The 113,665-nt window shown below is 67.8% G+C and carries 105 protein-coding genes and 1 pseudogene (2 of these 106 only partly in view); 55 read left to right on the top strand and 51 right to left on the bottom strand.

The window, feature by feature from the left end:
- Positions 1-431, top strand: the final stretch of a protein-coding gene (locus AB7878_RS11420; protein ID WP_369494488.1) for a tetratricopeptide repeat-containing sulfotransferase family protein. The gene continues 1,132 nt to the left of window position 1, outside the view; only the last 431 of its 1,563 coding nucleotides appear in the window; the start codon falls outside the window, past its left edge; its stop codon occupies positions 429-431.
- 103 nt (positions 432-534) lie between these two features.
- Here AB7878_RS11420 and AB7878_RS11415 read toward each other — a convergent pair whose 3' ends face one another.
- Entirely contained in the window at positions 535-3,687 is a 3,153-nt protein-coding gene (locus AB7878_RS11415) for a TonB-dependent receptor (protein ID WP_369494487.1), read from the bottom strand.
- Between the two features lie 319 nt (positions 3,688-4,006).
- Between AB7878_RS11415 and AB7878_RS11410 the strand changes: the two genes are divergently transcribed.
- Positions 4,007-4,267 (top strand): hypothetical protein, encoded by a 261-nt coding sequence (locus tag AB7878_RS11410; protein ID WP_369494486.1) that lies wholly within the window; start codon positions 4,007-4,009, stop codon positions 4,265-4,267.
- Positions 4,268-4,365: 98 nt separating this feature from the next.
- Here AB7878_RS11410 and AB7878_RS11405 read toward each other — a convergent pair whose 3' ends face one another.
- From AB7878_RS11405 to AB7878_RS11395, 3 genes are all read right to left on the bottom strand, one after another.
- Positions 4,366-7,635, bottom strand: a complete 3,270-nt coding sequence (locus tag AB7878_RS11405; RefSeq protein ID WP_369494485.1) for a TonB-dependent receptor — start codon at positions 7,633-7,635, stop codon at positions 4,366-4,368.
- Positions 7,636-8,196: 561 nt separating this feature from the next.
- The gene (locus tag AB7878_RS11400; protein ID WP_369494484.1) at positions 8,197-8,688 is read right to left on the bottom strand and encodes an aspartyl/asparaginyl beta-hydroxylase domain-containing protein; all 492 of its coding nucleotides are present in this window, start codon (positions 8,686-8,688) and stop codon (positions 8,197-8,199) included.
- 54 nt (positions 8,689-8,742) lie between these two features.
- Complete coding sequence (locus AB7878_RS11395) at positions 8,743-9,027, bottom strand: hypothetical protein (protein WP_369494483.1); 285 nt, start codon at positions 9,025-9,027, stop codon at positions 8,743-8,745.
- 46 nt (positions 9,028-9,073) lie between these two features.
- Here AB7878_RS11395 and AB7878_RS11390 point away from each other — a divergent pair, with 46 nt between their 5' ends.
- Positions 9,074-9,490 carry a hypothetical protein gene (locus AB7878_RS11390; protein WP_369494482.1) on the top strand — a complete coding sequence of 139 codons (417 nt, stop codon included), beginning with the start codon at positions 9,074-9,076 and terminating at the stop codon, positions 9,488-9,490.
- Positions 9,491-9,560: 70 nt separating this feature from the next.
- Here the strand turns inward: AB7878_RS11390 and AB7878_RS11385 are convergent, their stop codons facing one another.
- Positions 9,561-10,352: an AMP nucleosidase gene (locus AB7878_RS11385; RefSeq protein ID WP_369494481.1), complete on the bottom strand. Its 792-nt coding sequence runs from the start codon at positions 10,350-10,352 to the stop codon at positions 9,561-9,563.
- A gap of 178 nt (positions 10,353-10,530) precedes the next feature.
- Here AB7878_RS11385 and AB7878_RS11380 point away from each other — a divergent pair, with 178 nt between their 5' ends.
- Together AB7878_RS11380 and AB7878_RS11375 are read left to right on the top strand one after the other, a co-directional pair.
- Positions 10,531-11,475, top strand: a complete 945-nt coding sequence (locus AB7878_RS11380) for a DegV family protein (protein ID WP_369494480.1) — start codon at positions 10,531-10,533, stop codon at positions 11,473-11,475.
- Positions 11,476-11,498: 23 nt separating this feature from the next.
- The gene (locus AB7878_RS11375; RefSeq protein ID WP_369494479.1) at positions 11,499-12,137 is read left to right on the top strand and encodes a DUF4124 domain-containing protein; all 639 of its coding nucleotides are present in this window, start codon (positions 11,499-11,501) and stop codon (positions 12,135-12,137) included.
- A gap of 86 nt (positions 12,138-12,223) precedes the next feature.
- Here the strand turns inward: AB7878_RS11375 and AB7878_RS11370 are convergent, their stop codons facing one another.
- Positions 12,224-13,006, bottom strand: a complete 783-nt coding sequence (locus AB7878_RS11370) for an SDR family oxidoreductase (RefSeq protein ID WP_369494478.1) — start codon at positions 13,004-13,006, stop codon at positions 12,224-12,226.
- 79 nt (positions 13,007-13,085) lie between these two features.
- Between AB7878_RS11370 and AB7878_RS11365 the strand changes: the two genes are divergently transcribed.
- Positions 13,086-13,310 carry a hypothetical protein gene (locus AB7878_RS11365; RefSeq protein ID WP_369494477.1) on the top strand — a complete coding sequence of 75 codons (225 nt, stop codon included), beginning with the start codon at positions 13,086-13,088 and terminating at the stop codon, positions 13,308-13,310.
- Positions 13,311-13,531: 221 nt separating this feature from the next.
- A complete protein-coding gene (locus AB7878_RS11360; protein ID WP_369494476.1) occupies positions 13,532-14,359 on the top strand; it encodes an ABC transporter ATP-binding protein in 828 nt (275 codons plus the stop codon).
- Positions 14,360-14,479: 120 nt separating this feature from the next.
- Here the strand turns inward: AB7878_RS11360 and sppA are convergent, their stop codons facing one another.
- Positions 14,480-16,375 carry a signal peptide peptidase SppA gene (gene sppA, locus AB7878_RS11355; RefSeq protein WP_369494475.1) on the bottom strand — a complete coding sequence of 632 codons (1,896 nt, stop codon included), beginning with the start codon at positions 16,373-16,375 and terminating at the stop codon, positions 14,480-14,482.
- A 65-nt stretch (positions 16,376-16,440) separates the two neighbouring features.
- Positions 16,441-17,853 (bottom strand): MATE family efflux transporter, encoded by a 1,413-nt coding sequence (locus AB7878_RS11350; protein ID WP_369494474.1) that lies wholly within the window; start codon positions 17,851-17,853, stop codon positions 16,441-16,443.
- 111 nt (positions 17,854-17,964) lie between these two features.
- On the opposite strand from AB7878_RS11350, the gene AB7878_RS11345 reads away from it, so the two are divergent.
- From AB7878_RS11345 to AB7878_RS11330, 5 genes are all read left to right on the top strand, one after another.
- A complete protein-coding gene (locus AB7878_RS11345) occupies positions 17,965-19,119 on the top strand; it encodes a DUF3667 domain-containing protein (protein ID WP_369494473.1) in 1,155 nt (384 codons plus the stop codon).
- Positions 19,120-19,517: 398 nt separating this feature from the next.
- Positions 19,518-20,105 carry a primosomal protein N' family DNA-binding protein gene (locus tag AB7878_RS18545; protein WP_500809105.1) on the top strand — a complete coding sequence of 196 codons (588 nt, stop codon included), beginning with the start codon at positions 19,518-19,520 and terminating at the stop codon, positions 20,103-20,105.
- On the top strand, positions 19,991-21,700 hold the full coding sequence (locus AB7878_RS11340) for a primosomal protein N' (RefSeq protein WP_500809107.1): 1,710 nt from the start codon (positions 19,991-19,993) through the stop codon (positions 21,698-21,700). Before AB7878_RS18545 ends, AB7878_RS11340 begins: the two co-directional genes overlap by 115 nt.
- 67 nt (positions 21,701-21,767) lie before the next feature.
- The gene (locus AB7878_RS11335; protein ID WP_369494472.1) at positions 21,768-22,715 is read left to right on the top strand and encodes a sterol desaturase family protein; all 948 of its coding nucleotides are present in this window, start codon (positions 21,768-21,770) and stop codon (positions 22,713-22,715) included.
- 55 nt (positions 22,716-22,770) lie between these two features.
- Entirely contained in the window at positions 22,771-24,036 is a 1,266-nt protein-coding gene (locus AB7878_RS11330) for an NAD(P)/FAD-dependent oxidoreductase (protein ID WP_369494471.1), read from the top strand.
- Between the two features lie 104 nt (positions 24,037-24,140).
- Here the strand turns inward: AB7878_RS11330 and rpoH are convergent, their stop codons facing one another.
- Entirely contained in the window at positions 24,141-24,995 is an 855-nt protein-coding gene (rpoH, locus tag AB7878_RS11325) for an RNA polymerase sigma factor RpoH (protein WP_369494470.1), read from the bottom strand.
- Positions 24,996-25,250: 255 nt separating this feature from the next.
- Between rpoH and AB7878_RS11320 the strand changes: the two genes are divergently transcribed.
- Entirely contained in the window at positions 25,251-25,934 is a 684-nt protein-coding gene (locus AB7878_RS11320; RefSeq protein ID WP_369494469.1) for a Fe2+-dependent dioxygenase, read from the top strand.
- A 4-nt stretch (positions 25,935-25,938) separates the two neighbouring features.
- Here the strand turns inward: AB7878_RS11320 and ung are convergent, their stop codons facing one another.
- The 5 genes from ung to rhlB form a co-directional block, all read right to left on the bottom strand.
- Positions 25,939-26,637: a uracil-DNA glycosylase gene (ung, locus tag AB7878_RS11315; protein ID WP_369494468.1), complete on the bottom strand. Its 699-nt coding sequence runs from the start codon at positions 26,635-26,637 to the stop codon at positions 25,939-25,941.
- Complete coding sequence (locus AB7878_RS11310) at positions 26,634-27,476, bottom strand: response regulator (RefSeq protein ID WP_369494467.1); 843 nt, start codon at positions 27,474-27,476, stop codon at positions 26,634-26,636. Before AB7878_RS11310 ends, ung begins: the two co-directional genes overlap by 4 nt.
- Positions 27,477-27,597: 121 nt before the next feature.
- A complete protein-coding gene (gene ftsX, locus AB7878_RS11305) occupies positions 27,598-28,572 on the bottom strand; it encodes a permease-like cell division protein FtsX (RefSeq protein ID WP_369494466.1) in 975 nt (324 codons plus the stop codon).
- Positions 28,572-29,249: a cell division ATP-binding protein FtsE gene (ftsE, locus tag AB7878_RS11300; protein ID WP_369494465.1), complete on the bottom strand. Its 678-nt coding sequence runs from the start codon at positions 29,247-29,249 to the stop codon at positions 28,572-28,574. Before ftsE ends, ftsX begins: the two co-directional genes overlap by 1 nt.
- Before the next feature lie 128 nt (positions 29,250-29,377).
- Positions 29,378-31,099, bottom strand: a complete 1,722-nt coding sequence (rhlB, locus tag AB7878_RS11295) for an ATP-dependent RNA helicase RhlB (protein WP_369494464.1) — start codon at positions 31,097-31,099, stop codon at positions 29,378-29,380.
- 460 nt (positions 31,100-31,559) lie between these two features.
- On the opposite strand from rhlB, the gene trxA reads away from it, so the two are divergent.
- From trxA to AB7878_RS11265, 6 genes and pseudogenes are all read left to right on the top strand, one after another.
- The gene (gene trxA / locus AB7878_RS11290) at positions 31,560-31,886 is read left to right on the top strand and encodes a thioredoxin TrxA (RefSeq protein ID WP_439653789.1); all 327 of its coding nucleotides are present in this window, start codon (positions 31,560-31,562) and stop codon (positions 31,884-31,886) included.
- Positions 31,887-32,042: 156 nt separating this feature from the next.
- Positions 32,043-33,758, top strand: coding sequence for a transcription termination factor Rho (gene rho, locus AB7878_RS11285; protein ID WP_369494462.1), 1,716 nt, complete (start codon positions 32,043-32,045; stop codon positions 33,756-33,758).
- A gap of 275 nt (positions 33,759-34,033) precedes the next feature.
- Positions 34,034-34,819, top strand: a complete 786-nt coding sequence (locus tag AB7878_RS11280; protein WP_369494461.1) for an ankyrin repeat domain-containing protein — start codon at positions 34,034-34,036, stop codon at positions 34,817-34,819.
- A gap of 122 nt (positions 34,820-34,941) precedes the next feature.
- Positions 34,942-36,309, top strand: coding sequence for a glutamate--cysteine ligase (locus AB7878_RS11275; RefSeq protein WP_369494460.1), 1,368 nt, complete (start codon positions 34,942-34,944; stop codon positions 36,307-36,309).
- Between the two features lie 104 nt (positions 36,310-36,413).
- The gene (locus AB7878_RS11270; protein WP_369494459.1) at positions 36,414-36,683 is read left to right on the top strand and encodes a type II toxin-antitoxin system ParD family antitoxin; all 270 of its coding nucleotides are present in this window, start codon (positions 36,414-36,416) and stop codon (positions 36,681-36,683) included.
- A pseudogene (locus tag AB7878_RS11265) lies at positions 36,683-36,925 on the top strand (type II toxin-antitoxin system RelE/ParE family toxin); the annotation flags it as partial. The gene AB7878_RS11270 and the pseudogene AB7878_RS11265, both read left to right, overlap by 1 nt.
- A 164-nt stretch (positions 36,926-37,089) precedes the next feature.
- Here the strand turns inward: AB7878_RS11265 and dcp are convergent.
- From dcp to AB7878_RS11245, 4 genes are all read right to left on the bottom strand, one after another.
- The gene (gene dcp / locus AB7878_RS11260; protein WP_369494458.1) at positions 37,090-39,309 is read right to left on the bottom strand and encodes a peptidyl-dipeptidase Dcp; all 2,220 of its coding nucleotides are present in this window, start codon (positions 39,307-39,309) and stop codon (positions 37,090-37,092) included.
- 124 nt (positions 39,310-39,433) lie between these two features.
- Positions 39,434-39,784, bottom strand: coding sequence for a hypothetical protein (locus AB7878_RS11255; RefSeq protein ID WP_369494457.1), 351 nt, complete (start codon positions 39,782-39,784; stop codon positions 39,434-39,436).
- Positions 39,785-39,842: 58 nt separating this feature from the next.
- The gene (gene bioD, locus AB7878_RS11250) at positions 39,843-40,520 is read right to left on the bottom strand and encodes a dethiobiotin synthase (protein ID WP_369494456.1); all 678 of its coding nucleotides are present in this window, start codon (positions 40,518-40,520) and stop codon (positions 39,843-39,845) included.
- Positions 40,517-41,188 carry a TMEM175 family protein gene (locus AB7878_RS11245; protein ID WP_369494455.1) on the bottom strand — a complete coding sequence of 224 codons (672 nt, stop codon included), beginning with the start codon at positions 41,186-41,188 and terminating at the stop codon, positions 40,517-40,519. The genes bioD and AB7878_RS11245 overlap by 4 nt, the downstream gene beginning before the upstream one ends.
- Positions 41,189-41,336: 148 nt before the next feature.
- Here AB7878_RS11245 and AB7878_RS11240 point away from each other — a divergent pair, with 148 nt between their 5' ends.
- Positions 41,337-41,828, top strand: a complete 492-nt coding sequence (locus AB7878_RS11240; protein ID WP_369494454.1) for a free L-methionine (R)-S-oxide reductase MsrC — start codon at positions 41,337-41,339, stop codon at positions 41,826-41,828.
- A 134-nt stretch (positions 41,829-41,962) separates the two neighbouring features.
- Here AB7878_RS11240 and yihA read toward each other — a convergent pair whose 3' ends face one another.
- Positions 41,963-42,595, bottom strand: coding sequence for a ribosome biogenesis GTP-binding protein YihA/YsxC (yihA, locus tag AB7878_RS11235; protein WP_369494453.1), 633 nt, complete (start codon positions 42,593-42,595; stop codon positions 41,963-41,965).
- 173 nt (positions 42,596-42,768) lie between these two features.
- Between yihA and AB7878_RS11230 the strand changes: the two genes are divergently transcribed.
- The 5 genes from AB7878_RS11230 to AB7878_RS11210 all read left to right on the top strand — a co-directional run bounded on the left by AB7878_RS11230 (position 42,769) and on the right by AB7878_RS11210 (position 46,423).
- On the top strand, positions 42,769-43,479 hold the full coding sequence (locus AB7878_RS11230; RefSeq protein ID WP_439653788.1) for a c-type cytochrome: 711 nt from the start codon (positions 42,769-42,771) through the stop codon (positions 43,477-43,479).
- Positions 43,480-43,550: 71 nt separating this feature from the next.
- The gene (locus AB7878_RS11225; RefSeq protein ID WP_369494451.1) at positions 43,551-44,447 is read left to right on the top strand and encodes a thiol:disulfide interchange protein DsbA/DsbL; all 897 of its coding nucleotides are present in this window, start codon (positions 43,551-43,553) and stop codon (positions 44,445-44,447) included.
- A gap of 55 nt (positions 44,448-44,502) precedes the next feature.
- Positions 44,503-45,165 carry a thiol:disulfide interchange protein DsbA/DsbL gene (locus AB7878_RS11220; protein ID WP_369494450.1) on the top strand — a complete coding sequence of 221 codons (663 nt, stop codon included), beginning with the start codon at positions 44,503-44,505 and terminating at the stop codon, positions 45,163-45,165.
- 56 nt (positions 45,166-45,221) lie between these two features.
- The gene (locus AB7878_RS11215; RefSeq protein ID WP_369494449.1) at positions 45,222-46,016 is read left to right on the top strand and encodes an endonuclease/exonuclease/phosphatase family protein; all 795 of its coding nucleotides are present in this window, start codon (positions 45,222-45,224) and stop codon (positions 46,014-46,016) included.
- Positions 46,013-46,423, top strand: a complete 411-nt coding sequence (locus AB7878_RS11210) for a hypothetical protein (RefSeq protein ID WP_369494448.1) — start codon at positions 46,013-46,015, stop codon at positions 46,421-46,423. Before AB7878_RS11215 ends, AB7878_RS11210 begins: the two co-directional genes overlap by 4 nt.
- Here the strand turns inward: AB7878_RS11210 and AB7878_RS11205 are convergent.
- The gene (locus AB7878_RS11205; RefSeq protein ID WP_369494447.1) at positions 46,386-47,069 is read right to left on the bottom strand and encodes an SDR family NAD(P)-dependent oxidoreductase; all 684 of its coding nucleotides are present in this window, start codon (positions 47,067-47,069) and stop codon (positions 46,386-46,388) included. The genes AB7878_RS11210 and AB7878_RS11205 overlap by 38 nt on opposite strands.
- 22 nt (positions 47,070-47,091) lie before the next feature.
- Positions 47,092-48,699 carry a glycoside hydrolase family 17 protein gene (locus AB7878_RS11200; RefSeq protein WP_369494446.1) on the bottom strand — a complete coding sequence of 536 codons (1,608 nt, stop codon included), beginning with the start codon at positions 48,697-48,699 and terminating at the stop codon, positions 47,092-47,094.
- Between the two features lie 216 nt (positions 48,700-48,915).
- Here AB7878_RS11200 and AB7878_RS11195 point away from each other — a divergent pair, with 216 nt between their 5' ends.
- The 7 genes from AB7878_RS11195 to AB7878_RS11165 all read left to right on the top strand — a co-directional run bounded on the left by AB7878_RS11195 (position 48,916) and on the right by AB7878_RS11165 (position 57,260).
- Complete coding sequence (locus AB7878_RS11195; RefSeq protein WP_369494445.1) at positions 48,916-50,988, top strand: transglycosylase SLT domain-containing protein; 2,073 nt, start codon at positions 48,916-48,918, stop codon at positions 50,986-50,988.
- A 71-nt stretch (positions 50,989-51,059) separates the two neighbouring features.
- The gene (locus AB7878_RS11190; protein WP_369494444.1) at positions 51,060-51,350 is read left to right on the top strand and encodes a nucleotidyltransferase family protein; all 291 of its coding nucleotides are present in this window, start codon (positions 51,060-51,062) and stop codon (positions 51,348-51,350) included.
- A gap of 304 nt (positions 51,351-51,654) precedes the next feature.
- Complete coding sequence (locus AB7878_RS11185; protein ID WP_369494443.1) at positions 51,655-52,536, top strand: DUF2167 domain-containing protein; 882 nt, start codon at positions 51,655-51,657, stop codon at positions 52,534-52,536.
- Complete coding sequence (locus AB7878_RS11180) at positions 52,536-53,300, top strand: hypothetical protein (RefSeq protein WP_369494442.1); 765 nt, start codon at positions 52,536-52,538, stop codon at positions 53,298-53,300. Before AB7878_RS11185 ends, AB7878_RS11180 begins: the two co-directional genes overlap by 1 nt.
- On the top strand, positions 53,297-53,668 hold the full coding sequence (locus AB7878_RS11175) for a J domain-containing protein (RefSeq protein WP_369494441.1): 372 nt from the start codon (positions 53,297-53,299) through the stop codon (positions 53,666-53,668). The genes AB7878_RS11180 and AB7878_RS11175 overlap by 4 nt, the downstream gene beginning before the upstream one ends.
- Before the next feature lie 83 nt (positions 53,669-53,751).
- Positions 53,752-54,972: a multifunctional CCA addition/repair protein gene (locus tag AB7878_RS11170; protein ID WP_369494440.1), complete on the top strand. Its 1,221-nt coding sequence runs from the start codon at positions 53,752-53,754 to the stop codon at positions 54,970-54,972.
- A gap of 95 nt (positions 54,973-55,067) precedes the next feature.
- Positions 55,068-57,260 carry an LTA synthase family protein gene (locus AB7878_RS11165; RefSeq protein ID WP_369494439.1) on the top strand — a complete coding sequence of 731 codons (2,193 nt, stop codon included), beginning with the start codon at positions 55,068-55,070 and terminating at the stop codon, positions 57,258-57,260.
- Positions 57,261-57,357: 97 nt separating this feature from the next.
- Here AB7878_RS11165 and tatC read toward each other — a convergent pair whose 3' ends face one another.
- The 4 genes from tatC to AB7878_RS11145 all read right to left on the bottom strand — a co-directional run bounded on the left by tatC (position 57,358) and on the right by AB7878_RS11145 (position 59,548).
- The gene (tatC, locus tag AB7878_RS11160; protein ID WP_369494438.1) at positions 57,358-58,113 is read right to left on the bottom strand and encodes a twin-arginine translocase subunit TatC; all 756 of its coding nucleotides are present in this window, start codon (positions 58,111-58,113) and stop codon (positions 57,358-57,360) included.
- Positions 58,100-58,507: a Sec-independent protein translocase protein TatB gene (tatB, locus tag AB7878_RS11155; protein ID WP_369494437.1), complete on the bottom strand. Its 408-nt coding sequence runs from the start codon at positions 58,505-58,507 to the stop codon at positions 58,100-58,102. Before tatB ends, tatC begins: the two co-directional genes overlap by 14 nt.
- 21 nt (positions 58,508-58,528) lie before the next feature.
- Complete coding sequence (tatA, locus tag AB7878_RS11150; protein ID WP_369494436.1) at positions 58,529-58,783, bottom strand: Sec-independent protein translocase subunit TatA; 255 nt, start codon at positions 58,781-58,783, stop codon at positions 58,529-58,531.
- A 69-nt stretch (positions 58,784-58,852) separates the two neighbouring features.
- Positions 58,853-59,548 (bottom strand): lipid-binding SYLF domain-containing protein, encoded by a 696-nt coding sequence (locus AB7878_RS11145; RefSeq protein WP_369494435.1) that lies wholly within the window; start codon positions 59,546-59,548, stop codon positions 58,853-58,855.
- Positions 59,549-59,633: 85 nt separating this feature from the next.
- Here AB7878_RS11145 and hemH point away from each other — a divergent pair, with 85 nt between their 5' ends.
- Together hemH and AB7878_RS11135 are read left to right on the top strand one after the other, a co-directional pair.
- Positions 59,634-60,668, top strand: coding sequence for a ferrochelatase (hemH, locus tag AB7878_RS11140; protein ID WP_369494434.1), 1,035 nt, complete (start codon positions 59,634-59,636; stop codon positions 60,666-60,668).
- Entirely contained in the window at positions 60,665-61,534 is an 870-nt protein-coding gene (locus AB7878_RS11135; protein ID WP_369494433.1) for an alpha/beta fold hydrolase, read from the top strand. The genes hemH and AB7878_RS11135 overlap by 4 nt, the downstream gene beginning before the upstream one ends.
- A 93-nt stretch (positions 61,535-61,627) precedes the next feature.
- Here AB7878_RS11135 and AB7878_RS11130 read toward each other — a convergent pair whose 3' ends face one another.
- From AB7878_RS11130 to AB7878_RS11100, 7 genes are read right to left on the bottom strand one after another with little or no spacing between them, the layout of a single operon-like run.
- On the bottom strand, positions 61,628-62,836 hold the full coding sequence (locus AB7878_RS11130; protein ID WP_369494432.1) for an ABC transporter permease: 1,209 nt from the start codon (positions 62,834-62,836) through the stop codon (positions 61,628-61,630).
- Entirely contained in the window at positions 62,833-63,567 is a 735-nt protein-coding gene (locus AB7878_RS11125) for an ABC transporter ATP-binding protein (protein ID WP_369494431.1), read from the bottom strand. The genes AB7878_RS11130 and AB7878_RS11125 overlap by 4 nt, the downstream gene beginning before the upstream one ends.
- Positions 63,564-63,737, bottom strand: a complete 174-nt coding sequence (locus AB7878_RS11120; RefSeq protein WP_369494430.1) for a hypothetical protein — start codon at positions 63,735-63,737, stop codon at positions 63,564-63,566. The genes AB7878_RS11125 and AB7878_RS11120 overlap by 4 nt, the downstream gene beginning before the upstream one ends.
- Entirely contained in the window at positions 63,734-65,314 is a 1,581-nt protein-coding gene (locus AB7878_RS11115) for an alpha/beta hydrolase (RefSeq protein WP_369494429.1), read from the bottom strand. The genes AB7878_RS11120 and AB7878_RS11115 overlap by 4 nt, the downstream gene beginning before the upstream one ends.
- A 41-nt stretch (positions 65,315-65,355) precedes the next feature.
- On the bottom strand, positions 65,356-65,550 hold the full coding sequence (locus tag AB7878_RS11110; protein WP_367854040.1) for a helix-turn-helix transcriptional regulator: 195 nt from the start codon (positions 65,548-65,550) through the stop codon (positions 65,356-65,358).
- Positions 65,547-66,149 carry a hypothetical protein gene (locus tag AB7878_RS11105; RefSeq protein ID WP_369494428.1) on the bottom strand — a complete coding sequence of 201 codons (603 nt, stop codon included), beginning with the start codon at positions 66,147-66,149 and terminating at the stop codon, positions 65,547-65,549. Before AB7878_RS11105 ends, AB7878_RS11110 begins: the two co-directional genes overlap by 4 nt.
- Positions 66,150-66,167: 18 nt before the next feature.
- Positions 66,168-67,091 carry an alpha/beta fold hydrolase gene (locus tag AB7878_RS11100; RefSeq protein ID WP_369494427.1) on the bottom strand — a complete coding sequence of 308 codons (924 nt, stop codon included), beginning with the start codon at positions 67,089-67,091 and terminating at the stop codon, positions 66,168-66,170.
- A gap of 619 nt (positions 67,092-67,710) precedes the next feature.
- On the opposite strand from AB7878_RS11100, the gene AB7878_RS11095 reads away from it, so the two are divergent.
- The 4 genes from AB7878_RS11095 (at position 67,711) to AB7878_RS11080 (ending at position 72,982) form a co-directional block, all read left to right on the top strand.
- Entirely contained in the window at positions 67,711-68,259 is a 549-nt protein-coding gene (locus tag AB7878_RS11095; protein ID WP_369494426.1) for a fimbrial protein, read from the top strand.
- A 90-nt stretch (positions 68,260-68,349) separates the two neighbouring features.
- Complete coding sequence (locus AB7878_RS11090) at positions 68,350-69,093, top strand: fimbrial biogenesis chaperone (RefSeq protein ID WP_369494425.1); 744 nt, start codon at positions 68,350-68,352, stop codon at positions 69,091-69,093.
- 71 nt (positions 69,094-69,164) lie between these two features.
- Entirely contained in the window at positions 69,165-71,873 is a 2,709-nt protein-coding gene (locus AB7878_RS11085; protein ID WP_369494424.1) for a fimbria/pilus outer membrane usher protein, read from the top strand.
- A gap of 230 nt (positions 71,874-72,103) precedes the next feature.
- A complete protein-coding gene (locus tag AB7878_RS11080) occupies positions 72,104-72,982 on the top strand; it encodes a fimbrial protein (protein WP_369494423.1) in 879 nt (292 codons plus the stop codon).
- 80 nt (positions 72,983-73,062) lie between these two features.
- On the opposite strand, the gene AB7878_RS11075 is transcribed toward AB7878_RS11080, so the two are convergent.
- Positions 73,063-73,425, bottom strand: a complete 363-nt coding sequence (locus tag AB7878_RS11075; protein WP_369494422.1) for a fimbrial protein — start codon at positions 73,423-73,425, stop codon at positions 73,063-73,065.
- Between the two features lie 296 nt (positions 73,426-73,721).
- Entirely contained in the window at positions 73,722-74,468 is a 747-nt protein-coding gene (locus tag AB7878_RS11070; RefSeq protein WP_369494421.1) for a ferredoxin--NADP reductase, read from the bottom strand.
- Between the two features lie 95 nt (positions 74,469-74,563).
- Between AB7878_RS11070 and AB7878_RS11065 the strand changes: the two genes are divergently transcribed.
- The 3 genes from AB7878_RS11065 (at position 74,564) to AB7878_RS11055 (ending at position 77,260) form a co-directional block, all read left to right on the top strand.
- Positions 74,564-75,508 carry an ABC transporter ATP-binding protein gene (locus tag AB7878_RS11065; RefSeq protein ID WP_369494420.1) on the top strand — a complete coding sequence of 315 codons (945 nt, stop codon included), beginning with the start codon at positions 74,564-74,566 and terminating at the stop codon, positions 75,506-75,508.
- Positions 75,509-75,666: 158 nt separating this feature from the next.
- Positions 75,667-76,446 carry an ABC transporter permease gene (locus AB7878_RS11060; RefSeq protein ID WP_369494419.1) on the top strand — a complete coding sequence of 260 codons (780 nt, stop codon included), beginning with the start codon at positions 75,667-75,669 and terminating at the stop codon, positions 76,444-76,446.
- A gap of 94 nt (positions 76,447-76,540) precedes the next feature.
- Positions 76,541-77,260: a pseudouridine synthase gene (locus AB7878_RS11055; RefSeq protein ID WP_369494418.1), complete on the top strand. Its 720-nt coding sequence runs from the start codon at positions 76,541-76,543 to the stop codon at positions 77,258-77,260.
- 90 nt (positions 77,261-77,350) lie between these two features.
- On the opposite strand, the gene tsaD is transcribed toward AB7878_RS11055, so the two are convergent.
- Positions 77,351-78,373: a tRNA (adenosine(37)-N6)-threonylcarbamoyltransferase complex transferase subunit TsaD gene (tsaD, locus tag AB7878_RS11050; RefSeq protein WP_369495756.1), complete on the bottom strand. Its 1,023-nt coding sequence runs from the start codon at positions 78,371-78,373 to the stop codon at positions 77,351-77,353.
- A gap of 130 nt (positions 78,374-78,503) precedes the next feature.
- Here tsaD and rpsU point away from each other — a divergent pair, with 130 nt between their 5' ends.
- Positions 78,504-78,719: a 30S ribosomal protein S21 gene (gene rpsU, locus AB7878_RS11045; protein WP_077483322.1), complete on the top strand. Its 216-nt coding sequence runs from the start codon at positions 78,504-78,506 to the stop codon at positions 78,717-78,719.
- A 183-nt stretch (positions 78,720-78,902) separates the two neighbouring features.
- Positions 78,903-79,349: a GatB/YqeY domain-containing protein gene (locus tag AB7878_RS11040; protein ID WP_369494417.1), complete on the top strand. Its 447-nt coding sequence runs from the start codon at positions 78,903-78,905 to the stop codon at positions 79,347-79,349.
- Here the strand turns inward: AB7878_RS11040 and AB7878_RS11035 are convergent.
- Positions 79,346-79,621: a hypothetical protein gene (locus AB7878_RS11035; RefSeq protein WP_369494416.1), complete on the bottom strand. Its 276-nt coding sequence runs from the start codon at positions 79,619-79,621 to the stop codon at positions 79,346-79,348. The genes AB7878_RS11040 and AB7878_RS11035 overlap by 4 nt on opposite strands.
- Before the next feature lie 89 nt (positions 79,622-79,710).
- A complete protein-coding gene (locus tag AB7878_RS11030) occupies positions 79,711-80,325 on the bottom strand; it encodes a GNAT family N-acetyltransferase (protein ID WP_369494415.1) in 615 nt (204 codons plus the stop codon).
- A gap of 172 nt (positions 80,326-80,497) precedes the next feature.
- On the opposite strand from AB7878_RS11030, the gene AB7878_RS11025 reads away from it, so the two are divergent.
- The 3 genes from AB7878_RS11025 to AB7878_RS11015 all read left to right on the top strand — a co-directional run bounded on the left by AB7878_RS11025 (position 80,498) and on the right by AB7878_RS11015 (position 84,003).
- Positions 80,498-82,297, top strand: coding sequence for a DNA primase (locus AB7878_RS11025; protein ID WP_369494414.1), 1,800 nt, complete (start codon positions 80,498-80,500; stop codon positions 82,295-82,297).
- Between the two features lie 61 nt (positions 82,298-82,358).
- On the top strand, positions 82,359-82,979 hold the full coding sequence (locus AB7878_RS11020; protein WP_369494413.1) for a DedA family protein: 621 nt from the start codon (positions 82,359-82,361) through the stop codon (positions 82,977-82,979).
- A gap of 103 nt (positions 82,980-83,082) precedes the next feature.
- Positions 83,083-84,003 carry a hypothetical protein gene (locus tag AB7878_RS11015; RefSeq protein ID WP_369494412.1) on the top strand — a complete coding sequence of 307 codons (921 nt, stop codon included), beginning with the start codon at positions 83,083-83,085 and terminating at the stop codon, positions 84,001-84,003.
- Between the two features lie 3 nt (positions 84,004-84,006).
- Here the strand turns inward: AB7878_RS11015 and AB7878_RS11010 are convergent, their stop codons facing one another.
- The 8 genes from AB7878_RS11010 to AB7878_RS10975 all read right to left on the bottom strand — a co-directional run bounded on the left by AB7878_RS11010 (position 84,007) and on the right by AB7878_RS10975 (position 93,650).
- Positions 84,007-85,674: a Na/Pi cotransporter family protein gene (locus AB7878_RS11010; RefSeq protein WP_369494411.1), complete on the bottom strand. Its 1,668-nt coding sequence runs from the start codon at positions 85,672-85,674 to the stop codon at positions 84,007-84,009.
- A 755-nt stretch (positions 85,675-86,429) separates the two neighbouring features.
- Complete coding sequence (gene mgtA, locus AB7878_RS11005; protein WP_369494410.1) at positions 86,430-89,069, bottom strand: magnesium-translocating P-type ATPase; 2,640 nt, start codon at positions 89,067-89,069, stop codon at positions 86,430-86,432.
- Between the two features lie 177 nt (positions 89,070-89,246).
- Positions 89,247-89,453, bottom strand: coding sequence for a hypothetical protein (locus AB7878_RS11000; RefSeq protein WP_369494409.1), 207 nt, complete (start codon positions 89,451-89,453; stop codon positions 89,247-89,249).
- Positions 89,454-89,747: 294 nt separating this feature from the next.
- Positions 89,748-90,653, bottom strand: coding sequence for a heme o synthase (gene cyoE, locus AB7878_RS10995; RefSeq protein WP_369494408.1), 906 nt, complete (start codon positions 90,651-90,653; stop codon positions 89,748-89,750).
- 27 nt (positions 90,654-90,680) lie between these two features.
- Positions 90,681-91,139: an EF-hand domain-containing protein gene (locus tag AB7878_RS10990; protein WP_369494407.1), complete on the bottom strand. Its 459-nt coding sequence runs from the start codon at positions 91,137-91,139 to the stop codon at positions 90,681-90,683.
- Between the two features lie 38 nt (positions 91,140-91,177).
- Positions 91,178-92,332: a COX15/CtaA family protein gene (locus AB7878_RS10985; protein WP_369494406.1), complete on the bottom strand. Its 1,155-nt coding sequence runs from the start codon at positions 92,330-92,332 to the stop codon at positions 91,178-91,180.
- Positions 92,332-92,901, bottom strand: a complete 570-nt coding sequence (locus tag AB7878_RS10980; RefSeq protein ID WP_369494405.1) for a redox-active disulfide-containing membrane protein — start codon at positions 92,899-92,901, stop codon at positions 92,332-92,334. Before AB7878_RS10980 ends, AB7878_RS10985 begins: the two co-directional genes overlap by 1 nt.
- The gene (locus AB7878_RS10975; RefSeq protein ID WP_369494404.1) at positions 92,898-93,650 is read right to left on the bottom strand and encodes an SURF1 family protein; all 753 of its coding nucleotides are present in this window, start codon (positions 93,648-93,650) and stop codon (positions 92,898-92,900) included. The genes AB7878_RS10980 and AB7878_RS10975 overlap by 4 nt, the downstream gene beginning before the upstream one ends.
- A gap of 56 nt (positions 93,651-93,706) precedes the next feature.
- Between AB7878_RS10975 and AB7878_RS10970 the strand changes: the two genes are divergently transcribed.
- Positions 93,707-93,922 (top strand): twin transmembrane helix small protein, encoded by a 216-nt coding sequence (locus tag AB7878_RS10970; protein ID WP_139351621.1) that lies wholly within the window; start codon positions 93,707-93,709, stop codon positions 93,920-93,922.
- Positions 93,923-94,089: 167 nt separating this feature from the next.
- Here AB7878_RS10970 and AB7878_RS10965 read toward each other — a convergent pair whose 3' ends face one another.
- The 5 genes from AB7878_RS10965 to AB7878_RS10945 all read right to left on the bottom strand — a co-directional run bounded on the left by AB7878_RS10965 (position 94,090) and on the right by AB7878_RS10945 (position 98,412).
- Complete coding sequence (locus tag AB7878_RS10965; RefSeq protein WP_369494403.1) at positions 94,090-94,977, bottom strand: cytochrome c oxidase subunit 3; 888 nt, start codon at positions 94,975-94,977, stop codon at positions 94,090-94,092.
- Positions 94,978-95,024: 47 nt separating this feature from the next.
- The gene (locus AB7878_RS10960; protein ID WP_369494402.1) at positions 95,025-95,159 is read right to left on the bottom strand and encodes a hypothetical protein; all 135 of its coding nucleotides are present in this window, start codon (positions 95,157-95,159) and stop codon (positions 95,025-95,027) included.
- A 21-nt stretch (positions 95,160-95,180) separates the two neighbouring features.
- Complete coding sequence (ctaD, locus tag AB7878_RS10955; protein ID WP_369494401.1) at positions 95,181-96,797, bottom strand: cytochrome c oxidase subunit I; 1,617 nt, start codon at positions 96,795-96,797, stop codon at positions 95,181-95,183.
- Positions 96,798-96,895: 98 nt separating this feature from the next.
- On the bottom strand, positions 96,896-97,822 hold the full coding sequence (gene coxB / locus AB7878_RS10950) for a cytochrome c oxidase subunit II (RefSeq protein WP_369494400.1): 927 nt from the start codon (positions 97,820-97,822) through the stop codon (positions 96,896-96,898).
- 101 nt (positions 97,823-97,923) lie between these two features.
- Positions 97,924-98,412 (bottom strand): DUF2244 domain-containing protein, encoded by a 489-nt coding sequence (locus AB7878_RS10945; RefSeq protein WP_369494399.1) that lies wholly within the window; start codon positions 98,410-98,412, stop codon positions 97,924-97,926.
- 211 nt (positions 98,413-98,623) lie between these two features.
- Between AB7878_RS10945 and putA the strand changes: the two genes are divergently transcribed.
- The 6 genes from putA (at position 98,624) to AB7878_RS10915 (ending at position 109,601) form a co-directional block, all read left to right on the top strand.
- Complete coding sequence (putA, locus tag AB7878_RS10940; RefSeq protein ID WP_369494398.1) at positions 98,624-101,785, top strand: bifunctional proline dehydrogenase/L-glutamate gamma-semialdehyde dehydrogenase PutA; 3,162 nt, start codon at positions 98,624-98,626, stop codon at positions 101,783-101,785.
- 122 nt (positions 101,786-101,907) lie between these two features.
- On the top strand, positions 101,908-103,002 hold the full coding sequence (locus AB7878_RS10935) for an AraC family transcriptional regulator (protein ID WP_369494397.1): 1,095 nt from the start codon (positions 101,908-101,910) through the stop codon (positions 103,000-103,002).
- Between the two features lie 243 nt (positions 103,003-103,245).
- Positions 103,246-104,481: a parallel beta-helix domain-containing protein gene (locus tag AB7878_RS10930; RefSeq protein ID WP_369494396.1), complete on the top strand. Its 1,236-nt coding sequence runs from the start codon at positions 103,246-103,248 to the stop codon at positions 104,479-104,481.
- 4 nt (positions 104,482-104,485) lie between these two features.
- Positions 104,486-105,631, top strand: a complete 1,146-nt coding sequence (locus AB7878_RS10925; protein WP_369494395.1) for an SO2930 family diheme c-type cytochrome — start codon at positions 104,486-104,488, stop codon at positions 105,629-105,631.
- Positions 105,632-105,717: 86 nt separating this feature from the next.
- The gene (locus AB7878_RS10920) at positions 105,718-108,180 is read left to right on the top strand and encodes a TonB-dependent receptor (RefSeq protein WP_369494394.1); all 2,463 of its coding nucleotides are present in this window, start codon (positions 105,718-105,720) and stop codon (positions 108,178-108,180) included.
- Positions 108,181-108,182: 2 nt separating this feature from the next.
- The gene (locus AB7878_RS10915) at positions 108,183-109,601 is read left to right on the top strand and encodes a coniferyl aldehyde dehydrogenase (RefSeq protein WP_369494393.1); all 1,419 of its coding nucleotides are present in this window, start codon (positions 108,183-108,185) and stop codon (positions 109,599-109,601) included.
- A gap of 42 nt (positions 109,602-109,643) precedes the next feature.
- Here AB7878_RS10915 and AB7878_RS10910 read toward each other — a convergent pair whose 3' ends face one another.
- Positions 109,644-111,188: an OmpP1/FadL family transporter gene (locus tag AB7878_RS10910; protein ID WP_369494392.1), complete on the bottom strand. Its 1,545-nt coding sequence runs from the start codon at positions 111,186-111,188 to the stop codon at positions 109,644-109,646.
- A gap of 190 nt (positions 111,189-111,378) precedes the next feature.
- Here AB7878_RS10910 and AB7878_RS10905 point away from each other — a divergent pair, with 190 nt between their 5' ends.
- Together AB7878_RS10905 and AB7878_RS10900 are read left to right on the top strand one after the other, a co-directional pair.
- A complete protein-coding gene (locus tag AB7878_RS10905; protein WP_369494391.1) occupies positions 111,379-111,672 on the top strand; it encodes a YcgL domain-containing protein in 294 nt (97 codons plus the stop codon).
- Between the two features lie 74 nt (positions 111,673-111,746).
- Positions 111,747-113,665 carry the 5' portion of an ankyrin repeat domain-containing protein gene (locus tag AB7878_RS10900; protein ID WP_369494390.1) on the top strand. The gene runs 1,561 nt beyond the window's last position, so only the first 1,919 of its 3,480 coding nucleotides appear in the window; its start codon is at positions 111,747-111,749; its stop codon lies off the right edge, out of view.

Genomic DNA, 113,665 nt, shown 5'->3' with positions numbered 1-113,665 from the left:
GCGCCGTACGCCTGATGCTGCCCGGCGCAAGAATCATCCACTGCCACCGTGATCCGGTGGAAACCTGCTTCTCCTGCTACCGCCACCTGTTCCGGCACGGCGTGCATTACAGCTACGACCTCGACGAGATGGCCGAGCACTACCGCGACTACGAACGCCTCAGCGCGTTCTGGCTGGCACGCCATCCGCAGCACGTGCTCGACTACTCCTACGAAACACTGGTACGCGAGCCCGAAGCGCAGATCCGCCGCCTGCTCGCGTTCTGCGAGCTGCCTTTCGATCCCGCATGCCTCACGCCGCACCAGACCCAACGCGAAGTGCTGAGCACGGCGAGCGCGGCGCAGGTGCGCAAGCCCATTCGCGCGGACACGGCGCACAGCGCGCCATATCTGGAGTGGTTGCAGCCGCTGCGGGAGCGGTTGGCGCACTGAAACGAACAAGGCCGCCGGTTTCCCGGCGGCCTTGTTTATCCTGCTTCTCGCCTCCCCCTGACGGCATCGACTTGCGATGACGCCAGGCGAGGGAGTTGTCTTCTTACCAGTCGTACTTGACGCTGAACTCCGCGAACCGCGGCTGCTCCACCGCATAGCCCGTCACACCGCCGATCGGCAGCTTGTACGCGGTGTCCGGCGCACCACCCACACCATCGTGGGTGACGACGTAAGCCGTGTCGTGCTGCTCGTTGAACACGTTCTGGACCTGCACCTGCAGAGTCAAGTGCTTGCCGGCCCACTCCGGAATGTAGCTGACGGACAGATCGAGCTTGTGGGTCCATGGTGTATGACCGGCCTTGCCCGGGGGCGACGGCTGGCCATCACACCAGTGATAAGCCTCGCCGTAGCCGTCGGGATCGGTCTGGCCCGGTCCCCAAGCGCCCAGGCAGGTGATGGGTGCACCCGACTGAACGATATACAGGCCGCTGACCAACCACTCGGGAGTGATCGCATAGGTGCCGTAGGCCTTCAGCGTGTGACGATGCGAGTTCGGCAGCTCGCCGTTCGAGTACTGCATCAGCTCGGGGAAGTCCCAAGCCTCGCTGATCGAGGCGGACTGGCCGCCACCCGCAGCAGCCGAGGCATTGGAGATCTGGCCGAGCGGCGAGTAGGTCGGGCCTTCCGTGGTGCCGTAGCTCTTGGCGAACACATAGTCGATCTTGCCGGCCCACTTGCCGTCCCACGGATGCTCGAGGGCTTCTTCCAGGCTGTAGTACTTGCGGAACGCCGCGGGGAAGCCCACGACATTTCCTGCAGCGGACGCGGTGTGCGGGTTCCAGATGTAGGTCTTGTAGGTACCGTCGGTCGCCAGGTAGCGCACCTTGTTGCTACGGCCGGGATTGACCAGGATGTCCGTCTGGAACGCGACCGGATCCGCGTCGGCAGGCATGTTGACCGTACCGGTGTCATCGATGATGTTGTTCATCCTCGAGTAGGTCGCCTGCGAGGTCCAGACCAGCGCCTGGCCGAACGCGTTGAGCGTCTTCTGGAAGCCCAGCACGTACTCGTCCTGGTACATCGGCTTCAGATCCGAGGCGGCAATCGTCTTCGGATCCTTCGGCGTGCCGTACTCGCCGTCGGGCGAGTATGGCGTCGCGCTCGTGTGAACCTGGGTCAGGCCCTGCGGAATGCCGTTCGAATCGATGGACGAGTAGGTGTAGTACTCGTTGAGGTAGGCATTGGCGCCTGCCATGCGCACGCCCAAACCCGTGGGCAAGGCAAGGTAGTAACGCCCCACGTTGCCGTACAGCTTGGCGCTGCTGTCGCCGAAGATGTCCCAGCTGAAGCCCAGGCGCGGCTGCCACTGCGGCGAGGTCTCCCGGATGTAAGGCTGATTGCCGGCGCTGTAGTTGGTGAACTGGTCGTTGCGCAGGCCGAGGTTCAGCAGCAGGTTGGGCGTGACCTGCCAGTTGTCCTCGACGTACTGCGCCTTCTGCTCCACCGTGAACGAGGCCACGCCGCCATAGGTCCGCTTCACGACGTAGTAGCTGTTGCCGCCCACCGCGCCGCCGTTGGGGTAGTTGATCGGGTTGTCGACGCACTGGCCCAGTGCGTTGCACGACAGGGTAGGCGAAGAGAAGTTCTTCGACCCTTCCTTGCCATAGATCCAGTAATACCCCGGACCGGCGCTCTGGCTGCCGTCGCTCTTGTCCGTGCTGCGCATGTTGTCGATACCGAACTTCACGTCGTGATCGCCCAGCTTCCAGTCGAGGTCCAGACGGAAGTTGTTCTCGGTGGACTTGTGGTCCGGAGAAGGGATGGTCAGCGGGTTGTTGTTCGTGTTGCCAGCACCCGGAACGGTCGGATTCTGCCTTGAAACGCTAGACACGCCCGCCAGCATCTTGTCGAAGCCCGCATAGGGCACTTGCTGGCTGTAGTACGTGCTCTTCATCTTGCCGGCCAGCACGCTCAGCGTGAGGTTGTCGGTGATGTACGAGGTGTACTTCAGGATGCCGATGTCGAACTTGCTCGAGTACAGCGGGTTGTTGATGGAGTTGAAACTGCCGATGCGGTTGTTGCTGTAGTCGTAGTTGTAGGCGTTGTTCGAGAGGTCTTCGGCCTTGCTCGAGGCGTAGGTGGCTTCAAGAACGTTGCTGTCGTTGATGTTCCAGTCCAGCTTGCCGTAGAGCTTGGGCAAGCTCATGCTGTGCGAGTTGTAGTACGGCGCATTGACCGAACCAGTGCTCTTGCCGCTGTCGTGCTGGGCCTCGGCCGTGATGTAGAAGAACAGCTTGTCCTTGATCAGCGGGCCCGAAATGTAGGCGTCGTAAACCGTGCTCCAGTCTTCGTTCTTGCGGCGATTGACGTAGATGTCGCCTGGCTGCTGGCCCGCCGTGGTCGACGCCGGGTTCGCATAGTAGATGTTGTCGTAGCCGCTTTGCGCCCAAGTCGGCGCCCAAGTCACATAGGCGCCAGCATGGAAGTCGTTGCCGCCGCGGTGGCCGATCTGGCTGATCACGCCGCCGGTGGAGCGGCCGTATTCGGCGCCGTAGCCGGAGGTGATGGTCTGCTGCTCGGCGATGGCGAAGTACGGCAGGGCGATGCCGCCCGCGTTGCCCACCGGGTCGGTGGTGTTGAAGCCGTTGATGTAGTAGGCGTTCTCAGCCGTCGAGTCGCCGCCGAAGGAGATCAGCGGGGTGCCGGCCGGGCCGGTGCCGAGGCTGGCGTTGCCGCCGGCGACGCCCGGCGCCAGCACGGCGATGGACTCGGCATTGCGCGCAAGCGGCAGCTGCTTCAGCTGCTCCGAGGTGATCACCGAGGTCTGGCGGGTGGAGGACACGTCGATCGATGGCAACGAGTTGGCCGTGACCGTGACGCTGGAGAGGTTCTGCACGTTTTTGCCGGCTTCGGCAACGGCAAACGGTACTGGCGTACCGCCCGCTACGCTCACCGTCACATGATCCTTCGTGGCAACCACGTTGCCACCCTGCATCAGCGACACGGTGTAATCACCCACCGGCAACTGGTTGGCGCCATAGCGACCGTCGCTGCCGACCGCCACCTCGCGGGTCAGGCCGGTCTGGTTGTTGACGATGCGAACCGTCTCGCCCGCCGACACCGGCGCGGTACCGAACACGGAACCGGTGGTGGCCTGCGCCAGCACCTGCCCGGACAAGCCGACGCCCGCGGCGATGGCCAGAGCCAGCGCGGTGCGGCGCGCCGCGGAACGGCGCGCCACATTATTGAGCTTCATGGCATTCATAAGATTAAAAACTCCCCAGCGAGATAAAGATGACTTTTGAACTGCAGGCAGGCACGGCAGTGTCTCGGCACCCGCCAGAGACCCGCCATGCCCCCTAAAGCGCGGCACCGGAAATCAAGCAAGTCGAGCTAACAGGCCAGACATCTCTTCAGAAACATCCGAACCGGGATCATCCATCGCAAGATCGTGGTCACAGCCTGCATGCTAACTGCCTTGGTGCATACCGAGATTAAACATCTGTCTAACGCAAAGTCAACGATCAAGAAATTACGAATTCATGCATAAACGCATTATATTTCTGCTTATAAGCATGAATTTACGATTTGCATGCCCGTCGGCTTCCGCCGCTCTTGCCAAAACCTCCTTGCAATCCGAAACGCAGATCCATCACCTGCTCACGTTCTGCGAACCGCCCTTCGACCCCGCCTGCCTCGCACCGCATCGGACCCGGCGCGAAGTGCTCAGTACGGCGAGCGCGGCGCAGGTGCGCGAGCCCATCCGCACCGACACGGCGCACAGCGCGCCGTATCTGGCATGGCTGCAGCCACTTCGCGAAAGATTGGGGCGCTGAAACGAACAAGGCCGCCGGTTGCCCGGCGGCCTTGTTCGTTTCTGCATCTCCTTCCCTCATGCCGCTGCTCGCGACGGCATGAGCTGGGAGGGTGTGGCTTAGAACTCGTACTTCACGTTGAAGTCCATGTAGCGCGGCGCTTCCGTCGACTGCGCGGTATGGTAGACCGGGTTGTACAGGAACGTGCCCGCATTGGCGCCGCTGGCCGTGCCACCGTTGCCAATGGCGTATTGGGTGTAGTACAGCGTCGCCTTCTGCTCGTTGAACACGTTGTGCACTTCCCACTGCAAGGTGAGGTGCTTGTTCGCCCATTCCGGCGTGTACGTCAAGCTCAGGTTGAGCTGGTGGGTCCACGGAGTATGGCCACTGGTCCCCGGGGGCGACGGCATGCCACCCGTCCCGATGGGGTTATACGAACCATCTTTGTTAGGCGGCTGACCCGGGTAGCCCGGGCCCGTCAGGCCCGTATAGGCGCTCGGTACACCACCGCAGAAGTGCTGATAGGGGCCGTTGTACGCGTCCGGATCAATTACGGAGCCGTAACCGCTCAGGCACACGTTCGGCGCACCCGACTGCATGATGAAGGTGCCGCTGACCATCCATTCCGGCGTGATGGCATACGAGCCAAAGGCCTTGATGGTGTGGCGGTGGCTATTGGCCTGTTCACCGTTGGCGTATGCCATGAGGTTCGGGAAATCCCACTGCGCCGTGGTCGAACCCGAAAAACCACCATTCGTCTGGTTCGTGATCTGCCCGATCGCGGTGTCGGTCGGACCTTCGGTGCTGCCGTACGACCTGGAGAACAGGTAGTCGATTTTGCCGAACCACTTGCCGTCCCAAGTGTGTTCCAGATAGGTATCCAGAGCGTAGTATTTGCGCGACGGCTTCGGGAATCCGATGAACGGTCGATCCTGCGTATAAATCCCGGCGCCCGTGTTCGGGTCCCACGTGATCGCACCGCCGGGTTGCGGGATGTAATTGGTCTTGCCCGGATTGACCAGACCCGCAATGACGTTAACGAGATTGCCATTGGCATCCGTAACTGCGACGTCGGTGTCATCCACGAGATTGCCGGCCTTCTGGAAGGTCGCCTGCGAGCCGAGCACCAGACCGGTGTCGCCGAGCATCTTCTGGAAGCCCAGCACGTATTCATCCTGATACTGCGGCTTGAGGTTGGTCGAGGCATAGTCCTTGATGTTGCCGACGAGACCATTCTCGCCATCCGACGAGAAATACCCCGGCGGGAGTGTCACACCCGGAATCGGCGCCACCGGAAGCGGAGTCAGCCCGGTCGGCACACCCGTCGCAGTCATGCCCGTGTAGGTGGAGACGATGGTGCCGTTGATCGAGCCGAACGCAGAGTTGCGTGCGGCCAGACCCGCCGGCAACGCCAAGTAGTAACGCCCCGCGTTACCGAAGACCTTGAACGTGCTGTCACCAAACACGTCCCAGCTGAAGCCCAGGCGCGGCGCCCACTGCGGGCTGGTTTCCTTCACGTAGGCAAGACCACCGGGACCGGTGTTTTCGAACTGGTCGTTGCGCAGGCCAAGGTCAAGCAACAGGTTGGGCGTGACCTGCCAGCGGTCTTCCACGTACTGCGCCTTCTGGCGGGCCGCAATCGTGACGTTCTGTTGTACAAGGGATTCGACGACGTAATTGCCGAAACCCGGGCTGCCGATGAAAGGCGAGTTCGAGAAAGTGGACGGAATGCCCTGTACGTAGTTGTAGGCACCGCCGCCAAGGATCGAGGTGCCGTCGTCATCGTCCCGATACTGGATGTTGTCGATGCCGAACTTGAGGTCGTGGTCGGCCGTGATCTTCCAGTCAAAGTCGACGCGCAGGTTGGCGTCCTTGGTGGTGTGGCCCGGGTTGCCGATGGTGGTGTCAACCAGGTTCGGAACGGTAACGCCCGCCGGCACGGGCACTCCCGTGAAGGTCACCGGGGCCGCGTTTACGCCGCTCAGGCCACTGAAATACTCCCCGCTCATCACGCCATACTGCATTTCGAGCGTGAGGCTGTCGGTGATATACGAGGTGTACTTCAGGATGCCGATCTTGAAGGTATCCTTGGTCGTCACGCCCGGACCGTAGAGGTTGTCGACCTTCTGGTTCGTGTAATCGTAGTTGTAGAAGTTGTTGCTGAGCTCCTGGTTCTGGCTCTGGACGCCCGTCAACTCCAGCACGTTGTTGTCGTTGATGTTCCAGTCCAACTTGCCGTACATCTTGGGGCTCTTGAAAGCCCTCGACTGGAAGTAGCCCTGCGGCGACGTGATGCCGAAGTTCTGCACGCCGCTCTGGTCGCTGTCGTGCTGCCATTCGGCCGTGACGTAGAAGAACAGCTTGTCCTTGATCAGCGGGCCGCTGACGTAGGCGTCATACACCGTCGACCAGTTGCTGTTCTGCCGCTTGCCCGTCTGGATCCGGCCGTAGCCGGGAGCATAGGCCGTGCTGCCTTGGCTGGCGGCCAAGGTAGGGTTGCCGTTGCTGTCCACGGCACCCACCGGCGTCCGCGGATTCATGTAATACACGTTGTCGAAGTTGCCCTGGGCCCAATCCGGACGCCAGGACACCATCACACCGGCATGGAAGTCGTTGCTGCCGCGTTTGCCGATCTGGCTGATCACGCCGCCGGTCGAACGACCGTACTCGGGACCGTAGCCGGACGTGATGGTCTGCTGCTCGGCAATGGCGAAGTACGGCAGCGCCACGCCGCCCGCGCCACCGATCGGGTCGGTGGTGTTGAAGCCGTTGAGGTAATAGGCGTTTTCCACGACGCTGTTGCCACCCATGGAAACCAGCGGCGTACCGGTCGGGCCATTGCCGAGGGTGCCACCGCCCAGGTTCACGCCGGGAGCGAGCAGCGCGATCGCCTCGGCGCTGTGCGCCAGCGGCAGAACCTTCAGCTGCTGCGCGGTCATCACCGAGGTCTGGCGGGTGGAGGACACGTCGATCGACGGCAGCGAGTTGGCCGTGACCGTGACGCTGGAGAGGTTCTGCACGTTCTTGCCGCCTTCAGCGGTAGCGAACGGCACCTGCGTACCGCCGCTCACGCTTACCGTCACGTGGTCCTTCGTGGCAACGGCATTGCCGCCCTGCATCAGCGACACGGTGTAGTCGCCCACCGGCAACTGGTTGGCGCCATAACGGCCATCGCTGCCGACCGCCACCTCGCGGGTCAGGCCGGTCGCGTTGTTGACGATGCGAACCGTCTCGCCCGCCGACACCGGCGCGGTACCGAACACGGAACCGGTGGTGGCCTGTGCCAGCACCTGCCCGGACAAACCGACGCCTGCGGCGATGGCCAGAGCCAGCGCGGTGCGACGCGCCGTGGAGCGACGCGCCCTGTTGTTGAACTTCATGGAATTCATGAGATTAAAAACTCCCCAGTGAAAATGACGACATTTTTCTGATTGCTGGCCGACACGGTGTCTGCCTGGCTCTGTCCGGCTCCTGCGCACTGCCCCAGTGCGCATACCCATCTGGAACGAAACCATGTCGAGTCGCAGCAACCGCATTGCATCCAGCACATCGCTAGAAGCGCACCGACAGTAAACATCCGTCTAACGCAAAGTCAACAAACAAGAAATCACGATTTATCCTTTATAAACCAACCGTTTACGCAATATCTTTCGGCATGCCGAGGCAAACGATATATGCTGCGCATCTTGCGCAAAATTACGCACGAACGATCGCGTTGCAACATGGCAACCTCGATATGTGCATGATCCATGTCGTTGCATGCAATGACATGCACCGTCTTGCATCGGCGGCAATCTGACCGGCCATAATGCTTATTTGAAATTTCGCCTCGGCCGCACATATTTACGGCAACAACATCCGCGAAATATCAGGCAACCGCAGTCAGCACATGGCCTGTTGCATTGACTGGATCATGCCAATGCGGCATTCGAAACCCGCCACGCCAGGCCTCACCTCACTCCCCCGGCAACCCGCAACTGCGGTTGAAGTCGCCGATGCCGGCGACCAAGGTGGCGATGGCGGTGCGCTCCGACTCGCTGGGGTCGGGGTTCCAGCAGTCCATAGATCAGCACCACGCAGGTCTCGTCACTGCGATTCCAGGCCTCGTGCTCGAAGGTGTCGTCGAAGGTGGCGCAGCGGCCTTCCTGCCACTCGTGAATCTCCCCGCCCACGTTCAGCGCGCAACCCTTCGGCACGATCAGCGGCAAGTGGGCGACCAGGCGCGTGTTGGTGACACCGCGGTGCGGCAGGATGTGGGTGCCGGGGCGCAGCACCGAGAACAGCGTCTCCGGCCCGTGTTCGCGGATCCGCGACAACGGCATCCGCTCGACCAGCGCGGTGGTTTGCGGGCAGGCCGCGCAGTGCGCGTCGTAGCGCTGCCCGTGGTGGTAGAGGAAATACGCGTCCCACGCCGCCGGCTGCGCGCCCGAGCCGTGCAGCATGGTCTCCAGTTGCTCCCGTGTGCCGGTCTTGAGGAAGGCTTCCAGATCCCGCGGCTACTCCAGCACAGCACGCAGTTCCCCGCGGATCGCGGCGGCGCCCGCCTCCAGCACCTCGAGTTCGGGGAAGCGTTCGCGCGGGTAATAGGTCCGGCTGGGAATGCCGGGGAAGTACGGGAATTTCGGCTGCTGCCGCAGATCGGGCAGGTTCGCCGGCTGCTCGTGCAGGTAGATCGCGAGGCATTGCTCGACACGGCGCAGTTCCGAGTGGTCGTAGCGTTCGCGCAGCGGTTCCAGCATGCCGTCGAACAAGGCGTGCCGCCCAGCATCCACGAGGCGCATTGCATGCTGCACCGCTGCGCGGATGCCGGGCGCGGTGGTCGCGTCGTTGAGCCAGCGCCACGCCAAGCCGCAGGCGGGCCACGAACATCCGCCGCGCCAACGCCAGCGCCTTGTCGAGATCGGCGGCCGCGCCCGCATGATCCGCCAGCGCCATCCGCACCGTGCCCAGCTGGTGCAGCCCCCCCCCCCCCGGCTCGCGCGGGTGGGCACGATGCGCCAGCTGCAGGTGCTCGATCGCCCGGGCGGCTTCGCCGCGCTCGAAATGGCGTGCGGCCAAAAACTGCAGCGCCTCCAGGTCGCCGGGCTCGCTGTCCAGCACGCGGGCGAAGGACTGTTCCGCCAGCGCCTCGTCGCCGCGGCCCAGCGCGAATCGCGCCCGCTCTCGGAAATCCGCCGCCAGGCCCGTCTGCCGCTCTGTCATCGCGAACTCCAGCCTTCGCGCTTCCTCCCGGTCGCCCGGTAAGGAAGCACGCATGATCAGCAGGGAACGACCACCCGACGCAAGCGGGCCGCCCTGCGTCGGCGGACCCGCCTCACTCCCCCTCGCCATCCTCCTCGAAGCGCAGGTGCTTCACGCTGCGGCCGTTGCGGCGGACCAGCTTGAGCGCCTCGATGCCGATGCGGATGTGCGCCTCGACGTACTTCTCGGTGACCTTGCGGTCGCTGGCCTCGGTCTTCACGCCCTCCGGGATCATCGGCTGGTCGGAGACCAGCAGCAGGGCGCCGCAAGGGATCTGGTTGGCGAAGCCGGCCGCGAAGATGGTGGCGGTCTCCATGTCCACCGCCATGCAGCGGGTGCGCCGCAGGTAGGCCTTGAAGTCCTCGTCGTGTTCCCAGACCCGGCGGTTGGTGGTGTAGACGGTGCCGGTCCAGTAGTCGTGGCCGAGGTCGCGGATCATGGTGGAGACGCCGCGCTGCAGCTGGAACGCGGGCAGTGCCGGCACCTCGGGCGGCAGGTAGTCGTTGCTGGTGCCCTCGCCGCGGATCGCGGCGATCGGCAGGACCAGGTCGCCGATCTGGTTCTTCCTCTTGAGCCCGCCGCACTTGCCCAGGAACAGCGCGGCCTTCGGCGCGATCGCGCCGAGCAGGTCCATCACGGTGGCCGCGTTGGGGCTGCCCATGCCGAAGTTGATCAGGGTGATGCCGTCGGCGGTGGCGTTCGGCATCGGGCGGTCGCGGCCATGCACCTCCACGCCGTGCCAGTCGGCGAACAGGTCCACGTAGTGGCCGAAGTTGGTGAGCAGGATGTGCTGGCCGAACTGCTCCAGCGGAGTGCCGGTGTAGCGGGGCAGCCAATTGGCGACGATCTCTTGCTTCTCTTTCATGCGGTCTTGCCTTGTGCGGGTGGCCTCCGCGCCGGCGGAGGATGCCGGCGACGCCACGCCGGCGGAAACCTCGGGTCTGCCCACATTATGTATGCACGCAGGCGCGCCGGCGCCCGCCGACCGGAATTCGGCGCATCCGCGTGTTATGTTGCGAACGCCATTCTGAGGGGGATGACACATGCGCATGGGGCTGACCATGGACGCCGCCTGCGACCTGCCGCAGGCGTTTCTTGCAGAGCACCGCATCACCGTGCTGCCGATCACCGTGAAGGTGGACGGCGAGACCTTCATGGACGACCGCGACCCGGCGGAGATCCAGCGCTTCATCAACCGCCGCCTCGGCAGCCGCAGCCATTCGGCGGAAACCGAGCCGACCACGGCGGAGGAAGTGCAGCAGCTGTTCCTGGGGCGGCTGGTGCTGGAGCAGGACTGCGTGTTCTGCCTCACCATCACCGCCACCCGCAGCCCGATCCACGACAACGTGGTGCGCGCCAGCTTCGCGGTGCTGCGCGGCTACCGCGAGGTGCGCGAACCGGCCGGCATCCCCGGCCCGTTCCTGCTGCGGGTGATCGACACCCGCAACATCTTCGCCGGCGCCGCGCCGGCGATCTGGGAGGCGGCCCGGCTGATCGCCGCCGACGAGGCGCCGGCCACGATCCGCGAGCGGCTCAACCACATCGCCCAGCACAGCTACGGCTACATGCTGCCGCGCGACCTGTACTACCTGCGCGCCCGCGCCAAGAAGAAGAACGACCGCAGCGTGGGCCTGTTCAGCGCGATGCTGGGCTCGGCACTCGACATCAAGCCGATCCTGCGCTGCTTCCGCGGCGAGACCGGCCCGGTGGGCAAGGCGCGCGGCTTCGAGCAGGGCGCGCAGCAGCTGTTCGACTACGCCGCCGCCCGCGTGCGCGCCGGCCTGCTGGTGCCGATGGTCTGCGCCAGCTATGGCGGCGACCTCGCCGTGCTGTCGCACCTGCCCGGCTACGCCGGCCTGCGCGCGGCCTGCGAGGAATGCGGCGTCACCCTGCTGGAGGCGCCGATGAGCATCACCGGCATGGTCAACGTGGGCGAAGGCGCGGTGACGCTGGGCTTTGCCGCCGAGGAGCACGAGGCCGCCTTCTGAGCCTCGGTTCGGCGGAACGCACGATGCCGCACCTGCCTGCCCTGCCCACCTTCCTCGCGCTGCTCGGCGCCGGCCTGTCGGCGCCCTGCCTCGCGCAGACGGTGTACCGATGCACGGGAGCGCACGGCGAAGCCAGCTACCAGTCCACGCCCTGCCCCGGCGCGCAAGCCCAGCGCCGGATCACCCTCGACGCGCCGCCGGCACCCGAACCCGCACCACCGGCGCCGACGCCGGCCGCCGGTGCGCCACCGGCCATCGCGGCGGCACCGGAACCTCCGCCACCGCCCGCTGCGCCGATACCCGTGCTGTACCAGTGCGTGCGCGCCACCGACGGCAAGACCTACGTCAGCCCCAACGGCCAACCGCCCGGCTACTACGCGCCGCTGGGCATCGTCGGCGTGCCCACCTCACTGACTCAGCAATACAACGCAGGGAACCGCATGGGTCGCGACCAGCCCAATGCCGCGATGGTTTCGGGCTACTACACCTTCGTGCGGGATCGCTGCCGCGAGCTGGACCCGCAGGAAGTCTGCGAAGTGCTACGCAAGGACTGGGCGGAGAACGAACACCAGCTCGGCCGCGCCTTCAAGAGCGACCAGCCGCCGCTGCTCCGGCGCGAGACCGAACTGCGTGCGCAACTGCAAGGCTGCGGCGGACCGTAGGAGCGGCTTCAGCCGCGATGGCTGCGGGAATCGCGGCTGAAGCCGCTCCTACGGCCGCTCCTACGGCCGCTCCTGCGGCAAGAAGGTCAGAAGCCGTAATTGAGGAAGCCGCCGTCCACGCCCAGCACCTGGCCCGTGATGTAGCTGGCCGCGGGCAGGCACAGGAAGGCGATCGCTGCCGCCACTTCCTCCGGCTCGCCGATGCGGCGCAGCGGCGTGCGGTCCAGCACTTCCTCCAGGTAATCCTCGTCGGCCAGCGCGGTGTCGGTGCGCTGGGTGCGGATGTACCACGGCGCCACCGCGTTGACGCGGATGCCGTCCACCGCCCACTCCGCGGCGAGGTTGCGGGTGAGCTGGTGCAGCGCGGCCTTGCTCATGCCGTAGGCGGCGCCGGTGCGCACGTGGGTGATGCCGGACACCGAACCCACGTTGACGATCGCCGCGTTCGCATGCTGCACCAGCTGCGGATGCGCCAGCCGGCACATCTCGAACGCCGCGAACAGGTTCAGCTCGAAGATCGCGCGCAGGTCGTCGTCGCCATACTCCAGCGCCGGCTTCGGCAGGTTGCCGCCGGCGTTGTTGACCAGCAGCGACAGCGGCAGGCCGAGATCGGCCACCCAGTCGAACACCGCAAGCCGGTCCTCCGCCTCGGCGAGGTCGGCGCCCAGCGCGTACACGTCGATGCCGTCATGCTCGTCGGCCAGCTCGACGCGCACCTGTTCGAGGTAGTCCTCGTCGCGCGCCACCAGCAGCAGGTTCGCGCCCAGCCCGGCCAGCTCGCGCGCCGTGGCGTAGCCGATGCCCTTGCTGGCGCCGGTGATCAGAGCGGTATGGCCATGCAGCTGCCAGGCGTCGATGCGGCTGTTCATGGGGCGAGCTTACACGAGGCCTTGCTGGCACGGGCGCACGGCGGGACACTCGAAGCCTGCATCCGACGAGGGCCCTGCGATGAAAACCATGCTGCCACTGTTGTGCCTGCTCGCCCTCGCCGCCTGTTCCGGCAAGCCGCCGACACCGCAAGCCGCCGCGCAACCCGCTGCCGCCGCCAGCAGCCGCGTTGCCACGCCGTGGGATGCGATGAAGGCCGACGAACAGCGCGCGAAGGACGTGCAGAAGATCGTGGACAAGCAGGCCGAGGACCAGCGCAAGCAGATCGAGGCGCAGACGCAGTAGCGGGCTGCCACAAGACAGCCCGCTACTGCGATCCATGGATGGATCGCTCGCCGGTCGGGCGCGCACGCGCCGGATCGGCGGAGCTTGGCCCGGCCACACCGGGCCAAGCGAGTCGGGAAAGCGCAGGAAAGCGCTTTCTCGACAATCCACCGCGCTTCGTTTGGACGTCTCGACGTCCGTACGCCTTGCAGGCCATGGGGTTTGCCGGCATGGTTCGACGCATGAATGCCGACGCCACCAATGCCTCCACCCTGCCATTGCTGGAGATCAACGACGCCACCGTGCTGCGCGGCGGCCGCCCCGCGCTGGACCGTTTCAGCCTGCGCGTCGAGGCGGGCCGACACACTGCGATCCTCGGCGCGAACGGCTCGGGCAAGTCCACCCTGGTGCAGCTGGTCGCGCGCCAGCTGTATCCGCTGGTGCCGAGCGACGGTGGCAACCCGGTGCGCGTGTTCGGCCGCACGCATTGGAATGTGGCCGAGCTGCGCGGGCTGCTGGGCATCGTCTCCCCCGCACTGCAGAACGACTACACCAGCGACGTGCCGCTGGAAGTGTTCGAGGCGGTGGTCTCCGGCTTCTTCGCCGCACGCGGCCTCGGCCTGGATCATCGCGTCAGCGACGATATGCACGAACGCGCGCGGACGGCGCTGGAACAGCTCGGCGCCGGCCAGCTGATCGGCCGCGCCATGGCCAGCCTGTCCACCGGCGAGGCGCGCCGCGTGCTGATCGCCCGCGCCCTGGTGCACCACCCGCGCGCGCTGCTGCTGGACGAACCCTGCGCGGGGCTGGACCCCGCCAGCCGCCGCCGCTTCCTGGAAAGCCTGCGTGTGCTGGCCCGCGGCGGCACCACCTTGCTGCTGGTGACCCACCATGTCGAGGAAATCCTCCCCGAGATCGGCCAAGTGCTGCTGCTCAAGGATGGCCGCGTGCTGCACCAGGGCGACAAGGCCGTCACGCTCACCGACGCCGCGCTGGGTGAGACGTTCGGCATGCCGGTGCGCGTGACGCGGCACGGCGATTGGTACCACGCCACGGTGGAGTCGCCGTAGGTTGGGATTCATCCCGACCCGATGCCTCGGGAAAAGCGTTGTCGGGATGAATCCCGACCTACGCCAGCAGCCGCGCGACCGTCGGTTCCGCAGCGACACGCCGGTTGCGCGACGCGCCGCTCAATGCGGCGAGCAGAAGCAGTACGCGTAGACGTTCGGCGTGCCGGCCTTCGCATCGCGCAGCAGCGACAGCTCCGGCGCCAGCGCGTGGATCTGCGCGAACCACGGCGGCAACCGCACGCCCCAGGACTGCAGCAGTTCGACGCCGGCGTTCTGGCTGAAGCCGACCATGAAGCGCTCGAACGCGCCCTGCGGCGCCTGCTGGTAGCGCACCGGGTAATCCTTGCCCAGCTTGGCGAGGTTGGCGGCCTCGGTCACCGCGTCGCCCTGCCCGCCAAGCTGGTCGACCAGGCCGCGGTCCAGCGCCTGGCTGCCCGTCCACACGCGGCCCTGGGCGATCGCATCGATCGCATCGAAGCTCTTGCCGCGCGCCTTGGCCACGCCGCCCACGAAATCGCGGTAGCCCTTGTCGATGATCGCCTGGATCACCGTGCCCACCTTGGGATCGAGCGGACGCGTGATGTCGAACGCGCCGGCCATCGGCCCGGTGGCCACGCCGTCGCTGGTGATGCCGAACTTGGCCAGCGTGTTCGGCACCGTGTAATACATGCCGAAGATGCCGATCGAGCCGGTGATGGTGTTCGGCTCGGCGAAGATGCGGTTGGCGTTCATCGAGATCCAGTAGCCGCCGCTGGCGGCCACGTCGCCCATCGACACCACTACCGGGATGCCGGCCTCGCGGGTGAGCTCGACCTCGCGGCGGATCTGCTCGGCGGCGTACACCTCGCCGCCGGGCGAATCGACGCGCAGCACCAGCGCCTTGGTGCGCTTGTCCTCGCGCGCGGCGCGGATCAGCGCGGCGGTGGATTCGCCACCGATAGCCCCCGGCGGACGCTTGCCGCCGGCGATCTCGCCCTCGGCCACCACCACGGTCACGCCCGGCGCGAAAACGCTCTGGCTCGTCGGCAGGTCGGCGGCGTATTGCGCCAGGTCGACGGCGCGGAAACCGTGGCCGTTCTTCGCGGCAGGCACGCCTTGCGCGTGCAGCATCGCGATCAGCTGGGCGCGGGTGGCGGTGCCGTCGATCAGGTGCTCGTCCAGCGCCAGCTTCGCCAGGTCGCCCTGGGTGCTGGCAATGGTCTGCGGCAGGTTGTCGATGTCGGCGCGCAACGCCGCGGGGTCGAGCTTGCGCAACTTCGCCACCTCGGCGAGGTATTCGTCCCACAGCCCGCCCATCCAGTAGCCGTCGGCCTCCTTCGCGGCGGGCGAGGCGTGGTCGAGGATCCAGGGCTCGGCCGCGCTCTTGAACTGGCCCACGCGGAACAGGTGCACGTCCACGCCGAGCTTGTCGAGCAGGTCCTTGTAGAACAGCCGGTAGTTCGCCAGGCCGGTGAGCAGCAGGCCGCCCTGCGGATCGAGCAGCACCTTGTCGGCATGCGCGGCCAGGTAGTACTGGCCCTGGTCCAGGTTCGCCGCCCAGGCGATCACCGGCTTGCCGGTGGCGCGGAAGCGGTCCAGCGCCGCGCCCACCTCGCGCAGCGCGGCGAAGCCACCCGCGTGCAGCTCGCCGGGCAACAGCAGGATGCGGCCGATGCGTTTGTCCTTGGCCGCAGCGTCGATCGCGCCGACCAGGTCGCGCAGCTGCACCTGCTCCGACTTGTTGCCGGACAGCCGCGCCAGCGCACGCTGCATGGGGTCGATGCTGTACTGCTCGACCAACTTGCCATCGAGCTTGAGCACCAGCACGCTGCCGTCCGCCACGGTGCGCGACGCGCGGCTGCCGGCGATGCCGCCGACGACCAGCAGCAACACGATCAGCAGCAGGAAGAAGAACACCGCGTTGATGATCAGCAGCCGCACCACGTTGATGCCGCGGCCGATGCCGCACAGCACCGCCCAGAAACCGTGGCGACGCGGCGGCGGGGTCGCGGGCGACGACGGGGAACGGGACGGCATGGGCGGTGGCGGCATCGGTGCGGGCTTCGCTGTGGATTCGCGCTAGCGTAGCCGCTCGCGCGGCATCACGTCATGCCGGGGGCGACCGGTATCGGCACCTCCGCCGCACCCGGTGCATACCGGCGCCAGCGCTCGCGCCAGGCGCTGCGCCAGAAGCGCGTGAACAGCATCGCCGCCGCCACGCTGAGGCCGGCGATCAAGCCCATCCACATGCCGCGCGCGCCCAGGCCGTGGTGGAACGCCAGCCACCAGCCGACGGGCATGCCCACGCCCCAGTAGGCGAACAGCGTGATCGCCATCGGCGCGCGGGTGTCCTTGAGCCCGCGCAGCGCACCGTTCGCGGCCACCTGGATGCCGTCGGAGAACTGGAAGAAGCCCGCCAGCACGATCAGCTGCGCCGCCAGCTCGATGACCTTGTCGTCGTGCGTGTACAACGAGGCGATGAAATGCGGCAGCGCCAGCATCAGCGAGGCCGAGACCAGTTGCGTGAGCAGGGTCAGGCCGATGCCGCAGAAACCGGCGTAGCGCACGCCGCGCGCGTCGCCGCGGCCCACCGCGTTGCCCACCCGCACGGTGATCGCCATCGCCAGGCCCAGCGGGATCATGAAGAACAGCGCGGCGACATTGAGCGCCACCTGGTGGCTGGCGATCACGTCCTCGCCCAGCGTGCTGAGCAGCAGCGCCGCGGCCACGAACAGGCCGCCCTCGGCCAGCAAGGTCACCGCCATCGGCGCGCCGATGTGCAGCAGCGCGCCGATGCGCCGCCAGTGCGGCCATTCGAAACGTTCCAGCAGGTTCAGCCCGCGATAGTTGCGGTGCTTCAGCACGTAGGTGGCGAAGCCCAGCATCTCCAGCCACAGCACGGTGGCGGTGGCGATGCCGCAACCGTGCGCGCCCTGCGGCGGAATGCCCAGCTTGCCGAACATCAGCACGTAGCCCAACGGCACCAGCACCACGAGGCCGCCGAAGCCGAAGAACATCGACGGCCGGGTCAGTGACAGGCCTTCGGACAGGCCGCGCAACGCGAAGTAGCAGGTCAGCGCGGGCGCCCCCCAGCTGATCGCGAACAGGAAGCGCTCCACGTCGTGGCGCAGGCTGGGCGCCACCCCGATCAGGTCGATCAGCGGTCCCGCATGGCGCACCGCGAACCACAGCAGCACGCCCATCGCGAGCGCCAGCCACAGCGCCTGACGGAACACGCCACCCACTTCGTCGCGGCGGCCGGCACCATCCAGCTGCGCCACCGAGGGCGGCACGGACATCATCGTGCCGATGCCGCAGACGATCGCCAGCGACCAGAGGCTGGCGCCCACCGCCACCGCGCCCAGCACGTGGGCGCTGACGTGGCCGGACAGCACCGCGTCGATCACGTTGCTGCCGATCGCGGCGAGCTGCGCCAAGATCAGCGGGATGGCGAGGCGCACGGTGGCGCCGATCTCGTGCCGCACGCGGGCACGTTCGGGGCGTAGCGATTTCATGGGACTAAGGGCTCCAGCGGGCGGTCATTCTACCCGAGCCTTCCGGCAGGGCTGTCGCGCGCGGCGGGCTGTGCCAAGATCGCGCGCTGCAGCGGAATCGAGGGGTACGCAATGAAGTCACTGGTCAGCCACGAAGGCCTGCACTGCGCCAACTGCGGCACGCCACTGGCGGGCGAGTACTGCCACGAGTGCGGCCAGTCCATGCACAGCGTGCTGAAGCCGATGCACCACATGGCCGAAGAGACCGTGGAAACGGTGCTGCACATCGACAGCCGCATCCTGCACACGCTGCCGCCGCTGTTCCTGAAGCCCGGCTTCCTCACCCTGGAATATTTCGCCGGTCGCCGCGTGCGCTACATCGCGCCGTTCCGGCTGATGTTCGTGCTGTGCCTGCTGAGCTTCTTCGTGTTGCACCTGGCCACCTCGGAGGCGATCAGCCACAGCGTGGAACAGCGCCAGCAACACGTGCTGCTCGACCGCGGCACCGATTTCGCGCAGGCCGACAGCGCGGACGAGGTGCGCGAACTGCTCGACCAGAAGGTCAACGCGCTGAACGCCGTGCAGACCATCGGCAGCGACGTGATGGCCACGCAGGCGACCCAGGCGAAGCTGCGACTGCGCGCAGCCGCGAGCCAGCGTCTGGTCGAGCTGCACGCCCCGCCGCTGCCGGCATCCAGCGCCACGGCCCCGGCGATCGACCGCAATGCCGCCAGCACGCCGATGCAGCCGGTGCACGTCGCCTGGCTTCCTGATTTCGCCAACCAGCGCTTGAATGCGGTCCGCGAGCACATCAACGACAACTGGCACGCCTACCGGCACGGCGACCCGGTGAGCCGCGAGGCGGCCAAGGAACGCATGATCAACGGCGTCTTCGGCAAGCTGCCGGGCGCGATGCTGGTGCTGGTGCCGGTGTTCGCCCTGCTGCTGAAGCTGTTCTACGTGTTCAAGCGGCGGCTCTACATGGAGCACGTGATCGTGGCGCTGCACAGCCAGGCCTTCCTGTTCCTGTGGCTGCTGCTGTGCACGCTGCTGGCCATGTTTGCCAGCTGGCTGGAGCCACATGCGTTGTGGACCACGTCCCCGCTGAACTGGCTGGAGCGGCTGCTGGTGCTATGGGCGCCGATCTACCTGCTGCTGATGCAGAAGCGCATCTATCGGCAGGGCTGGCCGATGACCCTGCTGAAATACTGGTGCATCGGCTGGTGCTACTTCTGGTTGCTCGGTTTCGTGCTGCTGTTCGCCTTCGTGCTGGGCTTGGCGCACTGAACGGCATGCGCCGCGGCACCCCCTGCCACAGCGACTTGGCCGCGGTTTTGCACAGCGTCACCCACCTGTCAAGGCGTGTCATGCGGCCCGGTCACTGGATGAACGGTCGCCGACCATGGATTGCAACCTGCTGATATGAAAAGCATTTTTTACGTGACCAAAACATGTCCAGACTGTCGCGAAGGGCGCCGCCATGCGCTTCGGCGCCCCTCGTCCCCGCGCCATCCACAGACTTGTCCACAGGCCTTGTGGATAAGCGGAAAAACCTGCGCGGTTGAGTGACTTGCGCCTGATTCCTCGACCCTTGGGCAGCATGTCTCCGCAAGCCTCGACCCGCCTGCCGCTTGCACGGAGAATGCGGCCTCGGCGCGGCCGGGCGTCCCGTTAAACTTGGCGCCATGATGCCCGCCGTCCTGCGCGTCGCCCTGCCGGTTCCCCTGCCCACCTTGTTCGACTACCTGCCGCCCGCGACCGGCGGCGCGGTGCAGCCGGGCAGCCGGGTGCTGGTGCCGTTCGGCCGCGGCCAGGCGGTGGGCGTGGTGGTCGCCACGGGCGTGGAAGCCACGGTGGGCACCGGCAAGCTGAAACGCGCGCTGCGCCGGCTCGACGACGAACCCCTGCTCGACGCCGAGCTGATGCAGACCCTGGCCTGGGCCGCCGACTACTGGCTGGGCGCCCCCGGCGAGGCCTACGCGAACGCGCTGCCGCTGGCGCTGCGCGAGGCGAAGCCGCTGCCGCCATTGGGCGAGGCATGCTGGTCGCTCAGCACGGCCGGACGCAGCGCGCTGGATGCCGGCAGTCGCCGCGGCGCCAGCCACGCCCTGCTCGCCGAACTCGCCGCCGGCCCGCTGGGCGCCGCCGAGCTGGACGCCTGCCTGCCCGGACGGCTGCCGCTGGCGCGCGACGGCTGCTCGCGGCCGGCCTCGTCGAACGCGGCGAGCGGACGGCCAGCCACACCGTCACCACCCGCACCGCGCCCGCGCTGAGCGGAGAGCAGCAGCAGGCCGTGGCCGCGGTGGCCGGCGATCTCGGCCGCTACCAGCCCTTCCTGCTCGACGGCGTCACCGGCAGCGGCAAGACCGAGGTCTACCTCGCCCTGATCGAGCGGGTACTGGTGCAGGGCCGGCAGGCCCTGCTGCTGGTGCCGGAGATCGGCCTCGCTCCGCAGACCCTGCGCCGCCTGCGCGAGCGCCTCGGCGTGGCGGTGGAGGTGATCCACTCCAACCTCGCCGAAGGCGAGCGCGCCCGTGCCTGGCTGCGTGCCCGTTCGGGTGAGGCGAAGGTGATCCTGGGCACCCGTTCGGCAGTGTTCACCCCGCTGCCGCAGGCCGGCCTGGTCATCGTCGACGAGGAGCACGACGGCGCCTACAAGCAGCAGGAAGGCTTCCGCTACCACGCCCGCGACCTCGCCGTGGTGCGCGCCCGCGCGCTGGGCGTGCCGGTGCTGCTGGGCTCGGGCACGCCCTCGCTGGAATCGCTGGCGAACGTGGAGGCCGGCCGCTACCGCGCGCTGCACCTGCGCGCCCGCCCCGGCGCGGTACGCCCGCCCACGGTGCAGATCGTGGACATGCGTGCGCAGCGCCTCGACCACGGCCTCTCGCCCACCCTGCTCGCCGCGGTGGCCGAAACCGTGGCGCGCGGCGAGCAGGCGCTGGTGTTCAAGAACCGCCGCGGCTACGCGCCGGTCCTGCTGTGCCACGCCTGCGGCTGGCACGCCGACTGCCCGCGCTGCGAGCGCCCGCTGACCCTGCACGCCGGTCGGCGCATGCTGGTCTGCCACCACTGCGACCATCACGCCCGCCTGCCCACTACCTGCCCTGCCTGCGGCGCCACCGAGCTGAAGCCGCTGGGCCAGGGCACCGAGCGGCTGGAGGAGGCGCTGGCCGCACGCTTCCCCGACATACCCGTGCTCCGCATCGACCGCGAGACCACGCGCCGCCGCGATGCCTTCGAACACCTGCTCGACGGCCTGCGCGACGAGGCGAAGCCGGCGATCCTGGTCGGCACTCAGATGCTGGCCAAGGGCCACGACCTGCCCCACCTCACCCTGGTCGCCATCGCGGGCGTGGACGAGGGCCTGCTCAGCCTGGACTTCCGCGCCGGCGAACGGCTGGCGCAACAGCTGGTGCAGGTGGCCGGACGCGCCGGACGCGCCGCCAAGCCGGGCCGTGTGCTGCTGCAGACCCATCACCCAGACCACCCGCTGCTGCGCCAGCTGCTGGCGCAAGGCTATGCCACCGCCGCGCAGAGCCTGCTCGCCGAACGCCGGCAGAGCCTGCTGCCGCCGTATGCGCACCAGGTGCTGCTGCGCGCCGAAGCCACCCAGCGCGCGGCGGTCGATGCGTTCCTCGCCGAAGCCTGCGCCGCGCTGCCGCCGGAGCATGGCCTGCAGGTCGCCGGCCCGATGCCCGCACCGATGCCGCTGCGCGCCGGCCGCCAGCGCGGCCAACTGCTGCTGGAAGCGACGAACCGTCGCGACCTGCACGCCGCGCTGCGCCCCTGGGCCGCGCAACTCGCGCGCCTGCCCGCCGCGCGCAAGGTGCGCTGGTCGCTGGACGTGGATCCGATCGATCTCTACTGATTGCGCAGTTTCACCCCGTCAAATTTCGCGCCGCACTAGCATCGGCCGAACGACGATGGGAGGCCGAATGAAATTGCCCGAAGCGCTGGTCAACTTCTTCGGCCTTGGCGGCATCGAGACGCTGCGGTCCACGCATCAGCTGACCTTGGCTTCGTTCGAGAGCATCCAGGGCATCGAGGCGGTGGTCTCGCCGATCTTCCCCGCGATCCTGATGTGCGAGATCGCCTTCCTGGTCTGGGCCTGGCGCCGCTCGTCGGGCAAGCTCTATGCGGCCTACAAGATCCCCGTGCTGATGTACGTGTTCAACTGGATCATCGGCCTGCTGGTCAACGTCGACGTATTCCTGTGGACGCAGCGGCACTTCGCCGCGCTCGCGCCCTTCACTGCGACACTGCGCGTCGGCTGGTTCTTCTATGCCTACGTGGTGTGGGAGCTGAGCCACTTCGTCTACCACTGGACCTGCCACAAGGTCCGGCTGTTGTGGGTACTGCACTCGCCGCACCATGCCCCCGTGCACATGAATCTCGGCGTGATCTTCGCCGCGTTCTTCCTGCAGGGCACCTACGCGAACTTCATACGCACGGCGATCTGCTCGATCCTTGGCGTGCCGATGGAGCTGTTGATCCTGTGCATGGTGATCGATGCCTGCTGGGGCTCGCTGATCCATTGCAGCGAGGAGCTCTGGCCATCCGGCAAATCCGGCTGCTTCCTCGACACCCTGCTGCTGATGCCTTCGGATCATCGCGTCCACCACTCCAGCAACCCGGAATACATCGACACGAACTACTGCAACACCTTGCCGATATGGGACAAGCTGTTTGGCACGCTGCGCCGCGAGACGCCCGACATCAGGCCCAGGTACGGCCTGAGTCGCCCGCAGAAGCCCAACGATTTCACCGACATCTACTTCGGCGAAATCAGCCTGCTCTGGCGCGATATCCGCCATGCGGACTCGTGGAAGAAACGCGCACTGCTGGTCGTGATGCCGCCCGGCTGGGGATCGACGGGACACTGACCGGCAGTCGGCGGACGCGGCCTACAATCATCGGCAGCGCCCAAGGAGCTTCGTCATGCCCGATGCACTGCCCCACATCGTGATACTCGGCGGCGGCTTCGGCGGACTCGCCGCCACCCGCGCGCTGACCGGTGCGGCGGCGCGCATCATCTTGGTCGACCGGCACAACCATCACCTGTTCCAGCCCCTGCTGTACCAGGTCGCCACCGCGGGACTGTCGGCGCCCTCGATCGCCGCGCCGCTGCGGCAGATCCTGCGGCACCAGCGCAACGTCACCGTGCTGATGGACGAGGTCGTCGGCATCGACCTCGCGCAGCGTCGCGTGCAGCTGCAACGCGAGTCGCTAGCCTACGACTGGCTGATCGTCGCCACCGGCGCCGCGCATGCCTACTTCGGCCACGACGACTGGGCCGCCGACGCGCCGGGGCTGAAATCCCTGGACGACGCGCTGGCGATCCGCCGCCGCGTGCTCACTGCATTCGAGCGCGCCGAGCAGGAGGATGACCCCGTGCGTCGCCAGGCCTGGCTCAACTTCGTGGTGGTGGGCGGTGGCGCCACCGGGGTGGAGCTGGCCGGCACCTTGGCCGAGATCGCGCGGCACACGCTGGCCGGCGAGTTCCGTCGCACGCAGCCAGGTGCGGCGAACATCCTGCTGGTGGAGGGCGGGGCGCGCGTGCTGGCCGCGTTCGATCCCGCGCTGTCGACGAAAGCGCAACGGCAACTCGAACACCTGGGCGTGCAGGTGCGCCTCGGCCAGGCAGTGACGGCGGTGGATGGCGAGGGCGTGACGCTGGGCGAGCAGCGTCTCGCCGCACGCACCGTGCTGTGGGCCGCCGGGGTGGCCGCTTCGCCACTGGGTCGGCTGCTGGATGCGCCGCTGGATCGTGCCGGCCGCGTGCTCGTGCGGGACGACCTGTCCCTGCCCGGGCACCCTGAGGTGTTCGTGCTCGGCGACCTCGCCAGCGTGCAGCAGGACGGCCGGCCGGTGCCGGGCGTGGCGCCCGCCGCCAAGCAGATGGGCCTGCACGCGGCTCGCCTGCTCGCCGCACGCCTGCATGGCGACACACGCGCCATGCCGTTCCGCTACCGCGACGCGGGCGCGTTGGCCACCATCGGCCGCATGGCGGCGGTGGCGCAGTTCGGCAAGCTGCAACTGTCCGGCCTGCTCGCCTGGTGGGTGTGGCTGGGCGCCCACATCTGGTTCCTGATCGGCTTCCGCAACCGGATCGTCGTGATGCTGGACTGGGCGATGGCGTACTGGACCCAGGCGCGACACGCGCGGATCATCACGGGTGAGGATGAGGGTCAGGGCAAAAGCTGAAATCGCGGAGAGGGGGCCCCCTCTCCAACTCTCCCCCGCTGCGCGGGGGAGAGGGCAAAGGAAACGGCCCGCCTAGGCGGGCCGTTGTCGGTTACTTCACAAGATCAGGCGAACAGGCCGCGCATCTTCTTCATCGCGTTCGCCTCGACCTGGCGGATGCGCTCGGCGGAGACGCCGTACTCGTCGGCCAGTTCCTGCAGCGTGGCCTTGTCCTCGTCCAGCCAGCGGCGCTGGATGATGTGGCGCGAACGCTCGTCCAGCTTGCCCAGCGCACCGGACAGCGTGCTGAGCAGGTTGTCGCTCTGGTCGGCCTCGGCCACGTTGTCGTAGGGGTCGGCGCCTTCGTCGACCAGGAACGCTTCCGGCGCGGGCTTGGCATCGTCGTCGGCATCCGCCGGCGCCTCGAAGCCGATGTCACGGCCGGACAGGCGCGATTCCATCTCGCGCACGGTGGCCTCGGGCACACCCAGATCCTGCGCCACCGCGCGCACCTCGGCCGCGTTCATCCAGCCCAGGCGCTTCTTGCTCTTGCGCAGGTTGAAGAACAGCTTGCGCTGCGCCTTGGTGGTGGCGACCTTCACGATGCGCCAGTTCTTCAGGATGAACTCGTGCATCTCGGCGCGGATCCAGTGCACCGCGAAGCTGACCAGGCGCACGCCTTGGTCCGGGTCGAAACGCTTGACCGCCTTCATCAGGCCGATATTGCCTTCCTGGATCAGGTCGGCGAGCTGCAGGCCGTAGCCGCTGTAGCCACGCGCCACGTGCACCACGAAACGCAGGTGCGACATCACCAGCTGCTTGGCCGAAGCCAGATCCTCTTCCTCGTTGTAGCGGCGCGACAACGCCTGCTCTTCGTCCTGGCTCAGCACCGGGATGCGGTGCACGGCCGAGATGTAGGCATCCAGGCTGCCGACCACGCTGGGCAGCGACAGGTTGGTGGTCGCCAGGGCTTGGGACATGTGAAACCTCCAATGCAAGGGCTTCAGGTTAGCACTCCGGTGGTTGGAGTGCTAAAGCCGCCAATGGTTCACGGCTTTTAGTGAACCGTATCGTACAGAAATGTCGGCCGCTTGTCCATCCTGCACTCGGTGTCGGCACCGGGCATGGGCCGTTCGGCAGGGCTTGAAAACGGTCGGGACGGGCGCCGCGCGTTCCTCGCGGCCGGCCTGCTGACTACAATGCGGGGACATACCATGCCGGAAGGGGGAGTTCACTTGATCGTCTGTGTACCCGATGTGTTGACCGCCCAGGAGCTAGTCGCGATCCGGGCCGAGCTGCAATCCGCCCCCTACGTCGACGGCTCCGCCACGGCCGGCTGGTCGGCGCGTACCGTGAAGAAGAACCAGCAGATCGACACCGGCAGCGCGAACTACGCGCGCATCGCCGACATCGTGCGCGCCGCCTTCCAGCGCAATGCGCTGCTGCAGGCGGCGCTGCTGCCGGCAGCGAACACCCAGCCGCTGTTCAACCGCTACACCGGCGGCATGGAATACGGCGCGCACGTCGACGCCCCGGTGATGGGCAGCCTGGGCAACGCGATACGCACCGACATCGCGATCACCGTGTTCCTGTCCGACCCCAGGAGCTACGACGGCGGCGAGCTGGTGACGCACGCCAACGGCGGCATGGAATACGCCTTCAAGCTGGACGCCGGCGCCGCCATCGCCTACCCGGCGAACACCTTGCACCACGTCAATCCGGTGACGCGCGGCGTGCGCGACGCGGCCATCATCTGGGTGCAAAGCATGGTGCGCGACGCGGCCCGCCGCGAACTGCTGTGGGACCTGGAAAGCGCCAAGCGCGACATCTTCGGCCGCGAGGGCAAGAGCCAGACCTTCGACGCCGTGAGCCGCTCGCACGCGAACCTGTTGCGGATGTGGGCCGAGGTGACGGGCTGAGCCGTCAGCCGGGCAAGGCGGCGCGCGGCGGCAGCGACCAGTCGACCGGCGCCTGCCCGTGGCTTTCCAGGTAACGGTTGGCGGCGGAAAAATGCCCGCAGCCGAGGAAGCCGCGGTGGGCGGACAGCGGCGAGGGGTGCACGCTCTTCAGCACGCAATGCCTGCGCGTGTCGATCAGCTGGCCCTTGCGCTGGGCGTAGCTGCCCCAGAGCAGGAACACGATGCCCTCGCGCTCGCGGTTGAGCGCGTCGATCGCCGCGTCGGTGAAGCCTTCCCAGCCCTTGCCCTGGTGCGCGGCGGCCAGCCCGCGCTCCACGGTGAGCACCGCATTGAGCAGCAGCACGCCGCGATCGGCCCAGGGCGTGAGGCAGCCATGGTCGGGCGGCGCGATGCCGAGGTCGCGCTGGATTTCCTTGAAGATGTTCACCAGCGAGGGCGGCACCGGCACGCCGGGACGCACCGAGAAACACAGGCCGTGCGCCTGGCCGGGACCGTGGTAGGGGTCCTGGCCCAGGATCACCACGCGCACCGCCTCGAACGGCGTGTGCTCGAACGCGGCGAAGATCTCCGGCCCGGGCGGATAGATCGCCTTGCCGGCGCGCTTCTCCGCACGCAGGAATTCGGCCAGCGCCTGCATCCCCGGGCGTTCCAGATGCGCGCCGATCCGCGCCTTCCACGTGGCTTCCAGTCGCACCTCGCTCATGCGGCCGCGCCGCGCGAACGCAGGTGCCGCGCCACGCGCAGCTGGAACAGCAGCTTGGTGACCAGCAGCTTTTCCTCGACCGGCTTCTCCACCAGGTCGTTCGCGCCGGCCTTGATCAGCGCGGCCTGGTTCGCCGGGTTCTCGTCGCCGGTCATCACCAGCACCGGCAGGCGGCCCTTGCCGTAACCGAAGTGGTTGCGGATGCGTTCGAGCAGGTCGCCGCCGGTGAGTTCACCCTTCAGGCTGACGTCGGTGAGCACCACGTCGGCGCCCACCTCGCCGCGCACCTTCGCGGTTTCCAGCAGCGCCAGCGCATCCTCCACGCTGATCACGTGGTGCACGGTGAGGCCGTACTTCTCCAGCATGCGACGGGTGGCCAGCGCCACCACGCGGCTGTCCTCCACGTACAGCACCTCGCCCTCGGCGCTGCCCTCGGGGCGCACGTAGCCGCGGATGAACTCGGCCAGCACCTGGAAGCCCAGCGACTTGTCGACGTAGTCGGTGACGTCCTCGCCCAGCGTGCGGCGGTGCAGGCGGTCGTCCACGTCGCCGGAGACCACCACGATCGGCACGTAGGTCTGCGGCGCCGATTCGCGCACGAAGCGCGCCAGCTCCAGCCCGTCCATGTCGGGCAGGCGCAGCGCGGTGGTGATGAAGTCGAACACGCCCTCGCCCAGCAACTGCTGCGCCTCGCCGCCGCTGCCGCAGCCCACCACCTCCACGCCCGGCAGCTCGGCCGCCAGCACGCGGGCGATCATCTGCCGCACCATCCTGGAACCGTCAACCACCAGCACGCGTGGCGCCGTGCTGACCAGCCGGTTGCTGATGCTTGTACTCATGCCCTGCCCATTCGCCTGACTTCATGTAGTAACCGACAACGGCCCGCCTCGGCGGGCTGTTTCGTTCGCCCCCTCTCCTGCAAAGCAGGGGAGGGTTGGGGAGGGGTTGGCAAGCGCCCGCTCAGGCCGCCTTGCGCAACTGCCAGGCGCTGACCAGCCGCGCGCCCAGCCAGCCCAGTGCCGCGGCCGCCGGCGGCACCGCCAGCAGCAGCCACGCCGGCAGGCCGCCGATGTGCAGCTTGCCATCATAGGCCTGGCTCAACCGTGCCACCGGTCCGCTCAGCGCGAACTCGATCGCCAGCGCCAGCAGCGCGGCGAGGATGCCGCTGAACAGGCCGTACCAGATGCCGGCATACAGGTAAGGCCGGCGCACGAAGGCGCCGCTGGCGCCCACCAGCAGCAGCACGCCGATCTCCTCGTGGCGGCTGGCGATGTCCACCCGCACCGTGTTGCCCACCACCAGCAGGGCGGCCAGCGCCAGCATCAGCGCCAGCGCGATCACCACGCGGTCGCCCACGCCGAGCAGCGCGTCCAGCCGCTGCCGCCAGGTGCCGCTGTCCTGCACCTGGGCCACGCTGTGCATCTCGCGCAGGTCGCCGATCAGCCGCGCCACCGTGGCGGCATCGGCGCCCGGTTTCGGTTGCACCATCAGCACGAAGGGCAAGGGATTCTGCTCCAGCGCATCGAGCGCGCCGGAGAAACCCTGCAGCTTCGCCAGTTCGTCCAGACCCTGCTGCGGCGTCTTGATCGCCACCGACGCCACGTCGGAGCGATCGCCCAACTGCTTCGACAGCAGTTGCGCCTGCGAGGCGGCCTGGTCCGGCTGCAGGAACACGTTGATCGCCTGGTCCTGGCCCAGCGCCTGGCCCAGCTGCTGCACGTTGCCCAGCAGCAGGTAGAACGCCAGCGGCAGGGCCAGCGCGAGTCCCATCACCGCGATCGTGAGCAGGCTGCCCAGCGGACGGGCGGCGAGCCGGCGCAGGCTCGCGCCGGCGCTCCAGCCATGGTGCTCGCGCCAGCTGGACACGCGACGGGTGTGGCTGGCTTCGTTGCGCGGCGGCGTCTCGGCGTCACGGCGAACATCGGCGGCGGCCATCACAGCACCTCCTCGGCGGCAAGATCCGCCACCAGGCGGCCATGGTCGAGCACCACCACGCGCTTGCGCATGCGCTTGATCAGCGGCAGGTCGTGGCTGGCGATCAGCACCGTGGTCCCCACCTGCTGGAATTCGGCGAACAGGCCCATGATCTCCACCGCGAGCTGCGGATCGAGGTTGCCGGTGGGCTCGTCGGCGATCAGCAGCGAAGGCCGCCCCACGATCGCCCGCGCGATGCCCACACGCTGCTGTTCGCCGGTGGACAGCGTGGCCGGCAGCTGGCGCTCGTAGGAGAGCAGGCCCACCTTCTCCAGCGCGGCGCGCACGCGCCGGCCGCGCTCGACGCGGGCGATGCCGGCGATGGTCAGCGGCAACTCGACGTTCGCGAACACCGTGCGATCCATCAGCAGGCGATGATCCTGGAACACCATGCCGATGCGCTGGCGCAGCCTGGGAATGCCGCGCCCGCGCACCTTGGCCAGGTTCTGGCCGTCCATCGTGATCGCGCCGTGGCTGGGCCGCTCGATCACGCCGAGCAGCTTGAGCAGGGTGCTCTTGCCCGCGCCGGAATGGCCGGTGACGAAGGCCATCTCGCCCGTGGGTATGGCGAAGGAAAGCTGCGAAAGCGCCTCGTGGCCGCCGTCGTAGTGCTTGCTCACCTTGTCGAACTGGATCACCGCGCGCCCCCGCCGACTGCCTGCCGTATCCCGGCAAGGATACGGTATGCAGGGCGCAAGGTCGCCCATCTCCCGGATGCGGTGATCGTCGCCGGTTCAGTCCGGCGACGCTGCGTTGCGCGGCTGGCTCAGCGCCCGGTGAACAGCCGGGTCAGCCGGCGGAACAGGCTGGGCTTGTTCGGGTGCGTGTGCTCGCCGGCGGTGGCGGCTACCTGCCGCGAGGGACGACCGGCAGCCGATGCCACGGCCTCGGCCGGTGCGCGCTCGCGCGGCGCGCGACGCTCGCCGCGCGGCGGGTGGCCGCCCTCGGCCGATGTCGCTTGCGGCTTGCCCTGCACGGCATTCGTCGCCACCGCCTCGCCACCTTCGCGGCGGCGGTTGCGGCCACCGCGCCGACGGCGGCGCTTGCGTTCGCCCTCGTCGATCGCACTGACGCTGGCATCGCTCGCCACGGCCACCGGTGCGACGGCCTCGACGGCCGCCGGCTCGGCGCGCGCGCGGGGCGGCCGCGGCTCGTGCGGGCGATCCCCGCGCGGCTTGCGTTCGCCATCGCGGCCGTCGCGGCGCGCACGGCCGCCCTTCTTGTCATCGTGGCGCGGTTCGACGTAGTCGCCGAACGCGGCACTGTCGGCGGCGGCGTTGGCGGCGAACTCGGCGTCGACCGCGCGCGGCTTCGGCATCACCAGCAGTTCCGGCGCAATCGTCGCCACCGGGATCGCCTGACCGATGTAGGTTTCGATGTCGGGCAGGCTCATCGCGTACAGGTCGCAGGCGAAGCTGACCGCGTCGCCCTCGGCACCAAGGCGGGCGGTGCGGCCGATGCGGTGCACGTAGTCCTCCGCGTCCTGCGGCAGGTCGTAGTTGAACACGTGGCTGACCGCGGGGATGTGCAGGCCGCGCGCGGCCACGTCGGTGGCCACGAGGATGTCGAGCTGGCCGTCCTGGAAGCGCTGCAGCAGCTTCTGGCGCTTCAGCTGCGGCACGTCGCCGGAAATCGCGCCGACGCGGCAGCCGTGCCGCTTCACGCGCTCGGTGACGCGCTCGGCGGCGGCCTTGGTGTTGACGAAGATGATGCTGCGGCTGGGCTGGTGCTGGTCGATCAGGTTCAGCAGCAGCGGCAGCTTCTCTTCCTTGGCCGGGAAGTAGACCACCTGGCGCACCTTGTCGGCGGTGACGTGGTCGCTCTCCACCACCAGCTTCTCGGCCTCGTGCATGTGCTCGTAGGCCAGCTCCAGCACGCGGTGGCTCAGCGTGGCGGAGAACAGCAGCACCTGGCGCTGCTCGCGCGCCGGCAGGCGGCGGAAGATGAAGCGCACGTCCTTGATGAAGCCAAGGTCGAACATGCGGTCGGCCTCGTCGATCACCATCACCTCGACGCCGTTGAAGCCGAACACCTGCTGCTTGTAGTAGTCGAGCAGGCGGCCGGGCGTGGCGATGATGATGTCGCAGCCGTCGTGCAGCTGCTGGCGCTGCTTGTCGTAGTCGACGCCGCCGTAGATCAGCGCGGTCTTCAGACCGGTGCGCGCGCCGATGGCGCGGGCGTCCTTGTCGATCTGGATCGCCAGCTCGCGGGTGGGCGCGATCACCAGCGCGCGCGGGTCGGTGTCCTTGCGCTCGGCCACCGCGGGGGTAGTCAGCAGGCGGTTCATCAGCGCGACCAGGAAGGCGCAGGTCTTGCCGGTGCCGGTCTGCGCCTGGCCGGCGACGTCGCGACCGGCCAGCGCCACCGGCAGGGTCAGTTCCTGGATCGGCGTGCAGCGGGTGAAGCCGGCTTCGGCCAGGCCTTGCTGCAGCAGCGGATGAAGTTCGAAGTTGGTGAAGAAGGTATCGGTGAGTACGGTTTGCGACATGGAAGGAAAAGCCGGTGGGATGCGGGCACAGGCATCGAAGCCGGCCCGGCTCCGCCGCCGGAGGCGGACACGGAGCGGTGGGATGAGCAGCGCGTGGCGGTACGCAGCGCACGGCGGCGAGCAGGCTCGCCGGCCGGCGCTCCGAAGCCGCGGAGGGCGCCGAAACGGTTGCAGTGCAACCGGCAGCCCCGCTGGCATAGGCGAAACGCCTCGACGGACCCGTATCTGCGCGTTTGCTTCGCAAACGCCTGAGCCGCCTCGCCTATGTCAACGGAACCGTCCGTTGCCGCCCTTGAATCGCTTGAATCGCGCCCCGAGTTACGTTGCAATGAGGCTCCGGGCCGCAATGGCCAAAACCCCTCTTTCCCGGTTCGACCCGCGCTTCATGGGCACCCCAGTGTAGCCGATGCTGGCCGCGTGGTCGCCAAACCTTCCTTCCAACCGCCTTTCGGAGATCCCGGTGAGCGACCTGATTACCCATGTGAGCGACGACGCCTTCGAACAGGAAGTGCTGCAGTCCGATACCCCTGTGCTGCTGGACTTCTGGGCCGAATGGTGCGGCCCGTGCAAGGCCATCGCACCGATCCTCGACGAGCTGGCGGGCCAGTACCAGGGCAAGCTGCGCATCGTGAAGATCAACATCGACCACAACCAGAAGACCCCCCGCACCTACGGCGTGCGCGGCATCCCCACCCTGATGGTGTTCAAGAACGGCAAGGTCGAGGCCACCCAGATCGGCGCCGTCAGCAAGGGCCAGCTGGCCCAGATGATCGACAAGGCGATCTGATCGCCGTTTTTCACCCGCCGCGCGCTTTACGGCCATGCGCGGCGGGTGCTAGATTGCTTCCGCGTCTGCCGGGATCGCCCCGATCCCCCTGCGCCCTCTCTGGCGCGACGCACACCTTCCCTCCTGTTTCCCAACGGCGCCCCGCGAGGTTTGCCCGTGTCCGATACCGATAACACCACCCCGAACGACGCCGGCGGCGCCGAGAACCCGTCCGAGTCGCGTCCGCGCGCACCGCGGCGCCAGTCGCGCGGCGCCAAGCCGGCCGCCGGCGAAGCGCAAGCGCCGGCAACGACGACCGCGCCGCTGTTCGAGCAGCCCGCACCGGTGCCGCCACCCGCCACTGCACCGGCCGCGCCCGCCGGCGAAGCCGCCGCCGCGCCGGAAGCACGTGCGCCGGGCCAGCCGCAGAACCCGCAGGGGCAAGGCCAGAACAATGGCAACAACCGCAACAACGAGCAGCGCGAGGGCCGCGGCCGGCGCCGCCGCCACGAGCGCAACCAGCAACAGCGCCCACAGGGCGGCGGCGGCGGCAACAACAACCCGCGCTACAACAACCCGCACGGTCTGCCGATGGACGACGACAACGCCGATCCGGGTGCGGACGACCGCCTGATCAACCTCACTGAGCTGAAGCGCATGAAGGCGCCGCAGCTGATCGCGTTCGCCGAATCGCTGGGCATCCAGGAAGGCGTGGCGCGCGCCCGCCGCCAGGACGTGGTCTTCTCCATCCTCAAGGCGCACGCCCGTTCCGGCGGCGGCATCTGGGCCGAAGGCGTGCTGGAGATCCTGCAGGACGGCTTCGGCTTCATGCGCTCGGCCGACGAGTCCTACCTGGCCGGCCCCGACGACATCTACGTCAGCCCCAGCCAGATCCGCCGCTTCAACCTGCGCACCGGCGACTACATCACCGGGCGCGTGCGCCACCCCAAGGAAGGCGAGCGCTACTTCGCGATGCTGCGCGTGGACGACATCAACGGCGATCCGCCGGAAGCGTCCAAGAACAAGATGCTGTTCGAGAACCTCACCCCGCTGTTCCCGCGCAAGGCCTTCAAGCTGGAGCGCGGCAACGGTTCTTCCGAGGACATCACCGGCCGCATCCTCGATCTCATCGCCCCCATCGGCAAGGGCCAGCGCGCGCTGATCGTGTCGCAGCCGAAGTCCGGCAAGACGATGATGCTGCAGAACATCGCGCAGGCGATCCAGTACAACCACCCCGACGCGCACGTCATCATCCTGCTGGTGGACGAGCGCCCGGAGGAAGTCACCGAGATCGCCCGCACCGTGCGCGCCGAGGTGATCAGCTCGACGTTCGATGAACCCGCCGTCCGGCACGTGCAGGTGGCCGAGATGGTGATCGAGCGCGCCAAGCGCCTGGTGGAACACAAGCGCGACGTGGTGATCCTGCTCGACTCCATCACCCGCCTCGCCCGCGCCTACAACACCGTGGTGCCCAGCTCCGGCAAGGTGCTCACCGGCGGCGTGGACGCGAATGCGCTGCAGCGCCCGAAGCGCTTCTTCGGCGCCGCGCGCAACGTGGAGGAAGGCGGCAGCCTCACCATCATCGGCACCGCGCTGACCGACACCGGCAGCAAGATGGACGAGGTGATCTACGAGGAGTTCAAGGGCACCGGCAACATGGAAGTGCACCTGTCCCGCCGTATCTCCGAGAAGCGCGTGTACCCCGCCATCGACATCAACCGCTCCGGCACCCGCCGCGAAGACCTGCTGATCGAGCCGGACATGCTGGCCAAGATCTGGATCCTGCGGAAGCTGCTGCACCCGATGGACGAGCTGGCCGCGATGGAGTTCATGCTCGACAAGATGAAGAACACCAAGTCCAACGACGAGTTCTTCAATTCGATGAAGCGCTGACCGACTGCCGGCGGCAGTCGGCCACCGCTTCCCGAGCCACGGACGGCTCGCTCGCCGGCCGATCGCATCTGCGATCGGCCGGCGGAGCCGAGTCCGGCGCTCTTCCGGACTCGGCGAGCCGGGAAAGTGCAGGATGCACTTTCCCGACCATTCGGTAACAGCTCTGGCTCCAGCCCTGACACCACGCCCCACGTGTAGCGCTTGCCATCCCTCAGCATCCCGCTCCAGACTCGTCACGCGCGGCCAGCCAAAGCCGCCCCACGAGGAAACACGGAATGCTTGCTCGTCTCGCCCTGATCGCCTGCGCGCTCTGCGCGCTGCAACCCGCCATCGCCGCGGAACCGACCTCCGCCAGCAGCGTCAACATCTGCCGGCAGGCATTGCCCACGATCCGCGGACTCTGGCAGCACGATCTCTACGATGCTCCGCCCACCGTGGCCGCAGTAATGGTCGATGCCATCGACGGCAAGCTGCCGCAGGTGCGCCAAGGCCTCGCCGCGTTGCCCGCGGCCGAGCAGGTGCATTGGCGCCAGGTCGCCATGCTCACCGCGGCCAACGCCTACCAGCCGGTCGTGGTCGATGGCCTGCTGGACGACGGCGCGGCGGTGAACGAACCGGTGCGGCTGCCGCCTTTCAGAAGCGGCTTCTACCAGCAGACTGTCAGCGACATGGCGCACGACTCGCGCTTCGGCCCCGGCGCGGCGAAAGGGCTCCAGTCGGCCGGCGCCATGGACAACCACGAGAACCTGGCCGGCCCCGCCCTGCCGTTCGCCGTCAAGTGCGGCGACACCGCCACGCTCGACGTGTTGCTGCACCACCATGCCAACGTCATGGCACGCGCGGCACCGAACGTGGCGGATGCCTTGACCACGGCGGTGATCGACGGCGACGCCTCCATCGTGAGCCGCCTGCTCGACCATGGCGCGGACGCCTGCGCGCACGACCGCCGCGTGCGCAAACCGGGTTACAGCCTAGCCGACATCGGCCGCCGCCAGCACCTGCCGGACGACTTGCTGCAGCGACTGAGTTGCCGAAAAACGGCGGCGATCACCACCCACTGACTACCCCGGGGCGGCGTCGCCGCTGGCATCTGTACCGCCTCGTACAAATATTTTCCGTCAACCCCTTTTCGCGACCGCGCGCCGCCTCCATAGTCGGTGCCTCACCCTGCGAGGTCGCGCCCGTGTCCATACCCAGTGCCGTCAAGAGCATCCCGATCACGGGTCGCCAGCAACTGGTCGACTACCTCGCCGCCGGCGAGAAGCCGCGCGAAGCCTGGCGTATCGGCACCGAACACGAGAAATTCGGCTTCCGCACCGATGACCTGAGGCCGCCGCCGTTCGAGGGCGAGCGCGGCATCCGCGCGCTGCTCGAAGGCATCGCCGCGCGCTACGGCTGGGAAATCGCCCGCGAAGGTGAAATCCCGGTCGCGCTCACCCGCGACAAGGCGAACATCACGCTGGAGCCGGCCGGCCAGTTGGAGCTGTCCGGCGCGCCGCTGGAGACGATCCACCAGACCTGTTGCGAGGTGAACTCGCATCTGGAGGAAGTGCGCTCGGTCGCCGACGGGATGGACCTGGGCTTCCTCGGCATGGGCTTCCAGCCGAAGTGGCGCCGCGACGAGATGCCGTGGATGCCCAAGGGCCGCTACAAGATCATGCGCGAATACATGCCCAAGGTCGGCCAGCTCGGCCTGGACATGATGACGCGCACCTGCACCGTGCAGGTGAACCTCGATTTCTCGTCCGAAGCGGACATGGTGAAGAAGTTCCGCACCAGCCTCGCCCTGCAGCCGATCGCCACCGCGCTGTTCGCCGACTCGCCGTTCACGGAAGGACGTCCAAACGGCTATCTGTCCTACCGCTCGCAGATCTGGACCGACACCGACGCCGACCGCACCGGCATGCTGGACTTCGTGTTCGCCGACGGCTTCGGCTACGAGCGCTACGTCGACTACATCCTCGACGTGCCGATGTACTTCAGCTACCAGGACGGCCGCTACATCGACCTCGCCGGCCAGGACTTCAAGCGTTTCATGGCCGGCGAACTCGCCGCATTGCCCGGCACCAAGGCCACCATGAAGGACTGGGCCGACCACCTCACCACCGCCTTCCCCGAGGTGCGCCTCAAGCAGTACCTGGAAATGCGCGGCGCCGACGGCGGCCCGTGGAACCGGCTGTGCGCCCTGCCCGCGTTCTGGGTCGGCCTGCTCTACGACGACGAGGCGCTGGACGCGGCCTGGAACCTGGTCAAGGACTTCACCATGATCGAGCGCCACGCCCTGCGCGACGGCGTGCCGAAGCAGGCGCTGCACCTGCCGTTCCGCCAGGGCACCGTGCGCGACCTCGCCGGCGAGGCGCTGAAGATCGCCGCCCACGGCCTGCAACGGCGCGCCCGCCTCAATCGCAACGGTGCCGACGAGCGCATCTACCTCGAACCGCTGATCGAGATCGTCGAGGCGAACCAGACCCCCGCCGAGCGCAAGCTGGAGCTGTTCCATGGCGCGTGGGGCGGCAGCGTGGATCCGGTGTTCAAGGAATTCGCGTACTGAACCACTGCTCCGATCCACCCGGCATGAATGGTGGGGCGGCAACCCGAAATTGCATTCGCTCCGATATTGGCAGATTACGCCAATCACAATTCGCGGAGATGATCATGCCGACACGCAACGTAGTGCTGACCGACCCGCAAGCCCGATTCGTGGAGCAACTGGTGGAATCAGGCCGTTACCAGAACGCCAGCGAAGTACTGCGTGAGGGGCTGCGCCTGATGCAGCAACGCGAACGAACCTACACCGCGCGCCTTGAAGCGCTGCGCGATGCGGTAGCCGTTGGCGTGGCCGACATCGAGGCCGGTCGCTACGAAACCTTCGACGACCCGGCGGCACTGGAATCCTGGGTCATGGCGCTTGGCGAATCGAATTGATGGGCGCCTGGAGCGTCCGCGTCACCCACGCCGCAAAGCAGGATCTGTCTGCCATCCGCGTCTGGACGCGCCTTCATTTCGGTGCGGAGCAGGAACGTATCTATGCCACCACTTTGGCATTGGCCGTGCGGGCGCTGACCGATGGCCCCGACATCGCCGGAGTGAAACAGCGCGACGACTTGGCGCCCGGCATATGCATGCTGCATGTGGCACGACAGGGTCGGCATGGCCGCCATTTCGTGGCTTTCCGGACGAATGGCAAGCCATGCATCGACGTGCTGCGCATCCTGCACGACAGCATGGGACCTGGCACGGCACCTCCAACCTTGATACTGCATGTTCTGGAAGTCCCTCTCCCGAAAAAGGCCGGCAATGCCGGCCTTTTTCGGGAGCATGACGCGGCGCCTTATTTCTTCGGCGTTTCCTTCAAGCCGCGATCCTCCAGCATCGGCTCGATGCTGGGATCCTGGCCGCGCCAGTCCTTGTACAGCTTGGACAGTTCCTCGCTGTTGCCGCGCGAGAGCACCATGTCGCGGAAGCGCTGGCCGTTGGCGCGGGTCAGCTCACCGTGTTCCTTGAACCACTCGAACGCGTCGTCGGCGAGCATCTGCGTCCACAGGTAGGCGTAGTAGCCGGCCGAGTAGCCGTTGCTCCAGATGTGCAGGAAGTAGCTGGAGCGGTAACGCGGCGGTACGTAGGAAAGATCAACGCCATCCTTCTTCAGCGCGGCGGCCTCGAACTTGTCGGCATCCTGCTTCGGCGCGTCGGCGCCCAGCATGTGCCAGTTCATGTCGAGCATGGCGGCGGCCACCAGCTCGGTCATGTCGTAGCCCTTGTTGAACGTGCCGGCCTTCTTCATCTTGTCGACCAGCGCCTGCGGCATCGGCGCGCCGGTCTGGTAGTGCTTCGCGTAGTTCGCGAACACCTTGGGGTTGGTCGCCCAGTGCTCGTTGAACTGCGAGGGGAATTCCACGAAGTCGCGCGCGGTCTGCGCACCGGACAGGCTCGGGTATTCCCCGTCGGCGAAGATGCCGTGCAGGCCATGGCCGAACTCGTGGAACATGGTGACCACGTCGTCCATCGACAGCAGCGCGGGCTGGCCAGTCGCGGGCTTGGTGAAGTTGGCGACGTTGTAGATCACCGGCTTGGTGCCGAGCAATTTCGACTGCTGGACGAAGTTGTCCATCCAGGCGCCGCCGTTCTTGTTGTCGCGCTTGAAGTAGTCGCAGTAGAACAGCGCCAGCGACTTGCCGTCCTTGTCGAATACCTCGAACACGCGCACGTCCGGGTTGTACACCGGGATGTCGTGGCGCTCCTTGAAGGTCAGCCCGTAGAGCTGGTTGGCGGCGTAGAACACGCCGTTCTGCAGCACGTTGTCCAGCTCGAAGTAGGGTTTGATCTGACTTTCATCCAGGTCGTACTTGGCCTTGCGCACCTGCTCGGCGTAGTACTGCCAGTCCCACGGCTCCAGCTTGAAGGTGGGCTGGTTGAGCGCCTTCTGGTCCTTGTCGATCTGCGCCTGGATCTCGGCGGCTTCCTGTTTGGCGCGGGCCACGGCGGCAGGCGCCAGCTTGTCCATGAAGCCCATCACCGCTTCGGGCGTCTTCGCCATCTGGTCCTGCAGCGTCCACGCGGCGTAGTTCGGGAAGCCCAGCAGCTTCGCTTCCTGTGCGCGGATCTGCGCCAGCTGCTCGATGATGTCGCGGGTGTCGTCGGCGTTGCCGAGTTCGGCGCGGTTCCACGACGCCTCGTACAACGCCTTGCGGGTGGCGCGATCCTTGAGGCTCTGCAGCGCGGGCTGCTGGGTGGTGTTCTGCAGCGTGATCACCCACTTGCCGGTGAGCCCGCGATCCTTGGCGGCCTGCGCGGCGGCGGCGATGTCCTCGTCGGCCAGGCCGTCCAGCCTGGCCTTGTCGTCGATCACCAGCGCACTGTCCTTGGCGGCAGCGAGCAGCTTGTTGTTGAACTGCGCCTGCAGCGTGGAGTCCTGCTGGTTGAGCGCCTTCAGCCTGGTCTTGTCGGCGTCGGACAGCTTGGCGCCGTGCTGCACGAACTCGCGGTAGGTCACCTCGACCAGGCGCAGCGATTCGGGATCGAGCTTCAGCGTGGCGCGCTCGTCGTAGACCTTCTGGACGCGCGCGAACAGCTTACCGTCGAGGTACTTGGCGTCGTCGTGCGCAGCCTGCTTCGGTGCTTCCTCTTCCTGCACCTTCTGCAGCGTGTCGTCGGTGTTGGCCGAGGTGACGCCGTTGAACACCGCCATCACCCGATTGAACAGCGCACCGGATTTCTCCAGCGCCACGAAGGTGTTCTCGAACGTGGGCGGCTCGGGGTTGTCGGCGATCTCCCGCCATTCGGCGAGCTGGTCGGCCATGCCCTCCTCGATCGCCGGCTGGTAGTCGCTGTCCTTGATCTTGTCGAACGGCGGCGCCTGGAACGGCAGCGTGCTGGCGGTGAAGAACGGATTGGCGGCATTCGCGTCAACCACCGGCGCGGCGGCGCTGGCCGTACTGGCCGGCGCGGTGGAAGCCGAGGCCGGTGCGGATTTGCCGGCCTCGTGCGGGCCCTGCGAACAGGCCGCGAGGGCGATGCTGGTGGCGATGACGATCATGCGTGGACGGAACATGCGGTATTCCCGGTCGGTGCGTCGCGAGACGGCGGAATGAAACGACAGCCGCCGACTGTAGCGATACCGGACCGGCTTTTGCCAGCCGCAGCGCAGCGAAACTTCGCGCGTACCGGTGCGTGACTCAGCCCGGGCGCACGTCGCGCAACTGCCACGTCGCGCCGATCAGCCAGTTCAGGCGCTGGCGCAACAGGCTCATCGGCAGGCTGGTCTGCACGTCCACCTCGACATGCAGATCGGCGACCTTGGCATGCACCTGCGCCTGCGCATCGGTGGCGCCCAGCGCGGGGTCCACCTCGTCCGGTTCCGGCTGCTGCGCGCGCCAGCGCTCGAACAGCGCCGGACTGTGCAAGGCCTCCTCCAGCGCGGCGGCGAAGTCGGCCGGGCCGGCGCCGTCCCAGCTCAGCGCGGGATCGCTGCCGCGCGCGTGGGCGAGATCCGCGATGGAGAGGTAGTAGTGATTGCGATTGCTCATGGATATCCCCTGGGCGTCTTCGCCAGCATGCGCAGGGGGCGGCATGCCGGATGTGAATTCAGGCGGCGAGCGCGGCCAGGTCCAGCGCGGCGACCGCCTGCGCCGGTGCCACGCCGTGCGGCAGCACGCCGAGGCAGGGTGCGGGCAGCAGCTCGCGCAAGGTGGCGAGGTTTTCCTCCACCGCGTCCATCGCCGGATCGATGCGGTTGGCGATCCAGCCGGCAAGGCGGCAGCCATCGGCACGGATCGCCTCGGCGCTGAGCAGGCTGTGGCTGAGGCAGCCCAACCGCAGGCCCACCACGAAAATCACCGGCAGCTCCCACGCCTTCGCGATGTCGGAGGCGAACAGGCCCGGCGCCAGCGGCACGCGCCAGCCGCCCACGCCCTCCACCACCACGGCGTCGTGTTCGGCGCACAGCGCGTCGAACGCGGCGCGCAAGGGCGGCAAGGCGATCGCCACGCCCTCGTGCGCGGCGGCCAGATGCGGCGACAAGGGTTCGCGCAATGCCACCGGATTGCTGCGCGCATAAGGCGGCAGCGGCCCGCTGCTGGCCGCGCGCAGCGCCAGCGCATCCTCGTTCTGCAGGCCGTGCGTGGTCTCGATGCAACCGCTGGCCACCGGCTTCATGCCGGTGCTGCGCAGGCCGGCTGCGCGCAGCGCGTGCAGCAAGGTGCAACTGGCGTGGGTCTTGCCGATGCCGGTGTCGGTGCCGGCGACGAACAGTGCCGTGCTCACGCGACGGGATGCCGGCGCTTGTACCACGTGATCGCCGGGCCGATCAGGCCCAGCAGGATGTATTCCAGACCCGCCAGCGACAACAACCCTTCCGGGACCAACAGTGCGGTCAGCGCCGAGAGCAATCCGACCACGGCCGGGATGCTCCAGACCAATGCGTGGATGCCGGCCTGCCGGTGTGCTTCGGCGCTGGTGTCCACCAGGTGCGCGGCATGCCGAAAGAGCATGACCAGGGTGCCGGCCATGCAGGTGAAGGCCAGGCCGTAGCAGGCGAACATGATCCGCCCATCGGCGGGCGATTGCAGCGCGATGTCGCTGGAGAGCACGCCGCCGCTCAGGCCGTACAACGCTGCGCCGTACACCATGTGCAACGGATAGACGAAGATCAACGCGAAGAACACCAGCGTCAGCGACAGCAGCAGACCGGTTCGCGAGGTTCGCGTACACAGATGGCGCCAGCGCACGTGACCGTGCCACATCCAGGCGATCTGGGCGAAGCAGATCGCCGCCGCCGGCACGCCGGCCAGGATGTGCAGCAGCTTCTCCGCCGTGTTCGGGATGGTTTCGCCGCCGATGGCCAGCAAGGTCAGCGTGAACGCGAACGCACCGTCCACGAACATGTCCAGCCGCCCCGCCTCGATGCCTTCGCGATGTTCGACCAGGCTCATGTCCCATCCTCATCCGTGCGACCCGCGCATAATACGGGTTCGGGCTTCGTTCTTGCCGTTCGACCGGACTGCGTTCGGGCAGTCAGCGGCGAAAAACCCTTCCCTCGGCTCACAGCAGCCGGTCAACACCATCCCTTGCGAGCGCACCATGTTCGAAGTGAAAACGCAGGCCTACGCGAACAAGCGCGAGCATTACGCCGACCTCGCACAGCAGGCGCAGGGCCTCCTGCACGGCGAGCCCAGCCTGATCGCGAACGCGGCGAACTTCTCCGCGCTGGTGTTCCACAGCCTGCCCGGGCTCAACTGGTGCGGCTTCTACCTGTACGACGGCACGGAACTCGTGGTCGGCCCGTTCCAGGGCAAGCCGGCCTGCATCCGCATCGCGCTGGGCAAGGGCGTGTGCGGCGCCGCGGCGCAAACGCGGCAGACGCAGCTGGTGCGCGACGTCAACGCGTTCGACGGCCACATCGCCTGCGACGCCGCCTCGCAGTCGGAGATCGTGGTGCCGCTGGTGCGTGCCGACGGTAGCCTGCTCGGCGTGTGGGACGTGGACAGTCCGCACGTGGCCCGCTTCGACGCGGAGGACCGCGCGGGCATGGAAGCGCTGTGCGCGGTGTTCATGGAAGCCCTCGCGGCGTAGATCGCGCCTTTCCCGCCGACTGCGACGATCTGCCGCGCATGCGCGGCACATGTCGCGCGTACGTAGGGGCGCGCCCTGTGCGCGACGGCCTTGTGCCTGGATCAGGGCAAAGCATTCGCGCACAGGGTGCGCTCCTACAACCGCGGCGTACGCAGCAGTTCCACCACCCGTTCGCGCGCCTCGTCCACGCCGGTGCCGGCGGGCGAGGAAAACACCTGGGCGGTGGCGTGCAAGCCGTCGGGGAAGCTCTTGCGCATCGCCGCCAGCGCCTGCGCAGCCTGGTTGCGCGAGAGCTTGTCGGCCTTGGTCAGCAAGAGGTGGCAAGGCAGGCCGGTGGCGAAGCAGAAGTCCAGCATCATCCGGTCGAACTCCTTGAGCGGATGGCGGATGTCGGCGATCAGCACCACGCCGCGCAGGCTCTGCCGGCGATGCAGATAGGCGTCGATTTCCTGCTTCCAGTGCGCGCGCAAGTCTTCCGGCACCTTGGCGTAGCCGTAGCCGGGCAGGTCGATCAGGCGCGCCACGAGCGGCGGCTCGCCCTCGCCCTGCGCCAGCGGCGGCAGCGCGAACGCCACCATCTGCTGGGTGCGGCCGGGCGTCTTGGAGGTGCGCGCCAGGCCCTTGTGGTTGGTGAGCGCGTTGAGCGCACTGGACTTGCCCGCGTTGGAGCGGCCGGCGAACGCCACCTCGGCGCCCGTATCGGCGGGCAACTGGCTGATGCGGTGGGCGGCGAGCACGAAGTGCGCGCCTTGCAGAAGGTTGGGCATGGTTTGACCGGAGCGCGAAGGCACGGGGATAATCCGATGGTTTCTGCCCGTGGCGCCGATACCGGCAAGCGGTGGCAGCCTTCGACAGTTTCTGGGAGGGGAAGTGTATGAGTTTTCGGTTCGCAGGTTTTCGACCCGTCGTGCTGGGCTCCGCCGCAGTCCTGATCTTCGCCATGGCAGCGGGCACGGCGATGGCGCAGGACGCCGCCAAGTCGACGACCGCGCCGGCAACGGCCAACACGGCGGCGCCCGCTGAAGCCGCGCCGGCCGCCGAAACCGCTGCGGCGAAGCCGGGCGACGCCACCGCGGGCCAGGCCAAGGCCGCCGCCTGCGGCGCCTGTCACGGCATGGACGGCAACTCCACCGATCCGCAATACCCCAAGCTGGCCGGACAGAGCGAGCAGTACATCGTCCACCAGTTGGAGAACTTCAAGAGCGGCAAGCGCCAGAACCCGATCATGCTGGGCATGGCCACGCCGCTGTCCGAGCAGGACATGCACGACATCGGCGCCTACTTCGCCAGCAAGACCGCGCTGCCCGGCGTGGCCGACCAGGCGCTGGTCGAGCACGGCCAGCAGCTGTTCCGCGAGGGCGACGCCAAGCGCGGCATCCCCGCCTGCATGGCGTGCCACAGCATCGACGGCCGCGGCAATCCCGGCGCGATGTACCCGCAGCTGGAAAGCCAGCACGCGCAGTACGTCCAGGCCACGCTGAAGGCCTGGCATGACGGCACCAGCTGGGGCACGGATGCGCACTCGCAGATCATGCCGGCGATTGCCCAGAAACTGAGTACGGACGACATCGCCGCGCTGGCCAGCTACGTCGAGGGCCTGCACCCGGCCACCGCCGAAGACCTGCAGAAGCCGGCCGCAGCCACGCCTTGATCCTCCGCCGGGTGCGCCGGCGACAGGCCTGCGCATCCGCGTCCCGCATACCCGCACCACCGAGGTAACCCATGTTGAAGCGTCTGGCTATCCTGTGCGCCGCCCTGCTGGCGCTGACTGCCTGCGGCCATTCCAGCGACAACGGCACGGCCGCGCCGGCCACGCCTGCGGCCGCCAGCACCGCCGCGACGGCGCCGGCTGCGCCCGCGACCGCCAACGCACCGGCAGCGGCAGCCACTGCCGCACCGACCGCCGCGGCCACGACCGCCGCGGCAAGCACGGCCACGCCCGCGACCGCAGCAACGACGGCAGCCGCGACTCCGCCCGCCGCCGCGCCTTTCGTCGACGACGGCAAGTGGGTCGAGGGCAAGGATTACTTCCGCATCGATCCGGCCCAGCCCAAGGCCGTCGCCACCGACAAGATCGAGGTGGTGGAGGTGTTCTCCTACGCCTGCCCGGCTTGCAACAGCTTCCACATCGCGATGGACCAGATCGAGAAGAGCCTGCCGGCGGATGCCGTGGTGCACTACCTGCCCGCCGCGTTCCGCCCCGACGAGAACTGGCCGGTATACCAGCGCGCGTTCTACGCCGCCGAGGCGCTGGGCGTGCGCGCCAAGACCCAGGACGCGATGTTCGACGCCACCTGGAAGACCGGCGAGACCGCCACCTACGACCTCAACACCGGCCGCCCCAAGCCCAAGGGCGCCTGGCCCACGATCGAGGACATCGCGAAGTTCTACGCGAAGTACGGCGTGGACCCCAAGGAATTCGTGGCGGTGGCCAACTCCTTCTCGGTCAACACCAAGATGAAGCAGGCCGATGACCTCATCAAGGCCTACGGCGTGCCCGGCACCCCCACCATCGTGGTGGATGGCAAGTACCGTTTCTCGCCCTCCGACGTGGGCACCGTGCAGCGCGCGATCGAGCTGACCCAGTGGCTGGTGGCCAAGGAAGCCGCCGGCAAGTAGGAGCGGCTTCAGCCGCGACGCCCCTCTTCCTGAAACCGTCCACGAGCATCCTCCGATGAAGCACCTCGCCCGTCTGCGCACCGTCACCCTGCTCGCCGGCCTCGCGCTGGCCAGCGCCTGCACCGCGCAATCCGGCACGCTCGCCCCGTACACCGAGGGCGACCAGTACGTGACCCTGCCCGGCCCGCACCAGCGCTACAGCAGCGAGGGCAAGGTCGAGGTGGCCGAGGTGTTCTCCTACGGCTGCATCCATTGCGCCGAGTTCGCGCCGATCGCCGAGAAGCTGAAGGAATCGCTGCCCAAGGGCGTCAAGTTCGAGCTGGTGCCGGCGCCGTTCAGCGCCGAGTGGCTGCCGTTCGCGCGCGCCTACTACGCGGCCAAGCAGCTGGGCGTGGCGGACCGCACCCACCTGCAGCTGTTCGTGGCCAAGTTCGCCCAGCACTATCCGATCAACACGATGGACGAACTGGCCGACTACTACGCCCGCGAAGGCGTGGATCGCGCCGAGTTCATGCGTCTCGCCACCTCCGACGCCGCCACCACGAAGCTGAAGGCGGACCTGGCTCTGATCCAGAAGTGGGGCGTGGATGGCACGCCCAGCATCGTGGTCAACGGCAAGTACCGGGTCACCAACGTGCACACGCTGGACGAGCTGTCCGCGGTGGCGCAGTGGCTGGCCAAGCGCGAACTCGCCGAGGCGGACAAGGGCGGCAAGTGATCGTCTGAGGGCGTTCACGTCCGTTGCGGTCTTCCGCGTGTACCGTACGCAGCCTGATGAATCGCGCCCCTTCCGTCCCCGCCGCCGCCGAACACCGCCTGCGCCTGCTGAGCTGCAACATCCTCGCCGGCGCCAGCGTGCAGCGCTACAGCGAATACGTCACCCGCAGCCTCAATGCGGTGCTGCCGGGGCGCAGCAAGATCGACAACCTCGACCGCCTCGCCGCGCTGCTGCCGGAGTTCGACGTGATCGGCCTGCAGGAAGCCGACGCCGGCAGCCTGCGCTCGGGCTTCCTCAACCAGACCCGCTACCTCGCCGAAACCGCCGGCATGCCGTACTGGAGCCACCAGCCGAACCGGCCGGTGGCGAAGCTGTCGCACACCGCGAACGGGCTGATCAGCCGCATCGAGCCCAGCGCGGTGATCGACTATCCGTTGCCCGGCCACGGCCGCGGCGCCTTGCTGGTGCGCTTCGGCGAAGGCGAGGACGCGCTCGCCGTGGTGATCGCCCACCTCTCGCTGCGGGCACCCACGCGCGCGCGCCAGCTGGGCTTCATCGCCGAGATCCTGCAGGACCACCCGCACGTGGTGCTGATGGGCGACCTCAACACCGAGCTCGGGAGCGCCGAGATGCGCCAGCTGTTCGCCCGCACGCGGCTGCAGCCACCCGTGCAGCCCACGCCTACCTTCCCCAGCTGGAAGCCGAAACGCGCACTGGACCACATCCTCGTCTCGCCCTCGGTGGCGCTGGAGAAGGTGTGGACGCTGCCGCAAGCGTTTTCCGACCATCTCGCGCTGGCGGCCGAGATCCGCCTGCCCGCGGCGCCACCCGCACGCGGGGATCGTCGATGAGCGCCCGCTGGCTGCGCACGCTGACACCGTGGCTGCTGCCGGTGCTGGCCGGCCTGGTCGCGGCGTGGCTGCGCTACGGCCTGATCGAGCCGCCCGCGATGGCGCAGCTGTGCACGGCGGCGCAGGCGCCCACCTGGTGCGCATTGCGCCAGGCGCTGGTGCTGGGCTTTCTGCATGACGTCTATGGCGTGATCGCGCTCATCGCCGCGGTGCTGGCGCTGCTGCGCCGCTCGCGCGCGCTGGCGTGGCTGGCGGCCGCGCTGGGTGCGGTCGCGTTGCAACTCTACAACTACGAGCCGGGTGCACTGGCGCTGCTGGTCGGCTGCCTGCGCCTCGTGCATTTGCAGGGCGCAGGCAACGATGTGGCGACTACACCTGCCCCGTCACCGGAATCAACGCACCGGTGATCGCCGACGCCGCGTCGGACAGCAGGAACACGATCACGTCTGCCAACTGCTCCGGCCGCACCCAGCGGCTGAAATCCGCGTCGGGCATGTCGGCGCGATTCGGCGGCGTGTCGATGATGCTGGGCAGCAGCGCATTGACGGTGATGCCGCGCGGCTTCAGCTCCTCGGCCAGCGACTCGGTGAAGCGCATCACGCCCGACTTCGACGCGGTATAGGCGCCCACGCCGGCGCCGGCTTTCAACGCCGAGTTCGCGCCGATGTTGACGATGCGCCCGCGCCCGTCGGGCAGGTGCGGCAGCGCGGCCTTGCTCGCCGCCACCGCAGTGCGCAGGTTGATCCGGTAGAGCAGATCCCAGGTTTCCGGGTCGCCGTCGGCCAGCGTCTCCCAGCGGAACGCGCCGGCGATGTTCACCAGCGCATCGAGCCCGCCCAATGCCTCGGCGGCGGCGTCGATCGCGTGCTTCGCCGCGGCGGTGTCGGCCAGGTCCACGCCGCCGAAGCCGTGCGCCGCACCCAGGTTCGCCGGCACCGGCGCGCGATCGATCGCCGCCACCGCGGCGCCTGCGTCCAGCGCGGCGCGCACCACCGCCGCCCCCAAGGTGCCGAAGGCACCGGTCACCACGATGCGTCGCTTGTCCAGTTGCATGTTGTCGATCCTCGCCATGGAATCAGCCGAGCATATCGCCTGTGCGCGCCCGCGTGGCGCGCGCCTGCCGTGCGGCCTGCAGCACCGGCATGGCGATGGCGAGGTCGAGCACCAGCCACAGCCAGGTCGACGGGTTTTCACCCAGCTCCAGCGCCACCACCACGGCGGCCAGCAACGGCAGCCATGCGGCGAGGAACAGCGCCTCGCGCGAGGGCGTTCGCACGCGCTCGTCCAGCCACGCCGTCAGCGCATAACCCACGCAGGGCAGCGCGAACAGTCCCAGCGGGAAGTCGCGGTAGCGGCCGTCGAACACCAGTAGCAGGCCGTACAGCGCCAGCAGGAACAGCCAGGCGAAACGCAGCCGCCCCGCCGGTGCCGGCTTGTATGGCGCGCCCGCCACTCGCCCGGCCAGCCAACTCGCGAGCCGCAGCGCGGTGAACAGCGCGGCGAGGCAGGCGACGATGGAAACGGTCCATTCCCAGTCATCGCGGCAGGCATACACCATTTGCCGCCATTGCCAGGCCAATGCACAGCCGCTGGCGAAACCGGCCAGGCCCAGCGCCGTCCAGCCACGCCGTCGCTCCCAGCGCCGGCGCCGCAGGCCGACCAGCACGAACAGCGCCGCGCCGGTCGCGCCGGCCAGCCAGCCCAGCCACCAGCGCGGGATCTCCACCACCGGCCCCTGCATCGCGAATTTCGGCCGCGCCTGCGCATCGAAGATGCCCCAATAGCCGCCCACCGTGCCTTCCTGCGCGCGCTTCCACGGCTGATCGAAGGCCTCGATCACGTTGTACGGCATCTGCACGCTGGCCGCGTAGCGGAGGAATTCGCGCAGATAGCGCGCCTCGTTCACCCGGCTGGCCACGGCATCGCGGCGCGGCCGCCCCGCGCTGGGCCAGCCGGTCTCACCGATCATCACGCGCTTGCCGGGAAACGCCTGCTCGACCTTCGCGTAGACGTCCTCGACGTGCCGGATCGCGCGCTCCGGCGGCACCGGCTGGTCCTCCCAGTACGGCAGGATGTGGATGGTGACGAAGTCCACCGCGCCGGCGAGTTCCGGATGGCGCAGCCAGTATTCCCACACGTCGGCATAGCTCACCGGAATGCCTGCCGGCAGCGCCGCGCGTACCTCGCGCAGGTAGCCGGCGATTTCCTTGCTCGACAACTCGCCGCGCAGCAGCACCTCGTTGCCGACGATCACGCCGCGCAGCACATCGGGGTGCGCGCGTGCGGTGGCGATGCCCAGCGCGACCTGCTCGGCGTTCGCCTTGGCATCGCGGCCCAGCCAGATGCCCATCAGCACCTGCATGTGATAGCGCGCCGCGATGCCCGGCACCGCGGACAGGCCCTGCCCCTGCGAGTACGTGCGCACGCAATCGAAGCGCTCGGACAGCGCGCGCAGATCGGCGTCGATGCGCGCGGGGCTGACGAAGGCATGCGGATCCAGCGGCGTTTCGCCCGCTTCGCGGAACGGCGCGTAGGAAACACAAGCGATGCGCGCCGAAGGCGCGTCCGGCAGATCCACCGGACGGCCCTTGCACCACCACCACGCTGCGCCGGCCAGGGCGAACGACACCAGCGCCAGCCAGGCGACGAGGCGACGGCCGCGGGACGAGGGAGAAAACGACATGCCGAGCCTGCGCGAACGGGAGCGAGGTGCGCCAGCTTATCAGGCGTACACGGCACGAAATGTGGAGCGCCCTCGTGCGCGGCTGTGGGCAACGAGGGAAGAACGGGACGTGCCGCGCCTTCTCCATTCACTTGCCCTCATTTCTCCCGCTCCTCGCGCCGAAGCATTCAGACGCATCCACTACAATCCGCTGCAGGGGATCACCAAGGAGTTTGCATGTTTGCGAAGGCAGCGCCGCGGCGCCATTCCCTCACCCGCCTGTCGGCCCTGCTGCTCGGCTGTGGCGCCCTGCTCGCCGCCGTCGGCGCGCACGCGGCCACACCGACCGCGGCACAGCGCGCCGCGTTCAAGCAGGCCTGGGCCGCGGCCCAGCAGGGCGGCGACGGCTGGCGCGCGTACGCCGCGAAGCTGCGCGATTACCCGCTCTATCCCTACCTGCCCGCCGCCGCGCTGGAGCACGACCTCCGCCAGACCGACCTGGTCACGGTGCAGGCGTATCTCGCGAAATATCCGGACCTGATCCCCGCGCAGGATCTGCGCCGCGACTTCCTGCTGGAACTGGCGCGGCGCCAGGACTGGAACGGCTTCCTCGCGCTGTACCAGCCCGGCATGGGCGACGCGCTCACCTGCGACGCGCTGCAGGCGCGCATGGCGGGCGGCGCCATGCTGGACTTCGACCGCGACCTCGCCGATCTGTGGACCCGGCCCGAGCTGCCCGGCGCCTGCGACCCCGTGTTGCAGGCCGCGCACGACCAGGGCCTGCTGACCACGCCGCGCCTGTGGGCGCGCATCGACCGCGCCGCCGACGCCGGCAAGGGCGGCACCATCGCCACGCTGGCGAACTGGCTGCCCCCGCCGCAGAACCAGGAAGCGCAGTGGCTGGCGCAGGCCTTGCGCGATCCCGCTTCCGCCGTGGCCGCCGCCGCGGGCTGGCCCGACACCGCGCGCGCGCGCCAGGCCGCCACGCTGGCGCTGGAACGCCAGGCGCGCCGCGACACGCCCGCCGCCGACACGGCCTGGCAGCAGCTGCAAACGCGCTTCCAGTTCAGCACCACGCAACGCAACGCGGTCCTGCGCGCGCTGGCGCTGTTCCACGCCACCGACTTCGACACGAACGCGCTGCAGCGCCTGATCGCCCTGCCCGCCGCCGCGCAGACCGACGCCACCCGCGAATGGCGCGTGCGCGTGGCGCTGGCCACGCAGGACTGGCCCGCCGTGCTGGCGGCGATCGCGGCGATGCCGGCGGCGCAGCAGCAGGACGCCGAGTGGCGCTGGTTCCGCGCCCGCGCTCTGGCCGCCACCGGCCAGGCCGAGCAGGCGCAGGCGATCTACGCCGACCTCGCCGGCGCGACCACGTTCTTCGGCTTCCTCGCCGCCGACCAGCTCAAGCAGCCCTACGCGATCTGCCCGCGTACCCACGTCGACGACCCGCAGCAGGAACAGGCGCTGCTCGCGCAGCCCGGCCTGCTGCGTGCGTTCGAACTGTTCGCGGTGGACCTGCCGAAGCTGGCGCGGCGCGAATGGTCGCGCGCACTGGACGGCGCCGACGAACGCACCCAGGTGCTGGCCGTCGAACTGGCGGACGCCCGCGGCTGGTACGACCGCGCGGCGTTCACCCTCAACCGCGGCGAGGCGATGCGCTACTACACGCTGCGCTTCCCGCTGGCCAGCCAGGACGGCCTGGTGCCGCAAGCCGAACAGGCCGGCATCGATCCCGCCTGGGCCTACGGCATCCTGCGCGCGGAAAGCGCGTGGATGAGCGACGCGCGCTCCGGCGCCGACGCCCGCGGCCTGATGCAACTGGTGCCCGCCACCGCCGCCCTGGTGGCGAAGCGCAACAGCCTGCCCTGGGCCGGCGGCGACAGCCTGTACGACCCCGCGACGAACATCGCGCTGGGCACGCGCTACCTGGCGCAGGTGGCGGCGCGCTTCAACGGCGCGCCCTGGCTCGCCAGCGCCGCCTACAACGCCGGCCCCAACCGCGTCGATCAGTGGCTGGCCGCGCGCAGCACGCTGCCGCCCGACCTGTTCATCGCCACCATCCCGTACAAGGAAACCCGCGAATACGTGGCCCGCGTGATGGACTACAGCGTGATGTACGGCTGGCGCCTGCACGGCAAGGTGCTGCCGATGTCCGACCGGCTCACCCCGATCGGCCAGTCCTACGCGTTGCCGAACAGCACGACGCCGCGCAAGACGGTGGATTGCCCGACGCCGTCGCCGGCTCCCGCCGGTTCGGTGCAGGTGCCGGCAGCAGCAACAACGGCAGCAAGCAGAGCCAACCAGTAACCCTTGCCCGAGTCGGCAAGAAAGTGCACCCAGCCTCGAGTCTTCAATCCGAAATCGGCACGAGAGAGTCTGTGAAGCCATCCGCCGCCCTGCTGGATCATCGCGCCGCAATCCGCCGCATCGTGGAGTCTCACCGTGCCCGCAATGCACGTGTGTTCGGCTCGGTGCTGCATGGCTCCGATGCCGAAGGCAGCGACCTCGACCTGCTCATCGACCCGACACCGGAGACCACGCTGTTCGACATCGGCGCGATCAGCTACAAGCTGGAAAAGCTGCTCGGTGTACCGGTGGACGTGCTGACGCCCAACGCACTGCCGGACAATTTCCGCGCCAAGGTGCTGGCCGAAGCCCGGCCGGTATGAAGTCCGATTCGCAGCGCCTGCCCGACTACCTCGCGCACATCCTCGAGGCGATCGGGCGGTTCATGGATGCGCAGGTGCGTGAAATCGTCCAAGTCCTTCCGGCTAATCGGGACGCGCCATAGCCGTTCCGATTTCCTGGTCCCCGCGTGCCACCACCGCCCCATGCGCATCTATCTCGTCGAGGGCGTGGCCCGCAACAAGTGGTGGACCAGCGGAAAAGCGCACCTTGCCCGGCAATGAAAGAAAGTGCACCCTACGATCATCGTTGACGAGGCTCTGGCCTCAATACAGGGGAAGGGAAACCATGATTCGATCCAACCGTCTCGCAGCGGCCGTGGCCTTGTGCCTTGTTTTTGCGAGTGCCGCGCTTGCGCAAGATTCTGCACAAGACAGCCAGAACCTCGCGCAACAGATCAACGCACTGCACTGGGTGGAGGGTCCGACACAGGTCTCAGTTGGTCCGAATGCTACTTTTCAGGTGCCGTCGGGTTATCGATTTCTCGGCCCGCCCGATACCGTCAAATTCATGACACTTACCCGCAACCTGTCTACGGACGACAGCGAAACTCTCTTTGCGCCAGATAATTTTGCTTGGTGGGGCGTCTTCGATTACCGAGACGTCGGCCATGTCTCCGATAATGAAAAAATAGATCCGAATGCATTGCTGTCGAGCATGCGCAGTAATCAAGTCGAAGCCAACAAGCAACTTGCCGCGCGCGGTTGGGCAACACTCGAGATCGTGGGGTGGGAAGAATCTCCCTTCTACGACCCCGACACTCACAACCTCAGCTGGGCAATGGATGCTCACAGTAGCAGCGGCGGCGAAGTCATCAACTACAACACTCGATTACTGAGCCGAACCGGCTACACTGCCGCAACGCTCGTGGCTGACCCGCAAACCTTGCAGACATCCATCAGCCAATTCAAGAACGTCGTGTCTGGGTATCGATTCAACGACAACCAGACATATGGTGCCTACAAGCCCAGCGACAAGACCGCCGAATACGGGCTTGCCGCGCTGGTTACCGGTGGTGCCGCAGCGGTAGCAGTAAAGACCGGTTTTTGGAAGGTCATCCTGGGCGCACTCGTTGCAGGCTGGAAGCTCGTCGTGGCTTTCGTGGTGGCTCTGTTCGCCTCGATCGGCAAGTTCATCAAGCGTGCCGCCGGTCGCGACCGGGGCAAGTGATGATTTCGAACGAGCTTGAGATCGTACTGCTGATTGTTGCGCTATACGGTTCGACCTGCGTTGTTTTCGCATACGCCAACGAGGGAGTGTTGCAGCAAGGTTTTCTCGGCCTGCGCCTGCAGGTTGCCGATGATCGCTTGCGCATGGCAGGGCGCTCGCCTATCTGGCTGAACCCATTCGCGCCAATGCTTCCAGCCTTCCGCGGACAATGGGGCTACGCCGAAGCGATTACGTCCGCCCCTGGCCTGATGGCGCATATTCCTGAAGCCGTCACAGCCAGTGCGAAGTTGGCCCCCTACGTTTTCGCGGTCTTTCTATGTACCGTCGTCGGCATACCGGTGACGTTACTGCTCGTCGGCGCGGAAAGGGTTCTGCCCATGGTCGGGCTGGCGTATATCTCCACTATCGTAATGATGGTGCGGCTCTGGTTTCTGCGCGACAGCTTTTCGCTCGACGGCAGAAAATTCGCCCTGATCACGGTTGAGAGTATCGCCTGTCTGCCGTTTGCAGCAGGACTGGTTCGCCGCCTGTCATTGACGGTGCCAGTAACCGAGGATCTCGCTTCTTTCGTCGTCGACATGCCGACAGAGCTTCGCCAGCACGTCATCGAGACGCTGGTCGAACGATGCGCAGAGATGGAAAGGTTCCTGCCAGAAGGCTCCGACGCGCTTGATCGCCTCGCCCGCTATCGGGCCAACCTGACAATGTTCGCCAATGACGCCATTGATTCATCCGTCCCCATCACCTCTCCGGGGAACTCATGACGATCTCCGATGCAAGCGTGATTCTGGTTGGCTTGGTAACCGGCTACGTTCTCGTGTCATGGCTCTCAAGCCGACGACATGATTCCGGACGGTCCGGCGCCGCCCCCTCGCCTCAGCATGAGCGTAAAGAATCCCCGCATCCCAAACGTGACGACCCTGTCAGAGCACGCGTCCCGTGGTACGAGGTACTGCGGGTGCCGGCCAATGCATCGCTGGAAGAAATCAAGCTCGCCTATCGACGTCGGATCGCTGAATACCATCCCGACAAGACCAGCGGCCTCGGCGATGAGCTCAGGATCCTTGCCGAGGAAAAGAGCAAAATCATCAATGCCGCCTATGATGAAGCCATGCATGCCGTCGGGAAATGACACAGTCTGGACAATCGTTGGATACAGCAACACGAGATACCGTGGCCTGAGCTGACTTGCCCCGCCATGCCACAATCACGCCCATGCGCATTTATCTCGTCGGCGGCGCGGTCCGCGACAAGCTGCTGGGACGGCCTGAGGGCGACCGCGACTACGTGGTGACCGGCGCGTGCCCGGAAGACCTGCTGGCGCTGGGCTACAAGCCGGTGGGCAAGGATTTCCCGGTGTTCCTGCACCCGCAAACCGGCGAGGAGCATGCGCTGGCGCGCACCGAGCGCAAGAGCGGACGCGGCTACCACGGCTTCGAGTTCCACGCCGATCCGGCGGTGACGCTGGAGCAGGATCTGGCGCGGCGCGACCTCACCATCAACGCGATCGCCGAGGACGAGCACGGCGCATTGATCGACCCCTACGGCGGTGTGCGCGACCTCGAGGCGCGCGTGCTTCGCCATGTCTCGCCGGCCTTCGCGGAAGATCCCGTGCGCCTGCTGCGGGTGGCGCGCTTCGCCGCGCGCTTCGCGCCGCTGGGGTTCACCGTGGCGGACGAGACCATGGCCATGCTGCGGCAGATGGTGGCCGAGGGCGAGGTGGATCACCTGGTGCCCGAGCGGGTGTGGGCGGAGACGCGCAAGGCGCTGGCCGAGGCGCAGCCGTCCGCCTTCCTGCGCGTGCTGCGCGGGGCCGGCGCGCTGCGCGTGCTGTTCCCCGAGGTCGATGCGCTGTACGGCGTGCCACAGCGCGCGGAGTTCCACCCCGAGATCGATACCGGCGTGCACATGGAGCTGGTGCTGGATGCTGCGGCGGCCATCGCGCCGGGCGACGACCTCGTGGGTTTCTGCACGCTCACCCACGACCTCGGCAAGGCGCTGACGCCCGCCGCCGAACTGCCGCGGCACGTGATGCATGAGCAACGCGGCGTGGCGCCGCTGCGCGCGCTGGCGGCGCGGTTGAAGGTGCCGACCGAACACGCCGCGCTGGCCGAGCTGGTCTGCCGCGAACACCTCAACGCGCATCGCGCGCTGGAGCTGAAGCCGGCCACGGTGCTGAAGCTGCTCACGGCACTCGACGCGCTGCGCCGGCCCGAGCGGCTGGAGACTTTCCTCGCCGCCTGCCTCGCCGACAAGCGCGGCCGGCTGGGCCACGCGCACGACGCCTACCCGCAGGCCGACTGGCTGCGTCGCGCCCGCGCCGCCGCCGCGGCGGTGAGCGCGGCGCCGTTCGTGGCGCAGGGGCTCGCCGGACCGGCGATCGGCACGGCGATGGAACGCGCCCGCATCGCCGCGATTGCCGAACTGCCGAAATGATACTATGTAACATCTAAGCCCATGCGGGTATAACGCCTGCATGGACGCCGGCCCCGCCGGCCCTTCTTCGCTTCCCTTGTCGCCTGGAGCTGCCCGTGTCGCGCGCCCTGTTCTCTCCCTCGCCGCTGCGCCAGCGGTTCCGGCCCCTGTGGTGGCTGGGCATCACCTACCTCGCGATCTCGTTCGTCACCCGCATCGTGCTGCTGGTGATGTCCGGCAGCAACGTGGCGCCGAATCCGCTGCACTGGCTGTACGCGTTCGGCGTGGGCCTGGGCTACGACCTGGTCACCTTCCTGTACCTGGCGTGGCCGATGGTGCTGTTCCTGTGGCTGGTGCCGACCCGCCGTGCGACGGTGGCGGGGCTGGCGCGCTGGCTGGCCTGGCTCGCCATCCTGGTGCTGCTGTTCGCCGCCTGCTTCGGCGTGCTGCACCTCATGTGGCACGCGCACCTGAAGGACGTGCGGCCGCTGATCCCGGTGTTCCTGTTCTTCCTGCCGCTGCCTGCACTGGCCTACAGCCGGGCCAGCGGGCAGTGGGGGCTGTACATCCTGGGCCTGGCGCTGCTGTACGGCCTGCTGTTCGTGGCGGCGTCGGAGCTGGTGTTCTGGAACGAGTTCAGCTCGCGCTTCAACTTCATCGCGGTGGACTACCTCGTCTACACCACCGAGGTGATCGGCAACATCCGCGAGTCCTACCCGATCGGCACCTGGCTGACCCTGCTGGTGGTGCTGGCGCTGGTGGTGTTCGTGCTCTCCCGCCGGGGCCTGCGCGCGCGCGACGACGGCAGCACGCTGATGCAGCGCGCCCGCGTGCCGCTGGTGTGGCTGGTGCTCACCGCGATCTCGGTGGCCGCGGTCAACGGCGAGATGAAGGACCGCACCGCGAACAACTACGTCAATGAGCTGGCCGGCAACGGCATCTACCAGTTCTTCGCGGCGTTCCGCTCCAGCCACCTCGACTACAAGAAGTTCTACCGCAGCCTGCCCGACGAGGAGGCGTTCAAGCTGATCCGCGCGGACCTCAAGGCGCCGAACGCGAGCTTCGTCAGCGACGACCCGCGCGACCTCACCCGCGCGATCCGTGCCAGCGGGCCGGAGAAGCACCTCAACGTGGTGCTGATCAGCGTGGAGAGCCTGTCCGGCGACTACCTCGGCACCTTCGGCAACAAGGAAGGCCTCACGCCCTTCCTCGACTCGCTGGTCGACAAGAGCATCTTCTTCGACAACCTCTACGCGAACGGCACGCGCACGGTTCGCGGGCTGGAGGCGCTGTCGCTGTCGGTGCCGCCCACGCCGGGAGATTCGCTGGTGCGCGAGCACGACAACGAGAACCTGTTCTCGCTGGCCAGCATCTTCAACGATCGCGGCTACGTGTCGGAGTTCGTCTACGGCGGCTACGGCTACTTCGACAACATGAACTACTTCTTCAGCCACAACGGCTACAAGACGGTGGATCGCGGCGCGATCCCGAAGGACATGCCCATCCACAGCCAGAACGTGTGGGGCGTGTCCGACGAGGACTTGTACACGCTGGCGCTGAGCCAGATGGACCAGGTCCACGCCGAGGGCAAGCCGTTCTTCCTGCACATCATGACCACCTCGAACCACCGGCCCTACACCTATCCGGCCGACCGGGTGAAGTTCCAGGCGCCGTCGCGCCAGGGCGCGGTGGCCTACACCGACTGGTCGATCGAGGATTTCATCAAGCGGGCGCGCGAGAAGCCGTACTTCGACGACACGGTGTTCGTGATCACCGCCGACCACTGCGCCTCCAGCGCGGGCAAGACCAGCATCCCGATCAACCGCTACCACATCCCGCTGTGGATCTACGCGCCGAAGCAGTTCAAGCCCGAGCGCGTGAATGCGCTGATGGGCCAGCTCGACATCCCACCCACCCTGCTCGGCCTGCTCGATTTCAGCTACCGTTCGCGCTTCTTCGGCCAGGACGTGTTCCAGCGCACGCCTGCTGAGGGCCACGCGTTCCCCGGCACCTACGAGAAACTGGGCTACGTGCGCGGCGACACGCTCACCATCCTCGAACCACGCAAGCGGCTGGAACAGCTGAAGCCGGACTTCGCCACCGGCGACGCCACGCCCGTGGTGCCGGTGAAGCAGGATCTGGTGGACACCGCGATCGCCTACTACCAGGTGGCCAGCGACCTGTACAAGCACGGCGGGCTGGCACTGCGACCCAGTGACAGCACCAAGGTGGAACCATTGCCGGCACCGGCCAGCTCGGTGCCCGCACCAGCAGCCACGACGGCTGCACCGGCGCCCGCGACACCATAGGAACGAGGTGTAGGAGCGGCTTCAGCCGCGACGGCATGGCGTCGTGTCGCGGCTGAAGCCGCTCCTACACAACCGCTCCCGCGCAAACGGCTGGCGCTCAGCCCGCCGCCTTGCCCGGCAACAACCAGCGCACCGCGAGGATGCCCAGCTCGTAGAGCAGGCACATCGGGATGCCCAGCATGATCATCGAGGTGATGTCCGGCGGCGTGATGATCGCGGCCACCGCGAACGCGCCCACGATGGCGTAGCGCCGCGCGTTGCGCAGCTTGGCGAGATCCACGATGCCCACCGCGGCGAGGATCACCACCGCCACCGGCACCTCGAAACACAGGCCGAAGGCGAAGAACATCAGCATCACGAAATCGAGGTAGTGCGTGATGTCGGTCATCATCTCCACGCCCGCGGGGGTCACCGCGGTGAGGAAGCGGAACGCCGCCGGCAGCACCAGGAAATACGCGAATGCGCAGCCGCAGTAGAACAGCGCCAGCGCGGCGACCAGCAGTGGCCGCGCGAGGCGCTTCTCGTGCTTGTACAGGCCGGGGCTGACGAAGGCCCACAGCTGGTACAGGATCACCGGCATGCTGATGAACAGCGCGGTGTAGAACGCCAGCTTCAGCGGCGTGATGAACGGGCTGGCCACCTCGGTGGCGATCAGGTGCGCGCCCTGCGGCAGGCGTGCCACCAGCGGCGCGGCGAGTTCCGAATACAGCCGGTTCGCGAACGGCACCAGCGCCACCAGCACGAGCAGCACGCAGGCGATCGCCTTGAGCAGGCGCGTGCGCAGCTCGATCAAGTGCGAGAACAGGCCTTGCTGCAGGTCGTCGCCGAGTTCGTCGGGATCAGTGGCCGCCATGCGCGGTCTCCTTCGCGGCCGGCGCGGCGACCGGTTCGCCCAGCGGCAATTCCTGCTGCGCCTCGGGCACGCTCTCCGCGACAGCCGGCTCCGACGTCGCCGCGGTCTTGAGTGTCGAAACCGCTTCGTCGACCGGCTGGCGCACCTGCTGCACGCTGTCCTTGAACCCGGCCTGCGCGGCCTCGGCCTGCGCGGCGGCCTCGCGGGCGGCGCGCTTGATCTCTTCCACTTCCAGTTCGCGCTCCACCTCGGCGCGCACGCTGTCCCAGCCGTTGCGCACGCGGCGCAGCAGCGCGCCCGCGGTGCGCGCCGCGCCGGGCAGTTTCTCGGGGCCGAGCACGATCAGCGCGACGAGCGCGAGCAGCACCAGCTTGCCGAAGCTGATCTCGATCATCGCGCGAACTCCAGACCGCGCTTACTTCGACTCGTGCGAGTCGCGCTGGTCCTGCGTGGCGTTCGCCGACGAGGCCGGCGGCGGATCGGCGCGCAGCTGTTCCTTCGTCTGCTGCGACTCCTTCGCCTTCTCGTCCTCGTCGCCATGCATGGCCTTCTTGAAGCCGCGCACGGCATTGCCGAGGTCCGAGCCGATGTTGCCGATCTTCTTGGTGCCGAAGATCAGCAGCACGATGACCAGGAGCAGGAGCCAATGCCAGATGCTGTCAAAACCCATGATGTTCCTCGAGGCGATCCCGGGCGGAAACGGCTCCGCCCGCGAACTGCCGATCTTCGCACAAGGCGGTCACTTGGAAGTGTACTCTTCCAGCGTATCGCGGAACTTCACCACCGCCGGCGGCACGTTGCTCACGCCGCCCTCGAAGATCCGCCGCGGGGTGATGCCGGGGCCGTACACCGCCGCATTGGCGTCCTGGTCGATCTTCAGCACCGAGCCGTCCAGCGCCACGCCGGCGAACAGGCCGCGCGCGCGCGAGTAGGAATAGATCTCCGCCTTCAGCTGCTGGTCGGTGGCGGCCGAGGCGGTGCGGCCGACCGGGCCGGCCGCGGCCGAGGCGTCGGCACCGATGGTGAATTTGCCGTTGACGATCGAGTCCACGCCGCGCTGGGTGCGGAACACCAGGATCACGTCGGTGGACGACACGCCGATCTGGAAACCCACGCTGCCGCCGCCGAAGGAGATGAAGCTGGGGTTCGACCAGGTGCCGTCCGGGCTCTTCACCGAGATCAGCCCCTCGCCGCGGCGGCCGCCGAACACGAAGCCCACCTTCAACACGTCGGGGATCACCGCGATCGCCTTCGCGTCCTTGAGCAGATCGCTAGGGATCGCCTTGTCCGGCGCCTGCTCGATCTCGTTCAACACGCGCACCGCGTTCTGCGCGCGCTGCTGCGGCGTAACGTCGTCGGCATGCGCGGCCATCGCCGGCAACAGCAGGGCCGCGCCGAGCAGCATGAAGCGATACAGAGATGTCTTCTTGAACATGGGCAGCTCCGTCGTGGGGTGGGGCCATGGAGTGGGGATGGGGCGGTTGTGGCAGACTCGCGGCAGCTTTGCCGCCAGCATCACGATGCCCAGCCACAATCACTATACCGGCCCCGCCGACCTTTCCATCCCTGCAGCGGCGACATCCGTTCAGACAGCGGTGCTGCTGGTCAACCTGGGCACGCCCACGGCGCCCACCGCCAAGGCGCTCAGGCCTTATCTCGCCGAATTCCTGTCCGATCGCCGGGTGATCGATTACCCGCGCTGGAAATGGTGGCCGATCCTGCACGGAGTGATCCTGCGCCTGCGCCCGCGGCGCTCCGCGCATGCCTATGGACGCATCTGGGACGAACGAGGTTCCCCGCTGCGCTGGCACAGCGAGGCGCTGGCACGCGCGCTGCAGGCCGAACTGGGCGGAGGCGTGCGCGTGGCGCTGGCGATGCGCTACGGCGAGCCGGCGGTGGCGAAGACCATCGAGACCTTGCAAAAGGAAGGCGTGCGCCGCCTGCTGGTGCTGCCGCTGTACCCGCAGTATTCGGCCACCTCCACCGGCTCGGTGATCGACGCGGTGGCCGACGCGATGAAGGCGCTGCGCTGGCCACCGGAGCTGCGCTTCATCAACGATTACCACGCCGATCCCGGCCACATCGAGGCACTGGCCGCGAGCATCGAGCGCTGGTGGAGCGAACACGGACGGGGCGACAAGCTGCTGCTTTCCTTCCATGGCATCCCCGAGCGCTATGTGCGCCTCGGCGATCCCTACGCCGAACAGTGCCGCGCCACCACGCGCCTGCTGCGCGAACGGCTGAAGCTCGACGAATCGCAGCTGCTGCTGAGCTTCCAGTCGCGGGTGGGCCGCGAGCGCTGGCTGGAACCCTATACCGACGCCACCGTGCGCCAGCTGGCCGCCGAAGGCGCGCAACGGCTCGACGTGGCCTGCCCCGGCTTCGCGGTGGACTGCCTGGAGACGCTGGAGGAGATCGCGATGCAGAACCGCGATTTCTTCACCGCCGCCGGCGGCGAGAAGCTGCGCTACATCCCTGCGCTCAACGACGGCGCGGAGCAGGCGCACAGCCTGGCCGCGCTGGTACGCCGCCACCTCGCCGGCTGGCCGGTGTGAACGCCCCGCGCGAACGCCGCATCGTCCTGCCCCACCTCACGCTCGCCGCACTGGAATGGGGTGAACCCGAGGCACCGCCGCTCGTCGCCCTGCACGGCTGGCTGGACAATGCCGACAGCTTCGCCCTGCTTGCGCCGCTGCTCGCCCCGCACTGCCGCGTGATCGCGCTGGAACTGCCTGGCCACGGCCACTCGGATCATCTGCCTGCGGGTGCCGGTTACCACTTCCTCGACCATGTGCGTGCCGTGCTGGCCGCGCTCGACGCGCTGGCACTGCCGCGATGCAGCCTGCTCGGCCACTCGCTGGGCGCCGGCATCGCCTCGCTGGTGGCCGCCGCGGCACCGGGGCGGATCGATCACTTGTGGCTGATCGAGGGGCTGGGGCCGCTGGGCGACGACGGCTCGCACACGCTGCAACGCTATCGCGACGCGCTGGCTGCGCCGCCCGCGAACGGCAAGGCGCTGCGCGTGTTCCGCGACGCCGAGCAGGCCGCCCGTGCCCGCGCCGTGGCCAGCGGCCTGGCCGCGGAACTGGCCCGCCCCATCGTGGAGCGTGGCCTGCGGGAAATCGAAGGTGGCTGGCAATGGCGCAGCGATCCGCGCCTCACGCGCCCCACCGCGGTCCGGCTGGCCGAGTCGCAGATCCTGGCCCTGCTCGCCGGTATCGAGGCGCCCACCGCGCTGCTGCTGGCGCAACCCGCCACGCCCTACCTGCCCGCGGCGATGATGGCCGCGCGCGCCGCTTGCGTGCCGCGCATCGCAGTGGAGCACCTGGCCGGCGGCCACCACCTGCAGCTGGAACAGCCGCAGGCGGTGGCGCAATGGCTACTGCGTTACGCCGCTGATTCAGGCCAACACCGCGCCTGATTGCTGTAGGAGCGCACCCTGTGCGCGATGGCTTTGGCCTCGATCAGCGCCGAGGCAATCGCGCACAGGGTGCGCTCCTACACGCTTCGGAAATCAGCCCGAAATCGCCAGCTTCTCCGAGCGGTACAGCTGCGCGGTGACACCCACCGCCACCAGCGCCGCCGCCAAGGTGCCGGCGAGGCACAGCGCGAACTGCTCGCCGCTGACGCCGTCGCCGCGCAGCTGCTGCATGATGCCGAGGTTCTGGCCCAAGAGCGGCACCGCGTACATCCACGCCTGCGCCTTGATCGGCAGGAAGGCCAGCAGCGCGCTGGGGATCAAGGGCACCATCAGCAGCAGCGAGATGTAGGTCTGCGCCTCGCGGTAGCTCTTTGCAAACGCGGCCACCAGGGTCTGCAGCGCAGCCAGCAGCAGCACCAGCGGCAGCATCAGCAGCAGCACGGTGCCGGCGAAGTGCCAGCCCAGGTCCAGCTCCATGCCCAGCTTCTCGGCGGGGATGAAGCGGCCCACCACCGCGAACGCGAGCAGGGTGATTGCGAGGCTGGCCAGCGAGAACGCGCAGATCGCCGCGAGCTTGCCGACGAGGATCTTCCAGCGCGCCACCGGGTTCGCGAACAGCGGTTCCAGCGACTGCCGCTCACGCTCGCCGGCGGTAAGGTCGATCGCGAGGTACATGCCGCCCATGAACAGCGTGATGATGAAGAAGTACGGCAGCATCGCGAACATCAGCACCGCGCGCGACTGCGGCGTGGCCTGGTCGCGCCGGGCCACCTGCACCGGCCACGCCGTGCCCGGCGACAGGCCGCGCGCCACCAGCCGCATCGCGCCCTGCTGGCGGGCGTAGGTTTCCACCAGCCTGCTTACCCGCTCCACCGCGCCGGCGGTGTCGCGCCGCGAGGAGTCGTAGAACAGCTCCACCTGCACCGGCTCGCCCTTGCGCCAGGCCTTGCCGTAGTCGGCGGCGATGCGCAGCGCCACGTCGGCATCCTGCTTGTGCACGGCCAGGCCGGGATCGGCCACCGGCGTATCCGGCACGATGCCGCCCTCCTTCAGCGCGTCGACCAGGTTCGGCGCGTACTGCGCGCCGATCACCGGCACGTGCAGCGGTTGGTCGGCCTTGTCCAGTTCGCGGTTGACCTGCATGCTGACCAGCATCACGAAGATCAGCGGGCCCAGCAGCGGGCCGGTGAGGAAGGCGCTGGTCAGCGTGCGACGGTCGCGCAGGTTCTCGCGCACTTCCTTCAGGAACACGGTGAACGCGGTGCCGGCGCGGCGCGCTTTCGAAGCCATGACGGTACTCATGCGGCGAGGCCCTCCTCGCTGCCGATGATCTTCACGAAGGCATCCTCCAGGTTGGTTTCGCCGGTCTGCGCCCTGAGGGCATCGGGCGTCTCGTCGGCCACCACGCGGCCGCGCGCGATCACCACGATGCGATCGCACAGCGCCGCCACCTCCTGCATGATGTGGCTGGAGAACAGCACGCAGCGCCCCTCGCCCTTGAGCTGCTGCATGAAGCGGCGCAGGCCGCGCGTGGCCATCACGTCGAGGCCATTGGTGGGCTCGTCGAGGATCACGTTGCGCGGGTCGTGGATCAGCGCGCGGGCGATCGCGGTCTTCACCCGCTGGCCCTGCGAGAAGCCCTCGGTGCGGCGATCGAGGATGTCGCGCATTTCCAGCGCGTTTACCAGCGCTTCCTGCCGCGTGCGCAGCACGGCTTCGTCCAGGCCCTGCAGGCGCGCGAAGTATTCGATGTTCTCGCGCGCGGTAAGCCGCTTGTACAGTCCGCGCGCATCCGGCAGCACGCCCAGCGTGCGGCGCACCGCCAGCGGGTCGGCGACGGCGTCGATGCCGTCCACCAGCACCTGGCCGCGGTCCGGCGTCATCAGCGTGTAGAGCATGCGCAACGTGGTGGTCTTGCCGGCGCCGTTGGGGCCCAGCAGGCCGGTGATCTCGCCGTCGCGGGCGGTGAAGCCGACGCCATCGACCGCCTTGACGCTGCCGAAGGCCTTGTGCAGATCCCTGACTTCGATCACGGCTGCTCCCCCCGCTTGAAACAGGTGCCCCGCCTGCCGGTCAGCACGGAAAACGCGACCAGCAAGGGCAGCAGGACCTGGGTGATGACCTGCGGCGCATCCAGCACGGCGGCGGCGATGAAAGCCGCGGCCAACAGCACGGCGCTCGCCGGCACTTGGGGCTTGCTCATGGCGTGGCTCCATTGAAGTCGATGAAGAAGGGTGTGGGTTGCAAGCGGTCGAGGCAGCCCGCGTCCAGCGTCTTCGGGTCGAGGTGCTCGACGAAGTGCTGCACCAGCTGCGGTCCGCAACCGGTCGCCAGCACGCTGTGACCCTGACCCTTGAACAGCAGCACGCGCGCATTCGACAGCGACTTCGCCACTTCCTCGGCATAACGCGGCGGCGTCACCGGGTCGTACTGGCCGGCCAGCAGCAGCACCGGCTTGGCGGTCTTGAGCGGCTGGTGGAAATCCATCGGCCGCGTGCCCTTGGGCCAGACCGAACAGATCGCTTTGTAGGCATCGACCATGTGGTTGCCGAGCAGGGTGTCCGCATCCTGCGGGCGCGCGGTGAGCAGGTCAGCATCCTCGCTACAGATCACCGAGTACGACATGCCGCTGCCGGCGAGGTCGGCCATGTCCACGGTCAACAGCTTGGCCTGGCCCAGCAGCGGGCCCACGTCGCCGTGTGCGGCGGCATCGATCGACAGCGGCAGCAGCGCAGCGGTGGGCGGCGTGTAGGCGAACATGCGCACCACGCTGACCAGCGCGTCCTCGCTCAGCACGCGCTGCACGGTCTGGTAGGTCTCCGGATCGCGGAAGCTGACCGGATGCGGGTTCGCGCGCAGCGCATCGCGCAGCTGCACCAGCGTCTGGTACGGGTGGCCGAAGCGCTGCTTGCAGGCAGTGTCGGCGTCGCAGCGCGCGAACTGCGCCTTCAGCGCGTCGTCGAGGTTCTGCGCGAAATCCTCGCCCAGCACCACGCTGTTTGGCACCGTGCTGTCCAGCACCATGCTGCGCACCGCATCGGGATGGCGCCCGGCGTACTGCTGCGCCACCCGCGTGCCGTAGGAAACGCCGACCAGGTCGAACTCCGGCACGCCCAGCGCGCGGCGCACGTCGTCCAGGTCCTGCACCGCGTCGCTGGTGGTGTAGTAGCGCGGATCGGCATGCGTCTCCACCTGTTTCAGGCAGGCCGCCGCCTCGGCGCGCAGCTTGGCGGGATCGAAGCCGGAGTCGTCGCTCGCCGCACTCTTGTCGTCGCTCTTGCAGTCCAGCGCATTCGAGCCACCGGTGCCGCGCTGGTCCAGCAGCAGGATGTCGCGATGCGCGCGCAGCGGTTCCAGCATGGCGGCGATCGGCCCGGCGTAATCGGTGGCCGCCTGCCCCGGACCGCCGGCGAGGAAGGCCAGCATGTCCGGACTCGCGACCTGCGCGCTGGAACGCAACACCGCCAGCTTCAGGTCAATCCTGCGGCCCTGCGGCTCGGCGCGGTTCTCCGGCACCGCCAGCGTGCCGCACCAGGCCGCGGTGCTCAGGCCGCTGTTCGGCTGGCCCAGGGTGCATGCGGTCAGCGTGAGCGAACCGAGTTTCCAGGTGCGCGGCGGCGCGGGTGTCACCGCGGCGGCGCTCGTCGTCGCGGTGGCCTCCGTCGTCTGCGCGCTCCCGGTTTCCGCCGCGTGATGCGCGCGCCACTGGTTCCAGCCCAGGAAGGCCAGTCCCGCCGCCACGATGGCGATGCGCAAGGCCGTGCGTCCACTCACTCTCATGTGCGATTTCCCCTTGCCATGTCCGTCTCCCGCCGATTCACTCATTCGCCCGGCTCGAAGATCGCCTCGATCGGACGTCCAAACAGCTTCGCGATCTTGAACGCCAGCGGCAGGCTGGGGTCGTATTTGCCCGTTTCGATCGCATTGACCGTCTGCCGCGACACTTCCAGCCGCTCGGCGAGATCCGCCTGCGACCAGCCCTGTTCGCCGCGCAGTTCGCGCACGTGGTTGTTCATGCGCCGCCATGCTCGGCCAGCCGGCGCGCACGCACGCGCCGGCGCCACACCCAGGTGCCCATCGCGATGAAGAACAGCGCCGCGGCGAACATCACCACCGCCGAGCCCGGGCGGTTCTGGTGCCACAGGTACAACCCGAAGACCAGCATCGACAGGCCGATCCCAGCGAAGTACCACGGCACCCAGGCGCTGCCATCCTCGGCGCACACCGAGTCCACGCCGTAGCGGCGCGACACCCACTTGTACGCGCCGCCGTAGCCCACCATCAGCACCGGGAACACCCAGATCAGCACGTCGCCCTTCAACTGCACCACCCCGCCGGCGGACAGGAAACCGCCGACCAGGCTGAGCGCGGACACCAGCGCCGCAGCCACGCCGAGCGCCACCAGGTTCGTGCGCTGCTCCAGCTCGTCGCTGTCGCGGATGCGCCGCCACATCAAGGCGATCACATAGAGCACCGGCAGCACCGGCACCAGCGCCAGCAAGGCCTTCAGCGACAAGCTGCGGGTGGCGTGCAGCAGCGGGTTGGCCGCGAACAGCACGACCATGTAGATCGCCATGCTCAGCATCACCTGCCGTTCGTACCGCTTGTTGTTCATGCGCGACATGCCTGAGCCTCAGAGTGTCTTCAGGAAATCGTCCAGCGCCTGCTGGAATTTCGCCGGCTGGTCGAACATCACGAAATGCCGCGCGGGCGATATCGACACCACCTTCGCGTGCGGCGCATCCGCCAGCAGGCTCTGGTAGTACGCAGTCTTCTGCGCCTCGCTGAGCTGCAGCGGCGGCTTGGCAAAATCCGGCGCGTGGTACGGCGAGATTTCCAGGATCGGCACGTCCGCCTGCTTCAGCAGCGGGCGATAGTCGGCCGCCATGTCCTCGCTCATGTATTCGGCGGTGGCCGCGATGTCGCTGCGTGCGTTCATCGGCGCGTATTGCTCTGCCAGCTTCGGATCGATCACGCCGACGTGTTGCATGTAGGCCAGCGCCGCTGCCTGGAATTGCGCCGGCGTCATTGCCGCCATCTGCGTGCGCGTGCGCTCGGCGATCGCCTGACGTTGCTCCGCGCTCACCCGGTCCATGCCGGGAAAGATCGGCAGGCCATCCACCGCCACCACACCGGAAACCAGTTTTGGGTGCTCGCCCGCGAAGCGCAGCGCCAGCGTGCCGCCCAAGCTGTGGCCGACCAGCACCGGCCGGTCGATGTGGCGCTGCTCGATCAGCTGCAACAGCGAGGTGTCCGCCTGGTCGATCAGCCCGGTCTTGCGCGCCGGCGCCGGCATGCCGTCGAAGCCGGCCAGCGTCACCGCGTAGACCACGTGGTTCTTTTCCAGCCGCGCGATGGTGTCCTTCCACACCCACGGGCCACCCTCCAGGCCCGGGATCAGGATCACCGGCCGGCCCTGCGTGCCGTGCACCTCGAACTTCAGCGTGCCGACCTGGCCGCTGGTGGCGGCCACCGCCGACGCCGTCCAGGCGCTGCCGGCAACCAGCAGCGAAGACGCCAGCAGGACGTGGAACACCGTCTTGACCGTATTGCGCATGGAATCCCCTCCGTATTTGTAAAGCGACCTTTACATGCGCAGCGTAAGTGGCCCTCCGCAGCCTGTCAAGCGTGCTTTACATCTTTCATGGTTAGGGAGGCACCAGACGGGCCCAGCCGCTTCTGCGGACTCGGCGATCCAAGGGCGCTGTGTCATTTATTGACGTCAAGGGGCACAGAAACCGGGCTACCACTCCCTCCGAAGCAGGCGTCTGGAGCTCGATCGCGATTGGACCTCACGCCATCGGGAAAGCCACGGTTCAGCCAGCGGCACCAGTCAGCAGTCTCGATGCCCAACCGCCTCCAGCTGCGGCAAATGGGCCAGTCGCGCGTTTGGAACGTGGAAAATCATCGATTGTCGACCAAATGCACGCATTTGGCGCAAACGTACGGCAAATCGCAATTACTTGCTGGCGTATGACGCTCATGACCTCCACCAAAAATGGCTTGCCGGGACCGTAAAATGGGAAGTGCATCACACTTTGGCCCAGTCTTTGCTCTGCCCCTCCACGACAGCTTGCCTCACCGCCTGTTGGAAGAGTGGCACCGCAAGTCCGCCATGGAACACCGACAAGCTGTTGCAAACCGACCAACACAACTCGCAAACCCAAGGAAACACCATGACCAAGACGCTACTTTCCACCGCCCTCGTCGCCGTCCTCGGCGCGGTGGCTTTCCTGCCGGCGGCCCGTGCAGCGACCGTCAACACCGGCACCATCAACATCAACGGCAAGGTGCTCCAGGACACCTGCACGGTCACCGTCAATGGCGGCGCCGGCAATACCGTGACCCTGACCCCTGTCATGACGTCGAGCCTGGCCGCCAGCGGCACCAAGGCGGGTGCCACCGCGTTCACCCTCAACCTCAGCGGCTGCGATGCCAATGCCACCAAGGCGCAGCTGAGCTTCATAACCGGCACCAACAACGCCGCCGATGGCAACCTCAAGAATGCCACCGGCGCCTCCTACGCCAGCAACGTCGAGGTCCAGTTGCTGGCCGGCGGCACCAGCGGCAGCGCCATCAACGTCGGCAACGACACCAATGCCCCCTTGGTCACGCTCAGCAGCGGTTCGGGCAGCACCAACCTGGCCGCCCAGTACTACGCCACGGGCGCGGCGACGGCCGGCTTGGTCAGCACCAGCGCCAGCATCACCTTTACCTACCAGTAAGCAACGCGGCGTGCTGCAGCCGGAAGCATCCGGCTGCAGCACGGTCTTTGATACCGTCCTCCGCACCCCTGTCCGGAACGGAATACCCCGATGAAAACCCTGCTTTGCGCCACCGGCGCAGCCTTGATAGCGCTCGCCGCCAGCATCAACCCAGCCCACGCCAGCGTGGTGATCGCCGGCACGCGCGTGGTGTTTCCGGCCGCGGCGGGCGAGACCACGGTGCGCCTCACCAACGAAGGCACCCAGCCCGCGCTGGTCGAGGCCTGGATCGACGCCGGCGACCCCGACTCCACCCCCGACACGTCGAAGGTGCCATTCCTGGTCACGCCACCGCTGGCGCGCATGAATCCGGGCAAGGGCCAGAGCCTGCGCATCATCTACACCGGCCAGCCCTTGCCGACCGATCGCGAGTCGCTGTACTGGCTGAACGTGCTGGAGATTCCGCCCAAGCCCAGCACCAAGCCGGGCGAGGGCCAGAACACGCTGCAGTTCGCGGTGCGTTCGCGGCTGAAGCTGTTTTTCCGCCCGGCCAAACTGGCCGGCAATCCGCTCACCGCGGGTGAGCAGCTCGGCTGGAAGGCGATGACCGACGGCGCCGCCGACGCGCTGGAAGTGCGCAACCCCACGCCGTACTACATCACCATCAGCCAGCTCACCCTGCACGTCGGCGCTTCCAGCTACACCGCCGACGGCGGCATGGTGGCGCCGATGGCTTCGCTGCGCCTGACGGTGAAGGGCTTGCACAGCGCACCGAGCGCCGGCAGCGCCATCGACTACACCGTCATCAACGATTTCGGTGGCAGCACCGCGTTCAAGGGCACGGTCTCGCCGTGAATCCCGTGGCGGCCAGCATCCGCATGGCAAGCCGTGGCGAGCGCAGTGCTCGCCAACGGCTGTTGTCGGCCATGATCGGGCTGGCCCTGTGCGGCTGGGGCGGCCACGCCATCGCGGCGGCGATCGGCCCCGGCGCGAACGCCAGCGCCACGAACGCGGAAGCGTCCATCGACGCCAGTTTCGATCGCAGCATGCTTTCGGGCGCCGGCCAGAACACCACCGACCTGTCCCGTTTCGAGCGCGGCAACTTCGTGCCCGCGGGCAACTACAGCGTCGACATCTATCTCAACGACCGCGCGGTCGGCCGCAGCAATGTGCGCTTCGCCGCGCCCACGCCAGAGGCCAGCGCCATACCCTGCATGACGCGGGACCTGCTCGACCGGCTGGGCCTGCATCCCGCCAAGCTGCCGACCGACACGGAAGCCGCATTGGCCAGCGGCACCGGCTGCGTCGAGTTTGGCAAACTGATTCCCGGCGCCAGCCTCGATTTCGACATGGCCGACCTGCGCCTGAATGCCAGCGTGCCGCAGGCCTACCTGGGGCTCGAAGCGCGCGGTTATGTCGACCCGAAGTACTGGGACTCGGGCGTCAATGCCGGCCTGCTCAACTACCGCTTCAACAGCTATCGCACGAACAGCGGCGGACAGTCGCAGGCCTCGTCCTACCTGGGTCTCGACGCGGGAGTGAACCTGGGCCGCTGGCACCTGCGCCACGATTCCGCGCTGAACTGGCAGTCGGGCACGGGCAATGTGCGCGCCAGCCATCGCTGGCAGAACATCGCCACCTACGCCCAGCGCGACATCCCAACATTGCACGCCCAACTCACCGTGGGCGACAGCTTCACCAGCGGCGAGGTGTTCGACAGCTTCGGCCTGCGCGGTGTGCAGCTCGCCACCGACGACCGCATGCTGCCGCAGTCCCAGCGCGGTTATGCGCCGACGGTGCGCGGCGTGGCCGAGAGCAATGCCAAGGTCGTGGTGCGCCAGAACGGCATGATGATCTACCAGACCACGGTGGCGCCCGGCCCGTTCACCATCAACGACCTCTACGCCACCGGCTATGGCGGTGACCTGGAAGTGAGCGTGACCGAAGCCAGCGGCCGCGTGCACAGCTTCGCCGTGCCGTATGCCTCGGTGCCGCAACTGCTGCGCCCGGGCACCACGCGCTTCAGCGTGGCCGCGGGCCAGTTGCGCGAGACCACGATCATGCACAAGCCCGGCGTGGTGCAGGCCACCGTGCAGCACGGTTTCACCAATCTCGTGACCGGCTACGCCGGGGCCGCAGGCGCTACGGGTTATGGCGAGCTGCTGGCGGGCGCTGCGCTGAACACGCGCTACGGCGCGTTCGCCCTGGACGTGACCACGGCGCGCACGCGGATCCCCGGCATGGACACGATGTCCGGCCAGAGCGTGCGGCTGAGCTACAGCAAAACCCTGGCGGAAACCGGCACCGCGCTCACCGTGGCCGCCTACCGCTACTCCACCAGCGGCTACCTCTCGCTGGGCGACGCGATGCGCGCGCGCGACTACGCGCAGCGCAACCTGCCGGTGTTCGCCAACGGGCCGACGCCGACGCCGACCATCAATGGCGTGCCGGTCTCCAGTCTACTCACCCCCGAGCAGCAGGCGGCCTTGGCGGGCCTCGACCCGAACAAGCTGTTCGCACCGGCCGGGGTGGATCGCCAGCGCAACAACTTCACCCTCACCCTCAGTCAGCCGCTGGGCAAGCATGGCGGCTCGCTGTATGTGAGCGGCTCGACCCGCGACTACTGGAACCGCCAGGGCCGCGATACGCAGTACCAGATGGGCTACAACAACTCGTTGGGCCGCATGAGCTACACCGTGTCGGCCAGTCGCGAGCGCGACCTGTTCGGCCGCAACGACAACCGCTTCATGCTCAACCTCAACATCCCGCTGGGTGTCGGCCCGCACAGCCCCAGCCTGAACGCCGGCCTCAGCCACGACAGCGTCGGCGGCAACCAGGCGCAGGCCACGCTGAGCGGCACCGCCGGCGCCGACAACCGCTTCAGCTACGGCGCCACCCTGGCCCACGACAGCGGCAGCAACGGCGCCGCCGGCAGTACCGCCAACGCCAACGCCGGCTACCGCGGCAGCCACATCGAGCTCAATGCCGGTTTCGGCACGGGCAGCGGATATTCGCAGGCTTCGCTGGGCGCGGCAGGCAGCATCGTGGCGTATCCCGGCGGGATCAGCTTCGGGCAGAGCCTGGGCGACACCATAGCCATCGTGCAGGCGCCCGACGCCGCCGGGGCGCGCATCGGCAACGCGATCGGCGTCACCGTGAATCACGCCGGCTACGCGCTGGTGCCCTATCTCACCCCCTACCAGCTCAACACCATCGAGATCGATCCCACCGGCCTGCCGCTGGACGTGCAACTGGACAACACCAGCGCCCAGGTGGCACCGCGCGCGGGGGCGGTGGTGATGGTGAAGTTCAAGACCGAAAGCGGCCGCACGATCATCGTGCAAGCCCACACTCCGAATGGCGAGCCGCTACCATTCGGTGCAGAGGTATCCAACGAGAAAGGAAAAGTTTTGGGTGTGGTGGGCCAGGCGGGACAGATCCTGGTGCGTGGCGTTGGCCGGTCCGGCAACCTGACCGTTCGCTGGCAGGACAACCTCGACAAGCCACAAGCCTGTTCGTTCCCCTATGTGGCGGAGCAGTTAGGCAAAACTGATCGCCACGCCAGCCACTTCGAGAGTCTGAATGCAGTCTGCGTCGCACAACACGCAGGCGCCGACAACGAAAAGGGCTCCTGATGTCCATCCGCTCCATACAAGTCGCTCGTCTGCTGCCGTCCAGGACAGGACGACTGTTCTGCGCATGCATCTTGGTGCTGATCTTCTATTGCCCATCGACCCGGGTTCACGCCCAGCAATGGGCCATGCCATGCAACGCGACGCCGGCAACTCTCTCAATCCCAGCCGTCACTATCACGAACCCCAGCGTTGCACCAGGAACACCACTCGGCAGTGCAGGGACGGCCAGCATGAATTTCAATTGCCCGTCGTCCGGCAGCGACAATCCTTGGCAATACTTCCGCCTCAACAGTTCCACTGGCCCCATCGTCCCATTAGCGTGGTACTGCTGGTGGCTAGGGTGCACAACGCACTATCCGAGCATCTCCATACAGGGCGTCTTCGCGGCCTCGGTAACGCCCACCTCTGCTTATGGCGGATTGGTATACGCGACCAATCTTTCAGGCGTCGCGCTGCTGCTGACCAACTCGCCAACCCAATTGACTGGAAGCGGGGACACTCTGAATACCATCAATTGGGGGACAACTACCGCGCCAGCGACCTTCACGGCACAACTGATCGCAACCGGTCAGCCCATGCAACCCGGCATTGTCACCTCACCGAGCCAGCTGCTGACGTTCGAAAACTATTCGTCTGGCTATTCGAACAGCTCATCCACCTATGCATCGCTGACTTTGAATCCGGTCACCGTGATCATGAGCGCGTGCAGCGTGAACACCGACTCGCAAAACCTCACCGTGACACTGCCGACCGTGACCACCAGCTCCCTGCCCAACAGTGGAGCCACCAGCGGTACCACGGCATTCAAGATCAACCTCACCTGCTATGCCGGCGCGTCAGTCACAATCACCATGAATACGACCAACCCCTACGGCAGCAGCTACCCTGGCGTGATCGCACCCAAAGGTGCCGGTTACGCGTCCAATGTCGGCGTGCGGTTGCTACTGGGTGACGGTACGACCGCCGTGAGTTTCGGCACAGCCCAATCCATAGGCGCCACGCCGAACGGGCTCTTGTCCATCCCCTACTACGCGCAGTACTACGCTACGGGAACGACCGGTAGCGGCAGCGTCAACGCCACGGTCACGTTCATCGTCTCCTACAAATGAAGACCACGCTCGAGCCGTAAACCATCACGATGCTTCATTGAGACACGCTGCCCAAGGCATCGACCGTCGACTGCACCGCATCAATCGTAGGTACGGACCACCAGCTTCGCCGCCGTGCCACCCTTGGCGGCCTGCGGTGCATAACTGACGAAGTACGCGAGCAGGCGGTCGTCAGCGGCGCTTGCTGCATCAAGCGCAACCACCGTGCGCGAATAGCTGCGTCCGAGGTCGACCGCGGTCCGGCCGCAGGATCGGTGACTTGGTGCCTGCCCGGCCTGCCACGGCTGCGCATCAACCGATTCGACCGGCGCCGAGTCGATGGTGCAGGTCGGCTCCACCACTGCGCCTGTGAAGGTGATCCGCCCATCCGCACCCGCCGCCCACGCGCTCGACATCGCCAGCGCCATGAGCGAACCGACCATCCAGCGATACCGAGCGCGCATGATCCACCTCGCCTGGCACGCGAGAAATTGCGTGCCTTGGGAGGCCCATCGGCGCCTCCTCCTTGGACTTGATGGCGTTCGTCGGCCCCACCTCGGGAAATGTGAGGAACATCACACTTTTGACGGCGACCGATTCGCGGCCACCCTGTATAGCGAATTGGCGGTGAAAGCACTGTCTGCGTCTGCCAGCGACTTATCGACGCCGGGGCAACAAACCTGAAGGTCACGCAGGCCATGCACGATGAGCAAGGCAGTCCGGCCATCAGGAAACGCTCGGCACCCCGACACGACCATGCCTACCGCGACGACACGTACTTCTCCCGCCGTATCTGCGGCACCGGCAGGCCGCATTCCTTCAGCGCGGCGAAGGCGGCATCAACCATGTTGGGGTTGCCGCAGAGGTAGGCGATGTCGCGGCCTTCGTGCGGGGCAAGCTCGGCCAGCACGGCCTGTACGTGGCCGCTGCGGTCGGAGGCGCGCGGCACCGCGCGCGGCTGGCGGCTGAGGCAGCCGTGGAAGGTGAAGCCGGGGTGGCTCCGGGCGAAAGCCTCGAATTCCTCGCCGTAGAGCAGCTCGGTCTCGTTGCGCGCGCCGTACAGCAGCACCACTTCGCGGCCGCCCTTGGCCAGCAGCTGCTCGATCTGCGGCAGCATCGCGCGGTACGGGGTGACGCCGGTGCCGGTGGCGAGCAGCAGGTAGCGCGGGTGCACGTCGCCGGCCTGCAGGCAGAAACGGCCGTAGGGGCCGCTGGCGTCGATGATTCCGCCGATCGGCAGCTCGCCGAGCAGCTTCGTCGCCGCGCCGCCGTCCACGTAGCTCACCGCGATCTCGACGCGTTGCACCGGCGAGGCGCCGTCTCCCACCGTGCCGACCGAGTAGCTGCGCTTGGTCGGCGTGCCGTCGTCGTAATGGAAGTGGATCTGCAGGAACTGCCCCGGCACGAAGGCCAGCGGCTGGCCGTCCACGCGTTCGAACGCGAGGTGGCGCACGGTGGGCGCCAGCATGCGGCTGTCGACGAGGCGTAGCTGGAAATGGTCGGCCATGGAGCGGATTCCGGAAACAGTGCGTGCGTCCGGCGGTGCCGGGCGGCGTAGGTTGGCCCGCTATAATAAGAGGCTCGCCCCTTCCGATGCAGCCCATGAGCCCCGTTCCCGCGCTCGTCGTCGACAATCTGCGCAAGACCTACGGCAACGGCGTGGAGGCCCTCAAGGGCATCTCGCTGACCGTGCAGCCCGGCGACTTCTTCGCCCTGCTCGGCCCCAACGGCGCCGGCAAGTCCACCCTGATCGGCATCCTCTCCTCGCTGGTGAACTCCAGCGGCGGCGACGCGCAGGTGTTCGGCGTGTCGGTGAACCGGCAGCGCAACGAGGCGATGAAGCTGATCGGCCTGGTGCCGCAGGAGATCAACTTCAACCAGTTCGAGAAGCCGTTCGACATTTGCGTCAACGAGGCGGGCTTCTACGGCATTCCGCGGAAGATCGCCGCCGAGCGCGCGGAGAAATACCTGAAGGAACTGCGCCTGTGGGACAAGGCGCAGCACCAGGCGCGCATGCTCTCCGGCGGCATGAAGCGACGCCTGATGATCGCCCGCGCGATGATGAACGAGCCGAAGCTGCTGATCCTCGACGAACCCACCGCCGGCGTGGACATCGAGATCCGCCGCTCGATGTGGCATTTCATCAGCGGCATCAACGCGGCCGGCACCACGGTGATCCTCACCACGCATTACCTGGAGGAAGCCGAGCAGCTGTGCCGCAACATCGCGATCATCGACCACGGCACGATCATCGAGAACACCAGCATGAAGCGCCTGCTCGCCACGCTGGACGTGGAGGCCTTCGTGCTCGACGTGGCCCATATGCCGGACGGCCTGCCCACGCTGCCCGGCGTGGCGCTGCGCCGCGTGGACGAGCACACGCTGGAGGCGGAGATGGCGCGCACCCACGACCTCAACTCGCTGTTCGCGGCGCTCACCGCGCACGGCGTCATGGTGACCTCGATGCGCAACAAGACCAACCGGCTGGAGGAACTGTTCGTGCGGCTGGTGGAACAAGGCCGCGACGGGCAGGTGCGAGCCGCGTGACGCGAATACCCCCTCTCCCCCAACGCCGTTGGGGAGAGGGTTGGGGTGAGGGGGCAGCTTTTCGCTCTTTCACCCCGCGAAAAGCACAAGCAAAGACCCCCCTCACCCCAACCCTCTCCCCCGGCGCAGCCGGGGGAGAGGGAGCCAAGAGCACAAGCATGAGCAACACCGCCGCCAACCTGGTCGCCCTCAACACCATCGTGCGCCGCGAGATCGTGCGCATCCTGCGCATCTGGACGCAGACGCTGATCCCGCCCGCGATTACCATGACGCTGTACTTCGTGATCTTCGGCAAGCTGATCGGCAGCCGCATCGGCACGATCCAGGGCGGCTACACCTACATGCAGTACATCGTGCCGGGGCTGGTGATGATGAGCATCATCACGAACAGCTACGGCAACATCTCCAGCTCGTTCTTCGGCGCCAAGTTCAGCCGTGCGGTGGAGGAGATGCTGGTGTCGCCGATGCCGAACTGGGTGATCCTCACCGGCTACGTGACCGGCGCGGTGGCGCGCGGCCTCGCGGTGGGCGTGCTGGTGCTCGGCATCGCGCTGTTCTTCACCTCGCTGCACATCGCGCACCCGATCATCACCTTCGCCTCGGTGCTGCTGGGCGCGGTGATCTTCTCGCTGGCCGGCTTCGTCAACGCGGTGTACGCGAAGAAGTTCGACGACATCGCGCTGGTGCCCACCTTCATCCTCACCCCGCTCACCTACCTCGGCGGCGTGTTCTATTCGATCCAGATGCTGGGCGAGCCGTGGCAGGCGATCTCGCGGATCAACCCCATCCTGTACATGGTCAATGCGTTCCGCTACGGCGTGCTCGGCATCAGCGACGTACACGTGGGCGTGGCGTTCGTGGTGATGCTGGGCTTCGTGGTGGCGCTCGCCGCGTTCGCGCTGCAGTTGCTGAAGCGCGGCGTGGGGCTGCGGTCATGACCATACCTGTAGGAGCGCACCCTGTGCGCGATGCTCCTGGCTGACACCTGGAAAAGCTCGCGCACAGGGTGCGCTCCTACATCGAGATTCGAAAATGCGCGTCAACAAGTACATCAGCGAAGCCGGCCTGTGCTCGCGCCGCGAAGCGGACGAATGGCTGATCGCCGGCCGCGTCACCATCAACGGCGAAGTCGTGGGCACCGGCGCCAAGGCGCTGGAAGGCGACGAGGTGCGCGTGGACGGCGAGCTGGTCAAGGCGCGCATCCTCGCCGCCACGCCGGCCGCGAAGAAGGCGGTCTACATCGCGCTGAACAAGCCGGTGGGCATCACCTGCACCACCGACCAGACCGTGGCCGGCAACATCGTGGACTTCGTCGACCACGCGCAGCGCATCTTCCCGATCGGGAGACTCGACAAGGACTCCGAGGGATTGATCCTGCTCACCAGCAACGGCGACATCGTCAACGAGATCCTGCGCGCAGAGAACCACCACGAGAAGGAATACCTGGTCGGCGTGAACAAGACCGTCACCGACGAATTCCTCGCCGGCATGGCCAAGGGCGTGCGCATCCACGGCCAGATGACCAAGCCCTGCCGCACGCGCAAGATCGCGAAGTTCGGCTTTGGCATCGTGCTCACCCAGGGTCTGAACCGGCAGATCCGCCTGATGGCGGCCGCGTTCGGCTACCGCGTCACCCAGCTGCGCCGCGTGCGCATCGACAACGTGAAACTCGGGCATCTGAAGCCGGGCCAGTGGCGCAACCTCACCGACGCGGAGCTGAAGGGCCTGCTGCCCGGCCGCACGCAGTGGTGAGGTTGCTGCCTTTGCAGGAGCGGCTTCAGCCGCGATGCTTTTGAGGTCGGCGGAAAACATCGCGGCTGAAGCCGCTCCTACAGAATCCTGCTATGCCGCTGGCAGGCTCTGCAGGTCCCAGCGCGGATGGACCTGCACCGACTCATCCTGATGCTGGCCCGCGGCCAGCCGGATCGCGCCAGCCAGCGCGATCATCGCGCCGTTGTCGGTGCAGAACGCCAGCCGTGGGAAATAGGTGCGGAAGCCGTCCTTTTCGCCCGCCGCGGCCAGTTCCGCGCGCAGGCGGCGGTTCGCGCCCACGCCGCCGGCGATCACCAGGCTATGGGTGCCGGTGGCTTGCAGCGCGCGGCGGCACTTGATCAGCAAGGTGTCGACGATCGCCTCCTCGAAGCCGCGGGCGATGTCGGCGCGGGTCTGCCCGCTCTGGTCGGAGTGCTGCCAGGCCAGCAGCACCTGCGTCTTGAGCCCGGAGAAGCTGAAATCCAGCCCGGGCCGGTCGGTCATCGGCCGCGAGAAGCGGAACCCGCCCGCCCGACCCTGCTCGGCCAGCTTGGCCAGCGCCGGGCCGCCGGGGTACGGCAGGCCCATCAGCTTGGCGGTCTTGTCGAAGGCCTCGCCGGCGGCGTCGTCCAGGGTGTCGCCCAGGATGCGGTACTGCCCGATCGCCTTCACCTCGACCAGCATGGAATGCCCGCCGGAGACCAGCAAGGCCACGAACGGCGGCTTCGGCGGGTCGTCCTCCAGCAGCGGCGCCAGCAGGTGGCCTTCCATGTGGTGTACCCCGATGGCCGGCACGCCCAGCGCCCAAGCCAGCGCCCGCCCGGCCGCCGCCCCCACCAGCAGCGCCCCGACCAGGCCGGGGCCCGCGGTATACGCCACCCCGCCCAGGTCGGCCGGGGTCAGCCCGGCCTGCTTCAGCGCCTCGCGCGCCAGCGGCAGGAGCTTGCGCACATGGTCGCGGCTGGCCAGTTCCGGCACCACGCCGCCGTAGTCGGCATGCAGCTTGACCTGGCTGTACAGGGCGTGGGCCAGCAGGCCTTGGCCCGGCGCCTCCGGCTGCCAGCGCAGGATCGCCACGCCGGTCTCGTCGCAGGAGGACTCGATGCCCAGCACCGGCTTGCCGATCACGGGCAGGCGGGGGGTGGGGGTCGGCTTTGAAAATTGCTCGTCAGGCACGGTATACTTCGCGGCTCGCCGTATTCAACAGTCCCGGAAGCGGGACAGATTACCACCCGGAGTATCCATGCCCAACGTCAAAGTCCGCGAGAACGAGCCGTTCGAAATCGCGCTGCGTCGTTTCAAGCGTACCTGCGAGAAGGCCGGTGTCCTGGCCGAGACTCGCAAGCGCGAGTTCTACGAAAAGCCCACCCAGGAGCGCAAGCGCAAGCGTGCCGCCGCGGTGAAGCGCCACCTGCGCCGCCTGTCGCGCGACGTCTCGCGCAAGACCCGGCTGTACTGAGTTTCCGCTCCGTCGCCCGGCGGCGGATAGCGGCGTCTTCACGCCGCGCATGCAGGAAACGCGGCTGGCGCGATCTCTCGCAGCCACCGCCCGCATCCGGATTCGAAAGCCGGTGTTGCCGCAAGGCAACGCCGGCTTTGTCGTTTCCGTAAAATCCCTTTACCGCCACCCGGAACGCCCGCCATGACGCTCAAGCAGCAGCTCACCGACGACATGAAGGCCGCCATGCGCGGCGGCGACAAGCAACGCCTCGGCGTGATCCGGCTGGTGCTGGCGGCGATCAAGCAGCGCGAGGTGGACGAGCGGATCGAGCTGGACGACGCCCAGACCCTGGCCGTGCTGGAGAAGATGCTCAAGCAGCGCCGCGATTCGGTGAGCCAGTACGCCGCCGCCGGCCGCGAGGACCTGGCCGACGTGGAGCGCGCCGAGATGGTCGTGATCGAGGCCTACCTGCCCGCCCAGCTCGATCCGGCCGAACTGGACGCACTGATCGCCCAGGCCATCGCCGCCACCGGCGCCAGCTCGCCGCGCGACATGGGCAAGGTGATGGCCGCCGTGAAGGAACAGGCCGCCGGCCGTGCCGACATGGCCCAGGTCTCGGCACGCATCAAGGCGAAGCTGGCGGGCTAGCGCCAGCTCATCGAGTACGCGAACACCAGCACCAGCAGCAGGCCGGCCACCACGGCCGCGGCCAGCGCACACCTGCGTCGGCACAGCCTCCGCCAGTTCGCACGATCCAGAAACCAGCGCCCTGACGCTGGGCTGCGCAGCACGGCGAGGCTGGCCAGTTGCTGCCACGCGAAACTCACCGACAGGCCTAGCTGCTCCGCGCTGCGTGCGTCCTCCGCCGTGACCGCGCCGGCCTGCTCGAACGCGCGCACGATCACACGCTGCCGCTGCATCCGCATCACCGTCAACAGCATCGCCTGCTCCCCCGAGTCTGCCGCCGCGGCAGCTTGCCGGGGATGCCGACGTGCCGCAAGCGGCAGCCTCATGCCTCCTCGGTCGCCATCCGCTCCATCCGCCGGTGATCCGGCACCGCGCCCTGCACATTGGCCAGCGCGGAGCGTCGCTCGCTCGTCACCGCAAAACCCAGCCGCTCGTACAGCGCCTGCGCCCGCGGATTGCTCGCGGCCACGTCCAGCACCATGCGCCGGTGACCCGCCTGCCTGCCGCGCCGGACCAGTTCCTCGATCAGCGCCCGCCCGATGCCCTGCCCGCGCAGGGCCGGTGATACGCCGAGGTGGGCGAGGTAGTGCATGCCGCGCGCAGGCGGCGGGATCACCCGCTCCACGCGCAGCCCGCGCGCGATCACCCCCGCCGCGTGGCGCAGCCCGTAATGCGCGAGGATCTGCCGCGCCGCCGCCAGCGCGAACTTGAGCGCCGCCTCGCCGCCGAATCCAGCGCCCACCGCCACCACCACGCCCTCCAGCTCGCCCACCACGTGGTTGCGCCAGCCGAATTCGCCGGCGCCATCGACGAAGGCGCGTCGCAGGAAGGCCTGGGCGTCGCCGCGCCCCGGCAGCGCGAACACGTAGTCGAATGCGGCGGGGCCGGAGCTGTGGATCAGCGGCACCGCGGCCGCCGCGTCCTGCGCCGTGGCCATGCGAAAGCGCACTCCCGAACCATCCGTCATCGTTGCCACCCCTGCCGTAGCCCCATGCATGCTAACCAGCGGCTCGGCCACCACCGGCCGTCGGCCGGCGGATTGGCCGGCCTGCCACCCCTGCTGGCCGATTCGCCCCCGTGAAGGATCGACCCTCTAAACTACGGGGACCATGCGCGGCCTGATTCCCGACAGCTTCATCGACGAACTGCTTGCCCGCGTCGACATCGTCGACGTGATCGAGCGGCGCGTGCCGTTGAAGAAGGCCGGCCGCGAACACACCGCCTGCTGCCCGTTCCACGACGAACGCACGCCCTCGTTCTACGTCAGCCCCGCCAAGCAGTTCTTCCACTGCTTCGGCTGCGGCGCGCACGGCAGCGCGATCAAGTTCCTGATGGACTACGAGCGGCTGGAGTTTCCCGACGCGGTGGAGGAGCTGGCGCAGTCGGTGGGCCTCACCGTGCCGCGCGAAGGCGGCCGCGACGAGCGCCCGCGCGAGGACAAGACCGACCTCTACGCCCTGCTCGACGCCAGCACCGGCTGGTACCAGGAACAGTTGCCGAAGAACGCCGAGGCGCAGGCGTATTGCAAGAAACGGGGGCTGGACGCCGACACCATCGCGCGCTTCCGCCTCGGCTGGGCACCCGCCGGCTATGACGGCGTGATCAAGGCGCTGGGCAACACGCCGCGGCGGATGGAACTGCTCACCGAAGCGGGCATGGTTTCCACCGGCGAGCGCGGCAGCAAGTACGACCGCTTCCGCGAACGGCTGATGTTTCCGATCCTCGACCGGCGCGGGCGGGTGATCGCGTTCGGTGGAAGGGTGCTCAGCGGTTCTTCGAGCGCGAGTCCTTCGCGCGAAGATCAAGAAGCGGGCATCCCTGCCCGCACTCCTGAAAAAAGCTCCCCGAAATACCTCAACTCGCCCGAAACGCCGCTGTTCCACAAGGGCCGCGAGCTGTTCGCCCTGTGGCAGGTGAAGCAGGCCAACGCGAACCTGCAGCGCATCGTGGTGGTGGAGGGCTACATGGACGTGATCGCGCTGCACCAGGCCGGCCTGCCGATCGCGGTGGCCACACTTGGCACCGCCACCACGCCCGAGCACACCGAGCTGCTGTTCCGTGCCTCGCCGGACGTGGTGTTCTGCTTCGACGGTGACCGCGCCGGCCGCGCGGCGGCGTGGAAGGCGCTGGACGCCGCGCTGCCGCGGCTGCGCGACGGACGCCAGGCCTACTTCCTGTTCCTGCCCGAGGGCGAGGATCCGGATACGCTGGTGCGCAAGGAAGGCAAGGCCGGGTTCGAGCAGCGCCTGAAAAACGCCACGCCGCTGTCCGACTATTTCTTCGACGAACTGGCGCGCGACGTGGACATGGTCAGTCTCGACGGCCGTGCGCGGCTCGCCGAACGCGCCCGTCCGCTGATCGCCCGGCTGCCGGACGGCGCGTTCCGCGACCTGATGGCGCAGGAGCTGGAAAAGCGCAGCGGCGCCAGCGCGCGCCTCGCGGCGGATCCCGCCGCACATCGCGCCGTGCAGCGGCCGACGGCCGCGCAGCGCTCGCTGGTGCGCAGTGCCATCGCGCTGCTGCTGGCCCAGCCCGGCATGGCCGACCAAGTGGAGAAGCCCTACCGCTTCCTCAACCTGGACAAGCCCGGCGTGGGCCTGCTCGCCGAGTTGCTGGACCTGGCGCGCAGCCGCCCCGGCATCAATCCGGCGACGCTGGTGGAGCACTTCGCCGAACGCCCGGAATACCCCGCGCTGCAGAAGCTGATGGCCGCCGCGGTGGTGGGCGAGCCGGAGGCACAACGCACCGAATTCATGGACGCCCTGCGGCGCATGGACGAGCAGGCCGTGGCGCTGCGCCGCGAGACACTGCACGCGAAGATGCGCAGCGGCCCGTTGGCCGACGCCGAGAAGGCCGAACTGCGCGAACTGCTGGCCGCGCGCGTGCGGCCCGCGGCCACACCGGACTGAGTGATGCCGTCCGTCATATCTAATGTGGGATCATCCCCGCACACGCGCCGCAGGGACGCCGATGGATCTGCTTGAACGACTGATCACGATCTTCGCCGAGAACGGCTACGCCGCGGTGTGGATCGCGCTGACGATCTGCGGCCTCGGCCTGCCGCTGCCGGAAGACGTCACCCTGGTCGCCGGCGGCGTGATCGCCGGGCTGGGCTACGCGAACGTGCACCTGATGTTTGCGCTGTGCATGGTCGGCGTGCTGCTGGGCGACGCCACCGTGTTCCTGCTCGGCCGCCGCTACGGCGAGGCCATGCTGAAATGGCGCTGGATCGCCCGCGCGCTCCCCCCGGAACGCTTCGAGGTGGTACAGCACAAGTTCGCGCGCTACGGCAACCGCGTGCTGTTCGTCGCCCGCTTCCTGCCCGGCATGCGCACCACCATCTACCTCTCCGCCGGCGCCACGCGGCGGGTGTCGCTGCTGCGCTTCCTGCTGATCGACGCCATCGCCGCGCTGATCAGCGTGCCGGTGTGGGTGTACCTGGGCTATTTCGGCGCCGACAACCACGTGTGGCTGATGAAGTGGATGCAGCGCGGCCAGAACAGCATGTGGGCGCTGTTCAGCCTCGCGCTGCTGTGCCTGGGGTGGCTGTGGTGGCGCTACCGCCGTCAACGCATCAGCCGGGACAACTGAACGCCGCGGCATCGCGGACACATCCCGGCCGATGACTTCCCGCACTGGTGACTGCATGGCCTGCAGGTTGAACTGCATGCGTCCCCACGCAGGAGTTCCGCCCATGTCCGGAAAGGCTCTGCTCGCCCTTGCCTGCCTCGTCGCCCTGCTGCCGGCCATGCCGGCCCAGGCCGCGGCCGCCGACGAATCGCCACGCTTTGCCGCCACGGTGCCGTTCCACGATTGCCACGGCATGATCTGTTTCCAGGCCAGCATCGACGGCGGCGCGCCGCATACGCTGGCGTTGGATACCGGCGACATCGACTCGATGATGCTGGCCGACGCCGCGAAGACGATGCAGTGGCAGCCCAAGCCCGTGCTGAGCAACGGCAAACCCGTCCCCGGCTTCAAGGACGGTGGCCATCACGTGCTCACACTGGGCGCGACGCAGCTCCCGGTCCATTTCGCCGTGGTCGGCCCCGCGAGTTTCGGCCCCGTCCGCCTGCCGGCCGACGGCACGCTGGCTTATACCGCACTGAAAGACCGCATCCTGCAGATCGACTACCCGCACCATCTGCTGCGGATCTCCGCGCCGATAGCATCCGATGCTCCGGCGGGGCACGCTCCCGGCACGCTGCAGCTGATCCACTTCGGGCACTATGGGCCGCCCATCGTGGTGGGCGGGCCGTTCGACGTGGACGGTCACCCAGTGCACGCGCAGATCGACACCATGTACACCGGCACGATGGTGATCTACGACGCCGCGCTGGCCAAGCTGGGTCTGCACAAGCAGGGCACGCCCAAGCTGTTCGACTTCACCGATGGCGGCGTCGAGATGCTGGCCTCGACGGCCCGAAGCCTGGGCTTCGACGGCCACCGCCTGCTGGGCGACGACCCCACGGTCTACTTCGCTGGGCACGGCAAGAACCCGGTGCACCAGCCCGACGGCCTGTTCGAGGCCACCGTGGGCAACCCGATCTTCGCGCACAGCGTGGTGACGCTGGACTTCCACGCGATGACGCTGGACGTGCGCCCCGCGGGCTGAGCCTCAGCCCGTCCCATCGCCTGCACCGGCCTGCGCGGGCGCACGCAGCCGGTCCTGCAGCAGGCCGGCACGTTCCAGTACCGGATAGGCCAGCGCAGCCAGGTGCGAGTGGATGCGCTTCAAGTCGCGCAGGATGCGCAGGTAGACGTCGCCCGCGCCGCCGTCGTCGCGACGCTCGCGCAGCGCGCGGATATGCCGCTCGGAGATCTCGTTCTCCAGCCGCCACAGCACTTCCTTGCGCGCCACCAGCTGCTGCGCCGCGCGCCGGTCGCTGCGCAGGAACACCGCCCACGCCAGCTGCAGGCTCTCCATCACCTGCGCGTGCATGCGCGCGAGATCCTGGATGTCGTCGGCGCTGAAGTCCTGGCCGCGCTCGGCCTTCTTCGCGGCGAAGTCCATCAGGTTGTTCGCGGCGATGTCGCCGATGTGCTCGACGTTGATCACGAAGCCCAGGATCTCCTGGCTGCGCTCGCCATCCTCGGCGTTCAGCGCCTCGTTGCCCAGCTCGGCGAGGTATTCGCGGATCGCCACGCCGAGCCGGTCGAGGATCGCGTCCCTGCCGCTGATCGCGGCGGCGCGGGCGCGATCGTCCTTGCCGAACACCTCGACCAGGCCCTTCAGCATCTTCTCCACCATGTCGGCCATGCGCATGGCCTCGCGTGCGGCGTTCGCCAGCGCCACGTTGGCGGCATCCAGCGCGCCCTCGTCCAGGTACTGCGGCACGCCGGCATCGGCCGGCTGCGGCGGCTCGGGCAACAGGCGCACCAGCAACCGCGCCAGCCGCTGCACCGGCAGCACGAACAGCAACGCCAGCGCGAGGTTGAAGCCGGTGTGGAAATTCACCGCGATGCGCGCCGGCGAGTCGCCCAGATGCGCCAGCCATCCGCTCAGCGGATGCAGCAGCGGCAGGCAGACCACGCAGCCGAAGCCGCGCACCAGCAGGTTGCCCAGCGGCAGGCGACGCGCCACCGGTGTATTCGCGTCGAACAGCGCCGGCAAGGTGCCGCCCAGGTTCGCGCCCAGCACCAGCGCCAGCGCGCCCTGCGCATCGATCACGTGCGCGGTGGCCAGCGAGGCGATCAGCAGCACCACCGCCACGCTGGAATGGCAGGCCCAGGTGAGCAGCGCCGCCACCAGCAGGGCCAGCACCGGCTCACCGGCGAGGCTGTGCAGCGCGGTGCGCAGCAGCGCCGTGTCCTCCACCGGCGCCATCGACACCACCAGCATGTGCAGCGCCAGCAGCATCAGCCCCAGGCCGATCGCGCAGCGGCCCAGATTCTCGAAGCGCGCGTCGTCGCTGCGCCGGTACACCACGAAGCCGAGCAGCACCAGCACCGGCGCCACCAGTGCGATGTCGAACGACAGCAGCTGCACCACCAGGGTGCTGCCCACGTTCGCGCCCAGCATCACCACCAGCCCCGGCACCAGGCCGAGGAAACCGTTCGCCGCGAACGAGGTGGCCATCATGCCGGTGGCGGTACTGCTCTGCAGCAGCGCGGTCATGCCCAGACCGAAACAGAATGCAGCGGCACGATGGCCGAGGTAACGGCCCAGCCAGCGGCGCAGCGCGCTGCCGAAGCCACGCAATACGCCACTGGTGACCATGTGGGTTCCCCACAACAGCAGGGCCACATAGCCCGCGATGTCCAGCAGGACCAGGGTTCCTTTCATGACGTGCTCCGGGTTCTTTGATGCTTACGCATGGTTCAAGTTAGTTTCGAGCCGCTGTCGCGGCCCGAGTTACTTTTCTCTGCGTGGCCAGAGAAAAGTAACCCCAAGAGAGGCCACCCCGATGGCGCGCCCTCCGGGCATCCTGCCCTGCGGGTACGCGGGCGGGTTACGGGGTTTTCCGACGGCACATCCATGTACCGGCGGAAAACTGGCTCGCATCCCTGCGAGCCATCCTGCGGACTTTCCTCCACCCGCCCGCCGCGCCATAGGGGCCCCGGGTAGAGCAGCGCGCTCCCAGCGCGCACTTTTTGGAAGAGCAAGAGCCCCCGCAACGGGCGGCGCTCTGCTTTTGCTGTTGCTTCTGGCGCGCACGATGCGCGCCCGCTTTTCCGGGGTCCCCTCGGCGGCGGTGAGACGTGGACGACCAGGCCGCGCAGCGGGCGAGTCCATGGATGGACTCGCCTTTTCGCGCGGGCAGGAGCCCGCTCGAAAAGCCCGGCCACGGCTCACGGACTTGCCGTCCAGGGATGGACGGAAAGCGCCGCCGCGGGGTGCCGTTTCTCTTTGGCTACTTTCTCTTTGGGCAAGCAAAGAGAAAGTAGCTCGGGCGCCAACAGGCGCACGAAACCGCTTTGACGCGCGTGCAAGCGCAGAAGCAAGAGTCCCCCTCACTCCAACCCTCTCCCCCAACGATGGAGCCGTTGGGGGAGAGGAAGAACGTCGAGTCCCGCAAGCGGGCGGGGCGCAAACCAGCGTTATAGCCAGCGCCCGTAGCGGCGGATGTAGATCAGCTTCACCAGCTGCGTCAGCGCGCAGTAGGTAAGTACCGTGGCCGCCACCCAGGCGAAGTACACGCCCGGCAGCGGCAGCATGCCGATCTTCGCGCCGAGGCCGGTGTACGGAATCACCATGCCGATGATGATGATCGCGGTGGTGAGTCCCAGCACCGGCGCCGCCGCCGCACTCTGCAGGAACGGGATGCGCCGGGTGCGGATCATGTGCACAATCAGGGTCTGCGTGAGCAGGCTCTCGATGAACCAGCCGGACTGGAACAGCGCCTGGTGCTCCGGCCCGTTCGCGCCGAACACGTGCCACATCAGCCAGAACGTGGTCATGTCGAAGATCGAGCTGACCGGGCCGATCCACACCATGAAGCGGCCGATATCGCTGGCGTCCCACTTGCGCGGCCGGCTGAGGTATTCCTCGTCCATGCGGTCGAACGGGATCGACAGCTGCGAGATGTCGTACAGCAGGTTCAGCACCAGGATCTGCAGCGGCAGCATCGGCAGGAACGGCAGGAACGCGCTCGCCACCAGCACGCTGAACATGTTGCCGAAGTTCGAGCTGGCGGTCATCTTGATGTACTTGATGATGTTGCCGAAGGTGACGCGCCCTTCCAGCACGCCCTCCTCCAGCACCATCAGGTTCTTCTCCAAGAGGATGATGTCGGCCGACTCCTTGGCGATGTCGGTGGCGGTGTCCACCGAGATGCCCACGTCGGCGTCGTGCAGCGCCGGCGCATCGTTGATGCCGTCGCCGAGGAAGCCGACGGTGTGGCCCTGGCGCTGCAGCGAGCGCACCACGCTGGCCTTCTGCAGCGGCGACATCTTCGCGAATACCGTGGTGCGCTTCACCAGCTCGTCCAATGCGGCCTCGTCCAGCGACTCGATGTCGCGGCCCTGCACCGAATGAGTGACGTCCAGCCCCACCTCGCGGCAGATCTTGCGCGTCACCGCCTCATTGTCGCCGGTGATCACCTTCACCTCGACGCCGTGCGCGTGCAGCGCGGCGATCGCGGTGGCGGCCGAATCCTTCGGCGGATCGAGGAAGGCGAGGCAGCCCACCGCGGTGAGCCCGCTCTCGTCGGCCACGCTCCAAGCACGTTCGGCGGCCGGCTCGCGGCGCACCGCCACCACCAGCACGCGCAGACCGTCCTCGTTGAGCCGGTGCGTCATCGCCTTGATCTCGCGGCGGCGCTCGTCGGTCATGGCCTCGACCGTGCCGCCGACCTGCGCGTACGCACAGATCGCCAGCATCTCCTCCACCGCGCCCTTGCAGATCAAGAGGTGCTCGTTGCCGCCGTTCGCCACCACCACCGACATGCGCCGGCGCTGGAAGTCGAACGGGATCTCGTCCACTACGCGGTAGCGCGCCGCGGTCGGCTCCAGGTCGCGATGCGCCAGCACCGCCTTGTCCATCAGGTTCTTCAGCCCGGTCTGGAAGCGGCTGTTGAGGTAGCCGTATTCCAGCGCCTCGTCGCTCTCCTCGCCGTCGAGGTCGAGGTGGCGCTCCAGCACGATCTTGTCCAGCGTGAGCGTGCCGGTCTTGTCGGTGCACAGCACGTCCATCGCGCCGAAGTTCTGGATCGCGTTGAGCCGCTTCACCACCACCTTGCGCTTGGACATCGCCAGCGCGCCCTTGGCGAGGTTCGCGGTGACGATCAGCGGCAGCATCTCCGGGGTGAGGCCCACCGCCACCGACAGCGCGAACAGGAAGGCCTCGGTCCAGTTGTGCTTGTCGAGGCCGTTGATGAGGAACACGATCGGCACCATCACCGCCATGAAGCGGATCAGCAGCCAGCTCACCGAGTTCACGCCGCGGTCGAAGCTGGTCTGCACGCGCTGGCCGGTCATGCTGTGCGCCAGCGAGCCGAGGTAGCTGCGCGCACCGGTGGCCACCACCACCGCGCTGGCGGTGCCGGAGATCACGTTGGTGCCCATGTAGCCGATCGTGGGCAGATCCAGCGGATTGCCGGTCGCACCCTCGCCGTGCGCGTGCGCGGGCGCGACCTTCTCCACCGGTAGCGACTCGCCGGTGAGGATCGCCTGGCTGATGAACAGGTCCTTCGCCGAGAGCAGGCGCAGGTCCGCGGGCACCATGTCGCCCGCGCCCAGGTGCACGATGTCGCCGACGACCAGTTCGCCCACCGGCACTTCGATCTGCTCGCTGTGGCCGTCGGAGGCCTGTCGCGTCACCGTGGCGGTGTTGCGCACCATCGCCTTGAGCTTCTCGGCGGCGCGCGAGGAACGGTATTCCTGGGTGAAGCTCAAGAGCACGCTGATGCCCACCATCACCGCGATGATGATGGGCCCGGTGAGGTCGCTGTCGTCGGTGAACAGCTGCACGCCGGCCAGCACCAGCAACACGATGATGAACGGGTTCTTGAACGCGCGCAGCAGTTGCAGCGACCAGTGCGGCGGCTTCTCGTGCGAAACCTCGTTCGGACCATCGCGATGCAGGCGCTCGGTGATGCGCTCCTCGTCCAGGCCATGGACGGAAGTCTCGAGCGCGGCCAGCAAGGCCTCGTTGTCGCGAAACGCCTCCTGCGCCGCGAGCACCTGCGTCGGGACGGGGGCCGCGGCCTTGACGGTCGGGCGGGAGAAGGACTTGCTCATGGGTCGCTACCGTTCCTTGTCTGGATCCGCGCCGCGGCAGCGTACCGGCGCGCAGCCGGCTCTAACTGGGCGGAACGTCCGCAGTGCTGCTGGCGGCGGTCACGCGGACCGCCGGACACAAACCGCGCCTCCGCCGCACTGGCGGAGGCCAGTACTTGCGGGGCGCACAGGCATGCATCAGTGACTGGATGCCAGTTGCAGATGACGCGGCGACGACAACGGCGCGACGGCGCGCGCCTCGACGTGGCGCGGCGGCTCGACGGACGGGGCGGCCAGCGGTGCCGGCACGGTCACGACGAAGACACGCCGCCGCGCATCGCGGCGTACGGCGAACAGGCTGCGGCGGGGAGTCCGCAGGCGGAGAAAATCGCGAAGGAGCTTCATGGGCCCATCTCCTCGGTTACGGCGCACGGCGCCGTCGGGGGATGGGCCGGCGTTTCCTAGTCGAGGAAAGGACCGGCCGACCGCTGGCGGCTGCCGCAGGCGTTCAGCTTGTTATGCATTGCCGGCACCCGATGCGAGCGGATGTCGACGTTGCGACTAGGGTAAACGTCCATATGCCTTGGTTAGTCAGGACAGGATGCCGGCGAAAATGACACATCGCGCGACCCGCGTATTTTGCGGTGCGGCAGCGATCGAGTCAACGCATGAAACGTGAATCGGCGGAGAAATATCGGGCTAGCCCAGCTTCTGGAACGCCAGGCCCTGGTGCAGCAGCGGCTCGGCCAGCCAGTGATCGGCCAGCAGGAACGCGAACAGCGCCATCAGGTACACGATCGAGTACTTGAACACGCGCATCGCGAAAAACTCGTCCGGCGGGTTCAACAGGCGGATCGCGTAGTACAGGAAGCCCGCACCCAGCACCAGCGCGCCGCCGAGGTAGAGCCAGCCGCTGTAGCCGGTGATCGCGGGCAGCAAGGTCACCAGCACCAGCAGCACGGTGTAGAACAGCACCTGCCAGCGCGTGTAGGCCACGCCGTGGGTCACCGGCAGCATCGGCACGCCGGCGCGCGCGTAGTCCTCGCGGCGGAAGATCGCCAGCGCCCAGAAGTGCGGCGGCGTCCACACGAAGATGATCAGGCACAGCTGCAGCGCGAACGGATGCAGCGATCCGGTCACCGCGGTCCAGCCCAGCACCGGCGGGATCGCGCCGGCGAGGCCGCCGATCACGATGTTCTGCGGCGTGGCGCGCTTGAGGTAGGCGGTGTAGACCAGCGCGTAGCCGATCAGGCCCGCGAAGGTGAGCCACGCGGTGAGGCCGTTCACCAGCAGCGCCAGCACCAGCATCGAGACGATGCCGATCGCGATCGCGAACACCAGCACCTGCCACGGCTTGAGGTGGCCGGTGGCCAGCGGCCGCCGTGCGGTGCGCGCCATCAGCTTGTCGATGCGCTGGTCGATCAGGTGGTTGAACGCCGCCGCCGAACCGGAGGCCAGCCAGATGCCCAGCGTGCCGAACACCAGCGCCCGCCACGGCGGGATGCCAGGCACGGCGAGGAACATGCCGATCACCGCGCAGAACACCAGCAGCGCCACCACGCGCGGTTTGGTCAACTGCAGATATTCAGAGAAAACAGAAGGCACGGCGACACTCGGCAATGGATGCGGTCTTCATTCGTGCCCGGCGCGGGCAGCGGAACCACGCTCGTCCGGCACGACATCGGTGTAGTTGGCGAACTCCGAATACGACAGGCGATGATCGCGGTCCGTGTCGTACTTGTCGAACTGCGAGCGCAGTATGACCATCTCCGGCGGCAGTTCGGAACGGCTCAAAAAGCCATCGCGGTTGCGATCCAGCGCCAGGAAAGCGTCCGTCGACTCCTGCGGGGTCATCAAGGGTTGCTTCCGCGCGTGCCGCAACGACTCGGCGGCCTTCGTTTCGAGCGAAGTGCGGTTTTCATTCTGTACTTGCTGCCGCATTTCCAGCCTGCCGGCGTCCCGCCCCGCCTGCGGCCGTTCCTGGGCGTTCGCCGTTCCGCTCCATGTGGCGGAAAGCGACGACAAGCCGGCCAGCATCGCGAGGACCCTCGTATCCTTGCCCACAGCCACCCCCGTATTCGCTGCCGCCATGTTCGCATGCCGGGCCTGCTGCAATCGTCCGACGGACCTCACGGCTCACAGCCTTGTCTGCGCTGGGTGCGCGCCAGCGTCGCCACGAGGGCGAACAGCAGCAGCGCCGCCATGCCATTGTGCGCGGTCGCCACCGGCAGCGGCAGGCCGAAGTGCACGTTGCTGATGCCCAGCAGCACCTGGCAGACCAGCGCGGCGCCGATGGCGATGCCGCACCAGCGCAGCCCGCGCCGGGTCAGCCGATGCGACAGCCAGCCGAGGTAGCAGAACACCACCAGCGCGCCGATCCGATGCACCATCTGGATCGCAGTGCGCGCGCCCTGGTCGAGGATGCCGCCTTCGTAATCCACGCCGATGCCGCGCCACACGATGAAGCCCTGGTGATAGTCGCCCGGCGGCCACCACTGGCCGAGGCACTTCGGGAACGCCGCGTCGCCGAAGCCGCAGGCCAGCGCCGCGTAGTTCGACGAGGTCCAGCCGCCCAGCGCGATCTGGCAGGCCAGCAGCACGATGCCGAGGATCACCAGCCTGCGCAGCCCCGCCAGCGCATCGTCCGCCGCACCCACGCCGGCGAAACGCACTGCCGCATAGCCCAGCAACGCGAACGTGGTCATGCCGCCCAGCAGGTGCCCGGTCACCACGACGGGTTTCAGCAGCAGGGTCACCGTCCACATGCCGAGCATCGCCTGGAAGATGATCACGCCCAGCGCCACCAGGCAGATCCGCCACGCCGCCGGCCGTTGCAGCGCCAGCGCGGCGGCCAGCGGCAGTGCGATCGCGCACACCGCCAGCAGCGACGACCAATGGTGTTCGCCGCGCATGTACATCACCACGCCGACCGCAGCGAGCACGGCACTCCCCGCCAGCGTCAGCACGGTCCAGCGCCGTCGCCATGCGGCCAGCAGCGCCAGCGCCAGCACCAGCACGCCCAGCGTGCCGGCCAGCATGCGGTGCACCTGCTCGCGCCAGGCCTTGTGCGCCTCATACGGGCGATCCGGGAACGCGGCATCGGCCTTGGCCACCGCCTGCGCGTGACTGGGCCAAGTCGCCTCGCCGTAGCAGGTGGGCCAGTCCGGGCACGACAGGCCCGCGTTGGACAGCCGCACGAAGGCGCCGAACATCACCAGCCCGAACGCGAACACCGCCGCCAGCAACGACAGCCAGCGCAGGATTTGCACGACACGCGACGACATTACTTGATGACCTTGCGCAGATCCCGGAACAGGCCGGAGGGATCGAAACCGGCAGGATAGCGCGCCAGCGCCGTGCCATCGGATTCCACCAGCACGGCGCTCACCGTGTCCGGTTGCTGCGGTCGCCACTGCGCCAGCTTGCCGTCCACGTCCTGGCCAAGCTGCCAGAAGTTCGCCATGCCGTCGCGTGGCGCGTCCGCGGGCGGCGTGCCCACATAGAGCAGGCGCAGCCGCGACTGGTTGCGGTTGAGCATCACGCGGCTCTTGGCCATCGCGGTCAGCGTGGCGTAGCAGCGCGCCGCGCAGTCCGGCCCGGGCAGCGCCACCAGGGTCAGCCGCGGCTCGCTGTCGCGCCACGCCCAGTCCTTGCCGTCGGCGAGGCGCACCGGCAGCTGTTCCTGCGCGAAGTTGCGCTGCGGCAGGATCGGCAGGCCGTTGCCCTGCGCACCGGGCTGCCAGCCGCTCAGCGTGAGCACCAGCGCCAGCACGAACGGCGCGGCGAAGATCGAGGCGACCAGCAGCAGCTTCAGGCGGCTCTTGCGGAGCGCGGCGGGATCAAGGGCATTCATCGGGAGTCCGTCGGTAGTGATTTGCGCGAACCGCGCTTGCGATTCAGCACCAGCAGGATCACCACCACGGCGATCGCGAAGGAGAACCACTGGAACGCGTAGGCGCGATGCCGCGCCGGCGGCATGTCGCCGAAGTCCAGCGTGTGCACGCGCACGTAGATCGAGGCCGGGTCGGCGTCCAGGCTCAGCACGCGCGGATACAGTTTCGCGCCAAGGTCGGCGGCGATCTGCTGCGGGTCGAAGTAGATCGTCTTCTTCGGCCAGCGTGTCTGCCGCGTGAGCGCGTTGCCGCCCATCTCGAAGCCGTGGCCCGGCGGCGGCACGTAGAGGCCGTGCAAGTCCTGCACGCCTTCCGGCAGGGCCGGCAGCTGCGGCGTCTGGTCGGTGCCGTTGCCGGGCAGGAAACCCAGGTCCGCCAGCAGCAGGCGGTCGGCACCCGGCACGCGCAGCGGCACGTAGACCTCCACGCCGCCGCGATCGTCGTGCTTCGGGTTGTCCAGCAGGTAGACGCGGTCGGCCAGGTAGCGGCCCTGCACCCGCACTCGCGGATAGGCGTCCGCTGGCGGTCGCGCGGCCACCGCGGCGAAGTCCTGCGGCGACGCCACAGCCGCCGCGGCATAGCGTCGCAGCAGCTCGTCCTTGTAGTCGGCACGGTGCAGTTGCCAGAAGCCCAGACGCACGAAAAGCACGGCTGCGGCAGCGGTCAGCAGGATCGCCCACCATGGCGGGCGGCGGAAACCGCCTAGCACGATGCGCCACCTGCCGTGGCTATACTGCCTGCACCCCATTCGACCGGATCAATCACGTGGGCCCCATCTACAAATACGCGGTGGTGGTGTTGCTGCTGGTGGTGATTTTCAGCCTCGCCCAGGCGCTGTACTACATGATGACCGACAAGGACAACGACAAGCGCATGGCCTGGGCGCTGACCCGCCGCATCGCACTGTCCCTGCTGCTGATCGGCATGGTCGTGTTCGGCATCTGGATGGGCTGGCTCCAGCCGCACGACGTCGGCCAGTGATTGTAACCGCCGCGGCACTGGTTGTTTCCCAGCAATACGAAGAAGCCCGCCAATTGGCGGGCTTCTTGTATTCGAGAACTCGATGCGAAGCAGCGCTTCTCTGAAAAGTCCGGCCATGGATGGCCGGTTTTTGACTTTCGCTCTCCGCGACAGGATGTCGCGTTAAGTCAGAGGATATAAACGAACAGGAACAGGCACAGCCAGACCACGTCGACGAAGTGCCAGTACCACGCCACCGCCTCGAAGCCGAAGTGGTGATCCTTGCTGAAGTGCCCCTTCAGCACGCGCAGCCAGATCACCGCCAGCATGATCGTGCCCAGGGTCACGTGCAGGCCGTGGAAGCCGGTCAGCATGAAGAAGGTGGAACCGTAGACGCCGCTGTGCAGCGTGAGGTTCAGCTCCTTGTACGCCTCCATGTACTCGTGCGCCTGGAAGAACAGGAAGCTCGCGCCCAGCAGCACGGTAAGGCCGAGGAACAGCAGGATGCGGCCGCGATGGCCACCGCGCAACGCATGGTGCGCGATCGTCACGGTGACGCTGGAGGTGAGCAGGATCAGGGTGTTCAGCAGCGGCAACCCCCACGGCGCCACGACACCGAAGGCACCGCCGACGTGCATCGGGCCGTTGCCGCCGGCCGCACCCCACGCGCCGCTGTAGGCGTCGTAGAGGAACTGGTGGGTGAGCACGCCGTGGCCTTCGCCGCCCAGCCACGGCACCGAGAACGTGCGGATGTAGAACAGCGCGCCGAAGAACGCGCCGAAGAACATCACCTCGGAGAAGATGAACCACATCATGCCCATGCGGAACGAGGTGTCCACCTGGGGGTTGTACAAGCCGGCCAGCGATTCCTTGATCACCGAATGGAACCAGCCGAAGAACATGCCGAGGACGCCGATCGCACCGATCGTGATCACCGTCTTGCCGAAGCCGGCCTCGCCGGGCTCAGCATTCAGCCAGTGCGCGGCGCCGAACACGGTGAGGAACATGACCACCGCGGCGACGATCGGCCACTGGCTCTTGCTCGGTACGTAGTAGATATCGTGCTGCTGGGCCATGCTGACACTCCGTGGAGTTTCCCCGGTGAGGCGGCGAACCGCCTCGACTATTTCATCAACAGAATTTGCGCGAACGACAACAGATAGAACGCGCCGACCACGATGGCCAGCACCGTCACGGTGCGACGCACACCATGGCGGCGCTTCCGCTCAAACTGTCCATCCGCGATGTGGTTGGCCATGTGCCGTGTTCTCCGCGCCGGTCAGTCGTTCACGTGGCCGTGCGCCAGTTCCTCGTCGTGCACCACCGGCGGCACCGTGAAGCTGTGGTGCGGCGGCGGCGAGGACAGCGTCCACTCCAGGCCGCGCGCGCCTTCCCACACGCGGTCGGTGGCCTTCTTCTTCGAGAAGAACGCGCAGTGCACGATCACGCCCAGGAAGATCAGCTGCGAAGCGCCGAACAGGAAGCCGCCGATCGAGCTGATCATGTTGAAGTTGGCGAACGCCACGTTGTAGTCCGGGATGCGGCGCGGCATGCCGGCGAGGCCGAGGAAGTGCTGCGGGAAGAACAGCACGTTCACGAACACCACGCTGCACCAGAAGTGCACCTTGCCCCAGAACTCGTTGTACATGTGGCCGGTCCACTTCGGCAGCCAGTAGTAGGTGGCCGCCATGATCGCGAATGCCGCACCGGTCACCAGCACGTAGTGGAAGTGCGCCACCACGAAGTAGGTGTCGTGGTACTGGAAGTCGGCCGGCACCAGCGCCAGCATCAGGCCGGAGAAGCCGCCGATGGTGAACAGGATCACGAACGCGATCGCGAACAGCATCGGCGTCTCGAACGTCATCGAGCCGCCCCACATCGTGGCGACCCAGTTGAACACCTTCACGCCGGTCGGCACCGCGATCAGCATCGTCGCGTACATGAAGAAGATGTCCGCGCCCAGCGGCAGGCCCACCGCGAACATGTGGTGCGCCCACACGATGAACGACAGGAAGGCGATGCAGGCGATCGCGTACACCATCGCGCGATAGCCGAAGATCGGCTTGCGCGCGAACGTGGGGATCACCTCCGAGACGATCCCGAACGCGGGCAGGATCATGATGTAGACCTCGGGATGACCGAAGAACCAGAACACGTGCTGGTACAGGACGGGGTCGCCGCCGCCGTGCGGGTTGAAGAAGCTGGTGCCGAAGTACTTGTCGGTGAGCAGCATGGTCACCGCGCCCGCCAGCACCGGCATCACCGCGATCAGCAGGAACGCCGTGATCAGCCAGCTCCACACGAACACCGGCATCTTCAAGAGGTCCATGCCCGGCGCGCGCATGTTGAGGATGGTGGCGATGATGTTGATCGCGCCCATGATCGAGCTGATGCCCATCAGGTGGATCGCGAACACCACGTAGGCCAGCGAACCGCTCTGCAGCGACAGCGGCGGATACATCGTCCAGCCGCCGGCCGGGCCGCCGCCGGGCAGGAACAGCGTGGACAGCATCAGCAGGAACGCGAACGGCAGGATCCAGAACGAGAGGTTGTTCATGCGCGGCAGCGCCATGTCCGGCGCGCCGATCATCATCGGGATCATCCAGTTGCCGAGACCCACGAAGGCCGGCATGATCGCGCCGAAGATCATCACCAGCGCATGCATGGTGGTCATTTCATTGAAGAAATACGGCTGCACCAGCTGCAGACCCGGCTTGAACAGCTCGGCGCGTATCACCATCGCGAAGCTGCCGCCGATGAAGAACATCGTCAGCGAGAAGATCAGGTACAGCGTGCCGATGTCCTTGTGGTTGGTGGACATCACCCAGCGCTGGAAGAAGCCCTGCGGTGCGTGGTGGTGGTCGTCGTGGTGATCGTGGGCGGCTTCGTGGGCCATGGCCTTGCACCTCTACCTGATGTTCTGTCGTGGGCGCAGCCGCGAACGGCTGCGATCCGGATTCCTGGCGGCCGCGACGGGCCGCTCGCTGCGTGGCGTCAGCCGTGCCCGCCGGCGGCGGGGGCGGCGGCCTGCGCGGTGGCGGGTGCAGCGGCGCTTGCGGCAGCCGCCGGCGCGGCGGGCGCATTCGCCTGCTCCTGCGCGGCCAGCCACTTCGCGAAGTCCTCCTGCGAGACCGCCTTCACCACGATCGGCATGAAGCCGTGGTCCTGACCGCACAGTTCGGCGCACTGGCCACGGTAGGTGCCGGCCACGTTGATGTTGGTCCAGGCGGTGTTGACGATGCCGGGGATCGCGTCGATCTTCCAGCCGAACGACGGCACCCACCACGAGTGGATCACGTCGTCGCTGGTGATCACGAAGCGGATCTTGGTGTGGATCGGCAGCACCAGCGGCTTGTCCACGTTCAGCAGGTAGGTGTTCTCGTCGCCGGTCTTCACCGCGTACGGGTCCATGCCCGAATCCAGTTGGCGGGTCTTGTCGGAAAGCGCATCGAGCTTCGACATGTAGCCGACCTTGCTGACCGGCTTGCCGAGGTAGTCGACGTAGTCGTAGCGCCACTTCCACTGGTAGCCGGTGACCTTCACCGTCATCTGCGAGCCGGTGGTGTTCGCGAACGAGACCAGGCCGCCGGTGGACATCCACGCCAGCACCACCAGGATGATCACCGGGATCGTGGTCCAGATGATCTCGACCGTGGTGTTGTGCGACCACTTCTCCGCCACCGCGCCGCGCGACTTGCGGAAGCGGAACATGGCGATGAACATCGCGCCGAACACCAGCACGCCGATCACCACGCACACGCCGAGCGCGAGGTTGTTGAGGAAGTACGGCTCGCCCGACCAGGTGGTCACACCACGCTGCATGTTGAGCTGCCACGGATGCGGGTCGGCCTGCGCAAGCCCGGCGCACAGCGCCAGCACGATGGCCGTCGACGCCGCGATGGCGCGCCTGATGCCGGCCATCCTGCCGCGGCTGGATCGGCCGTCGCGGATTCGATGTCCGTCCGGCCCGGTCCCGTCAGTCCTGATGCTGCCAGCTGTCATGCTCTCGCCCTTTGTTGAACCTATCCGCGCGACTGGTCGTTGACCTCTTCCAGCAGCACCTTGAGTTTCCGCAACAGCTCGACACGTTCCTGTTCGGCCAGGAACCCGCCGATTTCCAGCTCGCGCCCGTGCGATGACAGCAGCAGGCGGCGACATCCGCTTTCCCCCTCGTCCATCCGCACGCGCACCCAGTAAGGCTGGAAACGCACGCGGTGCCGGCCCGGCAACGATTGCACCTCCAGCGACGTGTCGTCGAGGGTGATGCGCTCGCTGCGGTCGCCGGCCCGCCAGGCCACGCACAAGGCGACAGCCACGGCAGACGACTCGACCAGGGCGAACAGCGGAGCGAACACATTCCCCTGCCACGCACCCAGGACGGCGGTCGTCAGCGCCAGCGCCACCAGAAGCATGATGAGCCGACGCAGGCCGCGCCGACTGAGCGTGCGATTCGGCCTGAGCCATATCGTCACGCGAGGCAAGCCGGCGGCGGCTGGTCGTAGCACGATCATGGAGATCCGGCGTGCCAAGAGCGCTTCGATGATAGGTCGCAAGTGCGCAAGGGGCAAGAATGCCGCAGGGACTTGAGCCAAGTCAGCTTTGCCGGGCATGCGCGACATACCTCCGCGTACCTTGCGCCAGGGCGGCAAATTGCGGCGGCGCGGCGGCGCTGGGCGTACAATTGCGCGTTTCCGTTTGCCTTCCCCATCACATCGACCCGCCGTGACCCAAGCCATCCTCAGCCCCGAACTCCCCGCCGGCGCCGAGTCCGCCCGCGCGCGCATCACCGCCGCCTGGCTGCGCGACGAGACCGAAGCGGTCAACGACCTGCTCGCCCAGGCCACCTTGCCGCCCGCCGAGCGCGAGCAGGTGATCGACGTCGCCGCCGGCCTGGTCACGCGCGTACGCGCGCGCGCCAAGGACCAGAGCGCGGTGGAATCCTTCATGCGCCAGTACGACCTTTCCTCCGAGGAAGGCGTGCTGCTGATGTGCGTGGCCGAAGCACTGCTGCGCATCCCCGACAAGGCCACCGCCGACAAGCTGATCCGCGACAAGCTGGGCGACGCGGATTGGAAGAAACATCTGGGTCAGAGCGAGTCGCTGTTCGTCAACGCCAGCACCTGGGGCCTGATGCTCACCGGGCATCTTGTCAATCTCGCTGAAGAGACCCGCCGCGACTTCACCGGCGCGCTGAAGCGCCTTGCCGGCCGCGCCGGCGAGCCGGCGATCCGCCTCGCCGTGCGCCAGGCCATGCGCATCATGGGCCACCAGTTCGTGATGGGGCAGACCATCGACGAGGCGCTGGACCGCTGCGCGAAGAAGGAATACGCGGTGTTCCGCTATTCCTACGACATGCTGGGCGAATCCGCGCTCACCAGCGAGACCGCCGAGCGCTACCAGGAAGACTACCGCCGCGCGATCGCCCGCATCGGCGCGCGCGGCCCGTTCGCGAACCACACCGACGCGCCCTCGATCTCGGTGAAACTGTCGGCGCTGCACCCGCGCTACGAGGTGGCCAAGCGCGAAATCGCCCGCCGCGACCTCACCGCCAAGCTGCTGGAACTGTCCCAGCTGGCGATGAAGCAGGGCATCGCGCTGTCCGTCGACGCCGAGGAAGCCGACCGTCTCGAACTCTCGCTGGACATCATCGGCGACGTGTTCGCGCACCCCTCGCTGGCCGGCTGGAACGGCCTCGGCATCGTGGTGCAGGCCTACTCCAAGCGCACCCCGTTCGTGATCGACTGGCTGATCGAGACCGCACGTGCGGCAAATCGTCGCTGGTACGTGCGCCTGGTGAAGGGCGCCTACTGGGACGCCGAGATCAAGCGCGCCCAGGAACAGGGCCTGGCCGGCTACCCGCTGTACACGCGCAAGCCGAACACCGACGTCTCCTACCTCGCCTGCGCGCGCAAGCTGTTCGACGCCGGCAGCGAGCTGATCTACCCGCAATTCGCCACCCACAATGCGCACTCGATCGCCGCCGTGCATCACATCGCGCGCGGCCGCCCATTCGAGTTCCAGCGCCTGCACGGCATGGGCACCGACCTCTACGCCGAAGTGATCGGCCCGCAGAACCTCAACGTGCCCTGCCGCGTCTACGCGCCGGTGGGCACGCACGAAGACCTGCTGCCCTACCTGGTGCGCCGCCTGCTGGAAAACGGCGCCAACACCAGCTTCGTCAACCGCGTGGTGGACGAGACCCTGCCGGTGCGCGAGCTGGTGGCCGATCCCTGCGAGACGGTGCGCCGCTTCGCCTCCATCCCCCACCCCCGCATTCCCCTGCCGGTCAACCTGTTCGGCGAACTCCGGAAGAATTCCATGGGCATCAACTTCTCCAACGACAACGAACTGAAGGCCGTCGCCGAGGCGGTGAACGCCAAAGCTGGTCCATGGACTGCCGCACCGCTGGTGCCCGGCGCGGCAGGAGCGGCTTCAGCCGCGACCGTCACCGTCACCAACCCGGCCGACCGCCGCCAGGTCGTGGGCAGCTACGTCAGCGCCGACGCCGCCCTGGTGGACCAGGCCCTGGCCAACGCCGTGGCCGCCCAGCCCGACTGGGACCGCCTGCCCGCCGCCAGCCGCGCCGCGATCCTCGAACACGCGGCCGACCAGCTTGAAGCGCGCCGCGCCGAGTTCCTCGCCCTGTGCGTGCGCGAGGCCGGCAAGAGCCTGCCCGACGCCATCGCGGAAGTGCGCGAGGCTGCCGACTTCCTGCGCTACTACGCCACCATGGCGCGCCGCCTGTTCGGCCAGCCCGAGCAGCTGCCCGGTCCCACCGGCGAAACCAACCAGTTGTACTTGAACGGCCGCGGCGTGTTCGTCTGCATCAGCCCGTGGAACTTCCCGCTGGCGATCTTCCTGGGGCAGGTCAGCGCCGCGCTCGCCGCCGGCAACAGCGTGATCGCCAAGCCCGCCGAACAGACCAGCCTGATCGGCCATGCCGCCGTGAAGCTGCTGCACGAAGCCGGCGTACCCGGGGCCGTGCTGCAATACCTGCCCGGCGACGGCGCCACCGTGGGCGCCGCACTGACCCGCGACCCGCGCGTGGCCGGCGTGGCGTTCACCGGTTCCACCGAAACCGCGTGGGCGATCAACCGCGCGCTGGCCGCGCGCAATGCGCCGATCGCCGCGCTGATCGCCGAGACCGGCGGCCAGAACGCGATGATCGCCGACTCCTCCGCCTTGCCCGAGCAGATCGTCAAGGACGTGATCGCCTCCGCGTTCCAATCCGCCGGCCAGCGCTGCTCCGCCGCGCGCGTGCTGTTCGTGCAGGAAGACATCGCCGACAAGGTGGTGGGCATGCTCGCCGGCGCGATGGCCGAGCTGAAGGTGGGCGACCCCGGCCAGCTCTCCACCGACGTGGGCCCGGTGATCGACGAGGACGCGAAGAAGATCCTCGTCGACCACGCCGCGCGCATGGACAAGGAGGCGAAGAAGATCGCCGAGGCGAAGCTCGATGCCGACGTCGCCGCCCACGGCACCTTCTTCGCCCCGCGTGCCTACGAGATCCCCACGCTGTCCACGCTCACCCGCGAAGTGTTCGGCCCGGTGCTGCACGTGCTGCGCTGGAAGGGCAGTGAACTGCCGCAGGTGGTCGAACAGATCAACGCCACCGGCTACGGCTTGACGCTCGGCGTGCACAGCCGCATCGACGACACCGTGGAATACATCCGCAGCCACGCCCGCGTCGGCAACTGCTACGTCAACCGCAACCAGATCGGCGCGGTCGTCGGCGTGCAGCCGTTCGGCGGCGAATCCCTCTCCGGCACCGGCCCCAAGGCCGGCGGCCCGCACTACCTGCTGCGCTTCGCCGGCGAGCGCACGCTCACCATCAACACCACGGCGGCGGGTGGCAACGCGTCGCTGTTGACGATCGGCGAATAGCGAAATAAACGCCGCATTCGCCCGACCGCTTGTGCATTGCGCAAGCGGTCGGCGGCGCGGGCGTGCTAGAAAGTCCGGACTGCAGGCTGCTTCCGGCCTGCCTGCGTCGGAGCATCGGCACCATGGCACGACCCGCCGGCATGATCGGCTTTCATTCCGCCAGCGCGCTCACCGTGGCCACGGACGACCCGCGTTATACCGCGGCGGAATTTCCCACCAACAAGCTGCTCTACCTGGTGCAGCTGGCGGATGGCTGCGGCGTGGACAGCCGGTCGTGGTTCGCCGGGCTGGCCCTCAACCGCGCGCAGATCGCCGACCCGGCGTTGCGCGTCTCCTACCGCCAGGCCAGCCTGTTCGTGCAGCGCGCGCTGGCCGCGCTGGCGGCGGCAGACGTGACCGACGCGGGCCTGCGCATCGGCCGCGAGGGCAGTGTCGGCGGCTTCGGCCTGCTCGGGCTGGCGATGATGACCTCGCGCACGTTCGGCGAGGCGATGCTAGCCGGCATCGCCCACCACAAGATCTGCGGCTGCCTGCTCGATCTCTCCTTCGAGGCGGTCGACGAACACGCGGTGGCGATGGTCGCGCTGCCGCTGTTCGACGACGCCAGCCTGCTGCCGTTCTTCTGCGAGGAGCTGTTCGCCAGCTCGACGATGATCGCGCGCGAGCTGGTCGGCCCCGGACTATGCCCGCTGCGGGTGGAACTGGCCTATCCGCGCCCGCACCACGCCGACGAGTATGCGCAGCTGTTCGGTTGCGAACTGCGTTTCGACGCGCCGCGCTGCCGGCTGCTGATCGGCACGCAGTGGCTGGCCCAGCCGCTGCCCGGCTACAACCCGCTCACCGCGCAGCAGGCGCTGGCGCTGTGCGCGCAGCAGCGCACTGCGGACGGCGGCGAGCCGCACCAGGAAATCGTCGCGGCGGTGGAACGCCTGCTGCGCAGCCGATTGCGCCAGCAGCCCACGCTCACCGACGTGGCGCGCACGCTCAACCTCAGCGAGCGCTCGCTGCGGCGCCGGCTCACCGAGAGCGGCCGCGTGTTCCGCGAAATCCACGACCGCGTGCGCGCCGAACGCGCGCTGCAGCTGCTGCAGGCCGGCGCGCTGAGCGTGGCCGAGATCGGCGGCGAGGTCGGCTACAGCGACCCGCGCGAGTTCCGCCGCGCGTTCAAGCGCTGGACCGGCATGGCGCCGCAGGAAGCGCGGCGCGCCGCGGCTTGAAGCTTCTGCTCGTCATTCCGGCGCAGGCCGGAATCCAGTAACCGCATGGCTTGGCCAAGCGTAATCGCCACTGGATCCCGGCCTGCGCCGGGATGACGAGCTTTCATGCAGAGGGCGCACCTGCGCCCCGCATACTGGCCGCTTTGCCCCCCACCGACTGACCGTTTTGCCCTCCCCCGCGGCGTCGCCTTGGGCGACAGTGGTGCCATCCGCACCGCCGTTCGAATGGGGAGTTCAACGATCATGCGCAAGACGCTCATTGCCGTGGCATTCGCCACCGCGCTCACCGGCTGCAGTGGCCAGCAGGCCCCCGCGCCGCAGAACCAGACCGACGCCAGCTTCGAGGCGAAGCTGCAGGAACAGTTGCTGGACGCCAAGCCCGGCAGCGTGATCGAGATTCCCGCCGGCCATTACCACTTGAAGCGCGGCCTAAGCCTGCGCACTGATGGCGTCACCATCAAGGGCGCCGGCATGGACCAGACCGTGCTCTCGTTCAAGGGCCAGGTGGTCGGCCCCGAGGGCCTGCTGGTGAACGCGAACGACTTCACCATCGAGAACCTCACGATCGAGGACACCAAGGGCGATGCGCTGAAGATCAACCACGGCAGGAACATCACCATCCACGGCGTGCGCACGCAGTGGACCGACGGCTCGAAGACCAGCAACGGCCCCTACGGCATCTACCCGGTGAAGACGCAGAACACGCTGATCGAGGATTCCGAGGCGATCGGCGCCTCCGACTCCGGCATCTATGTGGGCCAGTCCACCAACGTGATCGTGCGCAACAACAAGGTGCACGGCAACGTCGCCGGCATCGAGATCGAGAACACGGTGGACGCCGACGTCTACGGCAACACCGCGACCGACAACTCCGGCGGCATCCTGATCTTCAACATGCCCGACCTGCTGATGGACGGCCATTCCACCCGCGTGTTCAAGAACACGGTGACCACGAACAACCACGACAACTTCGCCGCGAACGGCTCGGCGGTGGCCAGCGTGCCGGCCGGCTCGGGCATCGTGGTGAACTCCAACCCGAAGGTGGAGATCTTCGACAACGACATCGCCGACAACAAGACGGCGAACATCATCATCTCCAGCTTCTATTCCACCAACTACGCCAGCAAGACCGGCGTGGCGCCCAACTACGATCCGTATCCGAAGGGCATCTTCGTCTACGGCAACCGCCTCAAGGGCGGCGGCGACTCGCCCAGCGGGCTGGAATTCAAGGCGCTGAAGACCGCGCTGTTCGGCCTCTCCGGCCACTTCCCCGACGTGTTGTGGGACGGCTACAGCGATCCCAAATTCAAGGGCAAGGAACTGCCGCCGGAGGACCGCATCTGCATCCAGGACGTCAGCGGCGTGGTGAATGCCGACGGCCCGAACGGCTACAAGCATCCCGACACCGACATGAAGCCGTTCCAGTGCACGCTGCCGAAGCTGCCGGCGGTGGTGCTGAACCCCGAGCCGAAGGTCTGAGCGCATGCCGGTGAAGTTTTTCCGTTACCTGTTGCCTGCCGCGTTGTTGCTGCTGGCCGGCTGCCACCGCGCGATGCCGGCGGTGGCGTTCCACGCCGACGGCCGCCCGACTATGCTCAGCGACTGGCACGTGGTCGAGGCGCGCGACGGCAAGCTCGAGCTCAACGCCGGCGTGGTGCCGTACAGCCTCAACAGCCATCTGTTCACCGACTACGTGCACAAGCTGCGCACGATCTGGATGCCGAAGGGCGCATCGGCGAAATACACGGCGAACGGGCCGCTCGATTTCCCGGTCGGCACCATCATCAGCAAGACCTTCTATTACCCGCGTGCCGCCGACGGCAAGTTCAGCGACGTGGCGCGCACGCTGGACTACAGCGGCGACTTCGCCGGCCAGGGCCTGGACCTCGCCAGCGTGCACATGGTCGAGACGCGCCTGCTGGTGCGCCGCAAGGATGGCTGGGCGCCGTTCACCTACGTGTGGAACGAGGCGCAGACCGAAGCCGGCCTGGCGCGCACCGGCGACGTGCAGGCGCTGACCCTGGTCGACGCCCAGGGCGGACGCGAGGACTTCAACTACGTGGTGCCGGACGAGGGCCAGTGCGTCACCTGCCACGAGGCCGACATGCTGAGCCGGCACATCCAGCCGATCGGCCCCAAGGCGCGCCACATGAACCGGGAATACGGCTATGGCAGCGGCCGGCAGAACCAGCTGGAGCACCTGGTCGCGATGGGCTACCTGATGGGCCTGCCCGCGCTGAAGGACGTGCCACGCGACGCCAATTGGCGCGACCCTTCCGCCTCGCTCGACGCGCGGGCGCGGGCGTACCTCGATATCAACTGCGCGATGTGCCACAACCCGAACGGCGTGGCCAGCGTCACCGGCTTCTCGCTCGGCCCCGACACGCCGGAAGACCACCGCCTCGGCCTGTGCAAGTCGCCCGAGGCGGCCGGCCCCGCCACCGGCGGCCGCCTGTTCGACATCGTGCCCGGCAAGCCCGACGAGTCGATCCTGATGTACCGCATGGCCTCCACCCGACCCGGCGTGATGATGCCGGAGATCGGCCGCAGCACGGTGGACCGCGAAGGTGAGGTGCTGATCCGCGCCTGGATCCTCTCGCTGAAGGGCAACTGCGACATCGTGCATTGAACACCGCCACACCGAGTCAGGAAACGATCCTTTCGGCGCGGTGACCGCGCCACGCGTGACGATGCAAGGGGAGAACCGGGATGACGATGCGCCAACGACCACTGTCCGCCTGCCTGCGCCAAGTACTGCACGGCGGCGCCCTGCTGCTGCTGTGCGCGCCGCTGCCCGCGCTGGCCGCGCAGGACGCCACGCCGTCGAACGCGCCGGCCAAGCCGGCCGCGAAAACCGACGAGGCCAAGGCCAAGCAGCTCGGCGCCGTCACCGTCACTGCGCAGAGCCGCACCCAAGAAGTGCAGGACGTGCCGATCGCGCTGCAGATCGTCACCGCGAAGCAGGTCGACACGCTGGCCGCCACCGACATCAGCAAGATCGACATCTTCGTGCCCGGCCTGGTGGTGGGCTCCACCCAACCCACCCAGCCTTCGTTCGAACTGCGCGGCGTGCAGTCCTCCGGCAACTTCGGCATGGGCGTCGACCAGCCGGTGGGCGTGTACGTCGACGGCGTCTACGCCGGCAGCACCGGCGGCGCGCTCTTGGCCTTCAACGACATGAAGCGCATCGAAGTGCTGAAAGGCCCGCAGGGCACCTTGTTCGGCCGCAATGCGGCGGGTGGCGCCATTTCCGTCGTCACCAACGAGCCCAGCGACCATTTCGAGGCCAAGGGCCGGCTGCGCTTCGGCAACTACGGCGAGCGCTACGGCGACGCGCTGGTCAACATCCCGCTCAGCCAGGACATGGCGGTGCGCGTCAGCGTGATGGACAACCAGAGCGACGGCTGGGTGAAGGATGCCGCCACCGGCAAGCACTACGGCGTCAACGACGACTGGGGCACGCGCGTGGTGTACCGCTGGAACCTCACGCCGGATACCCGCGTGCTGCTGTCCTGGGACCACGAGCAGCTCAAGCAGCCGCCTCACCCGGCGTTCGGCCTGATCCCGCTGACCAGCGACACCAACCAGCGCGCACCCTTTCCGGCCGACCCGGCCACGTTCCTGAATCCGCTGCATGCGCCGCTGTACAACGACACGGTGAACCCGATCGAGAAGCGGCGTTTCGACGGCAGCACGCTCACCATCGACCACAACTTCGGCTGGGGCAGCCTCACCTCCACCACCGCGTGGCGCAACTTCGACACGGCGAACCTGGGCGACTACGACGGCACCAACCACATCGTCGACTACCTCGAAACCGGCAACTACGAGCACAACAACAGCTGGTACCAGGAGTTCAAGCTGAGCGGCAACACCAGCCTGATCGACTGGGTGGCCGGCACCAGCTGGTACAGCGAGCAGGGGCGCCAGACCAGCGAGGCCGGCGTCACCACCGACAGCCTCGACACCCTGGCGCAGAACGTGCTGGGCGCCGGCACCCCGCTCACCGACATCAGCAACGGGCTGGCCGCGATGGGCGTGCCCTACACCTTGCTCGGCGACATGTGGCGCGAGCACATCCTGAACGTCGAGAACTACAAGTCGTGGGCGGTGTACGGCGACGTGATCTGGCACCTCACCGACCGCCTCAACCTCACCACCGGCGTGCGCTTCACCCACGACCAGAAGAGTTTCAGCTGGTACAACCCGCCGCGCGAGGCACCGCAGTTCGACGACACCGTGCTGGCGCTGAACAACGCCGGCATCACCGCGATGCTGCCGCCCGAGGCGCAGTACGCCCTGGCCATGTTCGGCCAGAACGTCATCTTCACCCAGGGCACCGGCTCGCCGGTGGGCGTGCTGGTGAACGCCGACCGCAGCTGGACCGACGTCAGCCCGCGCGCGGTGCTCGACTACAAGTTCACGCCCAACATCATGGGCTATGTCTCGGTGGCCAAGGGCTACCAGGCCGGCGGCTTCGGCTTCCAGCAGTTCAATTCGACCTATGCGCCGGAGACGGTGTGGAACTACGAGGCGGGGGTAAAGACGCTGTTCCCGGAGCTGAACCTGCTGCTCAACGGCTCGATCTACCACTACCGGTACCTCAATCAGCAGAGCCTGATCCTGTTCACCGACACCACCATCCCGCACTACGGCATCAGCAGCAGCAACGAGCAGGCCACCGGCGCGGAGCTGGAACTGCAGTGGCAACCGATCGATGCGCTGCAGATTGGTTTCAACGCCGCCTACATCGACCAGACCTATCTCAACACCGTGCAGAACGGCATCGACGTCAGCGGCCAGCCCACCGGCGTGCCGAAGTATTCCTTCGCCGCCCACGCCAGCTATACGTGGCACGACGTGGCCAACGGTGACGTGAGCTTCAACTGGACCTACGGCTACCGCTCTAAGACGCGCTGCAACAGCGGTTCGCAACTGCAGGGCACTTGTCAGATGAGTCCCAACTTCTCCGTCGGCACCGCGCAGAACCGCACCGACGTGCGGCTGGGCTGGGACGCGGCGCACGACCGCTGGGGCGTGGCCGTGTTCGCCAGCAACCTGTTCAACCACCGCTACGTGTACGGCGTGGACAATACCGCCGGGCAGGTGTTCGGCACGCCCTACGCCAACATCATGCCGCCACGCACCTGGGGCGTGGAATTGCACGCGAAGTTCTGACCATGCCTCCTGTCGACGGACTGCCCGAAATCCACGCCATCCTGCAGCGCATGCGCGATACGCAGGCGCGCGACCCGCTGCCGGACTGGCCGGTGCGGGCAGCCCGGCTGCGCAAGCTGGAAAGCCTGCTGCAAGACCAACGGGCCGCCATCGCCGCCGCGATCCACGCCGATTTCGGCAACCGCCCGGTCGAGGAAACCGATCTGCTGGAGGTCTTCCCCAGCCTGTCCGCCGTGCGCCACGCACTGCGCCACGGCCGGCGTTGGATGCGGCCACGGCGACGGCTCGCCGACCTGCTGTTCCTGCCCGCGCGCACCGAGCTGCGTCCGCAACCGCTGGGTGTGGTCGGCATCATCGTGCCGTGGAACTACCCGCTCTACCTCGCGGTGGGACCGCTGGTCGACGCACTGGCCGCCGGCAACCGCGTGATGCTGAAGATGAGCGAGTACACGCCACGCTTCTCCGCGTTGTTCGCCGAGCTGATCGGCCGGCATTTCGCGCCCGACGAAGTGTGGGTGGTGAACGGCGATGCCGCGGTGGGCCAGGCCTTTGCCGCGCTGCCGTTCGACCATCTGCTGTTCACCGGTTCCACTGCGGTGGGCCATCACGTGATGCGCGCGGCCGCGGCCAACCTCACCCCGGTGACACTGGAGCTGGGCGGCAAGTCGCCCGCGATCGTCGGCCCCGGCGCGCGGCTGGAGCAGGCGGTCGAACGCATCGTGTTCGGCAAGCTCGTCAACGCCGGGCAGACCTGCATCGCGCCCGACTATGTGCTGCTGCCGCGCACACGCATGGGTGAATTCGTCGCCGCGGCGCGCACGGCCACCGCGCGGCAGTATCCCGACCTCACGCACAACCCGCAGTACGCCAGCATCATCGACGACCGCCACTACGCGCGGCTGTCGGCGCTGCGCGACGAAGCGCAAGCGGCCGGCGCCACCATCGAACGGCTGAGCGACGCCACACCCGATGCCGCGCGCCGCCTGCTGCCGCCCGTGCTGCTCACGAACGTCCACGACGCCATGCCGGTGATGCGCGAGGAAATCTTCGGCCCGCTGCTGCCGCTGGTGCCCTACGACACGCTGGACGAGGCGATCGCCTACATCGCCGCCCGTGCGCATCCGCTGGCGCTGTACCTGTTCGAGACCGACTCCGCGCGCATCGATGCCGTGCTCGCACGCACCCACGCTGGCGGCGTCAGCGTCAACGACACGCTCTACCACATCGCCCAGCACGGGCTGCCGTTCGGCGGCGTGGGCGCCTCCGGCATGGGCGGCTATCACGGCGAGGCCGGCTTCCGCACGTTCTCGCACCTGAAGCCGGTGTTCCGCCAGGCACGCTGGAACGGTGCCGGCCTGCTCAACCCGCCCTACGGCAAACGCTTTCGGCAGATGCTGGACTTGCTGCTCAAGCGGGGATGAAAAAGCCTCCCCGCTCGCGCGGGGAGGCTTGGAGTGCAGCAATCAGAACTTGTACTGCGCCGACACGCTCAGCAGGTTGCCGTAGTCGTCGAAGCTGCCGGTGAGCACGTCGCCGGTGGCGCTGGTGGCGCCGTTCACGCCCGCATGGCTGACGAAGATGTGCGCGTACGAGGCGTTGATCTCGAAGTGCTCGCTGGCCTTGTATCCGATGCCGAAGGTGGCCATCCGGCGCGCCGCGTCAGGCACGCGCGGGTCGCGGTTGGAAGCGCTCATCGGCGCCTGGTCGATCGCCACGCCGGCGCGCAGGGTCAGCTTGTCGGTGACGTAGTAGTCGCCGCCCACCGAGGCGTACCAGGTGTTGCGCCAGTTGAACGGCAGCGTGGTGTTGGGCTGCAGCGGGTTGGCGTAGTTCAGCGTGAGCTGGCGCATCACGCTCCACTGCGTCCAGGCCAGATCGAAGCCCAGGCCGAACTTCTCTTCCTGGTGCCAGTAGCTCAGGGTGGCGACGGCCGGGTTGGTGAGGCGGGCCTTGCCGGTGGTGTGCTGGAACGGCGGGATGCTGGAGGCCAGCGCCGGGTTGGCCAGCAGCAGGTCGTAGCCCGGCGTGGTGGTGAAGTTCGCGGTGCCGTCGATGTTGTGGCTGATGCGCGAGCGGTAGTCCAGCGCCACGCGATCGTTCGCGGTCGGCTTCCAGTACGCGCCGACCTGCCAGCCCCAGGCCCAGCTGTTGCCCTTGACCTGGGCGAAGCCATCCGAGCCCGGCGGGGTCGCAGCGGCCACGCCGGCCTTTGCAGCGGCGGCAGTGGCCGCACCCTGCTGGGCCTGTTGCATGATCTGCTGGATCATCGCCGCGCCGGTGGCGGCGGGAATCTGCCCTGCCGCCATGCCGGCCTGGATCTGCGCGATCCCAGCCGCCGCCTGGGCGGCGCCGGCAGCGAGCTGACCATTGATGCCGTTGATGATGCCGTTGCCCACGCCGTTGAAGTTGATCGCGTTGGTCAGGTCGGCGTTGGTGCGCTCGGCGATCGCGCTGGCGCCCACGCTCCACTGGTCGTTGATCTTGAACGAGGCGGACAGCGTGCTGTCGAACGACTGCAGCTTGGTCTTGATCGCGTCGTAGCGGCCGATCCAGTTGCGGTCGTACTCGGTCTGGAAGCCGAACGGCACGTCAAGCGCGAGGCCGAGGTTGACGCGGTCGCTGACCTTGGTGGAGATCGCCAGCGCCGGCACCGGCAGGGTGGTACCGGCGTCGCCGCCGTTGCCGCCGCTGATCGGGCGGCCCAGCGCGTCGCGCGAGCTGCCGCTGAACTTGGCGCTGAAGTTGATCGCGGTGATGTCGGCCTGCACGTAGGTGCCGTCGAGGTCGCTCATCGCGGCCGGGTTGTTCGCCACCACCGACACATCGCCGCCGGCCGTGGCCGAACCGGCATAGGCGCGTCCCAGACCCTTGGCGCTGTTCTCCTTCAGCTGGAAGGCACTGGCATGCGCCATGCCCGGCGCGATCAGGGCGCCCGCGACGGCCACGCTCAGCGCGGCGAGCGCCAGCGGACGGGTGGCGTTCGAGAGGGGACGGAAAGACTTGTGCATCGCGGGCTCCTGCGGATCGGGATGGATGGCTTGCCCGCCCGACGAGATTCACACGGAATTCATACGGGCGTTTAACATTCGTTCGCGGCACTGTGCCCGCTCACACCGGGTGTTGCAAGTGCTGGCGCAGCAATCGCCGCATCACCGCGATAATGTCCGGTTCCTGCACCCGTGCACCGAGGGCAAGCCCATGCAGTGTTTCGTCTACGCCAGCCGCCGCAAACCCGATACCTACCTGTGGCTGGCCGAGCGCGACGGCTTCGGTGGTCTGCCCGAACCGCTGCGCGACATGCTGGGCGTACTGCGCTTCGCGCTGGAGCTGCAGCTGGACGAAACCCGTCGCCTGCCGCGCGAGGATGCCCGGCAGGTGCTGGCACATCTGCGCGAACGGGGCTGGCATCTGCAATTGCCGCCGGAGAGCGCGTTGGCCGGCGTCAACCATCCCGCATACGGCGCCACGCTGCACGACGCGAAGCGGGACTGAGCCGGCTCGCACATCGGTCGCCGCGTTAACGCGAGGTTACCGTCTGTGTCCATCACGGTTCCTATACTGTGACGATGACCCAGACCAAATCGCGCCGCCGCCCTCCGTTCCTGCAGGCCCTCGCCTGGTTCGTTCCCGGACTGCTCGCCGTGGCGCTGGCCGGCCTGGTCGCCCACCCGCTGACCCTGATCCCGCTATTGCTGGCGAACGCGCTGACGATGGCTGCTGTCTGCCATGCGATCGGCTTCGATCCCGAGCCCAGCTTCGCGCGCACCGTGCTGCGCCGGGGCGCCGCGCACTTGGTGATGTTCACCGGCTACGCGGTGATCGTGTTCGCGCTGGTGGCGTGGCCGATGCTGTCGCTCTCGCAGTCGCACAGCCTCGCCGCCACGCTGGCGCTGGTCGCCACCCTGGTGCTGGCGCTGGCCGTGCTGTGGCGGCCATGGCCCGCGTTCGGCCTGGTGTTCGTGTGGGACGACGCCTACCCCGCGCGGCACGACGGCTCGTGGATCTTCACCGCCACCTTGCGCAGCCTGATGTTCGGTCGCCACCTCGCGCGCGAGGAGCGCTTCTTCAGCCACTTCCTGCCCGCCGCGCTGGCCCTGCTGGCGCTGACCTGGGGCGCGATCGCGCTGAGCGGCCTGTACGGCATGCTGCCCTCGGAAATCCGCACCGCCGCGCTGGCGCTGTACGGCGTGCTGCTGCTGCCGCTGGGTTGCCTGATCGTGGCCAATCGCACGCTGCGCACCCTGCTGTGCGTCCAGCACGATCGCCATCGCCGTCGTGCCGAACTGGCCGATGCGCCGGCCACCGCCAAATCCGCTGCGCCGGTCGCCGCGCCCCTGAGCGAACAGGAGCGCATCGCCGGCACGCCGGAACAGGCCGCCGCCCTGCTCGCCGCCACCCGCGACGGCGACATCGAACGCGCGCTGGCCCTGGTCGAAGCCGGCGCCGATCCGGCCACCGCACCGCTCGCCACGGACCGCGACCAGCGCCCCGTGCTGATGCTCGCCGCGCTGCTGCCCGACACCCGGCTGTTGCGTGCCCTGATTGCCAAGGGCGCCGACGTCAACCGCGCCAGCGGCGGGCTCACCCCGCTGCTCGCCGCCACCCGCGACAGCTGGCACGGCCGTTCCGAGGCGGTGATGACCCTGCTCGCGAACGGTGCCGATCCGCTCGCCGCCGACAGCGAGGGCCGCACCGCCCTGCACGGCGCGGTGCTCAGCGAGGAACCGATGGTGGCGGCGATGCTGCTCGACGCCGGCGCGACTATCAACGCGCTGGACCAGGCCGGCGCCAGCCCGCTTGCGGTGGCCTGCCGCGCCGCGAACTGGCCGCTGGCGAAGTTCCTGCTCGAACGCGGCGCGAAGCCCGCGCCGGCGAACGGCGAGCCCGCGCTGGTCGCCGCCGCCGGCATCGCCGACGACGATCCCGCCGGCGTGAAGCTGCTGCTCAAGCATCGCGCCGCGGTGAACGCGGTGGACGCGCGCCGCCGCAGCGCGCTGGTCGCCGCCGCCGCCGAGGGCCACGAGCAGATCGCCCGTGCGCTGTGCGCCGCCGGCGCCGACGCCACGCTGGCCGACCGCCACGGCAGCACCGCGCTGATGGAAGCCGCGCGCGCCGGCGCGGTGGGCATCGTGCAGCGGCTCGCCGAGGCACAACCCGATGCCCGCACGCGCGACAGCCACGGCCGCGACGCGCTCACGCTCGCCTGCCAGTCGCCGCGCGCCCACGCCGACACCGTGCGTGCCCTGCTCGCGCTGGGCGCCGAACCGAAGACTCCGGGCAGCGACGGCCGCAGCGCGCTCGACCACGCCGCCGCCGCCGGGCGCTGGGATCTGGTCGCCCTGCTCGACCCGGAAACCCCGCTGCCGGCCAATCTCGGCGACGCGGCGCTCTCCTCCGGCGCCGACACCCCGGCGCACCTGCTCGACGCGCTGCGTTTCGGCCACTGGGCGATCGTCTCCGGCTTCGCCGCGCGTGTGCGCGACTG

Origin of the sequence: Rhodanobacter humi, from assembly GCF_041107455.1 — a bacterium.
GTDB lineage: Bacteria > Pseudomonadota > Gammaproteobacteria > Xanthomonadales > Rhodanobacteraceae > Rhodanobacter_A.
The sequence above is the reverse complement of the archived record's forward strand: the minus strand, read 5'-3'. Positions and strand labels throughout refer to the sequence as shown.

Excerpts from the sequence above, each read along its gene's own strand:
- AB7878_RS11415 (WP_369494487.1), bottom strand. The coding sequence starts at position 3,687 with ATGAAGCTCAATAATGTGGCGCGCCGTTCCGCGGCGCGCCGCACCGCG.
- AB7878_RS11410 (WP_369494486.1), top strand. The coding sequence starts at position 4,007 with ATGAATTTACGATTTGCATGCCCGTCGGCTTCCGCCGCTCTTGCCAAA.
- AB7878_RS11405 (WP_369494485.1), bottom strand. The coding sequence starts at position 7,635 with ATGAATTCCATGAAGTTCAACAACAGGGCGCGTCGCTCCACGGCGCGT.
- AB7878_RS11400 (WP_369494484.1), bottom strand. The coding sequence starts at position 8,688 with ATGCTGCACGGCTCGGGCGCGCAGCCGGCGGCGTGGGACGCGTATTTC.
- AB7878_RS11395 (WP_369494483.1), bottom strand. The coding sequence starts at position 9,027 with ATGCGCCTCGTGGATGCTGGGCGGCACGCCTTGTTCGACGGCATGCTG.
- AB7878_RS11385 (WP_369494481.1), bottom strand. The coding sequence starts at position 10,352 with ATGAAAGAGAAGCAAGAGATCGTCGCCAATTGGCTGCCCCGCTACACC.
- AB7878_RS11380 (WP_369494480.1), top strand. The coding sequence starts at position 10,531 with ATGCGCATGGGGCTGACCATGGACGCCGCCTGCGACCTGCCGCAGGCG.
- AB7878_RS11375 (WP_369494479.1), top strand. The coding sequence starts at position 11,499 with ATGCCGCACCTGCCTGCCCTGCCCACCTTCCTCGCGCTGCTCGGCGCC.
- AB7878_RS11370 (WP_369494478.1), bottom strand. The coding sequence starts at position 13,006 with ATGAACAGCCGCATCGACGCCTGGCAGCTGCATGGCCATACCGCTCTG.
- AB7878_RS11365 (WP_369494477.1), top strand. The coding sequence starts at position 13,086 with ATGAAAACCATGCTGCCACTGTTGTGCCTGCTCGCCCTCGCCGCCTGT.
- AB7878_RS11360 (WP_369494476.1), top strand. The coding sequence starts at position 13,532 with ATGAATGCCGACGCCACCAATGCCTCCACCCTGCCATTGCTGGAGATC.
- sppA (WP_369494475.1), bottom strand. The coding sequence starts at position 16,375 with ATGCCGTCCCGTTCCCCGTCGTCGCCCGCGACCCCGCCGCCGCGTCGC.
- AB7878_RS11350 (WP_369494474.1), bottom strand. The coding sequence starts at position 17,853 with ATGAAATCGCTACGCCCCGAACGTGCCCGCGTGCGGCACGAGATCGGC.
- AB7878_RS11345 (WP_369494473.1), top strand. The coding sequence starts at position 17,965 with ATGAAGTCACTGGTCAGCCACGAAGGCCTGCACTGCGCCAACTGCGGC.
- AB7878_RS18545 (WP_500809105.1), top strand. The coding sequence starts at position 19,518 with ATGATGCCCGCCGTCCTGCGCGTCGCCCTGCCGGTTCCCCTGCCCACC.
- AB7878_RS11335 (WP_369494472.1), top strand. The coding sequence starts at position 21,768 with ATGAAATTGCCCGAAGCGCTGGTCAACTTCTTCGGCCTTGGCGGCATC.
- AB7878_RS11330 (WP_369494471.1), top strand. The coding sequence starts at position 22,771 with ATGCCCGATGCACTGCCCCACATCGTGATACTCGGCGGCGGCTTCGGC.
- rpoH (WP_369494470.1), bottom strand. The coding sequence starts at position 24,995 with ATGTCCCAAGCCCTGGCGACCACCAACCTGTCGCTGCCCAGCGTGGTC.
- ung (WP_369494468.1), bottom strand. The coding sequence starts at position 26,637 with ATGAGCGAGGTGCGACTGGAAGCCACGTGGAAGGCGCGGATCGGCGCG.
- AB7878_RS11310 (WP_369494467.1), bottom strand. The coding sequence starts at position 27,476 with ATGAGTACAAGCATCAGCAACCGGCTGGTCAGCACGGCGCCACGCGTG.
- ftsX (WP_369494466.1), bottom strand. The coding sequence starts at position 28,572 with ATGGCCGCCGCCGATGTTCGCCGTGACGCCGAGACGCCGCCGCGCAAC.
- rhlB (WP_369494464.1), bottom strand. The coding sequence starts at position 31,099 with ATGTCGCAAACCGTACTCACCGATACCTTCTTCACCAACTTCGAACTT.
- AB7878_RS11280 (WP_369494461.1), top strand. The coding sequence starts at position 34,034 with ATGCTTGCTCGTCTCGCCCTGATCGCCTGCGCGCTCTGCGCGCTGCAA.
- AB7878_RS11270 (WP_369494459.1), top strand. The coding sequence starts at position 36,414 with ATGCCGACACGCAACGTAGTGCTGACCGACCCGCAAGCCCGATTCGTG.
- dcp (WP_369494458.1), bottom strand. The coding sequence starts at position 39,309 with ATGTTCCGTCCACGCATGATCGTCATCGCCACCAGCATCGCCCTCGCG.
- AB7878_RS11255 (WP_369494457.1), bottom strand. The coding sequence starts at position 39,784 with ATGAGCAATCGCAATCACTACTACCTCTCCATCGCGGATCTCGCCCAC.
- AB7878_RS11245 (WP_369494455.1), bottom strand. The coding sequence starts at position 41,188 with ATGAGCCTGGTCGAACATCGCGAAGGCATCGAGGCGGGGCGGCTGGAC.
- AB7878_RS11240 (WP_369494454.1), top strand. The coding sequence starts at position 41,337 with ATGTTCGAAGTGAAAACGCAGGCCTACGCGAACAAGCGCGAGCATTAC.
- yihA (WP_369494453.1), bottom strand. The coding sequence starts at position 42,595 with ATGCCCAACCTTCTGCAAGGCGCGCACTTCGTGCTCGCCGCCCACCGC.
- AB7878_RS11230 (WP_439653788.1), top strand. The coding sequence starts at position 42,769 with ATGGCAGCGGGCACGGCGATGGCGCAGGACGCCGCCAAGTCGACGACC.
- AB7878_RS11225 (WP_369494451.1), top strand. The coding sequence starts at position 43,551 with ATGTTGAAGCGTCTGGCTATCCTGTGCGCCGCCCTGCTGGCGCTGACT.
- AB7878_RS11220 (WP_369494450.1), top strand. The coding sequence starts at position 44,503 with ATGAAGCACCTCGCCCGTCTGCGCACCGTCACCCTGCTCGCCGGCCTC.
- AB7878_RS11215 (WP_369494449.1), top strand. The coding sequence starts at position 45,222 with ATGAATCGCGCCCCTTCCGTCCCCGCCGCCGCCGAACACCGCCTGCGC.
- AB7878_RS11210 (WP_369494448.1), top strand. The coding sequence starts at position 46,013 with ATGAGCGCCCGCTGGCTGCGCACGCTGACACCGTGGCTGCTGCCGGTG.
- AB7878_RS11205 (WP_369494447.1), bottom strand. The coding sequence starts at position 47,069 with ATGCAACTGGACAAGCGACGCATCGTGGTGACCGGTGCCTTCGGCACC.
- AB7878_RS11200 (WP_369494446.1), bottom strand. The coding sequence starts at position 48,699 with ATGTCGTTTTCTCCCTCGTCCCGCGGCCGTCGCCTCGTCGCCTGGCTG.
- AB7878_RS11195 (WP_369494445.1), top strand. The coding sequence starts at position 48,916 with ATGTTTGCGAAGGCAGCGCCGCGGCGCCATTCCCTCACCCGCCTGTCG.
- AB7878_RS11185 (WP_369494443.1), top strand. The coding sequence starts at position 51,655 with ATGATTCGATCCAACCGTCTCGCAGCGGCCGTGGCCTTGTGCCTTGTT.
- AB7878_RS11180 (WP_369494442.1), top strand. The coding sequence starts at position 52,536 with ATGATTTCGAACGAGCTTGAGATCGTACTGCTGATTGTTGCGCTATAC.
- AB7878_RS11175 (WP_369494441.1), top strand. The coding sequence starts at position 53,297 with ATGACGATCTCCGATGCAAGCGTGATTCTGGTTGGCTTGGTAACCGGC.
- AB7878_RS11170 (WP_369494440.1), top strand. The coding sequence starts at position 53,752 with ATGCGCATTTATCTCGTCGGCGGCGCGGTCCGCGACAAGCTGCTGGGA.
- tatC (WP_369494438.1), bottom strand. The coding sequence starts at position 58,113 with ATGGCGGCCACTGATCCCGACGAACTCGGCGACGACCTGCAGCAAGGC.
- tatB (WP_369494437.1), bottom strand. The coding sequence starts at position 58,507 with ATGATCGAGATCAGCTTCGGCAAGCTGGTGCTGCTCGCGCTCGTCGCG.
- tatA (WP_369494436.1), bottom strand. The coding sequence starts at position 58,783 with ATGGGTTTTGACAGCATCTGGCATTGGCTCCTGCTCCTGGTCATCGTG.
- AB7878_RS11145 (WP_369494435.1), bottom strand. The coding sequence starts at position 59,548 with ATGTTCAAGAAGACATCTCTGTATCGCTTCATGCTGCTCGGCGCGGCC.
- hemH (WP_369494434.1), top strand. The coding sequence starts at position 59,634 with ATGCCCAGCCACAATCACTATACCGGCCCCGCCGACCTTTCCATCCCT.
- AB7878_RS11130 (WP_369494432.1), bottom strand. The coding sequence starts at position 62,836 with ATGAGTACCGTCATGGCTTCGAAAGCGCGCCGCGCCGGCACCGCGTTC.
- AB7878_RS11120 (WP_369494430.1), bottom strand. The coding sequence starts at position 63,737 with ATGAGCAAGCCCCAAGTGCCGGCGAGCGCCGTGCTGTTGGCCGCGGCT.
- AB7878_RS11115 (WP_369494429.1), bottom strand. The coding sequence starts at position 65,314 with ATGAGAGTGAGTGGACGCACGGCCTTGCGCATCGCCATCGTGGCGGCG.
- AB7878_RS11110 (WP_367854040.1), bottom strand. The coding sequence starts at position 65,550 with ATGAACAACCACGTGCGCGAACTGCGCGGCGAACAGGGCTGGTCGCAG.
- AB7878_RS11105 (WP_369494428.1), bottom strand. The coding sequence starts at position 66,149 with ATGAACAACAAGCGGTACGAACGGCAGGTGATGCTGAGCATGGCGATC.
- AB7878_RS11100 (WP_369494427.1), bottom strand. The coding sequence starts at position 67,091 with ATGCGCAATACGGTCAAGACGGTGTTCCACGTCCTGCTGGCGTCTTCG.
- AB7878_RS11095 (WP_369494426.1), top strand. The coding sequence starts at position 67,711 with ATGACCAAGACGCTACTTTCCACCGCCCTCGTCGCCGTCCTCGGCGCG.
- AB7878_RS11090 (WP_369494425.1), top strand. The coding sequence starts at position 68,350 with ATGAAAACCCTGCTTTGCGCCACCGGCGCAGCCTTGATAGCGCTCGCC.
- AB7878_RS11085 (WP_369494424.1), top strand. The coding sequence starts at position 69,165 with ATGATCGGGCTGGCCCTGTGCGGCTGGGGCGGCCACGCCATCGCGGCG.
- AB7878_RS11080 (WP_369494423.1), top strand. The coding sequence starts at position 72,104 with ATGAATTTCAATTGCCCGTCGTCCGGCAGCGACAATCCTTGGCAATAC.
- AB7878_RS11075 (WP_369494422.1), bottom strand. The coding sequence starts at position 73,425 with ATGCGCGCTCGGTATCGCTGGATGGTCGGTTCGCTCATGGCGCTGGCG.
- AB7878_RS11070 (WP_369494421.1), bottom strand. The coding sequence starts at position 74,468 with ATGGCCGACCATTTCCAGCTACGCCTCGTCGACAGCCGCATGCTGGCG.
- AB7878_RS11065 (WP_369494420.1), top strand. The coding sequence starts at position 74,564 with ATGAGCCCCGTTCCCGCGCTCGTCGTCGACAATCTGCGCAAGACCTAC.
- AB7878_RS11060 (WP_369494419.1), top strand. The coding sequence starts at position 75,667 with ATGAGCAACACCGCCGCCAACCTGGTCGCCCTCAACACCATCGTGCGC.
- AB7878_RS11055 (WP_369494418.1), top strand. The coding sequence starts at position 76,541 with ATGCGCGTCAACAAGTACATCAGCGAAGCCGGCCTGTGCTCGCGCCGC.
- rpsU (WP_077483322.1), top strand. The coding sequence starts at position 78,504 with ATGCCCAACGTCAAAGTCCGCGAGAACGAGCCGTTCGAAATCGCGCTG.
- AB7878_RS11040 (WP_369494417.1), top strand. The coding sequence starts at position 78,903 with ATGACGCTCAAGCAGCAGCTCACCGACGACATGAAGGCCGCCATGCGC.
- AB7878_RS11035 (WP_369494416.1), bottom strand. The coding sequence starts at position 79,621 with ATGCAGCGGCAGCGTGTGATCGTGCGCGCGTTCGAGCAGGCCGGCGCG.
- AB7878_RS11030 (WP_369494415.1), bottom strand. The coding sequence starts at position 80,325 with ATGGCCACGGCGCAGGACGCGGCGGCCGCGGTGCCGCTGATCCACAGC.
- AB7878_RS11025 (WP_369494414.1), top strand. The coding sequence starts at position 80,498 with ATGCGCGGCCTGATTCCCGACAGCTTCATCGACGAACTGCTTGCCCGC.
- AB7878_RS11020 (WP_369494413.1), top strand. The coding sequence starts at position 82,359 with ATGGATCTGCTTGAACGACTGATCACGATCTTCGCCGAGAACGGCTAC.
- AB7878_RS11015 (WP_369494412.1), top strand. The coding sequence starts at position 83,083 with ATGTCCGGAAAGGCTCTGCTCGCCCTTGCCTGCCTCGTCGCCCTGCTG.
- AB7878_RS11010 (WP_369494411.1), bottom strand. The coding sequence starts at position 85,674 with ATGAAAGGAACCCTGGTCCTGCTGGACATCGCGGGCTATGTGGCCCTG.
- mgtA (WP_369494410.1), bottom strand. The coding sequence starts at position 89,069 with ATGAGCAAGTCCTTCTCCCGCCCGACCGTCAAGGCCGCGGCCCCCGTC.
- AB7878_RS11000 (WP_369494409.1), bottom strand. The coding sequence starts at position 89,453 with ATGAAGCTCCTTCGCGATTTTCTCCGCCTGCGGACTCCCCGCCGCAGC.
- AB7878_RS10990 (WP_369494407.1), bottom strand. The coding sequence starts at position 91,139 with ATGGCGGCAGCGAATACGGGGGTGGCTGTGGGCAAGGATACGAGGGTC.
- AB7878_RS10985 (WP_369494406.1), bottom strand. The coding sequence starts at position 92,332 with ATGTCGTCGCGTGTCGTGCAAATCCTGCGCTGGCTGTCGTTGCTGGCG.
- AB7878_RS10980 (WP_369494405.1), bottom strand. The coding sequence starts at position 92,901 with ATGAATGCCCTTGATCCCGCCGCGCTCCGCAAGAGCCGCCTGAAGCTG.
- AB7878_RS10965 (WP_369494403.1), bottom strand. The coding sequence starts at position 94,977 with ATGGCCCAGCAGCACGATATCTACTACGTACCGAGCAAGAGCCAGTGG.
- AB7878_RS10960 (WP_369494402.1), bottom strand. The coding sequence starts at position 95,159 with ATGGCCAACCACATCGCGGATGGACAGTTTGAGCGGAAGCGCCGCCAT.
- ctaD (WP_369494401.1), bottom strand. The coding sequence starts at position 96,797 with ATGGCCCACGAAGCCGCCCACGATCACCACGACGACCACCACCACGCA.
- coxB (WP_369494400.1), bottom strand. The coding sequence starts at position 97,822 with ATGGCCGGCATCAGGCGCGCCATCGCGGCGTCGACGGCCATCGTGCTG.
- AB7878_RS10945 (WP_369494399.1), bottom strand. The coding sequence starts at position 98,412 with ATGATCGTGCTACGACCAGCCGCCGCCGGCTTGCCTCGCGTGACGATA.
- AB7878_RS10935 (WP_369494397.1), top strand. The coding sequence starts at position 101,908 with ATGGCACGACCCGCCGGCATGATCGGCTTTCATTCCGCCAGCGCGCTC.
- AB7878_RS10930 (WP_369494396.1), top strand. The coding sequence starts at position 103,246 with ATGCGCAAGACGCTCATTGCCGTGGCATTCGCCACCGCGCTCACCGGC.
- AB7878_RS10925 (WP_369494395.1), top strand. The coding sequence starts at position 104,486 with ATGCCGGTGAAGTTTTTCCGTTACCTGTTGCCTGCCGCGTTGTTGCTG.
- AB7878_RS10920 (WP_369494394.1), top strand. The coding sequence starts at position 105,718 with ATGCGCCAACGACCACTGTCCGCCTGCCTGCGCCAAGTACTGCACGGC.
- AB7878_RS10915 (WP_369494393.1), top strand. The coding sequence starts at position 108,183 with ATGCCTCCTGTCGACGGACTGCCCGAAATCCACGCCATCCTGCAGCGC.
- AB7878_RS10910 (WP_369494392.1), bottom strand. The coding sequence starts at position 111,188 with ATGCACAAGTCTTTCCGTCCCCTCTCGAACGCCACCCGTCCGCTGGCG.
- AB7878_RS10905 (WP_369494391.1), top strand. The coding sequence starts at position 111,379 with ATGCAGTGTTTCGTCTACGCCAGCCGCCGCAAACCCGATACCTACCTG.